At 70.0% G+C, this 110,771-nt stretch carries 111 protein-coding genes and 1 pseudogene (1 of these 112 running past the window's edge); 63 read left to right on the plus strand and 49 right to left on the minus strand.

Translation table 11 applies throughout. From position 1 onward, the window contains the following. Both A2790_RS11555 and A2790_RS11560 read right to left on the minus strand, forming a co-directional pair. Positions 1 to 214, minus strand: a pseudogene (locus A2790_RS11555) (phosphoesterase); the annotation flags it as partial. Continuing rightward, positions 211 to 2,784, minus strand: a complete 2,574-nt coding sequence (locus A2790_RS11560) for a ligase-associated DNA damage response DEXH box helicase (RefSeq protein ID WP_293391503.1) — start codon at positions 2,782 to 2,784, stop codon at positions 211 to 213. The gene A2790_RS11560 and the pseudogene A2790_RS11555, both read right to left, overlap by 4 nt. 91 nt (positions 2,785 to 2,875) lie before the next feature. On the opposite strand from A2790_RS11560, the gene A2790_RS11565 reads away from it, so the two are divergent. The 4 genes from A2790_RS11565 (at position 2,876) to A2790_RS11580 (ending at position 7,556) form a co-directional block, all read left to right on the plus strand. Further along, positions 2,876 to 3,604 carry a glycosyltransferase gene (locus A2790_RS11565; RefSeq protein WP_293391506.1) on the plus strand — a complete coding sequence of 243 codons (729 nt, stop codon included), beginning with the start codon at positions 2,876 to 2,878 and terminating at the stop codon, positions 3,602 to 3,604. A gap of 59 nt (positions 3,605 to 3,663) precedes the next feature. Continuing rightward, positions 3,664 to 4,383, plus strand: coding sequence for a methyltransferase domain-containing protein (locus tag A2790_RS11570; protein WP_293391508.1), 720 nt, complete (start codon positions 3,664 to 3,666; stop codon positions 4,381 to 4,383). Positions 4,384 to 4,388: 5 nt separating this feature from the next. Next, complete coding sequence (locus A2790_RS11575) at positions 4,389 to 5,669, plus strand: hypothetical protein (RefSeq protein ID WP_293391510.1); 1,281 nt, start codon at positions 4,389 to 4,391, stop codon at positions 5,667 to 5,669. Positions 5,670 to 5,738: 69 nt separating this feature from the next. Then, entirely contained in the window at positions 5,739 to 7,556 is a 1,818-nt protein-coding gene (locus A2790_RS11580; protein WP_293391513.1) for a DUF885 domain-containing protein, read from the plus strand. On the opposite strand, the gene A2790_RS11585 is transcribed toward A2790_RS11580, so the two are convergent. Then, positions 7,535 to 9,394 (minus strand): alpha/beta fold hydrolase, encoded by a 1,860-nt coding sequence (locus tag A2790_RS11585; RefSeq protein ID WP_293391516.1) that lies wholly within the window; start codon positions 9,392 to 9,394, stop codon positions 7,535 to 7,537. The two genes, A2790_RS11580 and A2790_RS11585, sit on opposite strands and share 22 nt — an antisense overlap. A 193-nt stretch (positions 9,395 to 9,587) precedes the next feature. On the opposite strand from A2790_RS11585, the gene A2790_RS11590 reads away from it, so the two are divergent. Further along, positions 9,588 to 10,364 (plus strand): PEPxxWA-CTERM sorting domain-containing protein, encoded by a 777-nt coding sequence (locus A2790_RS11590; protein WP_293391519.1) that lies wholly within the window; start codon positions 9,588 to 9,590, stop codon positions 10,362 to 10,364. Positions 10,365 to 10,418: 54 nt separating this feature from the next. Here A2790_RS11590 and A2790_RS11595 read toward each other — a convergent pair whose 3' ends face one another. After that, on the minus strand, positions 10,419 to 11,690 hold the full coding sequence (locus A2790_RS11595; protein WP_293391522.1) for a cytochrome P450: 1,272 nt from the start codon (positions 11,688 to 11,690) through the stop codon (positions 10,419 to 10,421). A gap of 128 nt (positions 11,691 to 11,818) precedes the next feature. On the opposite strand from A2790_RS11595, the gene A2790_RS11600 reads away from it, so the two are divergent. The 5 genes from A2790_RS11600 (at position 11,819) to A2790_RS11620 (ending at position 17,355) form a co-directional block, all read left to right on the plus strand. After that, a complete protein-coding gene (locus A2790_RS11600) occupies positions 11,819 to 13,138 on the plus strand; it encodes a PA2928 family protein (RefSeq protein ID WP_293391524.1) in 1,320 nt (439 codons plus the stop codon). Positions 13,139 to 13,237: 99 nt separating this feature from the next. Then, positions 13,238 to 14,692: an HWE histidine kinase domain-containing protein gene (locus tag A2790_RS11605; protein ID WP_293391527.1), complete on the plus strand. Its 1,455-nt coding sequence runs from the start codon at positions 13,238 to 13,240 to the stop codon at positions 14,690 to 14,692. 90 nt (positions 14,693 to 14,782) lie between these two features. Further along, positions 14,783 to 15,775, plus strand: coding sequence for an SDR family NAD(P)-dependent oxidoreductase (locus A2790_RS11610; protein WP_293391530.1), 993 nt, complete (start codon positions 14,783 to 14,785; stop codon positions 15,773 to 15,775). A 72-nt stretch (positions 15,776 to 15,847) separates the two neighbouring features. Continuing rightward, complete coding sequence (locus tag A2790_RS11615; protein ID WP_293391532.1) at positions 15,848 to 16,663, plus strand: carbonic anhydrase; 816 nt, start codon at positions 15,848 to 15,850, stop codon at positions 16,661 to 16,663. Between the two features lie 476 nt (positions 16,664 to 17,139). Next, positions 17,140 to 17,355, plus strand: coding sequence for a hypothetical protein (locus A2790_RS11620; RefSeq protein WP_293391534.1), 216 nt, complete (start codon positions 17,140 to 17,142; stop codon positions 17,353 to 17,355). An 8-nt stretch (positions 17,356 to 17,363) separates the two neighbouring features. On the opposite strand, the gene A2790_RS11625 is transcribed toward A2790_RS11620, so the two are convergent. Then, positions 17,364 to 17,741 (minus strand): VOC family protein, encoded by a 378-nt coding sequence (locus A2790_RS11625; protein WP_293391536.1) that lies wholly within the window; start codon positions 17,739 to 17,741, stop codon positions 17,364 to 17,366. A gap of 150 nt (positions 17,742 to 17,891) precedes the next feature. On the opposite strand from A2790_RS11625, the gene A2790_RS11630 reads away from it, so the two are divergent. From A2790_RS11630 to A2790_RS11645, 4 genes are all read left to right on the plus strand, one after another. After that, positions 17,892 to 18,086 (plus strand): hypothetical protein, encoded by a 195-nt coding sequence (locus tag A2790_RS11630; RefSeq protein ID WP_293391539.1) that lies wholly within the window; start codon positions 17,892 to 17,894, stop codon positions 18,084 to 18,086. 5 nt (positions 18,087 to 18,091) lie between these two features. Next, positions 18,092 to 19,480 (plus strand): RNB domain-containing ribonuclease, encoded by a 1,389-nt coding sequence (locus tag A2790_RS11635; RefSeq protein ID WP_293391542.1) that lies wholly within the window; start codon positions 18,092 to 18,094, stop codon positions 19,478 to 19,480. 111 nt (positions 19,481 to 19,591) lie between these two features. Further along, entirely contained in the window at positions 19,592 to 19,972 is a 381-nt protein-coding gene (locus A2790_RS11640) for a glycine zipper 2TM domain-containing protein (protein ID WP_293391545.1), read from the plus strand. A gap of 3 nt (positions 19,973 to 19,975) precedes the next feature. Beyond that, on the plus strand, positions 19,976 to 20,437 hold the full coding sequence (locus A2790_RS11645; protein ID WP_293391547.1) for a hypothetical protein: 462 nt from the start codon (positions 19,976 to 19,978) through the stop codon (positions 20,435 to 20,437). Between the two features lie 38 nt (positions 20,438 to 20,475). On the opposite strand, the gene A2790_RS11650 is transcribed toward A2790_RS11645, so the two are convergent. The 3 genes from A2790_RS11650 to A2790_RS11660 are packed head-to-tail and all read right to left on the minus strand — an operon-like array spanning position 20,476 to position 22,509. Next, complete coding sequence (locus A2790_RS11650; protein WP_293391550.1) at positions 20,476 to 20,874, minus strand: DUF3597 domain-containing protein; 399 nt, start codon at positions 20,872 to 20,874, stop codon at positions 20,476 to 20,478. Between the two features lie 58 nt (positions 20,875 to 20,932). Beyond that, positions 20,933 to 21,679 (minus strand): ABC transporter ATP-binding protein, encoded by a 747-nt coding sequence (locus tag A2790_RS11655; RefSeq protein ID WP_293391552.1) that lies wholly within the window; start codon positions 21,677 to 21,679, stop codon positions 20,933 to 20,935. Further along, entirely contained in the window at positions 21,676 to 22,509 is an 834-nt protein-coding gene (locus A2790_RS11660) for an ABC transporter permease (RefSeq protein ID WP_293391554.1), read from the minus strand. The genes A2790_RS11655 and A2790_RS11660 overlap by 4 nt, the downstream gene beginning before the upstream one ends. A 112-nt stretch (positions 22,510 to 22,621) precedes the next feature. Between A2790_RS11660 and A2790_RS11665 the strand changes: the two genes are divergently transcribed. From A2790_RS11665 to A2790_RS11675, 3 genes are read left to right on the plus strand one after another with little or no spacing between them, the layout of a single operon-like run. Beyond that, positions 22,622 to 23,683: a glycosyltransferase family 2 protein gene (locus A2790_RS11665; RefSeq protein WP_293391557.1), complete on the plus strand. Its 1,062-nt coding sequence runs from the start codon at positions 22,622 to 22,624 to the stop codon at positions 23,681 to 23,683. After that, positions 23,680 to 24,036: an EamA family transporter gene (locus tag A2790_RS11670; protein ID WP_293391560.1), complete on the plus strand. Its 357-nt coding sequence runs from the start codon at positions 23,680 to 23,682 to the stop codon at positions 24,034 to 24,036. Before A2790_RS11665 ends, A2790_RS11670 begins: the two co-directional genes overlap by 4 nt. Next, on the plus strand, positions 24,033 to 25,406 hold the full coding sequence (locus tag A2790_RS11675; RefSeq protein ID WP_293391563.1) for a hypothetical protein: 1,374 nt from the start codon (positions 24,033 to 24,035) through the stop codon (positions 25,404 to 25,406). Before A2790_RS11670 ends, A2790_RS11675 begins: the two co-directional genes overlap by 4 nt. A 4-nt stretch (positions 25,407 to 25,410) precedes the next feature. Here the strand turns inward: A2790_RS11675 and A2790_RS11680 are convergent, their stop codons facing one another. After that, positions 25,411 to 26,466: a hypothetical protein gene (locus A2790_RS11680; RefSeq protein WP_293391565.1), complete on the minus strand. Its 1,056-nt coding sequence runs from the start codon at positions 26,464 to 26,466 to the stop codon at positions 25,411 to 25,413. Continuing rightward, entirely contained in the window at positions 26,463 to 26,600 is a 138-nt protein-coding gene (locus A2790_RS11685) for a hypothetical protein (RefSeq protein WP_293391568.1), read from the minus strand. The genes A2790_RS11680 and A2790_RS11685 overlap by 4 nt, the downstream gene beginning before the upstream one ends. Between A2790_RS11685 and A2790_RS11690 the strand changes: the two genes are divergently transcribed. From A2790_RS11690 to A2790_RS11705, 4 genes are read left to right on the plus strand one after another with little or no spacing between them, the layout of a single operon-like run. Beyond that, positions 26,599 to 28,554, plus strand: coding sequence for a hypothetical protein (locus tag A2790_RS11690; RefSeq protein ID WP_293391571.1), 1,956 nt, complete (start codon positions 26,599 to 26,601; stop codon positions 28,552 to 28,554). The genes A2790_RS11685 and A2790_RS11690 overlap by 2 nt on opposite strands. Further along, on the plus strand, positions 28,551 to 30,149 hold the full coding sequence (locus tag A2790_RS11695; protein ID WP_293391574.1) for a hypothetical protein: 1,599 nt from the start codon (positions 28,551 to 28,553) through the stop codon (positions 30,147 to 30,149). Before A2790_RS11690 ends, A2790_RS11695 begins: the two co-directional genes overlap by 4 nt. Then, positions 30,146 to 31,171 carry a hypothetical protein gene (locus A2790_RS11700; protein WP_293391577.1) on the plus strand — a complete coding sequence of 342 codons (1,026 nt, stop codon included), beginning with the start codon at positions 30,146 to 30,148 and terminating at the stop codon, positions 31,169 to 31,171. The genes A2790_RS11695 and A2790_RS11700 overlap by 4 nt, the downstream gene beginning before the upstream one ends. Beyond that, positions 31,168 to 32,406 (plus strand): hypothetical protein, encoded by a 1,239-nt coding sequence (locus tag A2790_RS11705; protein WP_293391580.1) that lies wholly within the window; start codon positions 31,168 to 31,170, stop codon positions 32,404 to 32,406. The genes A2790_RS11700 and A2790_RS11705 overlap by 4 nt, the downstream gene beginning before the upstream one ends. Here the strand turns inward: A2790_RS11705 and A2790_RS11710 are convergent. After that, positions 32,366 to 33,175, minus strand: a complete 810-nt coding sequence (locus A2790_RS11710) for a DUF6270 domain-containing protein (RefSeq protein WP_293391582.1) — start codon at positions 33,173 to 33,175, stop codon at positions 32,366 to 32,368. The two genes, A2790_RS11705 and A2790_RS11710, sit on opposite strands and share 41 nt — an antisense overlap. Before the next feature lie 216 nt (positions 33,176 to 33,391). Here A2790_RS11710 and A2790_RS11715 point away from each other — a divergent pair, with 216 nt between their 5' ends. From A2790_RS11715 to A2790_RS11730, 4 genes are all read left to right on the plus strand, one after another. Further along, the gene (locus tag A2790_RS11715; RefSeq protein ID WP_293391584.1) at positions 33,392 to 35,128 is read left to right on the plus strand and encodes a type I secretion system permease/ATPase; all 1,737 of its coding nucleotides are present in this window, start codon (positions 33,392 to 33,394) and stop codon (positions 35,126 to 35,128) included. Then, positions 35,125 to 36,498, plus strand: a complete 1,374-nt coding sequence (locus A2790_RS11720; RefSeq protein WP_293391587.1) for an HlyD family type I secretion periplasmic adaptor subunit — start codon at positions 35,125 to 35,127, stop codon at positions 36,496 to 36,498. Before A2790_RS11715 ends, A2790_RS11720 begins: the two co-directional genes overlap by 4 nt. Before the next feature lie 211 nt (positions 36,499 to 36,709). Further along, positions 36,710 to 38,512: a calcium-binding protein gene (locus tag A2790_RS11725; protein ID WP_293391590.1), complete on the plus strand. Its 1,803-nt coding sequence runs from the start codon at positions 36,710 to 36,712 to the stop codon at positions 38,510 to 38,512. A gap of 91 nt (positions 38,513 to 38,603) precedes the next feature. After that, the gene (locus tag A2790_RS11730) at positions 38,604 to 40,253 is read left to right on the plus strand and encodes a glycosyltransferase family 4 protein (protein ID WP_293391593.1); all 1,650 of its coding nucleotides are present in this window, start codon (positions 38,604 to 38,606) and stop codon (positions 40,251 to 40,253) included. Positions 40,254 to 40,406: 153 nt separating this feature from the next. On the opposite strand, the gene A2790_RS11735 is transcribed toward A2790_RS11730, so the two are convergent. Genes A2790_RS11735 through A2790_RS11745 form a run of 3 tightly spaced genes read right to left on the minus strand, consistent with a single transcriptional unit; the run spans position 40,407 to position 43,277 of the window. Beyond that, positions 40,407 to 41,453, minus strand: a complete 1,047-nt coding sequence (locus A2790_RS11735) for a tetratricopeptide repeat protein (protein ID WP_293391596.1) — start codon at positions 41,451 to 41,453, stop codon at positions 40,407 to 40,409. Between the two features lie 40 nt (positions 41,454 to 41,493). After that, a complete protein-coding gene (locus tag A2790_RS11740) occupies positions 41,494 to 42,492 on the minus strand; it encodes a M23 family metallopeptidase (protein WP_293391599.1) in 999 nt (332 codons plus the stop codon). Positions 42,493 to 42,497: 5 nt separating this feature from the next. Further along, a complete protein-coding gene (locus A2790_RS11745; protein ID WP_293391602.1) occupies positions 42,498 to 43,277 on the minus strand; it encodes a sulfotransferase domain-containing protein in 780 nt (259 codons plus the stop codon). Positions 43,278 to 43,383: 106 nt separating this feature from the next. Between A2790_RS11745 and rfbF the strand changes: the two genes are divergently transcribed. From rfbF to A2790_RS11780, 7 genes are read left to right on the plus strand one after another with little or no spacing between them, the layout of a single operon-like run. Further along, positions 43,384 to 44,151 carry a glucose-1-phosphate cytidylyltransferase gene (gene rfbF, locus A2790_RS11750; protein WP_293391605.1) on the plus strand — a complete coding sequence of 256 codons (768 nt, stop codon included), beginning with the start codon at positions 43,384 to 43,386 and terminating at the stop codon, positions 44,149 to 44,151. Then, on the plus strand, positions 44,139 to 45,194 hold the full coding sequence (rfbG, locus tag A2790_RS11755; protein ID WP_293391608.1) for a CDP-glucose 4,6-dehydratase: 1,056 nt from the start codon (positions 44,139 to 44,141) through the stop codon (positions 45,192 to 45,194). The genes rfbF and rfbG overlap by 13 nt, the downstream gene beginning before the upstream one ends. After that, a complete protein-coding gene (locus A2790_RS11760; protein WP_293391611.1) occupies positions 45,191 to 46,423 on the plus strand; it encodes a class I SAM-dependent methyltransferase in 1,233 nt (410 codons plus the stop codon). The genes rfbG and A2790_RS11760 overlap by 4 nt, the downstream gene beginning before the upstream one ends. After that, positions 46,423 to 46,953 carry a dTDP-4-dehydrorhamnose 3,5-epimerase family protein gene (locus tag A2790_RS11765; RefSeq protein ID WP_293391614.1) on the plus strand — a complete coding sequence of 177 codons (531 nt, stop codon included), beginning with the start codon at positions 46,423 to 46,425 and terminating at the stop codon, positions 46,951 to 46,953. Before A2790_RS11760 ends, A2790_RS11765 begins: the two co-directional genes overlap by 1 nt. After that, positions 46,946 to 47,437 carry a DapH/DapD/GlmU-related protein gene (locus tag A2790_RS11770; protein ID WP_293391617.1) on the plus strand — a complete coding sequence of 164 codons (492 nt, stop codon included), beginning with the start codon at positions 46,946 to 46,948 and terminating at the stop codon, positions 47,435 to 47,437. The genes A2790_RS11765 and A2790_RS11770 overlap by 8 nt, the downstream gene beginning before the upstream one ends. Then, entirely contained in the window at positions 47,434 to 48,231 is a 798-nt protein-coding gene (locus A2790_RS11775; protein ID WP_293391620.1) for an SDR family oxidoreductase, read from the plus strand. The genes A2790_RS11770 and A2790_RS11775 overlap by 4 nt, the downstream gene beginning before the upstream one ends. Next, positions 48,228 to 48,881 (plus strand): hypothetical protein, encoded by a 654-nt coding sequence (locus A2790_RS11780; RefSeq protein WP_293391623.1) that lies wholly within the window; start codon positions 48,228 to 48,230, stop codon positions 48,879 to 48,881. Before A2790_RS11775 ends, A2790_RS11780 begins: the two co-directional genes overlap by 4 nt. Here the strand turns inward: A2790_RS11780 and A2790_RS11785 are convergent. The 3 genes from A2790_RS11785 to A2790_RS11795 are packed head-to-tail and all read right to left on the minus strand — an operon-like array spanning position 48,878 to position 52,140. Next, a complete protein-coding gene (locus A2790_RS11785; RefSeq protein ID WP_293391626.1) occupies positions 48,878 to 51,154 on the minus strand; it encodes a tetratricopeptide repeat protein in 2,277 nt (758 codons plus the stop codon). The two genes, A2790_RS11780 and A2790_RS11785, sit on opposite strands and share 4 nt — an antisense overlap. A gap of 36 nt (positions 51,155 to 51,190) precedes the next feature. Further along, positions 51,191 to 51,484 carry a SemiSWEET transporter gene (locus A2790_RS11790; RefSeq protein ID WP_293391629.1) on the minus strand — a complete coding sequence of 98 codons (294 nt, stop codon included), beginning with the start codon at positions 51,482 to 51,484 and terminating at the stop codon, positions 51,191 to 51,193. Positions 51,485 to 51,489: 5 nt separating this feature from the next. Continuing rightward, positions 51,490 to 52,140 (minus strand): sensor histidine kinase, encoded by a 651-nt coding sequence (locus tag A2790_RS11795; protein WP_293391632.1) that lies wholly within the window; start codon positions 52,138 to 52,140, stop codon positions 51,490 to 51,492. Between the two features lie 156 nt (positions 52,141 to 52,296). Between A2790_RS11795 and purD the strand changes: the two genes are divergently transcribed. After that, positions 52,297 to 53,562, plus strand: coding sequence for a phosphoribosylamine--glycine ligase (gene purD, locus A2790_RS11800; protein ID WP_293391635.1), 1,266 nt, complete (start codon positions 52,297 to 52,299; stop codon positions 53,560 to 53,562). Between the two features lies 1 nt (position 53,563). On the opposite strand, the gene A2790_RS11805 is transcribed toward purD, so the two are convergent. Together A2790_RS11805 and A2790_RS11810 are read right to left on the minus strand one after the other, a co-directional pair. Further along, complete coding sequence (locus A2790_RS11805; protein WP_293391638.1) at positions 53,564 to 55,627, minus strand: M13 family metallopeptidase; 2,064 nt, start codon at positions 55,625 to 55,627, stop codon at positions 53,564 to 53,566. Between the two features lie 66 nt (positions 55,628 to 55,693). Next, on the minus strand, positions 55,694 to 56,125 hold the full coding sequence (locus A2790_RS11810; RefSeq protein ID WP_293391641.1) for an SRPBCC domain-containing protein: 432 nt from the start codon (positions 56,123 to 56,125) through the stop codon (positions 55,694 to 55,696). Between the two features lie 118 nt (positions 56,126 to 56,243). Here A2790_RS11810 and A2790_RS11815 point away from each other — a divergent pair, with 118 nt between their 5' ends. Further along, positions 56,244 to 57,326 (plus strand): phosphotransferase family protein, encoded by a 1,083-nt coding sequence (locus tag A2790_RS11815; protein ID WP_293391644.1) that lies wholly within the window; start codon positions 56,244 to 56,246, stop codon positions 57,324 to 57,326. Positions 57,327 to 57,421: 95 nt separating this feature from the next. Here A2790_RS11815 and lpxK read toward each other — a convergent pair whose 3' ends face one another. The 8 genes from lpxK to A2790_RS11855 form a co-directional block, all read right to left on the minus strand. Next, the gene (gene lpxK, locus A2790_RS11820) at positions 57,422 to 58,411 is read right to left on the minus strand and encodes a tetraacyldisaccharide 4'-kinase (RefSeq protein WP_293391647.1); all 990 of its coding nucleotides are present in this window, start codon (positions 58,409 to 58,411) and stop codon (positions 57,422 to 57,424) included. Continuing rightward, on the minus strand, positions 58,408 to 59,652 hold the full coding sequence (locus A2790_RS11825; protein ID WP_293391650.1) for a 3-deoxy-D-manno-octulosonic acid transferase: 1,245 nt from the start codon (positions 59,650 to 59,652) through the stop codon (positions 58,408 to 58,410). The genes lpxK and A2790_RS11825 overlap by 4 nt, the downstream gene beginning before the upstream one ends. After that, a complete protein-coding gene (locus A2790_RS11830; RefSeq protein ID WP_293391654.1) occupies positions 59,649 to 60,623 on the minus strand; it encodes a cation diffusion facilitator family transporter in 975 nt (324 codons plus the stop codon). Before A2790_RS11830 ends, A2790_RS11825 begins: the two co-directional genes overlap by 4 nt. 12 nt (positions 60,624 to 60,635) lie before the next feature. After that, complete coding sequence (locus tag A2790_RS11835) at positions 60,636 to 61,364, minus strand: lysophospholipid acyltransferase family protein (protein WP_293391657.1); 729 nt, start codon at positions 61,362 to 61,364, stop codon at positions 60,636 to 60,638. Then, positions 61,361 to 63,136, minus strand: coding sequence for an ABC transporter transmembrane domain-containing protein (locus A2790_RS11840; protein WP_293391660.1), 1,776 nt, complete (start codon positions 63,134 to 63,136; stop codon positions 61,361 to 61,363). Before A2790_RS11840 ends, A2790_RS11835 begins: the two co-directional genes overlap by 4 nt. Before the next feature lie 159 nt (positions 63,137 to 63,295). Further along, positions 63,296 to 63,940 carry a hypothetical protein gene (locus A2790_RS11845; protein ID WP_293391662.1) on the minus strand — a complete coding sequence of 215 codons (645 nt, stop codon included), beginning with the start codon at positions 63,938 to 63,940 and terminating at the stop codon, positions 63,296 to 63,298. 86 nt (positions 63,941 to 64,026) lie between these two features. Next, positions 64,027 to 64,593 carry a sigma-70 family RNA polymerase sigma factor gene (locus A2790_RS11850; RefSeq protein ID WP_293391665.1) on the minus strand — a complete coding sequence of 189 codons (567 nt, stop codon included), beginning with the start codon at positions 64,591 to 64,593 and terminating at the stop codon, positions 64,027 to 64,029. Positions 64,594 to 64,745: 152 nt separating this feature from the next. Beyond that, on the minus strand, positions 64,746 to 65,732 hold the full coding sequence (locus tag A2790_RS11855; RefSeq protein ID WP_293391668.1) for a glycine zipper 2TM domain-containing protein: 987 nt from the start codon (positions 65,730 to 65,732) through the stop codon (positions 64,746 to 64,748). Positions 65,733 to 66,038: 306 nt separating this feature from the next. Here A2790_RS11855 and A2790_RS11860 point away from each other — a divergent pair, with 306 nt between their 5' ends. The 4 genes from A2790_RS11860 (at position 66,039) to A2790_RS11875 (ending at position 68,704) form a co-directional block, all read left to right on the plus strand. Then, complete coding sequence (locus A2790_RS11860) at positions 66,039 to 66,551, plus strand: GNAT family N-acetyltransferase (protein ID WP_293391670.1); 513 nt, start codon at positions 66,039 to 66,041, stop codon at positions 66,549 to 66,551. Positions 66,552 to 66,562: 11 nt separating this feature from the next. Further along, the gene (locus A2790_RS11865) at positions 66,563 to 66,979 is read left to right on the plus strand and encodes a nuclear transport factor 2 family protein (protein WP_293391673.1); all 417 of its coding nucleotides are present in this window, start codon (positions 66,563 to 66,565) and stop codon (positions 66,977 to 66,979) included. 8 nt (positions 66,980 to 66,987) lie between these two features. Next, positions 66,988 to 67,791 (plus strand): AraC family transcriptional regulator, encoded by an 804-nt coding sequence (locus A2790_RS11870; protein ID WP_293391676.1) that lies wholly within the window; start codon positions 66,988 to 66,990, stop codon positions 67,789 to 67,791. 229 nt (positions 67,792 to 68,020) lie between these two features. Further along, the gene (locus tag A2790_RS11875) at positions 68,021 to 68,704 is read left to right on the plus strand and encodes a sulfur transferase domain-containing protein (RefSeq protein ID WP_293391679.1); all 684 of its coding nucleotides are present in this window, start codon (positions 68,021 to 68,023) and stop codon (positions 68,702 to 68,704) included. Between the two features lie 161 nt (positions 68,705 to 68,865). Here A2790_RS11875 and A2790_RS11880 read toward each other — a convergent pair whose 3' ends face one another. The 6 genes from A2790_RS11880 to A2790_RS11905 all read right to left on the minus strand — a co-directional run bounded on the left by A2790_RS11880 (position 68,866) and on the right by A2790_RS11905 (position 73,806). Next, complete coding sequence (locus A2790_RS11880) at positions 68,866 to 69,108, minus strand: DUF4170 domain-containing protein (RefSeq protein ID WP_068875685.1); 243 nt, start codon at positions 69,106 to 69,108, stop codon at positions 68,866 to 68,868. A 33-nt stretch (positions 69,109 to 69,141) separates the two neighbouring features. Next, entirely contained in the window at positions 69,142 to 69,930 is a 789-nt protein-coding gene (locus tag A2790_RS11885; RefSeq protein WP_293391683.1) for a 3'(2'),5'-bisphosphate nucleotidase CysQ, read from the minus strand. Further along, the gene (locus A2790_RS11890; protein ID WP_293391685.1) at positions 69,927 to 71,258 is read right to left on the minus strand and encodes a TldD/PmbA family protein; all 1,332 of its coding nucleotides are present in this window, start codon (positions 71,256 to 71,258) and stop codon (positions 69,927 to 69,929) included. Before A2790_RS11890 ends, A2790_RS11885 begins: the two co-directional genes overlap by 4 nt. A gap of 118 nt (positions 71,259 to 71,376) precedes the next feature. Continuing rightward, positions 71,377 to 71,766: a DUF559 domain-containing protein gene (locus A2790_RS11895; RefSeq protein WP_293391688.1), complete on the minus strand. Its 390-nt coding sequence runs from the start codon at positions 71,764 to 71,766 to the stop codon at positions 71,377 to 71,379. A gap of 102 nt (positions 71,767 to 71,868) precedes the next feature. Beyond that, entirely contained in the window at positions 71,869 to 72,270 is a 402-nt protein-coding gene (locus A2790_RS11900; RefSeq protein WP_293391691.1) for an MAPEG family protein, read from the minus strand. Between the two features lie 9 nt (positions 72,271 to 72,279). After that, a complete protein-coding gene (locus tag A2790_RS11905; protein WP_293391694.1) occupies positions 72,280 to 73,806 on the minus strand; it encodes a UbiD family decarboxylase in 1,527 nt (508 codons plus the stop codon). Between the two features lie 56 nt (positions 73,807 to 73,862). Between A2790_RS11905 and A2790_RS11910 the strand changes: the two genes are divergently transcribed. Both A2790_RS11910 and A2790_RS11915 read left to right on the plus strand, forming a co-directional pair. Then, the gene (locus A2790_RS11910) at positions 73,863 to 74,084 is read left to right on the plus strand and encodes a hypothetical protein (protein ID WP_293391696.1); all 222 of its coding nucleotides are present in this window, start codon (positions 73,863 to 73,865) and stop codon (positions 74,082 to 74,084) included. 3 nt (positions 74,085 to 74,087) lie between these two features. Then, positions 74,088 to 74,684 (plus strand): acyloxyacyl hydrolase, encoded by a 597-nt coding sequence (locus A2790_RS11915; RefSeq protein ID WP_293391699.1) that lies wholly within the window; start codon positions 74,088 to 74,090, stop codon positions 74,682 to 74,684. A gap of 84 nt (positions 74,685 to 74,768) precedes the next feature. On the opposite strand, the gene A2790_RS11920 is transcribed toward A2790_RS11915, so the two are convergent. Then, positions 74,769 to 75,731: a calcium-binding protein gene (locus A2790_RS11920; RefSeq protein ID WP_293391701.1), complete on the minus strand. Its 963-nt coding sequence runs from the start codon at positions 75,729 to 75,731 to the stop codon at positions 74,769 to 74,771. 142 nt (positions 75,732 to 75,873) lie between these two features. On the opposite strand from A2790_RS11920, the gene A2790_RS11925 reads away from it, so the two are divergent. The 3 genes from A2790_RS11925 to A2790_RS11935 are packed head-to-tail and all read left to right on the plus strand — an operon-like array spanning position 75,874 to position 79,707. Then, entirely contained in the window at positions 75,874 to 77,544 is a 1,671-nt protein-coding gene (locus tag A2790_RS11925; protein WP_293391705.1) for a DUF1800 domain-containing protein, read from the plus strand. Between the two features lie 8 nt (positions 77,545 to 77,552). Then, positions 77,553 to 79,088: a DUF1501 domain-containing protein gene (locus A2790_RS11930; RefSeq protein ID WP_293391708.1), complete on the plus strand. Its 1,536-nt coding sequence runs from the start codon at positions 77,553 to 77,555 to the stop codon at positions 79,086 to 79,088. A 58-nt stretch (positions 79,089 to 79,146) separates the two neighbouring features. Further along, positions 79,147 to 79,707 (plus strand): lipocalin family protein, encoded by a 561-nt coding sequence (locus tag A2790_RS11935; protein ID WP_293391711.1) that lies wholly within the window; start codon positions 79,147 to 79,149, stop codon positions 79,705 to 79,707. On the opposite strand, the gene A2790_RS11940 is transcribed toward A2790_RS11935, so the two are convergent. Both A2790_RS11940 and A2790_RS11945 read right to left on the minus strand, forming a co-directional pair. Continuing rightward, positions 79,704 to 80,045: an MmcQ/YjbR family DNA-binding protein gene (locus tag A2790_RS11940; protein ID WP_293391714.1), complete on the minus strand. Its 342-nt coding sequence runs from the start codon at positions 80,043 to 80,045 to the stop codon at positions 79,704 to 79,706. The two genes, A2790_RS11935 and A2790_RS11940, sit on opposite strands and share 4 nt — an antisense overlap. After that, a complete protein-coding gene (locus A2790_RS11945; RefSeq protein ID WP_293391717.1) occupies positions 80,042 to 80,623 on the minus strand; it encodes a YdeI/OmpD-associated family protein in 582 nt (193 codons plus the stop codon). The genes A2790_RS11940 and A2790_RS11945 overlap by 4 nt, the downstream gene beginning before the upstream one ends. Positions 80,624 to 80,724: 101 nt before the next feature. On the opposite strand from A2790_RS11945, the gene A2790_RS11950 reads away from it, so the two are divergent. Next, positions 80,725 to 81,165 carry a DUF6491 family protein gene (locus A2790_RS11950; RefSeq protein WP_293391720.1) on the plus strand — a complete coding sequence of 147 codons (441 nt, stop codon included), beginning with the start codon at positions 80,725 to 80,727 and terminating at the stop codon, positions 81,163 to 81,165. Positions 81,166 to 81,181: 16 nt separating this feature from the next. Here A2790_RS11950 and A2790_RS11955 read toward each other — a convergent pair whose 3' ends face one another. Then, entirely contained in the window at positions 81,182 to 81,676 is a 495-nt protein-coding gene (locus A2790_RS11955) for an OsmC family protein (protein WP_293391723.1), read from the minus strand. Positions 81,677 to 81,798: 122 nt separating this feature from the next. On the opposite strand from A2790_RS11955, the gene A2790_RS11960 reads away from it, so the two are divergent. After that, positions 81,799 to 82,275: a hypothetical protein gene (locus A2790_RS11960; RefSeq protein ID WP_293391726.1), complete on the plus strand. Its 477-nt coding sequence runs from the start codon at positions 81,799 to 81,801 to the stop codon at positions 82,273 to 82,275. Here the strand turns inward: A2790_RS11960 and A2790_RS11965 are convergent. Both A2790_RS11965 and A2790_RS11970 read right to left on the minus strand, forming a co-directional pair. After that, on the minus strand, positions 82,272 to 82,622 hold the full coding sequence (locus A2790_RS11965) for a VOC family protein (protein WP_293391728.1): 351 nt from the start codon (positions 82,620 to 82,622) through the stop codon (positions 82,272 to 82,274). The genes A2790_RS11960 and A2790_RS11965 overlap by 4 nt on opposite strands. Positions 82,623 to 82,657: 35 nt before the next feature. Beyond that, positions 82,658 to 83,320, minus strand: coding sequence for a methyltransferase (locus tag A2790_RS11970; RefSeq protein ID WP_293391731.1), 663 nt, complete (start codon positions 83,318 to 83,320; stop codon positions 82,658 to 82,660). A 161-nt stretch (positions 83,321 to 83,481) separates the two neighbouring features. Between A2790_RS11970 and A2790_RS11975 the strand changes: the two genes are divergently transcribed. Beyond that, entirely contained in the window at positions 83,482 to 85,341 is a 1,860-nt protein-coding gene (locus A2790_RS11975; protein ID WP_293391734.1) for an ATP-binding protein, read from the plus strand. Between the two features lie 33 nt (positions 85,342 to 85,374). Then, complete coding sequence (locus A2790_RS11980) at positions 85,375 to 85,737, plus strand: MmcQ/YjbR family DNA-binding protein (protein ID WP_293391737.1); 363 nt, start codon at positions 85,375 to 85,377, stop codon at positions 85,735 to 85,737. On the opposite strand, the gene A2790_RS11985 is transcribed toward A2790_RS11980, so the two are convergent. Both A2790_RS11985 and A2790_RS11990 read right to left on the minus strand, forming a co-directional pair. Further along, positions 85,727 to 86,719, minus strand: coding sequence for a fatty acid desaturase family protein (locus tag A2790_RS11985; protein WP_293391740.1), 993 nt, complete (start codon positions 86,717 to 86,719; stop codon positions 85,727 to 85,729). The genes A2790_RS11980 and A2790_RS11985 overlap by 11 nt on opposite strands. Beyond that, positions 86,719 to 87,297: a TetR/AcrR family transcriptional regulator C-terminal domain-containing protein gene (locus A2790_RS11990; RefSeq protein ID WP_293391743.1), complete on the minus strand. Its 579-nt coding sequence runs from the start codon at positions 87,295 to 87,297 to the stop codon at positions 86,719 to 86,721. Before A2790_RS11990 ends, A2790_RS11985 begins: the two co-directional genes overlap by 1 nt. Before the next feature lie 237 nt (positions 87,298 to 87,534). Here A2790_RS11990 and A2790_RS11995 point away from each other — a divergent pair, with 237 nt between their 5' ends. After that, complete coding sequence (locus A2790_RS11995) at positions 87,535 to 87,666, plus strand: hypothetical protein (RefSeq protein ID WP_293391746.1); 132 nt, start codon at positions 87,535 to 87,537, stop codon at positions 87,664 to 87,666. On the opposite strand, the gene ubiA is transcribed toward A2790_RS11995, so the two are convergent. After that, positions 87,663 to 88,580 carry a 4-hydroxybenzoate octaprenyltransferase gene (gene ubiA / locus A2790_RS12000; RefSeq protein WP_293391975.1) on the minus strand — a complete coding sequence of 306 codons (918 nt, stop codon included), beginning with the start codon at positions 88,578 to 88,580 and terminating at the stop codon, positions 87,663 to 87,665. The genes A2790_RS11995 and ubiA overlap by 4 nt on opposite strands. 382 nt (positions 88,581 to 88,962) lie before the next feature. Here ubiA and A2790_RS12005 point away from each other — a divergent pair, with 382 nt between their 5' ends. Next, positions 88,963 to 90,753 (plus strand): ABC transporter ATP-binding protein, encoded by a 1,791-nt coding sequence (locus tag A2790_RS12005; protein ID WP_293391749.1) that lies wholly within the window; start codon positions 88,963 to 88,965, stop codon positions 90,751 to 90,753. Between the two features lie 137 nt (positions 90,754 to 90,890). Here A2790_RS12005 and A2790_RS12010 read toward each other — a convergent pair whose 3' ends face one another. From A2790_RS12010 to ppk2, 3 genes are all read right to left on the minus strand, one after another. After that, on the minus strand, positions 90,891 to 91,274 hold the full coding sequence (locus tag A2790_RS12010; protein ID WP_293391752.1) for a DUF559 domain-containing protein: 384 nt from the start codon (positions 91,272 to 91,274) through the stop codon (positions 90,891 to 90,893). A gap of 165 nt (positions 91,275 to 91,439) precedes the next feature. Then, positions 91,440 to 92,639 (minus strand): winged helix-turn-helix domain-containing protein, encoded by a 1,200-nt coding sequence (locus A2790_RS12015; protein ID WP_293391755.1) that lies wholly within the window; start codon positions 92,637 to 92,639, stop codon positions 91,440 to 91,442. A 151-nt stretch (positions 92,640 to 92,790) separates the two neighbouring features. Next, positions 92,791 to 93,549 (minus strand): polyphosphate kinase 2, encoded by a 759-nt coding sequence (gene ppk2 / locus A2790_RS12020; protein ID WP_293391758.1) that lies wholly within the window; start codon positions 93,547 to 93,549, stop codon positions 92,791 to 92,793. 147 nt (positions 93,550 to 93,696) lie between these two features. Here ppk2 and A2790_RS12025 point away from each other — a divergent pair, with 147 nt between their 5' ends. The 4 genes from A2790_RS12025 to A2790_RS12040 all read left to right on the plus strand — a co-directional run bounded on the left by A2790_RS12025 (position 93,697) and on the right by A2790_RS12040 (position 96,854). Continuing rightward, the gene (locus tag A2790_RS12025) at positions 93,697 to 94,410 is read left to right on the plus strand and encodes a 16S rRNA (uracil(1498)-N(3))-methyltransferase (protein ID WP_293391761.1); all 714 of its coding nucleotides are present in this window, start codon (positions 93,697 to 93,699) and stop codon (positions 94,408 to 94,410) included. 132 nt (positions 94,411 to 94,542) lie between these two features. Beyond that, positions 94,543 to 95,898 carry a glutamate--cysteine ligase gene (locus tag A2790_RS12030; protein WP_293391763.1) on the plus strand — a complete coding sequence of 452 codons (1,356 nt, stop codon included), beginning with the start codon at positions 94,543 to 94,545 and terminating at the stop codon, positions 95,896 to 95,898. A gap of 64 nt (positions 95,899 to 95,962) precedes the next feature. Then, complete coding sequence (locus tag A2790_RS12035; RefSeq protein WP_293391765.1) at positions 95,963 to 96,358, plus strand: GFA family protein; 396 nt, start codon at positions 95,963 to 95,965, stop codon at positions 96,356 to 96,358. A 1-nt stretch (position 96,359) separates the two neighbouring features. Continuing rightward, positions 96,360 to 96,854, plus strand: a complete 495-nt coding sequence (locus A2790_RS12040; RefSeq protein WP_293391767.1) for a hypothetical protein — start codon at positions 96,360 to 96,362, stop codon at positions 96,852 to 96,854. On the opposite strand, the gene A2790_RS12045 is transcribed toward A2790_RS12040, so the two are convergent. Then, positions 96,851 to 97,363: a DUF427 domain-containing protein gene (locus A2790_RS12045; RefSeq protein ID WP_293391770.1), complete on the minus strand. Its 513-nt coding sequence runs from the start codon at positions 97,361 to 97,363 to the stop codon at positions 96,851 to 96,853. The two genes, A2790_RS12040 and A2790_RS12045, sit on opposite strands and share 4 nt — an antisense overlap. 212 nt (positions 97,364 to 97,575) lie before the next feature. Here A2790_RS12045 and A2790_RS12050 point away from each other — a divergent pair, with 212 nt between their 5' ends. Next, positions 97,576 to 99,423 (plus strand): oligopeptide:H+ symporter, encoded by a 1,848-nt coding sequence (locus A2790_RS12050; protein ID WP_293391773.1) that lies wholly within the window; start codon positions 97,576 to 97,578, stop codon positions 99,421 to 99,423. A 67-nt stretch (positions 99,424 to 99,490) separates the two neighbouring features. Here the strand turns inward: A2790_RS12050 and A2790_RS12055 are convergent, their stop codons facing one another. The 3 genes from A2790_RS12055 to tldD form a co-directional block, all read right to left on the minus strand. Next, positions 99,491 to 101,518, minus strand: a complete 2,028-nt coding sequence (locus tag A2790_RS12055; RefSeq protein WP_293391776.1) for a TonB-dependent receptor — start codon at positions 101,516 to 101,518, stop codon at positions 99,491 to 99,493. 103 nt (positions 101,519 to 101,621) lie between these two features. Beyond that, entirely contained in the window at positions 101,622 to 102,044 is a 423-nt protein-coding gene (locus tag A2790_RS12060; RefSeq protein ID WP_293391779.1) for a GFA family protein, read from the minus strand. Next, positions 102,041 to 103,471, minus strand: coding sequence for a metalloprotease TldD (gene tldD, locus A2790_RS12065; RefSeq protein WP_293391781.1), 1,431 nt, complete (start codon positions 103,469 to 103,471; stop codon positions 102,041 to 102,043). Before tldD ends, A2790_RS12060 begins: the two co-directional genes overlap by 4 nt. 417 nt (positions 103,472 to 103,888) lie before the next feature. Here tldD and coxB point away from each other — a divergent pair, with 417 nt between their 5' ends. The 9 genes from coxB to thrC all read left to right on the plus strand — a co-directional run. After that, positions 103,889 to 104,884, plus strand: coding sequence for a cytochrome c oxidase subunit II (gene coxB, locus A2790_RS12070; RefSeq protein WP_293391784.1), 996 nt, complete (start codon positions 103,889 to 103,891; stop codon positions 104,882 to 104,884). Positions 104,885 to 104,902: 18 nt separating this feature from the next. Beyond that, positions 104,903 to 106,561, plus strand: a complete 1,659-nt coding sequence (ctaD, locus tag A2790_RS12075; RefSeq protein ID WP_293391786.1) for a cytochrome c oxidase subunit I — start codon at positions 104,903 to 104,905, stop codon at positions 106,559 to 106,561. Between the two features lie 85 nt (positions 106,562 to 106,646). Further along, on the plus strand, positions 106,647 to 107,618 hold the full coding sequence (gene cyoE / locus A2790_RS12080; RefSeq protein ID WP_293391789.1) for a heme o synthase: 972 nt from the start codon (positions 106,647 to 106,649) through the stop codon (positions 107,616 to 107,618). After that, positions 107,615 to 107,767, plus strand: a complete 153-nt coding sequence (locus tag A2790_RS12085; protein WP_197422513.1) for a hypothetical protein — start codon at positions 107,615 to 107,617, stop codon at positions 107,765 to 107,767. Before cyoE ends, A2790_RS12085 begins: the two co-directional genes overlap by 4 nt. Beyond that, complete coding sequence (locus A2790_RS12090; protein WP_293391793.1) at positions 107,745 to 108,335, plus strand: cytochrome c oxidase assembly protein; 591 nt, start codon at positions 107,745 to 107,747, stop codon at positions 108,333 to 108,335. Before A2790_RS12085 ends, A2790_RS12090 begins: the two co-directional genes overlap by 23 nt. A 131-nt stretch (positions 108,336 to 108,466) precedes the next feature. Beyond that, entirely contained in the window at positions 108,467 to 109,339 is an 873-nt protein-coding gene (locus tag A2790_RS12095; protein WP_293391796.1) for a cytochrome c oxidase subunit 3, read from the plus strand. Between the two features lie 11 nt (positions 109,340 to 109,350). Beyond that, on the plus strand, positions 109,351 to 109,710 hold the full coding sequence (locus A2790_RS12100) for a DUF983 domain-containing protein (protein ID WP_293391798.1): 360 nt from the start codon (positions 109,351 to 109,353) through the stop codon (positions 109,708 to 109,710). Further along, on the plus strand, positions 109,700 to 110,422 hold the full coding sequence (locus A2790_RS12105) for an SURF1 family protein (protein WP_293391800.1): 723 nt from the start codon (positions 109,700 to 109,702) through the stop codon (positions 110,420 to 110,422). Before A2790_RS12100 ends, A2790_RS12105 begins: the two co-directional genes overlap by 11 nt. Then, positions 110,423 to 110,771, plus strand: the 5' end (the start) of a protein-coding gene (thrC, locus tag A2790_RS12110; protein ID WP_293391803.1) for a threonine synthase. 1,040 nt of this gene lie beyond the right edge of the window; 349 of the gene's 1,389 nt are visible here — the first part of the coding sequence; it begins with the start codon at positions 110,423 to 110,425; its stop codon lies off the right edge, out of view.

Raw genomic sequence — 110,771 nt, forward strand, 5'->3', positions numbered from 1 at the left:
CGCGGGTGTCATAGGGCGGCAGCATCTGGCCGCGCATCGCATAGGACGAGCCCTTTTCCAGGTGCAGGTCCGCCACGATCAGCATGCGTTCGGCGGCCAGCCACAGGGCGCCGGAACAGCGCATCAACAGCTCGACGCCGCGCACCCCGATCGCCAGCCCGCCGCAGTCGCTGGCGGCGAACCGGTAGGCAAAGGGGAGACTGACGTCGTTCACTGCAAAGCCTCTGCAATCAGGTCTTCTTCCGCCTCCGCCAGGATCATCTCGCCGGCCTGGCCGGGCGAGCGCTCCTTGCCGATCTCCAGCAGGATCGGCACCGAGAAGGGGCTGAGGTGGTCCAGCGGCGCATGACGAATCCGACCGCGGATGCGGGCCAGCATGTCGCCCAGCCGCGCTACGTCGATGAGGCCGGTCGCCGCATCCGCCCGCGCACAGCGCAGCAGCAGGTGGTCGGGCTCGTGCCGGCGCAGCACATCGTAGATCAGGTCGGTGGAGAAGGTGATCTGCCGCCCTGTCTTCTGCTGCTCGCCTGGAAACCGCTTCTCGATCAGCCCGGCGATGATGGCGCAGCCCTTGAAGGCGCGCTTCATCATGAAGCTCTCGTGCAGCCAGGCCTCCAGGTCGTCGCCCAGCATGTCCTGCGCGAACAGCTCGTCATAGTCGAGCTGGTCCATCGGGTTCAGCGCCCAGATCGCCATGGCGTAGTCGTTGCAGACGAAGCCCAGCGGCCCGACGCCGAGGCGCTCCAGGCGTTTCGTCAGCAGCATCGCGAGCGTCGTGTGGGCGAGCCGCCCCTCGAAGGGATAGACCACCATGAAGTTGCGTTTGCCGCGCGGGAAGGTCTCCAGCAGCATCTCGTCCTCGCCGACGATCAGCGACCGGTCCTTCTGGGCCCCCAGCCACTCGCGCACATCGGTGGGCAGCACGCTCCAGTGGCTCTCGTCGAACATCAACTGCCGCACACGCTTGGCGAGGTAGGTCGAGAGCGCGAACTTCGACCCGCCCCAGGACGGCATCTTGGGGTCCTTGTGGTTCGCCGGCCGGACCAGGACGTCCAGGTTGGTCACGCCCACCAGCTCCCAGACCTGGCCCGCGAAGACGAAGGTGTCGCCGGGGTCGAGCATCTCCAGCATGCCCTCCTCGACCTCGCCGATCTTGCGGCCGCCACGGTTGCCGCGCATCGCCATCCGCACCGCCAGCACGGCGGGACTGACGATCGCCCCCACGTTCAACCGATGCCGCTGCGCCACGTTCTGGTCCCGGACCTTCCAGCGTCCATTGGGTAGCTGCACGATCCGTCGGAAGCGGTCGTAGGTCTTCAGTGCGTAGCCCCCGGTCGAAACGAAATCGACCACCGCCTCGAAGTCTTCCCAGGGCAGGTCGCGATAGGGGCCCGCCGAGCGCACCTCGTCGTAGAGCGCCAGCATGTCGAAGGGTTCGGACACCGCGCAGCCCATGACGTGCTGAGCCAAGACATCCAACGCCCCCACGCGCGGCGGGTCGCCGTCCAGCTTGTTTTCCGCGATGGCCTCGCGCGCCGCCTGGCACTCCAGCATCTCGAACCGGTTGGCCGGGACGAACAGCGCGCGGCTGGGCTCGTCCAGCCGGTGGTTGGCCCGACCGATCCGCTGCACCATCCGCGAGGCGCCCTTTGGGCTGGCCAGCTGGATCACCAGGTCCACGTCGCCCCAGTCGATGCCGAGATCCAGGGTGGAAGTGCAGACCACCGCCCGCAGCTCCCCCCGCGCCATCGCCGCCTCCACCTTGCGCCGCTGTTCGGCCGCCAGGCTGCCGTGGTGCAGGGCGATGGGCAGGCTGTCCTCGTTCAGCCGCCACAGCTCCTGGAATGCGAACTCGGCCTGGAACCGCGTGTTCACGAACACCAGCGCCGTCCTCGACCGGCGGATGACCTCGTAAACCTCCGCCATAGCGTGCTGCGCGGTGTGCCCGGCCCACGGCACCCGGCCCTCGGAGAGGAGCACGTCCACCACAGGCTCCGCGCCGGCCGGGCCTCGGACCAGGGCGATCGAGGAGGAGCCATGTTGCGCCCCCTCCGTCCCGACGCTGACGCGCCGATCCACCTCCCCCGCTGGCACGGGGGAGGGGGACCGCGGAGCGGTGGAGGGGGCGTTGATCACCTCGACGCTGCGATGCGACGCCATCCAGGCCTTGATCACCTCGGGGTCGTCGACCGTCGCGCTCAACCCCACCCGGCGCATGTTCGGAGCCAGGGTCTGCAGCCGCGCGAGGTCCAGGGCCAGAAGGTCCCCGCGCTTGCTGGCGTGCAGCGTGTGGATCTCGTCCAGGATCACGCAGCGAAGATCTTCGAAATACAGCCGCGCCCCTTCCCAGGCGCACAGCAGCGCCAGCTGCTCCGGGGTGGTCAGCAGGATGTCCGGCGGCTTCACCCGCTGGCGCTGGCGCCGCGCGATCCCGGTGTCGCCGGTCCGGCTCTCGGCGACCACGTCCAGGCCCATCTCCAGGATCGGCGTATTGAGGTTCCGCTCCACGTCCACCGCCAGCGCCTTCAGCGGCGAGATGTAGATCGTGTGCAGCCCGCGGGCGCTGTTCGCCGGCGCCCGCTCCGACAGCTCGATGAGGGTGGGCAGGAACCCGGCCAGGGTCTTGCCCCCGCCAGTGGGTGCGATCAGCAGGGCGTCGCGGCCCTCGCGCCCCTTGGCCACCATCTCCAGCTGGTGCGTGCGCGCCGACCAGCCGCGCCTGGCGAACCAGGCCCGGAACCGTTCCGGCAACAGATCGGCGGGTGGGCCCGCAGTGTCGGCCATTTCCGGGGCTATAGCACGTTCCCGTTCCGTTTCATCCGCCTCGCACGTTGCCGGGTTCCGCCCGGCGCCGGCGCGGTCTAAACGGAATCTCATGCGGATCGCCGTCATCACCCCCTACTTCAAGGAGCCGCTGGAACAGCTGCGCCTTTGCCATGAGAGCGTGGCGGCCCAGACGCAGGCCGACGTGACGCATTTCATGGTTGCGGACGGCCATCCGCGCGCCGAGATCGACAGCTGGCCAGTCCGCCACCTGACGCTGCCCTGGAACCATGGCGACTACGGCGACACGCCGCGGGCGGTGGCGGCGATGAGCGCCTCGTCCCAGGGCTTCGACGCCATCGCCTTCCTCGACGCCGACAACTGGTACGATCCGGACCACCTCGCCACCTTGGTGCGCCTGCAGGCCGAGACCAAGGCCCATATCGTCACGGCGACCCGCCGCCTCATCCGGCCCGACGGCAGCGTCCTGGCCGTCTGCAAGCAGTCCAATGGCGTCGACTTCTGCGACATGAACTGCTTCTTCATCACGCGCCCTGCGTTTGCCGCTATCGGGGCCTGGGCGTTCAAGGATCCGCGCGCATCGATCGTCGACGACTATGTGCTGTGGGGCCTCATCCGGAACTCCAACGCGAAGCTGGCGCACTCGGCCGAGCCCACGGTGAACTACCGGACCATGTGGGCCATGACCTACATCGAACACGGCGAAGAGCCGCCGCCCGGCTCCCGCTGCATGCTGCGGTCTCCGGACGAGCCGTACCCCAAGATGTTCGACTACTGGACCGCCCGGCGGATGCACGAAGCTGGGCTTGAGCTGACCTGATGCCTGGCCGCCGCCCGGGCGGTCTCGCTTAAGGCCGCTGGGCTCGCTAAATGAGGCCGATGCGTTTCAGTCTCGCCTTCCTGGCTGCGGCCCTGCTGACCGCGTGTTCGCCGACGCCGGAGAGCCGGACCGCCCAGGCCGCCGCCCGCGCCGAAGGCGGGTTCCCACTTCCCGACCGCCCCGTCGCCGGCATCGTGGCGCCCGAGTGGTCATCCGGCCCGGACCGGGATGCGGCCGACGAGTCCGGCCAACTGATCCGCGGCCTCGAGATCGCGCCCGGCATGCGCGTGGCCGATATCGGAGCCGGCTCGGGTTACCATACGCTGCGGCTCTCGCCGGCCGTGGGGCCCACGGGGATCGTCTACGCCGAGGATATCGTCGAGGCCTATATCTCCGGCCTGCGGCGCGAGGCCGAGCGCCGCAAGCTGACCAACATCCGGATCGTTGTGGGCACGCCGGACGATCCCAAGCTGCCGGCGAAGTCCATCGACCGGGCCGTGCTGGTCCACATGTACCACGAGGTCGAGAACCCCTACGCGCTGCTGTGGAACCTCGCGGGCGCGCTCAAGCCGGGTGCGCGGGTGGGTGTGATCGACCTCGACCGCGCCACCGCTTCGCACGGCATGCCGCCGGCCCTGTTGAAGTGCGAGTTCGAGGCGGTGGGTTATCGCCAGCTCTCCTCGGCCCCCATGGCCGGTGGCGTCGGCTACCTGGCGATCTTCGAGGCCCCGGTGACCCGGCCGAAGCCAGCCGACATCAGGGCCTGCAAGGCGCCCTGACACCAATGTGCGACACCCTGGCCAGCCCCGCATCGTCCACCGCCAGGGGCGCCGCGCTCTTCGCCAAGAACAGCGACCGCGAGCGGAACGAGGCCCAGGTCCTCGAGGTCCGCCCGGCGCGGGAGGGCGCGGCGGGGCGGCCCTTGCGGGTCACCTACATCTCAATCCCGGATGTCGAGCACGCCCATGCGTGCCTGCTCAGCCGCCCGTTCTGGATGTGGGGCGCCGAGATGGGCGCCAACGAACACGGCGTGGTCATCGGCAACGAGGCCCTGCATGCGAAAACCCCGGCCCAGCGCCGGCGCGCCCTGATCGGGATGGATCTGGTGCGCCTGGGCCTGGAACGTGGCGCGACGGCCGCCGAGGCCCGCGACGTGATCATCGAGCTGCTGGAGCGTCATGGCCAGGGCGGCGACTGCGGCCACCTTGGCAGGTTCTACTACAACAACGGCTTCATCATCGCCGACCCGGCTGAAGCCTTTGTCCTGGAGACCGCCGGCCGGGAGTGGGTGTGGCGCCGGGTCGCCTCGCATCGCGCCCTGTCGAACGCCTATTCGATCGGCGCCGACTACGACGCGGTCAGCCCAGGGCTCCGGCGGGCCGAGCGCTACGATGTCGGCGCGGCGCTGATCGACGAGGCGCGGGACGCGGTCAGTTTCGGGCGGGGTCGCTGCGCCCGGGGGCAGGCGCTGCTGGATCGCGCTGCGCCTCATCTCACGCCCGCCGGCATGATGGCGATCCTGCGCGACCACGGCGAAGCGCAGGACTGGACGCCAGCCAACACACGGGCTCGCACCCTCTGCATGCACGCCAGCAGCGGACCGCGTCGCAGCCAATCGGTAGCCTCGATGGTGAGCGAGCTTCGGCCGGGCCGCGCCGTCCATTGGCTGACCGGTACGTCCGCTCCTTGCACGAGCCTCTTCAAACCCTTCGTCTTCGGCGCGGCGCCGCCGCTGTTCGGGGCGCCGCCCACCGACCGGGCGGACCCGGATTCGCGCTGGTGGCGGCACGAGCGTCTGCACCGCGCCATGCTGGCCGACTTCACTCCGGCGCTCGCGGCCATCGCCGCCGAACGGGACGCCCTCGAGGCCAGCTTCCAGGCGCGCATGGACCGGGCCTTCGATGCGGGCGACCTCGACGCCGCCATCGCCAGCTGCTGGGTCGAGGCGGATGCGGCGGAGGCGCGCTGGCGGACGAACCTCCCGCAACCGGCGCGGAGCGAGGCCATTCCTGCCTACCGCCGCAGCTGGGCGCGGCTGAACCATGTGGCCGGCTGGGTAGATTGAGGAAAATTCACTTCGGCCCGCGGCGGAGCGGGCCTAAGCCTCCCGTCACGCGACATTCTGGGGGGTTACATGTTCCGCACCGTCTGCTCCGTCCTGGCGCTGAGCGTCGCCACGCTGGCCGCGCCCGCGGTCGCCCAGCCCGCGCCGGCGCCGGCGGCCCAGGCCCAATCCGAGGACGCGCGCCTCGCCGCCTTCTTCCAGGCCAGCTTCCTGGAGGCCGCGCGGCTCAGCCCCGAGACGCTGACCCAGCTCGGGATGAAGGAGCGCTACGGCGAACTCGGCGACTACACCGAGGCCGGCCAGAAGAAAGCCCTGGCCGTCGCCGAGGCCCAGCTGGCCCGCATGAAGCGGGAGTTCGACCGCGCCAAGCTCTCGCCGGCTTCGCAGCTCTCCTACGATCTCTTCGAACGCAACGTGGCCACCCAGCGGATGTTCGCCAAGTGGTACTGGCAGAACTACGCGGTGTCCTCGAACGGCAGCGCCCTCGACGGCCTGCCGGTCATGCTGGTCAATACCCATCGGGTGGACAGCGTCGCCGACGCCGAGGCGTACGTGGCGCGCCTGAAGGCCATCGAGCGGGTGGCGGGCGAGGTCTCCGACGACATCGACCAGCGCACGGCCAAGGGTTTCCTCCCCCCGGCCTTCGTGTTCGGCCGGGTGATCCCGGACGCGCAGAACCAGCTCAAGGGCGCGCCCTTCGACGCCGGTCCCGACCACGCACTCTGGGCCGACTTCAAGAGCAAGGTCGCCGCGCTGAAGGCGGACGAGGCCGCCAAGGCGCGCCTGCTCGCCGAGGGCGAGGCAGCGCTTAAGGGGCAATGGAAGCGCGGCTACGAACGCTACCTAGTCGCCCTGGCCGCCATGCAGAAAAAGGCCACGAGCGTGAACGGCGTCTGGGCCCTGCCGCAGGGCGAGGCGTTCTACGCCGACCAGGTGGCCTTCTTCACGACGACGAACCTCACCCCCGACCAGATCCACCAGACCGGCCTGGCCGAGGTGGCCCGCATCCGCGCCGAGATGGACCTCATCCGGCAGAAGGTCGGCTTCAAAGGGACGCTGGATGAGTTCTTCACCTTCGTGAAGACGGATCCCAAGACCCACTATCCCAACACCGCCGAAGGCAAGCAGCAGTACCTGGCCGACGCCAAGAAGATCATCGCCGACTACATGGCCGTGGCGGATCGGCAGTTCTCGACCTTGCCCAAGCAGGCGCTGGAGGTCCGCGCGGTCGAGCCGTTCCGCGAGAAGACCGCCTCGACCGCCTTCTACAATCCGGGCACGCCGGACGGCTCACGGCCGGGGATCTTCTACGTGAACCTCGCGGATATGACCCAGGTCCAGAAGGTGCAGCTTCCGGCCATCGCCTACCACGAGGGCGCGCCGGGCCATCACTTCCAGATCGCGCGGAGCCAGGAACAGACCGACCTACCGATGTTCCGTAGGCTTGCCTACTACGGCGCCTACACGGAGGGCTGGGGCCTCTACGCCGAGAAGTTGGGCAAGGAAGCCGGCTTCTACCAGGACCCCTACGACGACTTCGGCCGCCTCAGCCTGGAGATCTGGCGGGCCGCCCGCCTGGTGCTGGACACCGGCATCCACGCCAAGCGCTGGAACCGCGATCAGGCGATCGCGTACATGACCGCCAACACGCTGAGCTCGGACCTCGATATCGCCCGCGAGATCGACCGCTATTTCACCAGCCCGGGCCAGGCCACCAGCTACAAGGTGGGCCAGCTCCGGATCTCCGAACTGCGCGCCAAGGCTGAGAAGGCGTTGGGGCCGAAGTTCGACGTGAAGGCCTTCCACGAGGCGATCCTGGCCGCCGGCGCCCTGCCGCTCGACGTGCTGGAGACCCGCGTGGACGCCTATATCGCCGGGGCCAGGTAGGGCTCGCCCGCGATCAGCGCCCCGAGCTGGTCCGGGTGGGTGAACTGGGCCAGCACGCCGGCGCCATCCAGCGTGTGGAAGCTGGCTCCGGGCAACGCCAGCCACGGATCGCGGGGCGGCTCGTCGCCGAGGGCTCCGGTGTGGACCAGGGTCCAGGGCCCGCCGGCCCCGACCTGCGGCACGCGCCAGCCCTGCGCATAGACCGCATGCTCGGCGGCGTAGCCGGCGCTCGTATGGGCGAACTGGGCCTGGATGTCGCGCACCAGCTGGGCCCGCACCGCCCGGTCGGCCAGCGCCCCTCGGTCGGCGGGAATGGCGCCCAGGGTCTCGTGCAGGGCCGCCTCCAGGAAGTCGCTGCGCGTGCGCCGGCGGATCAGCTCTCCCAGCCCCGAGATCAGGTGCGGCTGGTCCAGGAGCATCCGGGTCATCCGCTTCACCGGGCCGCTACGGTGGTCCGGCGACAGGCCGCGAGGCGAGCGGGGGTTCAGCAACACGCCGCGCCATATCCGTCCTGGATGGGCGGCCGCAAACGCCAGGGCCGCGGCGGTTCCCCCGTCGCGGGCGAACAAGGCCACTTCGCGAAGGCCAAGCGCCGTAACCAGGGCTTCGAGGTCGTCCGCGGCCTCCGCGAGATAGTCGCCGCCCGCCGGCGATGTGAGGCCGAAGCCTGGGCGTTGGGGCACGATCGGGCGCAGGCCGCGGGCCTGCAGGGCGGCGGCCAGCCGGGGGGGCAGGCTGCGGCCGGCCGTGAAGCCATGGAAGACGACCGCGGGCCGTCCGGCCGCCGGGCCATAGTCCAGGAACGCCAGTCGCCGTCCGCCAGGCCGGGGCATCAGGCGCAGGCTCGCCGGCGGGTCCCCGGAGGTGAACACGGGCTCCGCCACCGCCACCAGCCCGGAGAGGGCTCCGGCCTCGGCGACAAGCCGCGCCAAGTCCTTGGCCCGGGGCGCGCCGGTCTTGGCCAGGACGGACTTGGCATAGGTGCGCACGGTCTCCGGCTGCAAGCCCAGCGCCTGGGCCGCCTCGCGCTGGGTGGCGCCTCCGGCCAGCGCCAGCGCGACTCCCGCTTCGGCCTGGGTCAGTCCAAGCGCTTCGCTGAGCCGGTCGGGCGTCATGGGCGGCGCCTCGTGCACCGCGCTCATCACTTCCGCCAGCGCGCGCACCACATCGCCCGAACGGGCCGCGCCGGTCTTCGCCATGACCCGGGCCAGGACGTCGCGGGCGGTGGCGTGGCCGATGCCGGCCTGGGCGGCGGCGATCTCGAGCGTGGGCGCAAACAGGAATGCCTCCGCCAGGCGGGCTTCGATGGGCGTCAGCCCGAACGCTGCAGATGCCCGGCCGGCAAGCTCGCCCGACCGCGACGGGGCGAACACCAGCGCCACCACGGCGCCGGGCCGGGCCAGGGCCGCCCGTGCGGTGTCGGAGCTCACCCAGCGCGCCGCGCCCGGCCCGCGGCCCATCCAGGCGGTCAGGGGCGCGCCGTCGGCGGCTTCGAGGAGGCCCAGCGCCGAACCGGTGCGGCGTGCGCGCTCGGCCAGCCGCCGCAGGTCGGGGATGGCCCCGGGGTCGGGAAAGGCCTGGGCGAATGCCGTGTCGGCTGCGGCTACGGTGTTGCGCGCACTCAGCACCGCGATCGCGAGCGCCTCCTCGGGCACCAGCGCCGCGGCCCCGAAATCGAAGCCTTCGTCCGCCTCGGTATGCAGCAGCTCGTCCACCAGGCGCGAGGCCTCGCAGCTTCCCTGGCCGCTGCGGCCCCAGGCCCGCCGCAACAGCTGAGCCGGGGACGACAGCGAAGACGCGGGATCGGCGCGGCGCAACCGAACGGACTCCGTACTCACCCGACCTCCCGATAAACGCCCAATTCCGTTCAGGTTTCGGGTCTGCGCCGCTAAGGGCGGCCTAAGGATCGTCCTTTATGGATCGTGAATTTTCGACGCCGGACCACAAAAAGGGGGCGGCGCGGCAAAGCTCGGCCGACCTACCCCTACAAGCCTGAGCGCCAGACAGGCGCTGGTTAATGGAGTGGGGAAAATGAAGAAGATTGGCTTGGGGGTGACGGCGTTCGCCGCCGCGGTGTTGATGTCCGGCACGGCCGGTGCGGCGACGTCGCCGGTGTTCGAGAGCGACTACGGCGCGGCCGTCGTTGGCGGCGATGACCAGACGGCCGGCGGCTCCCTGCCGTTCGCGTTCTCGTTCTTCGGGCAGACCTATACGACGTTCGACGCCTCGACGAACGGCTTCGTCAGCCTCGGCGGCGGCAATGGTTCGGGCTGCTGCAACGGCAGCGTCGGCGACTTCCTGAACGGCGCGGCGCGGATCGCTCCGGAATGGTTCGACATCGTCGGCACGGTCTATCTGAACACCGCCGTCGCTGACCGCGCGGTCTTCACCTGGGTCGGCAGCGAATACGGCGGCGGCGGAGCCTACGCGGCCCAGGCCCAGCTGTTCGCCAATGGCAACATCATCTTCGGCTACAGCGGGGACAGCATCCCGAACAGCCACACGACCCTGACCGGCATCAGCGCCGGCGGCGGTCTCGCCGATCCCGGTGAGACCGAGCTGACGGGGGCGGCGTTCTCGACCGGCGCGAACCGGGCGGTCTACGACGTGGCTGCCGCGAACACCTTCGATCTCAACGGCCGCAACGTCTATTTCACGGCCAATAGCCAGGGCGGCTACACGGTCAGCAACGATCCCATCGCCGGCGTTCCCGAACCCGCGACCTGGGCCCTGATGCTGTCCGGCTTCTTCGGCGCGGGGGCGACCCTCCGGAGCCGTCGCGCACGCCAGCGCCTCATCGAGGCCTGACGTCGGCGCCGCCGAGGGCCACCCCGTGCAACCGGCCCTCGGCGGCCAGCCGACCTAGTTCCGCTTCGGGATCACGACCGGCAGGGTCTCGTAGCCCTTCACGAAGGTCGAGAACGAGCGCTTCGGCTCGCCGACCACCGTCACTTCCGGGAAGCGCTTCAGAATCTCTTCCCAGATGATGGTGAGCTGCAGCTCGGCCAGCCGGTTGCCCACGCAGCGGTGGATGCCGAAGCCGAACGAGATGTGCTGCCGCGGACGTTCGCGGTCGATGATGTAGTCGTTGGGCCGCTCGATCACGGTCTCGTCGCGGTTGCCCGAGACGTACCACATGACCACCTTGTCACCGGCCCGGATGGTCTTGCCCTGGAATTCCACGTCCTCGACGGCCGTGCGCCGCATGTGGGCGAGCGGCGTCTGCCAGCGGATGGTCTCCGAGACCATCGACGGGATCAGGTCCGGATTGGCCCGCAGCTTGGCGTACTGGTCCGGGTTCTGGTTCAGGGCCAGGATCGAGCCGGAAATCGTGTTCCGGGTCGTGTCGTTGCCGCCCACCGTCAGCAGCACCACGTTCCCGAAGTACTCGCGCGGCTCCATGGTCCGCGTCGCCGGATGATGCGCCAGCATCGAGATCAGGTCGCCGGTCGGCGGGGCGTTGACCTTCTCGTTCCAGAGGCCGGTGAAATAGGCGTGGTATTCGCTGAATATCCCCATCTTCTGCTCGATGGATTCCACCAGCCCACCCGGCGTCGGCACCGCGGTGACCACGTCGGACCAGTAGGTGATCTGGCGGCGATCCTTCTGCGGCGCGCCGAACAGCGTCGCCAGCGTCATGGCCGTCAGCTCCTTCGACACCAGGTCGACCCAGTCGAACTCCTCGCCGATCGGGAGGCCGTCCAGGATGGCGCCCGCCCGCGCGCGGATCTCAGGCGCCATGGCCGCCAGCGCCGGGGGCGCCACCGCGGGGCTGACCGCCTTGCGCTGGATGTCGTGCTTGGGCGGGTCCATGGCGATGAACATCGGCAGGGGGTCCATGTTGGCCTGGCCGCCGGCGATGGTGATGCCGCCCTTCATGAAGTCCGACGAGAACCGGTTGTGGTCCGTGTCGATCGCCATGATGTCGTTGTACTTGGTGATCGACCAGTACGGACCGAACTCGTGCTCGGCCGTGTAGTGCACGGGATCCTCGGCCCGCAGCCGCTCGAAATAGGGCCACATGGCGTCGGCCTGAAACAGCTCTGGCCGCGCCGGGTTCAGCTTGTCCAGGGGCAGCGCGTAGGCCTCGGCCCGCGCCTGTTCCCGATTCATCAGCGCATTGCCGTCGGCCATGGTTTCTCCTCCCTCGTGTTCGCGACAGTGAACGCCGATCAGTCACGTTTGGCTAGGGCCGACGATCAGGAGCGCGCTTGTCGCTCGCCTCGCGCCGTGGTCCGTTTCGACCCTCGAGGGAGGGGGCGATGTCCGAGCCGATCGTGCAGACCTGGCGGCGGCGCAATCTTCTGAAGCGCCTGCCACGGCTGCTCGGCCTGTTGGCGATTCCGGCGGTCATCGCGGCGGTCGTCTGGGTCATGATCGCCAGCCGCGGCCTTGTTCCGAGCGTGGCGGACGTCCAGGCCGAGCCGGTGCGGGCGGTCACCCCGGCCGGCGACCGGGTGTTCCTCATGACCAGCCAGTGGCGCACGTACCGGTCCTACGCCAGCCGCTCCGGGGTCAGCTACACCCGCCTCTTCATCGACGTCTGGGGTTTCGACGCCGCCACGGCCAAGCCGGTCTGGCGTCAGCGGATCGTGGACGAGCGCCGGGGCGTCAACATGGGCCGGCGGATCCTGGGCGTGCAAGACGGGGTGCTCTGGCTGTTCGACGGCCGGCAGTTGCTGGGCCTCTCGCCTGCGGACGGCGCCAGGGTCGCCGACAACGCCGCCTTCGAGTCCGCCAACCCGGCCCTCCAGGGCGTCATGCCGACGGAGGAGCGCTACATCCGCTTCGACCCGCAGGGCCTGTCCTTCACCGCCGCCGACGGGCGGGACTGGCGGCTGACGGGGCAGGGCGTCGCCACCCGCCCCGCCGGTCCAAGGCTCGATACCGACGCCCAGCGTGCGCCGCCACGGCCTGGGGTGAGCCTCCCGGCGAACACCGCCGGCGGCGTCGGGACCTGGGCCTTCTACACGCGCGGCCTCAACATCGGCGGGCGGATGTGGCTGGGCCTGCTGGCCGAACCCGAGGTCGCGGACTTCCGGGACAAGGGCGTCATCGGGGGCGTGGATCCCGAGCGCCATCCGCGCATGCGGGTCTGGTCGGCGAAGATCGGCAGCAGATCCACCTTCTTCGGTCCCCGGCCGACCTTCAGCGACTTCAGGCCCTTGCCCGAGAGCCCGGAATTTCTGATCCCGGGCCTGCTGGAGGACAATCGCTGCTGCCATGACACGCCGATCCTGCTGTTCAAGCCGGACAGTGTGCTGGTGCTGCACCGCGACCGGTTGGGCGACCAGGGCCGGCTGCGCCTGACCCGCGTCTCCGGACCGCGCGGCAAGCCACTCTGGACGGCCGATCTCCCGCTCCAGGCGCTGGAGGCGGTGATGCCTGGCGAGGGGGCGCTTGTGCTGCTTGGCCGTCGCGACGAGCCGCCTCTGTTCCCGCGCCGCTTCGAGACCCCGCGCCCGGAGAGCGTGGACCAGCTGGTGACCGTCGACGTCGCCACCGGCGCCGTCGGCGCCTATGGATTCCGCATCCCGCCCACGCCCCCTCACCAGCTTCCGCCGTCCTCCACGACCCCTTGATCGGGAAGCTTGGCTTGGGCGGCCACGCCGCATGGCGCGGGACGGGCGGCCGATGTAGGTTCCGGGCTTCCCCAACCGGCGTTCGATACCTTGTCAGACTTGCGCTCTGAGCATTCGGCGGGCCTCGACGAGGCGCAGACCGATCCGCCACCTCCCCCGCCCGCGCCGGGGTCGGGCGTGTTAACCGCGCTCACCCAGGCGCCGCTGGGCGTGGCAATCTTCGACCGCGAGATGCGCTACCTGGCCGCCTCCAGCCGGTTCCTCACCGACCAGGGCCTGCCGGGCGATACGCCGTTGATCGGCCGCCGCCACTACGATGTGTTCCCGGAGGTGCCGCAGCACTGGCGCGATCTTCACGCCCGCGCCCTGCGCGATGGCGAGGCGTTCAGCCATGACGCCGACCCCTTCACCGGCAAGGATGGCTGCGTCGACTGGATCCGCTGGTCGCTGAAGCCCTGGCGCACCGACGATGGCCAGGTCGGCGGCCTGGTGCTCTACACCGAGGTGGTCACCGACAGCGTCGAAGCGCGCCTGCGCCTCGAGGGGGCGGAGAGCCGCTATCGGGCGGTGTTCGACCAGGCCGCCGTCGGGGTGGCCCGTGTCTCGACCGAGGGGCGCTTCCTGGAGGTCAACGACCGCTTCTGCGCCATCACCCGCTACGACCGGGCCGGCCTGCTCGAGCGCCGGTTCCAGGACATCACCCACCCCGACGACGTGGCGCCCGACCAGGTCCAGGCGGGGGAGCTGCTGGCCGGGCGGATCCGGACCTACACCCGCGAGAAGCGGTACGTGACCCAGCCGGGCGACCCGGTGTGGGTGAACCTCACCGTGTCCCTGGTCCACAAGGCCGATGGCGCGCCGGACTACTTCGTCACCGTCATCGAGGACATCACGGCGCGCAAGCAGGCCGAGGCCGAGCAGCAGCGCTATCAGGCCCAGCTGCGCCTGATGATCAACGAGCTGAACCACCGGGTGAAGAACACCCTGGCCACCGTGCAGTCGATGGCCGCCCAGGCGCTGCGCGCCGGCGCCGATCCCGCCACCGCCTACGATCGTTTCGAGTCCCGGCTGATGGGGCTGGCCGAGGTGCACGACGTCCTCACCCGCGAGAGCTGGCATGGCGCCGACCTGGAGGAGGTGGTCCAGCGGGCGCTGCGGCCCTTCGCGGCCGCCGGGTCCAGTCAGGTGCGCCTCGAGGGACCGGCCGTCTGGCTGCAGCCGCGCGCGGCGCTCGCAATGGCCCTGGTTCTGCACGAACTCGCCACCAACGCCGTGAAGTATGGCGCCCTGTCCTCCGCGGCGGGGCGCGTCACCTTGGCCTGGACCTTCGACCCGCCGGCCGAGCGCCTGCGGATGACCTGGACCGAGGCCGGCGGCCCGGCCGTTCGACCGCCCACCCGCCGCGGCTTCGGCTCACGCCTGATCGAACGCGCCCTGCGCAGCGAGCTGCAGGGCCGCGCCGACATGACCTATGACCCGGCCGGCCTCGTCTGCCTGATGGACGCCCAGCTTCCCAAGCGCGAGGGCATGCTGAACCTGCTGGACGGGATCTGAGGCGGCGATCGCGGGAAAGGCCTCCCCCTTGCCTCTGCCGCGGCGTCAGCGCCTACCCTCCCGGCAAACAAGCGATCGGGAGAGACGGCCATGAAGGACTTCGCCGGCAAATTCGCCGTGGTGACGGGCGGCGGCACGGGCATGGGGCGCGAGCTTGCCCGCCAGCTGATCGCCGAAGGCTGCAGCGTGGCGATGTGCGACGTCTCGGACCGCAACATGCAGGAGACCATCGCCCTTTGTACGGCGGACGGGGTTCCGCAGGGCGCCCGGATCACCGCCCATGTGGCCGACGTGTCGGACGAGGCGGCCCTGGTCCGCTTCCGCGACGAGGCGATGGCTGCGCACGAGATGGACCGGCTGCACCTCCTGTTCAACAACGCCGGCATCGGCGGCGGCGGCTCCATGGTCGTCGACGACCGGGCCGAGTGGGAGCGCACGTTTAATGTCTGCTGGGGCGGGGTCTATTACGGCGTCAGGACGTTCCTGCCGGCGCTGATGGCCGCCGACGAGGCGCACATCGTCAACACCTCGTCCGTGAACGGCTTCTGGGCCAGCCTGGGCCCGCACGTCTCGCACACCGCCTACGCCGCGGCGAAGTTCGCGGTGAAGGGCTTCACCGAGGCCCTGATCACCGACCTGCGCCTGAACGCCCCGCACGTGAAGTGCTCGGTCGTCATGCCCGGCCACATCGGCACCGCGATCGCGGGCAACAGCCGTAAGGTGATCCGCGGCACCGAGGACGACACCCTGTCGCCGGAGGAGCTGGCCCGCGCCCGCCAGCGGATCGGCCGCATGGGCATGGACGCCGACGCGATACCCGACTCGGCGATCCAGGCGATGATGGCCGAGCAGGCGCGGCGGTTCCTGGAAGACGCCCCGATGACCGCGGTGGCGGCCGCGACCGTCATCCTGGACGGCGTCAAGGCCGAGCGCTGGCGCATCCTGGTAGGCGACGACGCGCACAGGATGGACGCTCTCGTCCGCGCCGATCCCGAGAACGCCTATGAGCCGGCATTCTTCGAGGTCCTGGCCAAGGAGGTCGGCTGGCAGCTCAACGGCATCGCCTCAAACGCGCGCGACTGAGGCGGTCCAAACCGCATCTTAGGACTTCCATGCTCTGATCCCGCCGCTCGAACTCCGATCCGGGGGGATCCAATGCCCGACCTTCACCGCCGCCGCCTGGTCGCCGCCCTCGGCGCGGGCCTCTGCGTCGCCGTTCCCGCCATCGCCCTCGCCGAGGGCGGGGCGGAGCACGCGCCCGCGCCGAAGCCGCGCCCCAAGGCCAAGCCCAAGGCGGCCGCGCCGGCGCCTGCGGCGGATCCGCACGCCGCCGTCTCCGGCCATGCCGCAGGCCCGCCCTCGGTCCCGCCCGAGGAGGCTCTCGCCCGGCTGATGAACGGCAACGCCCGTTACGTGGACGGCTACGCCGCCCACCCGCATGGCGACCGTCCCCGCCGCCTCGAGGTGGCGACCGGCCAGCGCCCCTTCGCCACCATCCTGGCCTGCGCCGACAGCCGGGTCGCGCCCGAGCTGATCTTCGACCAGGGCCTGGGCGACCTGTTCGTCATCCGGGTGGCCGGCAACGTCGTCGACGACGCCGTCCTGGCGTCGATCGAATATTCGGTGATCCACCTGGGCTCGACCCTGATCATGGCCCTGGGCCACGAGCGCTGCGGCGCCGTGAAGGCCACCGTGGACGCCCTGGCCGGACGGGGATCGCCGGAGGACCGCGACACCCGAATCGGCGCGCTGGCCGCGCTGATCACGCCCGCGGTCCGTGCGGTGCCCGCGGGAACCGCCGACCCGGTCGAGGCCGCCGTCAGCCTCAACGCCGCACACGCGGCAGCCGAGGTGTTCGCAGGCTCGCGCCCGCTGCGCACCCGCGTGCTGGCGGGCCAGCTCAAGATCGTGGCCGCCCGCTACGACCTGGACGACGGTCGGGTCACGCCGACGGCGACCCAGAAAGCCTGACGGAACCCGGCTCGGACCGGGCTCGGCAAAAAATCGGCTTCCGCATGCCCGGCGTCCCCCAATTGGGGGATGGCGGGCGTCCCTGGCTTCGGCATCCTAGTGGCTTAGGGTGCTGAATGGGGTTGCGTTCCAATGTCTGGAAACACGGAGTCTTATGTCGCCATCGATGTGGCTGCAGATGGCCGCACGGTCCTGGATACCTTTAACGCTCCGCACGATACGGCCGCGTCCCGCCGCGCCTTGTCTGCGGCCGAGGGCGTGGCGGTCTCGCTGTGGCGCGGCGCACAGCTGATCGGGCGATGGCGCCGCTCGGCGGACCGAACGTTCAGGCGGGCGCCGGCGGAGGATTGACGTCGCCAATGCGCGAATTTGCGACGCCAGGTTGAAATAGACGAGTAAGAACTTAACTTGGTCTCGGAACCGACATCGAAGTTGGGCATTGTGCCCCGGCCTGTCCGTTCACGAGTGCGTACCCGATGCCGACCAGTCGCCTGAAGTCCTATGTCGCCATCGACATCGCGCCCGACGGTCGGGCCCTCAGCGATACCTTCGACGCCCCCCACGACACCGCCGCCGCCCGGCGCGCGCAGTCCGCGGCCGAGGGCGTGCTGGTGCAGCTTTGGCGCGACGCCCGGCTTATCGGGGCGTGGCGCCGCATCGGTCCGCGCAGCTTCGAGCCGGCCGAGGTCTGACGCCTATCTCAGCCCATGCGGTGAAGGGCGCACAGCTTGTTGCCGTCGGGGTCCCGCAGGTAGGCGAGGTACATCCTGCCCATGCCGCCGTCGCGCACCCCGGGCGGCTCCTCGCAAGTGGTCCCGCCCGCCGCCACGCCCGCTGCGTGCCAAGCCTCAGCCTGTTCGGGCGAACTGCAGGCGAAGCCCACCGTCCCACCGTTGGCGAAGGTGGCCGGCTCGCCGTTGATGGGGAGCGACACGGCGAACACCCCGGTGGGCGTGCGGTAGAAGATCCGGTGACGGTCCACCATGGCCGGCCCCACGCCCAGCGTGCCGAGCAGCGCGTCGTAGAACGACTTCGCCCGCTCCAGGTCGTTGGTCCCGATCATCACGTGCGAGAACATCGGCAGATTTCCTTCCCTTCGTTCGCGCCGACATGCGCGAAACGGCGGCGCCTTGGCAAGCCATCCCCGCGTGCGGACCCACTCTGGCCAGGGCGTGCGAACCAAAGCACCTTCAGCGGGCCAGCCACCGCCCCGATGGAGCCTCTCGCCATGGCCCGATTTGTCGCCTTCCGCAGCGACGGCGTCCGCACGGTCTGCCTCAACGTCGACCAGGTCACCCTCGTGACAGATCAGGGGCCCGAGGCGACCAAGATCTACGTCACGGGCGGCCAGCATGTCGTGGTCGACGAGACCCTGGCCACCGTCATGGCCAGCCTCGCCGGCCGCGACGCGCCGGCCGGCTAGCGTCGATGATGAAGGCGCTCGTCGATCCCAACAGAGCCCTGGCGGAGGGCCTTGGACGCATCCGGCGCCAGTTCCAGGTTCCGGAGACCTTCCCCCAGGAGGTGATGGCGGCCGCCGAGTCCGCCGCCGGCCGCGCGCCCACCGCCCACGCCGACCGGACCGATCGCCCCTTCGTCACCCTTGATCCGGCGTCTTCCACAGATCTCGACCAGGCGTTCGCCATCGAGGGCAGCGGCCCCGACCTTCTGCTGCACTACGCCATCGCCGACGTGGCCTGGTTCGTCGACCACGGAGGGCCGATCGACGCCGAAGCGTGGCGGCGGGGCGCGACGCAGTACCTGCCGGATGGAAAGGCAGGCCTCTATCCTCCGGTGCTGAGCGAAGGCGCCGCAAGCCTGCTGCCGACTGGTCCACGCCCGGCGGTGGTCTTTACGGTTCGAGTGGCCCCAGATGGGAGCGTCCGCCTCGATGGGGCGGAGCGGGCGATCATCCGCAGCGTCGCCAAGCTCGCCTACGACAGCGTCCGGGACGCGGATCTGCCCGCGGGGTTCGCCGAACTGTCCGAGCGTATCAAGGCGGCGGAGGCGCGGCGGGGCGCCACGCGCGTGGACCCCCCGGAACAGGAGGTGGCCCGCCTCGACGATGGTCGCCTGGCGCTGCGCTTCCGTCCCCGCCTGGCGTCCGAGGACCGCAACGCGGCCCTCTCGCTCGCTACCAACATGGCTGTCGCCGAAGCGCTGCAAGCCCGCCGGACGGGCCTGTTCCGCGTCATGCCCGAACCCGACGCGCGCGCGGTCGCGCGTCTGCGGCGCACGGCGCGCGCGTTCGGCCTGTGCTGGCCCGATATGGCGAGTCTGGCCCAATTCGAGCGGCGCCTCGATCCCGCCGACCCACAGGATGCCGCCTTCATGTTGGCGGTGCGGCGCGCGGGCGCCCCCGCGTCCTACGTGCCTTACCAGGAGGGCGTTACGCCCTGGCATGCCGCCATGGCCGCCACCTACGTGCATGCCACGGCGCCTCTGCGGCGTCTGGCGGACCGTTATGTGGTCGAGGCCGCCCTGGCGGTCGCCAACGGCCGGCCGACGCCCGAGACCGTCGAGGAGGCGTTCGCGAAATTGCCGGCGGTGATGGCGCGCGCCGCGGCCGCCGGGGGCCAGGTCGAGCGGGCGGTGATCGACCTGGCCGAGACGGTGATGCTTCACGGGCGCGAGGGAGAGACCTTCCAGGCGGTGGTCACTGACGTCGACGACCGCGGCGCGCGCATGCAGCTTTGCGCCCTGCCGGTCGTCTCCCGCATCGCCGCGCCGGGGGCGAGCCCTGGGGAAGAGCTGTGCGTCAGGCTCAACACCGCAGATCCACACCGTCCTCCGGCCACCTTCGAGCGTGCGGATTGAACGCGGGCCGTCGGTCGGCTGGCAGACACTTTTCCGGCATCCAATAGGTCACTGCGGCGTTTGTACCCTCCGAGCCGGACGAGGGAACGGCTCACGGATGGAGGAGAGACTATGCGGACGATCGCCATGATCGCCGGCCTGGCCCTTGCTGTGGCCGCCGTTCCCGCCGCCTCGCAGGCGGCCTGTCAAAAGCGCACCAACGGCACCGTGATCGGCGCCCTGGGCGGGGCCTTGCTGGGCAGCGCCGTCGCCGGCCGCGGCGATCGCACCGAAGGCGCGCTGATTGGCGGCGCGGCGGGCGGCCTGGTCGGCAACCAGGTCAGCAAGTGCAAGAACAAGACCTATTCCAGCCGCAGCTACCAGCGCGCGCGCACCTATGACCGCGCCGCCTACGATCGCCCGCGCTACGCCGCGGCCTGCCGGATGGAGACCCGCGCCTATTACGACGCCTACGGCCAGCGGGTCTACCAGCCCACGCGGGTGTGCCGCTAAGCCATGCGCAGGATCCTGATCGTGACCGCCGCCTGCGCGGGCCTGGCGGCCTGCCAGGGCGGCGACCGCAAGCCCGTGGCGGGCCTTTGCAAGCCGTTCCCGGCGGCCAACGCCGCACAGCCGGCGGCGACCGACGGTGCGGCGGCGACGGAGGACTGCCTCCACCGCTGGGCCTACACGCTGGCGGGCGGCCCGGACGACGCGGGGACGGTGGCCGACGCCACGGTTGCGGCGTGCACGGCGCCGCTCAGCCGCTGGAACCAGCAGAGCCTGGGCCTGGCCGCGGCCGAGGGCGCGCCGCAGGAGGCGCAGAGCCTGCTGACCGGCGAGACCACCAACCCCATCGCCGAGCACCGCAACTTCGCGGCCGACCGGGCCCTGTTCTACGTGGCCCAGGCGCGGGCTGGGGCGTGCAAGCCGCCGCCGCGGCGCGAAGGGACACCGATGACCAGTCCCGACAAATAGGGAGAAGGGCGCGCCGGGAAACCGGCGCGCCGGCCACCTCACCGCAGCGAGTCGGGGACGATGCCGCCGTTCTCCGCCAGCTTCTGCATGACCGCCTTGTGCAGCCAGATATTCATGGCCGCGCTATCCTCGGTATCGCCGGAATAGCCCAGCTCGGCGGCCAGGGCCTTGCGATTGGCCAGGCTGGAGTCGATCGACAGCAGCTTGAGCAGGTCGACGATCGACTGGCGCCAGTTGAGCTGCTGGCCGTTGTCCTTGGCCATGACCTCGAGCACCGCGCCGACATCGACGGCGGGCGCCTCTGCGGCCGCCTGCGCGGCGGCCGGAGCGGGGCTTGGCGCCGCCGCCGCCGGGGCCGCCTGCGGGGCAGGGCGGGGCGCCGCCTTGGCCTGCGGGTGGCGGAAGATCTTGGACATGATATCGCCGAACACGCTCATGGCGGCCTCCTTTGATGTTGGAGGTGGAACGTCAGCGTAGTCGGATGGATGCTAAGGCTCAGCTCGCGAGCAGCTGATCCAGCTTGCGGATGTCGACGATCTCGGAGGCCACGCCGCCTTCCAGCTTCATCACCTTGTTGCAGTAGAGCCTGAGCAGCGGCGCCTCGTGCGTCGCCAGCACCAGGATGCCGGCCCGCTCCACCAGCTTCAGCAGGCGCTTGTGGGCGATCTTCTGGAAGTCGGCGTCGCCCACGGCGATCCACTCGTCCATCAGCAGGACGTCGCACTCGACCGCGGTGGCGGCGGCGAAGGCGAGACGGCCCTGCATGCCGGCCGAATAGGTCTTCACCGGCATCGACAGGAAGGGGCCCAGGCCAGTGAACTCGGCGATCTCGTCGATCCGCGCGTCGATCTCCTTCGACGACAGGCCGCCGATCCGGCAGCGCAGGCGGATGTTCTCGTATCCGGTGGCCGAGGGGTCGATGCCCAGGCTGAGGTCCAGCAGCGAGGCGATGCGGCCGTGGACCTCGATCGAGCCTTCGTCGGGCTCATAGGCCCCCGACAGGGCGCGCAGCAGGGTCGTCTTCCCCGAGCCGTTGTGGCCGATCAGGCCCAGGCGGTCCCCGGCCTTGAGCTCGAGGTTCACATTGGCAAGGGCGGTAACGTCCGTGACGCCCGCGTGGCGGCCCAGGGCCCCGCCCACGGCCACGACCCGGGCCAGGGCCTTCTTCAGCGACTTGGCGTCGGCCCCGTAGACGGGGAACCGGATCGTCAGATCGCGGCAGGTTATGGAGGCGCCGGTCACAGGTAGTGCACCAGCCGCCGGCGGGTGCGGGCGAAGATCGCGAAGGTGACGAGCCAGCCGACCACCGCCATGGCGACCAGGACCACGTAGCTGGTCGTATGGACCGTCTGGCCGAGCAGTGGCGCACGGACCGCCTGCAGCAGGTGGTAGAAGGGGTTCAGGTCGAGAAACACCTGATGCTTGCCGAACCGATCCGGCAGCCAGAATACCGGCGTCATGAAGATAGCGAACTGCATGCCCGAGACCACGATCTGGGGAATGTCCCGGTAGCGGGCCGAGGCGATGGCGGCCAGCAGCGACATCCAGCTGGCGTTCAGCAGCATCAGCACGATGCCGATCAGGGCCAGGGGCACGTCGGCGACCTTCCAGTAGTCGTAGTAGGCCAGCATGCCGACCACGATCACCAGATGGTGGCCGAGGTTGATCAGGTTCCGGAGCACCGTGCGCCAGACGAAGGTGAACATCGGCAGGCTGGTCTGGGAGAGCATCCCCGAGGCCAGGACGAAGGTCTCGCAACCCTCGTTGATGGTCCCCGTCATCACCCCGAAGAACACGATGCCCAGCGCCACGTAGGGCAGGAACTCGTTGAGCGGCAGGTTGAAGAGGCTGGCGTAAAGGAAGCCGATGCCCAGGACCATCAGGCCCATGGACAGCGTGATCCAGAACGGCCCCAACACCGAGCCGCGATAGCGCGAGGTGACGTCGTGCCAGGCCAGCGACCACGACAGGCCCAGCCGGCGGAACGAGTTCGCCAGGTCGCGTGACGCCATCTGGAACTGGAACCGCGCGCCGCGCTGTCCGGTCCGCAGCATGTGGGTGGCGGTCTGCAATGGCCTCTCCCGAACGAAGGCGCGGAGGTATCAGCCGGGGTTTGACGGCGCAAGGAACAGCGCCAGCGGCACGAGCTTTCCAGCCCGCGCGCTTCCGTGTTAGCCCGGCTCCGTGCCCCCCACCGTGACCATCCCGCCGATCGAGAGACCCGCCCGCGAGCCCGGCGGCCCCGCCCTTTCGCTGGAGGGCGCCGGCGTCTGGCTGGTCGTGCCCTGCTACAAGGTCACCGGCCACATCTTGCGGGTGATCCGCAAGACGCCCGCCTGGTTCGAGGGCATCGTCTGCGTGGACGACGCCTGCCCCGACAAGTCCGGCGACTTCATCGAAGCCAATAACACCGATCCGCGGGTCGTCGTCGTGCGGCTGCCCAAGAACCAGGGCGTCGGCGGCGCCGTACTTGCGGGCTACGAAGAGGCGGCGGACCGCGGCGCGCGGGTCATGGTCAAGGTCGACGGCGACGACCAGATGGACTTGGGGTACGCGGCCCAGCTGGTGGCGCCGATCCTCCTGGGCGAGGCGGACTACGCCAAGGGCAACCGGTTCACCTCGATCAGCCACCTGACGACCATGCCGACGGTGCGGGTCCTCGGGAATGCAGCCCTCAGCTTCGCCGCCAAGGTCTCCACCGGCTACTGGAACATCTTCGACCCCACGAACGGCTACACGGCGCTCGAAGCCAATGTCGCCCGGCTGATCATGGAGAAGCGGGTCTCCCGCCGGTTCTTCTTCGAGACCGACCTACTCTACCACCTGGGCACGTTGCGGGCCGTGGTGCGCGACGTGCCGATGCCCGCCCGCTATGCCGACGAGGTCTCGAACATCCGCATCCAGGCCATCGTCGGCCCGTTCGCCCTGAAGCACCTGCGCAATTTCGCCCAGCGGGTGGTGGGGCAGTATTTCGTCCGCGACTTCAACGCCGCCAGCGTGGAGCTGCTCTTCGGCCTGCTCTTCTCGCTGTTCGGCGTGGGCTATGCGCTGAGCTACATGGCCAACCGCGTCCCGGGCCAGGCCGCGTCGGCCGGCGTGGTCATGCTGGCCGCCCTGCCGGTGATCCTGGGCGCCCAGTTCCTGCTCCAGGCCATGAACTACGACGTACTCAACGTGCCGAACCGGCCGATCCACCCGTATCTCAACGTCCTGCGCGAGCTGGAGACCGAGGAGGCGCAGGCGTGAGCCCAAAGGACATGGCGCTCTGCAGCGTCTTCGCCGTGGCGCTGCCGCTGGGCCAGATGCTGTTCAAGTGGGGCGCGGTCTACAACGAGCGCCTGTCAGGCCCCTTCCTGGCGCGGGTGATCGTCAACTATCCGCTGATCGGCGCCTTCGCCTGGTACGGGGTCACGGCCCTCCTGTGGTTCTACGTGCTGACCCGGGTGCCGCTGTCTACCGCTTACGCCTTCTCCCTGATCGGATCGTGCCTGGTCCCGCTGGCCGGATGGCTGGTGTTCAAGGAACAGGCCACCTGGACCATGGCCGCCGGCTACCTGCTGATGATCGCCGGCCTCTTCCTCGTGGTGCGCCCCGCGTGAGCCGGGCCGCCACCGGCTCGGGGATGCTAGCGCGCTGGACGCTTCGGCTGGTGCTGCTGGGCGCGCTGCTGCTGATGCTGCGGCTGAACCTGCCGGGCCACCTGACGGTCGATTCGGTGCTGGCGCTGCACGAGGGCCGCTTCGGCGTGCGGACCACCTGGAACCCCGCCTTCTTCGGCTGGCTGCTGGGCGTCCTCGACCGCATCCGGCCTGGCACGGAACTCGCCGTGGTGATGAGCGGAGTGTTGCTGTTCGGAGCCTGGGCGTTGCTGCCGGTGCTGCGGCCGCGGACCAGCTGGCTGGCGCCGATCGTGGCGCTGGCGCTCGTCAGCCTGCCGCAGGTGATGATCTATCCCGGCATCGTCTGGAAGGACGTGCAGTTCGCGGTAGCGGCCGTGGCGGGCTTCACTCTGCTGGCGCTGGCGGTGCGCGATCCCGCGCGGCGGACACCCTGGGTCTGCCTGGTGCTTGCCGCCCTCTTGTTCGCCGCCGCGGGGCTGCTGCGCCAGAACGGCCTGATCCTGGCGCTGCCGGCGGCGCTGGCCATCGCCTGGGCCCGGTCGGGTTCGGCCGGCTGGCGGCGCAGCCTGCCGCTGGCGATGGGCTGGCTCGTGGCCGTGGCCCTGCTCACCTTCGTGCTGAGCGCCGTGGCCCAGCCGCAGGGCGCCGGCCGGCCCGACAGCGCCGGCGGCAAGGGCGTGCGCCTCCTGCAGACCTACGACCTGGTGGCGGCGGTCGCGCTCGACCCCGCCCTGACGACGCCTCACCTGGATCGCGCCTCGCCCGCCGTGGGGCCCTACCTGCGCGCGCATGCCGCGCGGATCTATGCCCCGGAGCGTGTCGACACCATCGGCTGGGACCCCACGCTGTCGCGTTTGCTCCAGACCGTCCCGTCCGAGGTCATTCAGCGCGAGTGGCTCGGTCTCGTCACGGAGGACACCGGCGTCTATCTCCACGCCCGCGCCCTGGCTTTTCAGCAGGTCCTCGGGACGCCGGCCATCGATCGCTGCCTGCCGGTCTCCGTGGGCGCCGAGGGGCCCGCGCCAGCCATGGCCGCCCTGAAGATGGAGCCGCGGCGTAGCGCCGACGACCAGAGGCTCTACAACTACGCCACCTGGTTCCTGGACACGCCGGCCATGTCGCACCTGGCGTTCGCGGTCATCGCCCTGGCGGTGGGGGTCTTCCTGCTGGTGCGGCGCGACCCGGCGGACCTCGCCATCGCCGGCCTGCTGGCCGGGGCCCTGGGGTTCGCGGCCAGCTTCTTCGCGATCTCGATCGCCTGCGACTACCGCTATCTCTACCTGCTGGATCTGGCCGCCATCACCGGCCTGATCTACCTCGCCATAGACCCGCGCCTGCGGCGGCGCTGAGGGGTCATTCCTCGGCGAGCGCGGCGTCCAATTCGGCGTCGATGTCGTCGAGCAGGCTCTGGGCCGCCCGCCAGCCCTCTTCCAGGCGCGCGATGTCGGCTCGCGCCTCGGCCTCGAACGCCCGGGCCACGTCGAGCCGCGCCCGGGCCTCCATCAGCTCGGCCCGGACGGCCGCGAGGTCGCGCGTGGTGGAGGAGATCAAGGCGCCCATGTCCCGGGCCCGCTCGGCCAAGCGCGCGGCCGCACTGTCCAGCAGGCTCATCGACGGATCGCCGCCCGCGGCCTTGGCTTCGAACCAGGCGAAGACGTCGGCTGCGATCTCGCCCGCCCAGCCCAGGGCCTTCAGGCCATCGCTCACCGCGTTGTGGCGCAGGTCGGCGGTGAGGAAGCTGTCGACCTCCTTCGCCGACTTGGGCGTCAGCTTCGGCAGTGGCGCGCCGTGTGCGGCCTCGATCCGCGCCACCTCCGCCCGCCAATCCGCCAGCAGGGCGTCGTAGCCCACGAAGGCGCGCGGCAGGTCGCGGGTATAGGCCTCGGCCGCCAGCATGTAGGCGCTCCAGACCAGAACGGACTTCTCATCCGCGAACCCGTCGCGCCGCCGCAAGGATCCGGCCACCGCCAGGGGGTGGCGCACGGGGATGACGCAGCGCGCCGCCACGCCCTTGGACTCCAATACCCGCCGCCACATGGGCAGCAGCACCGTGGCCCGCGGGTCCTTCATCAGCGGCCAGGTGGCCTTCGGAAACTCCTCGTCGAAGAGGGCCGAGGCGGCCTCCAGCCACGCCTGCTCCTGGTCGGCGTCCAGCGGACGGTAGGGGTAGGCGAACGGATCGTCCCAGGCCGACCCCGCGGCGCGCAGTCGCTCGTCGTTGAAGATCGCGATCTTCCAGGGCTCGAAGTAGCCCTTGGCGTTGTGTTCGTCCCCCGGCATCACATTGGCCGGCAGCTCGGCGCCGGCCAGCGCCAGGAGCTGGGTCACCGCCGAGGTGCCCGAACGGTGCATGCCCAGCACCAGGTAGGCGGTGCGGGCGGCGCGCGGTCTGGCGGGCTGTCGGCTCATATCGCGGCGGTGGTACGGGGCAGGACGCCGCTGGGCAAGCGGTTGATCGCGACGGCGCTCCGGCCAAGGTTGAACGGCTCGCCCATCTGTTGCACACCAGCCCGCGCCGCCGCTCGCAGGAACAGGAACTCCATGGCCGTCACGGCCCAAGCCGACGAACGCCCGCCGTCCGCGGAAGCGCACCGGGTGATCGCGCCGGCGTTCGACCCTGACTTCTACCGGGCGATCTATACGGACCTGCCGGCGGACATGGGTCCGCTTTGGCACTACCGCATGGCGGGGTGGCAGGAGGGCCGGGATCCGGCGCCCTGGTTCTCGGTTGAGGGTTATTTCGCGGCCAACCCGGATGTGGCGGCGGCGGGCGTCGAGCCGTTCTCGCACTTCCTGGCTCACGGCCGGCACGAGGGCCGCGAGATCGCGCCGTCGCGGCATGCCGCCCGCTACTTCGGCCAGGTGGGCTGGGCGCCGGCGCCCTGGACCCATGAGAGTTTCGCCGTTTCGGACAGCCCCCAGGCGGCCGGACGCGGCCGGCGCCGGGTCGCCGCGGTTCCGCTGACGCCCGAGCAGCACGCGGCGGTGGCGGCCGAGTTCGATGAGGCCTTCTATCTGGCGCTCAATCCGGACGTGGCGACGGCGGGCATGGATCCGCTGGAGCATTTCATCCGCACCGGCTGGCTCGAAGACCGCGATCCCAACCCCCGGTTCTCGGTGCGCGACTATCTGGAGGCCAACCCCGACATCCTCGCGGCAAACCTCAACCCGTTCGCCCACTACCTGGTCGCCGGGCGCGCCGAGGGCCGCAGCCCGCGCCATGAACTGGGCTTCCGCTATGACGTCATCTCGCGGCTGAAGCCCGTGGAAGCGCGGATCGCCGAGGCGGCGACCGCCTCGGCCCGGCTGCGCGTCGACCCGCCTGCCCGCCTGGCCACGGCGTTCGCCCGGCTGCGCGACCTCCACATCACGCTCAGCCACGACAACTACGTGGAGCACTGGGGCGGGCTGCAGTTCTGCGTGCGCCGCGAGGCCGACGCGTTCGCCGCCAGGGGCGTGGACCATCTGCACCTCTATCCCGCCGCGCCCTGGCCGGCGGTCCGCGCGGCGGGCGAGCCGGGCCCCCTGGGGGTGCTGTTGAACGGACGGCGGCTGGGCGTCTTCGCGCCGGAGGCGGTGCGCGACGCCCTGGCGTCCGGGGCAGGTGGCGGGCGGCGCAGCTTTGCCGTCCACAGCCTGCTCGGGCACGAGGCCGACGCCACGGCGGACATCCTGACCGCCGCCGGCTTGCGCGAAGGCTTCTTCTGGCTCCACGACTTCGCCAGCCTGTGCGTCGGGTTCCACCTGCTGCGAAACGACGTCGAGGACTGCGCCGCCCCGCTGCCAACCAGCGCCGCCTGCGAGGTCTGCGCCTACGGGACCCAGCGCGCGCGGCACATCGAGGGCCACCGGCGGCTGTTCGAGCGGCTGTCCATCACGGCGGTGGCGCCCTCGCAGACCACGCTGGAGTTCTGGGGCGCGCATGGCGACCTGCCGGCCCGCGAGACCATCGTGCTGCCGCACGCCCGGCTGGTGGAGCGCAAGCCGGCCCGCAAGCCGCCGGCCGGCCGGCCCTTCCGCCTGGCCTATCTCGGAATGCCGACGCCGCTGAAGGGCTGGCCCGTGTTCCGCGACCTGGCCCAGCGTTTCGAAGATGACCCGCGATACGAGTTCCTCCACCTGGGCGGCGCCCCCGACCCCTCGGCGCCGGCGGCGTTCCACAGGGTCGTGGTAACGGCCGAGCAGCCCCGCGCCATGCAGGAGACGCTGGAAGCGCTGCAACCGGACGCCGCGCTGATCTGGCCCCTGTGCCGCGAGACCTTTTCCTTCACCGCCTACGAGGCGGCGGCGGCGGGGGCCGCCGTCCTGACGGGGCCCGACAGCGGCAACGTGGCCGCCTTCGCCGCCGACCCGGCCATCGGTCGCGTGCTGGCCGACGAGGACGTGCTTGCGGCCGCCTTCGCCTCGGGCGAGATCTTGGCGCTCGGCCGCGGGCCGCGGCGCGCGAAGCTGTACGACCTGGCCTACAGCGACATGACCGGGGAGCTGGTCTCGTGAAGCGGCTGCTGGCCGCCGCCGTGCCGATGCGCCTGCGCGGCCGCCTGCGCCGGTTGCAGCCGGAGCACGCCATCGCTGCGCGCGCCTTCGACGCGGTCTTCTACCTCAAGACCTATCCGGATGTGGGCGAGGTGGGGGCGGACCCCCTCGATCATTTCATGACCTATGGCTGGCGGGAGGGTCGCGATCCCTCGCCCGACTTCTCGGTGAGCGCCTACCTCGAGGCGTTTCCGGAGGTGGCGGAGCAAGGCGCCAATCCCTTCGTCCACTGGATAACCAGCGGTCGACCCCGCGCCGTGCGGCCGGAGTCGCCGCAGGGGTTCCGCTATGACGTGATCGCGCGGCTGAAGCCGGTGGAGGCGCGCATCCCCACGGCGCGCGATGCGGCGGCGCCCAGGTCCGATCTGACCGCGGCGTTCGCGGTCTCGCGGGGAGGATTGGCCCGGCTGCACGTCACCTTCAGCCACGACGACTACAGCGCCAACCTGGGCGGGCTCCAGCTTTCCATCGGCCGGGAGGCGGCGCGGCTGGCGGAACAGGGTCGCGACCACCTGCACCTGTACCCGTCCCGGCCCTGGCCGGTGGTCCGCACCGCGGCCGATCCCGGCGTGCTGGGTGTCGTCTGGAATGGCGCGCCCGTGGGGCTGTTCGACCCCGCCGACATCGCCGCCGCCCTATCCGCCGCGGCCGCTGCCGACGAGGGACGCAGCTTCGCCATCCACAGCCTGCTGGGCCATGCGGCCGAGGAGACGGCGGACATCCTGGCGGCGGCCGGGCTGAGGGAAGGGGTGTTCTGGCTGCATGACTTCGCCAGCCTCTGCGCGGGCTTCCATCTGCTGCGCGACGACGTGCAGGACTGCGCCGCCCCGCCCCCGGACAGCGCCGCCTGCAACGTCTGCGTCTACGGCCCTTGGCGCGGACGGCACCTCTCAGAGCATGCACGGCTGTTCGAGCGCCTGAGCCTGACGGTGGCCGCGCCGTCCAGGGCGACGCTGGAACTGTGGCAGGCGTCGACGACGCTCCCCGCCGCGCGAACGGTCGTCCTGCCGCACGCAACACTCGTGGAGCGCGGCCGAGTGCCTGCCACGCCGTCCGACCGGCCGCTGAGGGTGGCCTATGCGGGCCTGCCGGTGGGGCACAAGGGTTGGCCGGTGTTCCAGGCGCTGGCGCGGCGGTTCGCCGACGATCGGCGCTACGAGTTCCATCACTTGGGCGCCCGGGGCGACGCCAGCCTGCCGGCGACCTTCCGACCGGTGAGCGCCGGCGCCGACCATCCCCTGGCCATGCGGGACGCCCTGGAGGCCGTCGAAATCGACGCGGTGCTGGTCTGGCCCCTCTGTCGGGAGACCTTTTCGTTCGTGGCCTACGAGGCGGTTGCGGCGGGCTGCGCCGTCGTCACCGGCCCCGACAGCGGCAACGTCGCAGCCTTTGTGACCGAGACCGGCCACGGCCGCGTGCTGGACGAGGCCGCCCTGGCCGAGGCGTTCGAAAGCGGCTCCATTCTGGATCTCGCGCGCGCGCGCCGCGCCCCGATGCTCTATGACCTGAGCTACAGCGCGCTCACCCTCGACCTCGCTGCGACGACAAGCGCATGAAGATCCTCTGCTATTCCAGTTTCACGTTCTCGTACCTGAACCGCGCCCGGGTGCTGTTCCAGACCCTGCGCCAGCACCATCCCGACTGGGAGCTGGCGGCCCTGATCACCGACCGTCCGCCCGAGGGCTTCGCTTTCGACCCGGCGGCTGAGCCGTTCGACCGGCTGGTCTGGGCCGAGGACCTGGGCATTCCCAATTTCCAGAGCTGGCTCTTCAAGCACGACGTGGTCGAGGTCTGCACGGCGGTGAAGGGGCCCTTCATCCATCAGGCCTGCGGCTGGGGCTTCGACGCGGTGATCTATATGGATCCCGACACGGCGGCCCTCGGGACTCTGCAGCCGCTGGAGGCGTGGCTTGGCGAGCACGACATCCTGCTGACGCCCCACCTGATCGATCCCAACGACGACCACGCCGCGATCCTCGACAACGACCTGTCCGCCTCGCGCACGGGGATCTTCAACCTCGGCTTCGTGGCGATCCGCACGACGGGGGAGGGCGCCCGGTTCGCCAAGTGGTGGAACGACCGGCTGCTGTCCTACTGCTATGACGACATGCCCAACGGGCTCTTCGTCGACCAGCGGTGGTGCGACCACGTTCCGGCCCTGTTCGACAGCGTGAAGGTGATCCGCGACCCGGGCTACAACGTCGCCAGCTGGAACCTCTCGACCCGCACCGTCGCGGTGGAGAAGGATGGGCGCATCACCGTCAACGGCGCGCCGCTGCGCTTCTGGCACTTCACCAAGCTTGGCGCGATCGGCGATGCGATGACCAAGCGCTATGCCGGGACGAACTTCCCGGTCTACGAGATCTGGGCCTGGTACAAGCGCCTGGTGACCGCCGCCACCGACCCCTCGATCCCCGACCGCTGGTGGGCGTTCGGCGCTTATGACGACGGCCGGCCCATCGCCAAGAGCGAGCGCGTGCTCTATCGCGAGCGCGCCGACCTGCAGGCGGCGTTCCCCAACCCCTTCGCCTCCGGGCGCGGCAGCTTCCAAGAATGGCTCGAACACGAAGGCGCGTGACGCCGGCGAAGGCCGCGTCGCAAGCTGCTCCACCCGTCCAGGCCGCCACCGGGGCGATGCTCGACAAGGCCCGCGCCGTGACGGCGAAGGTGGCCCGGCTCAGCCGCGACTTCGCCGGCGCCCACAAGCTGGCCCACGAGGCGCAGGTCCGCGAGGCGCTGACCCGCACCGAGCTTACGCTGGCGCTGACCGAATCGCTCGCCGCCCGCGCCGAGCTGGAGGCGCGCCTGCGCGACCAGGCCGTGGCCGCGTTCCGAGCGCGGGGCGCTGGCCGCCTGCGCCGTCACAATCGCCTGAGCCAGATGCTCGACCGCGTGCTGGCCCGCCTGGGCTGGCCCGGGCAGGCGCTGGTCATCGCCCGCAGTGGCATCTGGCATGGAACCGGGCGGCCGCTCCACGACCTGCGCCACATGGCCGCCTACGCGCGGCGGGGGGCGGATCCGGCCATCATCCCGCGCGCGCCGCTCGAGCAGGCCTGGTACCTTGCGAGCAATCCGGACCTGGCGGGCCTGCGCATGTCGCCGTTGGCGCACTACCTCGTGCGCGGCGGTCGCGAGGGCCGCGATCCCGCGCCGCTGTTCCATGCCGGCTGGTACGGGCGGGAGAACGCGGCCGAGCTGGCGGCCACCAGCGTGACGCCGCTCGAGCACTACGTCCGGGTCGGCGCGGCGCGGGGCCTGTCGCCACATCCGGTGTTCGACACCGCCCACTATCTCGCCCAGGCGCCCGTCCTGGAACCTGGCGACGCGCCGCTGTCGCACTACCTGCGGGACGGCTGGCGCGCGGGGCTGAGCCCGCATCCCCTGTTCGACCCGGCCTGGTATGTGGAACGCGCGCCCGATGCGGCGGGCCAGCCGCCCCTGGTCCACTACCTGTCGAAAGGATGGAAGGCCGGGCTGGCGCCCCATCCGTTGTTCGACCCGCGCTGGTATCTCGACCAGCATCCCAACGTCGCCGCCGCGGGTGTCGAGCCCCTGACCCACTTCCTGGCGCATGGAGGGTTCGAGGTGGCGAGCCCCAGCCCGTGGTTCGACCTGCCGGCCTACGTCGAGGCGCGGGGCGCAGACCTGCCCCCGAACGTGCATCCGCTGATCGACTACCTGCGTGGCGGCGCCTGGGCGGTGGCCGAGGCCCGGCCGGGATTCCCCACAGCCGCCTATGTGGCGACGCGACCGGCGCTGGTCCGGCGCGGGATCACGCCGCTGGAGCACTGGGCGCGGCGGGGCGGTCGCTGAACGCGTCCTCCAGGCCCAGGGCCGCCAACTGCCGCCGGACCTCGTCGTAGTATTCCGGCACGTAGTGAAATGGGCTGAGACCCCAGCGATGGGCCGAATCGGCCAGGCGAAAGGCGCCCGCATCGATCTTCGCCATCGGTGGCATCAGCGCCTCAAGCGCCGCTTCCTGCCGCTCCAGCAGGGCGTTGTAGTCCGCGATCACCGCGGGCTGGCCGCCCAGGATCTCCACGTTCTCGATGGGCCTGACCTCTCCATCCGGCAGCCGCTGATGGTCCGCCCAGCGGGCGCTGTGCAGGATCAGTTTGCTGCGGGCGAGGGGCGTGCCGCGGATCAGCGCGGCGAACTCGCCTGCCGCTTCCAACCAGAGCCGATCGCACGCGGCGGAGAGCCGATGGATCGTCCGTGCGGCGTCGAAGGCCGGCTGCGTCCGATAGCCGCTCCGCACCATTTCGCCGCTGTTTGAGGCCAGGGCCGGCCCCGCGGACAGGAGGTCGAACCGCTCGTCGATCAGATCCAAGATAAGGTGGGTCGGGCGATAGGCGAGGAGGGCGGACAGCGCCGTCTTGCGCAGATCGGCCACGAGCGCCTTGTGCTCATGCTGATGAAGGTCGCCGGGCAGGTCGTCCGAGGGGTGGAAGCCCGGCGCCGGCGCGGAGAGCAGGCCCGGCAAGCTGGTCCGGGAAATATAAAGCAGAGCTTCCGCGCCCCCGCCACGGATTGGCCACAGGTCGCGGGTTATGCAGCTGCCGACGATGGCGATCCGCGGCATCTGGGCTCCTGGCGTCACGGGATCCTTCCGCGGTTCTTAGCATGGCCGGGCAAAAGTGGGCGGCATTGACAAGGCAGGACCGCCTGCGCATCTACGCGCGCTTCCGGCGCCCTGCTGCGACAGTGGGCGCGAACGCGCAATCTTCACGAGCGTTCACCATTTTCGACGCGGTTTGTTGTATCAGGCCGTAGGGTCTCACGGGACGGCTTAGGCGACATGAAATTCCTCACGTTCCTCACGGACCTGCCGGACAACGTGCTCGGCCGCGCATTGCGCGAGGGCTACAAGCCCGCGGCCGTGGCCTTCGGGTTCAGCCTGGTGTCGAACCTGCTGTACCTGGCCCTGCCGCTCTACACCTATCAAGTCTACGGCCGCGTGATGGTCAGCCAGAACCAGGCGACGCTCTGGATGCTGACCCTGGTGACGCTGTTCGTCTTCTTCATCTCCGGCGCGATCGACGACCTGCGCGCCCGCATCCTGATCAACTACGGCGTGGCCCTGGACCAGCGGGTTTCGGGCCGGGTGTTCACCAGTCTGTTCGACGCCGCGGTGCGGGGCAACTGGAGCGCGCGGGCCCAGGCACTGCGCGACCTCGACCAGTTCCGCCAGGCCCTGACCGGCGTCGCCGCGGCGGCCTTCATGGACGTGCCGTGGATGCCGGTCTTCATGATCGTGCTGTTCATTATCGACCCGCTGGTGGGCGTGGTCACGATCGTCGGCGCCGCCGTGCTGCTGGGACTGGCGGTGGCCCAGGCCCGCGCGACGCAATCGGCGCTGAAGGAGGCGAACGACGCGGCGCTAAAGAGCTATGGCTTCACCGACGCCGCGCTGCGCAACGGCGAGGTCGTGCGCGCCATGGGCATGCTGCCGACCATCGGCCAGGCCTGGGCCCGCCATCGCGCCGTGACCATCGAGCGGGGCGCTGCGGCAGCCGAGGCCTCCAACTTCTACACCGACCTGATCAAGGCCGTGCGGATGGGCATCCAGGTGCTGGTGATCGCCATCGGCGCCTACCTGATCCTGAAGGGCGAAATCCATTCGGGCATGCTGTTCGCCAACATGATCCTGGCGAGCCGCGCCCTGCAGCCGATCGAGAAGATCGTGGGCTCCTGGGATCCGCTGAACAACATGTACCGGGCCTATGAGCGGCTGAACACGCTGCTGGCCGGCGCCGAGCCGCCGGCGATCGCCACGTCACTCCCGCGCCCGCTCGGAAAGCTGTCGGCGGAGGGGGTCAACTTCGCCCCCATGGGCGCCCAGCGTCTGGTGCTGACCAACGTCAACTTCTCGCTCGACCCGAACGAGGTGCTCGGCGTTATCGGCCCCTCCGGCGCGGGCAAGTCCACCCTCGCCCGCCTCCTGGTGGGGATCTGGAAGCCGATGAACGGGGTCGTGCGCCTCGACGGGGCGGACGTCTTCACCTGGGATCGCGCCGACTTCGGCAAGTACGTGGGCTACCTGCCCCAGGACACCGAGCTGTTCGGCGGCAGCGTCCGCAACAACATCGCCCGCTTCCGTGACGACGTGACCGACGAGGAAGTCGTCGCGGCCGCCCAGCTTGCGGGCGTGCACGAGCTGATCCTGCGCATGCCCAAGGGCTACGACACCGACGTGGGCGAGGGGGGCGTCGTGCTCTCGGCCGGCCAACGGCAGCGCGTGGGCCTGGCCCGCACCGTCCTGGGCAATCCGGCCTTCGTCGTGCTGGACGAGCCCAACGCCAATCTCGACGCCGAGGGTGAGGAGGCGCTGATGCGCGCCATCGACGCCATGAAGGCCAACGGCGCCACCGTGGTCATCATCTCGCACAAGCCCGGCGTCTTCCGCGCGGCCGACAAGATGCTGGTCCTGCGCGAGGGACGGGTCGAACTCTTCGGGCCGCGTGACCAGGTCATGGCCCGGCTGGTCAAGCCCGCGCAGCCCGCCGAAGTCCGTGCGGTGGAGGCGGGTCGATGAAGCTGGACCTGACGCCGGTTCGCCGGGACTACGTCGCGCCGACCTTCGGCAGTGACGAACGCGAGCAGATGCCCGCCGAACTGCAGCAGCGGCTGCGGCGGCCCATGGTCGTCGGCGCGGGGGTTATCGGCGCCTTCGTGCTGGGTCTCGGCCTCTGGGCCTCGCTGAGCCAGCTCAGCACCGGTATCACCGCCCAGGCCGAGGTGCGGGCGGACGCCATGCGCAAGACCCTGCGCCACAAGGAGGTCGGGGTCGTGAAGCAGATCCTGGTCGCCGAAGGCCAGCACGTTCGCGCCGGGCAACCCCTGTTGCTGTTCAACGACGTGGAAGCCCGCGCCGCGGTGACGGTCTACCAGAACCAGTACGACACCCTGCTGGCTCAGAACGCGCGCTTCATGGCTGAGGCGATGGGCAAGACGGCGCTCGAAATGCCGGCGGAACTGACCGCCCGGATGTCGGATCCGGCCGTGGCGACCCTGGTCCGCGACCAGCAGTTCCTGTTCACGACCCGCCAGCAACTGTTCCAGAGCCAGTCCGCGGTCCTCATGCAGCGGGTCGAGCAGCAGCAGACCCAGGTGCAGGGCCAGCAGGCCCAACTCGAGTCGATCAACGAACAGAAGCGGCTGACCGAAGAGGAGTTGGCCGGGTATCGCAAGCTCAACGAACAGGGCTTCGCGCCGAAGACCTTGATCCTCCGCTACGAGCGGACCCTCGCCGAGCTCGCCGGCCGCAAGGGCCAGCTGATGTCCGAGATCGCGCGCCTGCGCCAGCAGATCGGCGAGACCCGGTTGCAGTTGGCCTCGATCCGGGACGAGCGCGAGACGCAGGCGGCGGAAGGGCTGCGCGACAGCCAGACCAAGCTGGCCGACATCATCCCGCGGCTGACCACGGCGCGCCAGACCCTGGACGCCACCGTGGTTCGCTCTCCGGTCGACGGCTACGTCTTCAACCTCACCCAGTTCACCGTCGGCGGCGTGGTCGGCAGCGGCGAGCCCATGATGGACGTCGTTCCGTCAGGCACGCCGCTCACCGTGACCGCCATGATCAAGCCTGAGGACGTGGACGAGGTCCGGAAGGGCATGAAGGCGAAGGTCAAGCTGACGGGCCTGAATCAGAGATTCAACGACTCCCTGGACGCCACCGTGGACGTCGTTTCGGCCGACCGGATGACCAACGAGAAGACGGGCGCGGCCTTCTACCGGGTCGATCTGCGCATCGCGCCGAGCGAGCTCAAGAAGCTGAAGAAGGGCGTACAGATGACGCCCGGCATGCCTGCCCAGGCGCTCATCGTGACGGGCGAACGCTCGGTCATGGGCTTCCTGATTTCGCCGATTACGGACACCCTGGAAGATGCGTTCCGCGAGGAGTAGCGGCGTCTACGCAACACTGTCCGACCCTCTGTTCCGGCGGGCTTTTTCAGGTTGCGTATTAGGCAGGGTTCCGATACGTCTGCCCTCGGGCTCGTCTAACCTGCGCCGCAGCCATGCTATGGCGTTTGGGGTATTGGACCGCTGGGACTGCTCCGTCGGGGACGGGGGTCAAGCGTTTCAGGGGTCCGTGTGACACAGACTGGAGAGACTAATGGCGACTTATTTCTTTGAGACCATCACGGACGCGCAGGCTGCGTCCTTCGACGCGACGGCCGACAACCTTGTCTTCGGCCAGACCGGCGAGCGCGCGAACACCACGACCGTCGTCTACAACGCGGCGACGGCCACGGCGGGCGCCTCGATCACGCTGATCTCGGGCCTGACGGGCAAGACCGTGACCTTCGACGCCGCGGACTTCGCGGGCGAAACCCCGATCTTCCCGGATAGCTCGGTGCTGTTCGTTGGCGACACCAACAACAATACCAACACCGGTTCCGACGGCGGCGACGGCCTCTACGGCGGTTCGGGCAACGACACCCTCTCGGGCGGCATCAGCGCCGACCTGATCCAGGGCAACCAAGGCAACGACTCGCTGAACGGCGGTTCGGGCGCTGACACGCTTTACGGCGGTCAAGGCACCGACACCATCGACGGCGACGTTGGCGTCAACTTCATTCAGGGCAACTCGGGCGCCGACGTGCTCAGCGTTGCGGCCACCGCGGGCGCCTCCAGCCTCTACGGCGGTAAGGACAACGACTCGATCACGGGTGGTTCGGCCGGCGATTACCTCAACGGTAACTCGGGCAACGACACGATCGAGAGCGGCGCTGGCGCCGACCGCGTCTTCGGTGAAGGCGGTACGGACACCATCACGTCCTCGGGCGGCAACGACACCATCGACGGCGGCGCCGACAGCGACAGCATCACTGTCAGCGGCGCGACCACGGTGGTCTCGGTCCTCGGCGGTGACGGCGACGACGTCGTCAACATCGCGGGCGGCGGCTACGTCCACGGCAACGCGGGCGCCGACACCCTCGACGCCGCTGGCGCCGTGGCGGTCACGATCCTCGGTGGCGCTGGCAACGACAGCATCACCGGTGACGGTGGCGCGACCTCGGGCGTGGTGCTGAACGGCAACCTCGGCAACGACACCATTCTCGCTGGCGCGGGCAATGACGAGCTGCTGGGCGAGTCGGGCAACGACACCATGAACGGCGAGGCCGGCAACGACACGCTCTCGGGCGGCGTCGGCACCGACACGATCGAGTCGGGCACTGGCAACGACACGGTCTTCGGCGGCGACAGCAACGACGTCATCACCAACGCGGGTGGCGACGACGGCATCGACGGCGGTGCGGGTGACGATAGCGTGACCGGCGGCGCGGACGTGGACAGCATCGTCCTCGGCGACGGCAACGACACCGGTATCGGCGCGGCTGGCAACGACGTCCTGCAAGGCGGCGCGGGCAACGACTCGCTCTCCGGCGGCGACAACAACGACTCGCTGAACGGCGGTGAAGGCAACGACACCATCGACACCGGCACGGGCACCGACCAAGTCGACGCCGCTGGCGGTAACGACAGCGTGACTGGCGGCGCGGGTAACAGCACCATCCTCGGCGGTGACGGCAACGACACCATCGACGCCGGTGCGGGCACCGACAAGCTGACGGGCGGCAACGGCAACGACGTGTTCACGTTCGACGCCGCTGACTCCGGCACCACTGCCGGCTCGCTCGACCAGATTCTCGACTGGGAAGCGACCGACGCGCTGAACTACGCCACGGCTGGCACCGCCGGCAACTACGTGGAAGCCGGCACGGCGGCGGACTACGCGACGGCTCTGGCCAACGCCACGACCTTCTTCACGGGTTCGGCGGGCACCGAGTACTACGTGGTCCAAGTGGGAACGGACGTTGTCATCTTCTCCGACAACGCCACGAACGCCCCGGTCGACGCCGTGGTCCTGGTTGGCCGTACGCTGGACGACGTCGCCTTCGCGAACATCGTCTAAGCGATACGCAGATCTCGATCTGGAAGGGCCGCCCCTCGGGGCGGCCCTTTTTCTTTGCGTGCGCCCCGTGCCACGCTAAGACCCGCAACCCATGGCGAACGCGGCGATCTACTTCCACACCGACGGCTACGACACCTCGGGGAAGCGCCTGTTGGGACGGCATTCCGCAGGCGAGAGCTTCCTGCGCGGGTTTCTTCGCCACGCCGATGTCGATCGGTTCGATTTCTGGAACGTCGGCGCGCGTCCTACGGAAGAGCTCGACGCCCTGATCGCCCGTATCGAGCCGCCTGCCCGTCCCGTGCGCTGGATCCCCCAGCGCAACCGCAACGACCTCGCCGATCCCGGGGTCCTCTACATCCCGACGCCCGACCTGCCGGCCGAAGCCTGGCTGCGTCACATGGTGGGCGTCCGCTACGCCCTCTGCGGCGTCACGCACACCACCGCGACACGGGTGGTCATGAAGATCGTCGGCGATCTGCTGGTGGCCCCCGTGGATGGCCACGACGCCCTGATCTGCACCTCCAACGCCGTGCGGGCCGCAGTCGACGCGCAGCTTGGGATGATGCGCGAGTATCTCGGGCGCGAATACGGCGCCCGCCGGCGCCCGGAACCGCAGCGGGTGACGATCCCTCTCGGGGTCAACGCCGCCGACTTCCAGGTCTCGGCCGAGCATCGCCAAGCCTGGCGCGAGCGCCTGGGCATTCCGCCCGACGCGATCGTCGCGCTCTATGTCGGGCGCTTCAACATCAAGGCCAAGATGAACCCGGCCCTGATGGCCATGGCGCTGGAACGCGCCGCCGTCGCCAGCGGGCGGCCCATCCATTGGGTGAACTCGGGCTGGGCCGAAACCGAGGCCGCGGGCGAGATCTTTCACCGGGAAACGGCCAAGCTTTGCCCTTCGGTGACTTATCACCAGGTCGACGGCCGTCAGGCGGACGTTCGTTTCACGATCTGGTCCGTCGCCGACTTCTTCATCAGCTTCTCCGACAACATCCAGGAGACCTTCGGTCTGACGCCGGTGGAGGCCATGGCCGCAGGCCTTCCGTCGGTCGTCAGCGACTGGGACGGCTACAAGGACACCGTGCGGGATGGCGTCGACGGCTTCCGGGTCCCAACCCTCGCCCCCCGGCCCAACATGGGCGGCGACCTGGGCTATCTCTATGCCAACGCTTGGCTAGCCTACGACAACTACGTCGGCGCCGTCGCCCAGTTCACGGCGGTGGATCTTCGCGCCGCCGAGGCCGCCATCGTGGCCCTGGTGAATGACGCAGACCTTCGGCGCCGAATGGGCGAGCAGGCGCAGATGCGCGCCCGGGAGGTCTTCGATTGGTCGGCCATCGTTCCTCAGTATCAGGCGCTCTGGGCGGAACAGGCCGCGCGGCTGGCTGCCCTCGCCGAGCCGAGCCAGACGAGGGTCAATCCCTATGCGCCGGACCCCTTCACCCTCTTCGCCGGCTATCCGTCGCGCCATCTCGCGCACGGCGACCTCGTCGCCCTGCGACCCGGCATGAGCGAGGCCGCGGCAGGCGCCCGCTTCGGCTCCGCCCTCGCCAACTACAGCCGCGTCAATCCACCCAGACCCGAGGAACTCACCGCGGTGATCGCCCATCTGGCAGCTCACGGCGTTACGCCCGTGTCTGTTCTGCGCGACCTCTTCCCACCACCGCGCCGCAACTTCGTGGAGCGGGCGCTCGTATGGCTGGCGCGCCACGACGTCGTCGAGATCACGGCCCGCGGCTGACCACCGGTGCGGCACAGCCAACGCCAGAAACGCAAGCGGCCGGGACGCGGAATCTAGGGATCCGCGGCCCGGCCAAAGCGACACAGCCATGGAGAGCTTGGCTGACCTGCAAGACCTAGCGCAAAGCTTGGGGGGCGGGAAGCTTCAGGCGGATCACGAGTGGTTCAACTCGGCGCCCGACGCCCCAGCGGGCTCCTGCAACGCCTTGGCAAGATCGGCGATCACCCCGGCCCAGTCCCCCGGCGCGCGCTGTCTGATGAAGCGCATCGACGGATACCAGGGCGTGCGGTCATCCTTCCAGTTTGCGTACCAGTCCACGGCAGGCCGGGACATCAGCACGAGGCAAGGCGCTCCGAGCGAGCCGGCGAGGTGGGCCACGGACGTATCGACGCTGACCACCCGCTCGAGGCCCGCGATCAGCGCGGCCGTGTCGGCGAAACCCTTGGCCCCCGTCACCTCAGGCTCAAGCGGTGCGAAGGTCCGGAGCCCCCGGATGGCCCGCGCGATCACGGGATTTGGGACCCGGTGGGGATTTGGATTGCGATCGCCCCCCTGCAGCATCAGCCCGACGCCCTCGCGCCGCGCGGCCGGCGGCGCGGTCAGCGTCGGCGCCGGCGCATCGTCCGGGCCCGCCCCCAGCCACCGGGGCACCGATCCCATGGAGGCCCAGACGTCCGCCGTCTCGCCATTGAGGTTCGGCGGATTGAAGACCTCGGCGGGCAGCTGGCTCAGAAGCCCGACCAGGGGGCGCGCCACCGCGAGGCGCACCTCGGCCGCCTGTTGCGCCACCAACGGGATGAAGCGGGAGAACAGGATCTGGTCTCCGAGGCCCTGTTCAGCGACCACCAGGATCCGCTTGCCGCGCAGGGACTCGCCGCGCCATTCCGTGAGCGGCGCGGTCGGTCGGTACAGCAACTCGTGCCGCGCTTCGTAGAGGGCCCAGCCCTCTGCGTACTTGCCGAGCTGCAGCAGGGTCATGCCCAGGGTGTGCCGCGTCTGAGCGTGGGTGGGATCGATGGCCAGCGACTCGCGCAGCACCGCTTCGGCCTCGTCCAGGCGCCCGGTGATCCGCAGGATCACGCCCAGGTTGCCCAGCACCCAAACCGGATTCCAGGCGATGACTTGCCGGTAGCAGGCTTCCGCTTCCTCGAGCCGGCCCGCCTTCTGGTGGGCCACGCCCTCGTTGAAGATCGACTCCATGCGGGCAGTCCTAAGGTCACGCTCGCTGGGTGTCACGTGGTCAGAGGCGCAGTTCCACCTTGCGGCTCTCGGCCACCTTGCCGCCTCGCCAGACCTTGCATTCGGCCACATAGACGCCGCGCACCCAGCCGCCGGGCGGACGGCGCTTGCCGACGTAGGTCATGTCCTGGGCGCGCCAGCGTTGCATGGGTTGTCCGCGGGTGCGGGCGAGGCTGACCCCGTCCGGCCCCGTCAGGTCGACCTCCACGGCGTCGCCCGGCAACAGCGAGATTGCACGGAAGTAGGCGACCATCAGCGGAGCGTCGGCGGTCACCGGGCTCAGCCCCCCCGCCTCCAGCTGCTCCATGGTGATCGCCGCGTTGGTGAAGCCGCCATTGAGCACCAGGCCAGGCCGGTAGCTCATCTTGGCGCGCGCGGCCGCGCTCCAGAGGCCGGCCTGGGCGCCGCAGGCCTGGGGCCGCGTCATGTCGGGCGCGAACGGGTCCACGATCTGGCCGGCGTGGCGCACCGTGAGGTGCAGGTGCGGGAACTCGGTGTTTCCCGAAAGGCCGACGCGCCCGAGCGGTGTGCCGGCCACAACCGTATCGCCTTGCTTCACCACGATACTGCCCTTCGCCATATGACAGTACTGGGTCTCCCACCCATTCCCATGATCCACCACGACGCCATTGCCGCATTCCTGGTTGGCGACGGAAGGCGCCCCGGGGGCCCGCACGGAAATGTCCGCCACGCCGTCCCGGAGCCGGGTCACGCGTCCCGGGGCAGCCGCCAGGACGGCGACGCCGCGGCGCTGGGCGGCCATGTCGGGCAGGCGGATGTCGACGCCCGTGTGCTTGTCGTACGTCTGCAGGCCGCACCGGTAGTCGCGCGTCCCCGGTCCGGGATCGCGGTCCACATAGTGCTGGATTTCGCAGGTGCGACCCAGCTCGCACGTGAGGGGAAACGAGAGCGAGGGCTGGCCTTGGGCCCCGGTCGCCGCGGGGACCAGGATCGCGGACGCGCCGAGGGCGGCGAGTGAGGCGAGGACGATGCGCTTCATGCCCCTCAGCCTGGCGGCCCCTGGCGGCGAAACCATGGCTCTAGCTGAAAACGCAGGCCGGTGAGGGCGGCCAGCCGGTCCGCGTCCGCGGCATAAACCTGGCGCAGGTGGTCGATGTCGTCGGCGGTGAGCTCCGATGGATAGTCCATCTCGCGGCCTACATGCACCTCGCGCGGTGCGGGCGAGCGGCCCGGCGAAAGGCCCAGGAACCCCCGTACCTTCGCCAGCGCCACGGCAGGATCGGCGCGCAGGTGGTCCGATGTCAGCACCAGCACCTGCGGCCGCGGAAACAGAGCGTACAGCCGCTCCAGCTGCTCGCCGTAGAAGCCGCGCTCCACATAGGAGTACTCGCGGTGATGCCCCCATGGTTCAGAATCGAACAGCCGCTGGCGACCTTCGCGGATGCACCGGGCGAAGGGGTGGGTCTCCACGCCCCGGGCATATTCCATCCTCCAGTGCGACCACGCCCGCTGGATGGGGTCGCGCAGGACGACGATCAGCTTCATGGCGGGGTTGTAGGCGGCGATCCGCTCCAGGCAGTTCGGCCAGTAGACATAGATCGGCGTCGCCTCGCCGCACGGCCGGCCGGCCGGCTCCGGAAAACGGGCGTGGTAGTCGGCATAGTCCGGCCGGCCCCAGTCGCGCCGGTCGTCGTCGAAGAAGTGCAGTTCCTTGAACTGGGCCAGGGCGATGTCGGGATAGTCCCCAAGGTAGTCGAACAGCGCCGTCGTTCCGCCCTTCTGGACGCCGGCGATCACGAAGTTGACGAGGGGCGCGTGGGCCATGGCCTCCCATCTCCCGCCGCGGCGTTCCACGCAAGCGGCTTCGAAATCGTCGACTTACCCGTTAAGACGACCTTCGAGGCGCGGGCGCCGCGCGAAAAGGCAGGGCATGAAGACGGTAATCCTGGCGGGTGGGCTCGGCACGCGCATCTCGGAAGAGAGTCACCTGAAGCCCAAGCCGATGATCGAGATCGGCGGCCGCCCGATCCTCTGGCACATCATGAAGCTCTACTCGCACTATGGCTTCAACGAGTTCGTCGTGTGCCTGGGCTACAAGGGCTATGTGGTGAAGGAGTACTTCGCCAACTACGTGCTTCACAACGCCGACCTGACCGTGGACCTGGCCAAGGGCGCGATCGAGTACCACGCGACGAATCACGAACCGTGGCGCGTGACGCTGGTGGAGACCGGCGAGGCGACCATGACCGGCGGCCGGCTGAAGCGGGTGGCGCCGTACCTCACGCCGGGCGAGCCCTTCTTCCTCACCTATGGCGATGGCGTGTCGGACGTGGATCTGCGCGCGCTCGCCGATTTCCACCGCCAGCATGGCAAGGACGCGACGATCACCGCCGTGGCGCCACCGGGACGCTACGGGGCGCTGGAGATCGAGGCGGGGCAGGTTCAGCGTTTCGTGGAGAAACCGCCCGGTGACAACGGCCTGATCAACGGCGGCTTCTTCGTGCTGGATCCCAAGGTGGTCGACCGCATCGATGGCGACGCGACGGTCTGGGAACAGCAGCCCCTGGAAGGCCTGGCGGCGGACGGCCAGCTGATGGCCTACCGGCATGACGGCTTCTGGGCGGCCATGGACACCCTCCGCGACAAGAACCACCTCGAGGCGCTGTGGGCGTCCGGCGAGGCGCCGTGGCGGCGGTGACCCCATCGTTCTGGTCCGGCAAGCGCGTTCTGCTGACCGGCCATACTGGCTTCAAGGGCTCCTGGGCGGCGATCTGGCTCAGCCGGTTGGGCGCGGAGGTGACGGGCCTCGCCCTGCCGCCGGATCAGACTCCCGCCCTGTTCGCCCTGGCCGGTGTAGAGCGGCGTATCACCTCGCGGTTCGTCGACCTGCGCAACCCGGGGGCGGTGTCCGCCGCCCTCGGCGGTCACCCGTTCGACATCGTGCTGCACATGGCAGCCCAGCCTATCGTGCGGGCTTCGGTCGAGGACCCTATCGGGACGTTCCAGACCAACGTCATGGGCACGGCCCACCTGCTGCAGGCGCTGCGTCGGCAGGAAACGTTGCAGGCCGTCCTGGCGATTACCTCGGACAAGGTCTACGCCAACAACGACGCGGGCCGCGCCTTTGTCGAGAGCGACAACCTGGGCGGCAAGGATCCCTATTCCGCGTCCAAGGCCGCCACCGAGATCGTCGTCCAGAGCTTCGCCAAGAGCTATTTCCAGTCCGTCCCGGTGGGCACGGCGCGGGGCGGCAATGTGATCGGCGGCGGTGACTTCTCCCGCGATCGGCTGGTGGCCGACATCGTCCGCGCGGCGCGCGGCGGTGAGCCCGTCATCCTGCGCCACCCCGAGGCCACGCGGCCTTGGCAGCACGTGCTGGACTGCCTGGCCGGCTATTTCCGCCTGGCCGAGGCGCTGGCCACCGATCCCGATACGCCCCGCGCGGTGAACTTCGGTCCCCGCCCCGGCGGCCCGGAGGTCAGCGTGGGCGAACTCGCCACCCTGGGGGTGCAGGCGCTGGGCGGCCAGCCGTGGCGCCACGAGCCGGATCCGGGGTCGCTCGAGGCCAAGACGCTCGCCATCGATGCGACGCTGGCGCGGACGGCCCTGGGCTTCGAAAGCCGGATCGATGCGCCCGAGGCGGTCGCCCTGACCATGGACTGGTATCGCCGCCAGGCCGGGGGCGAAGATGCGCTCGCCTTGTGCCTGGAGCAGATCGAGGGCTACGAAGGCCGGCCATGAATCTCTGCCGCTTCTGCCGCTCGCCGCTGACCCGCACCTTTCTGGATCTGGGCCACCAACCGCTGGCCAACAGCTACCTGACGGCCGACCAGCTCGCGGCGGGGAACGAGCCCGTGTTCCCGCTGAACACCATGGTCTGCGACGCCTGCTTCCTGGTGCAGGCCGACCACGAGGTGCCCGCCGAAGCGATCTTCGACGAGGGGTACGCCTATTTCTCGTCATTCTCCCCCGGCTGGGTGGAGCATGCCCGTCGCTACGCCGAGGCGATGGTCGAGCGCTTCGGCCTGGGGCCGGAGTCGCTGGTGATCGAGGTGGCCAGCAACGACGGCTATCTGCTGAAGCACTTCCTGGCCAAGGACGTCCCGGTCCTCGGGATCGAGCCGACCGCCAACACCGCCGAGGCCGCCCGCGCCATCGGCGTGCGCACGGACGTGGTGTTCTTCAACGCCGAGACCGGCCGCAACCTGGCCGCCCGCGGCGACCGCGCCGACCTGATGGCCGCCAACAACGTCCTGGCCCACGTGCCCGACCTGAACGCCTTCGTGGCGGGCTTCCCGGAGGTGCTGAAGCCGACGGGCGTGCTGACGTTCGAGTTTCCGCACCTCCTGAACCTGATCGAGCTGGTGCAGTTCGATACGATCTACCACGAGCACTATTCGTACCTGTCGCTGCTGGCGGTGGAGCAGGTGCTCGCCGCCCACGGCCTGCGAGTGTTCGACGTCGAGCAACTGCCAACCCATGGTGGCTCGCTGCGCCTCTTCTGCTGCCACCACGCCGCGGGGTTCGAGGAGACCGACGGCCTGCGCGCCGTGCGCGCCGCGGAGGCGGCGGCGGGCCTCAACCGCGCCGAGACCTACGATGGGTTCACCGCCCGGGTGGAGGCCGTCCGCGACAGCTTCCTGGCCTTCCTGGCAACGGCGAAGGACGAGGGCAAGGTGATCGCCGCCTACGGCGCGGCGGCCAAGGGCAACACCTTCCTGAACTACTGCGGCGTGACATCGGACCAGATTCTGGAGGCCTACGACGCCAATCCGGCCAAGCAGGGCCGCTACCTTCCCGGCAGCCACGTGCCGATCCGTGCGCCGGACGCGGTGAAGGCCTCGCGGCCCGACTATGTGCTGATCCTGCCCTGGAACCTGAAGGACGAGATCGTGCGCCAGCTCGCCTTCATCGCCGACTGGGGCGGTCGCTTCGTGGTGGCCTCACCGGTCACGCGGATCCTCGACTGATGCGTTTTACGCCCACGGAGATCGCGGGCGTCGTCCGCGTCGAGGCCCAGCCGCATAGCGACGAGCGCGGCCTCTTCGCGCGCACGCACTGTCCGGAGGCGTTCGCCGCCGCCGGTATTCCGTTCGAGCCGGTCCAGACCAGCCTCTCGCGCAATCCGCACATCCACACGCTGCGCGGGATGCACTACCAGCCGGCGCCCTATGGCGAGACCAAGCTGGTGCGGGTGACCCGCGGCCGGGCGTTCGACGTCGCGGTCGACCTGCGGCCCGCCAGCCCGACCTACCGCCGCTGGACCGCCGCGGAGCTGTCCGCCGAGAACCTCGTGGCGCTGTTCATCCCGGAGGGCGTCGCCCACGGCTTCCTGACGCTGGAGCCGGACACCGACGTGCTCTACCAGATCGCGCCAGCATACCGGCCGGGGCACGCGGCGGGCGTACGCTGGGACGATCCGGCGTTCGGAATCGCTTGGCCGGCCGCGCCCGCGTTGATGTCGCCCGCCGACGCCGCCTATCCTGACCAAGATGCTTAGGATCGACCCCACGGCCCGCATTTCGCCGATGGCCGACATCGAGGAGTCCGTGCGCGGCACGCTCATCGAGATCGGGCCGCGCGTGATGATCGACAGCTTCGTGAAGATCAAGCCGGCCGGTGGCTCGGGCGACGTCGTCATCGGCGCCGACACCGCGATCAATTCCGGCACGGTCATCTATACCGGCAACGGCGTGAGGATCGGGCAGGGCGTGGCGATCGCCGCCAACTGCACGCTCGCGCCCACCAACCACGCGATCGCCGACCGCGACCGCATGATCAAGGATCAGGGCTTCCAGCCTTCGAAGGGCGGTATCGTCATCGAGGACGACGTCTGGCTGGGGTCCGGCGTGGTCCTGCTGGACGGCGTGACCATCCGCAAGGGCGCCGTGATCGCCGCTGGCGCGGTCGTGCGCGGCGAGGTGGAAGCCTACGCCATCTACGGCGGGGTCCCGGCGCGGCGCATCGGCGAACGCGGGACATGACCGTCACGGTCCTGGGCGCCCAGGGCTTCGTGGGCCGCCGGCTGGCCGCGCGCCTGGCCGCCGCCGGCGAGGCGCCCTGGACCCCGGCGCGGGGCGACCCGACGCTGCTCACCCGCGATCTGGGAACCGTCTACTACTGCGCCGGCCTGACCGCCGACTACGACCGCCGACCGTTCGACACGGTCGAAGCCCATGCCAGCCTGCTGAACGAGATCCTGCGCGCCGGCCATTTCGAGCGGATCGTCTACTGCTCGTCCACACGCCTCTACGACGGCGCGCACCAGCCGGAGGTCGACGAGGCCACGCCGTTAGTGTTCGATCCCGCCGATCCGCGCCGGGTGTATGACCTGTCCAAGGCGCTGGGCGAGAATCTGACCCTGACGCGGACCGGCGGACGCGGCGTGGTGGCCCGGCTCGCCAACGTCTACGACTGGATGCAGGGCTCGCCCGGCTTCCTGTCCGAATGGCTCGCCCAGGCGCCGCAGAGCCGCGACCTGACGCTGGAGTCCAGTCCGCACATCCGCCGCGACTACATCCACCTCGACGATACGGTCGATGCGCTGGTCGCCATTGCCGATCGGTCCGGCATCTATAACCTGGCCAGCGGCGAGATCGTCTCCAATGCGCAGATCGCCCAGGTCTTCCAAGAGTTGGGCTGGTCGGTGCGCTTTACCAGCGAGGCTGACCCGCCGCCGCCGCCCAACGCCTCGGCGGCCCGGCTGGCCGAGCTTGGCGTCCGCGCCCGGCCGGTGAAGGATGTGGTCCGCGCCTACCTCGAAGGACTGAAGGCTTGAAGCTCGTCGACCACACTCGTGAGAGCCTGCTCGGCTACCTCACCGCGCAGTGCGCCCACGTCGTGCCGGATGGCCGCGAGGCCCAGTTCCGGAAGCTGGCCGACGCCCACCTCGACCAGGCGCTGGAGCGGATGCACGTCTGCATCAACGCCTGCGCGCCCTGGCGGCCGGACCAGTTCAACGTGCTGCAGTCATCGCAGCACTGCATCTTCCTGTACTTTCTCTCCCACACGATCTGGAAGGAGAGCGGCGACACGGCCGCGCCGACCCGCCTGTTCCTGATGAACAAGGCCTTCAACGGCATCGACCTGTTCTATGAGATCGCCATGCCGCCGGTGTTCTACATCGGCCACAGCGTCGGCATCGTCCTGGCCAAGGCGACCTATGGAAACTTCCTGGTGCTCTACCAGAACTCCACCGTCGGCCGGCACAAGGCCGACATTCCGGTCATCGGCGAGGGTGTGGTGATCTACCCCAATTCCTGCGTGATCGGCCGATCCGTCGTGGAAGACGGGGCGGTTGTCAGTCAGGGCGCCCGCGTGGTGAACCGCCACGTGCCGAAGGGGCAGGTCGCCTTCAACGGCGAAGGCGGCCAGCTCACGCTGCGCCCGGGAGCCCCCGATCTGCTCGACGAGTATTTCCGCCGCTAGCCCCGCACCGCCTTGGCGATCATGTCGTAGAAGTCCCGCGCGAACTGCTCGCGCTGGCCGAGCGGGCCGTTGCGCATGTTGTCCCGCAGCGTCTGCCGCAGCGTCTGGCGGCGGTCCCGGTCGTTGGCAAGATCCACCGCGATCTTCACGAATTCGTCCGGATCGCTCGTCGCCAGCTCCGGCGCGCCGCTGTTGATCAGGATCGACTGGCTCAGCCGCTCGTAGAACGCAGGTCCCACCAGGCTCACCACCGGAACGCCCATCCATAAGGCTTCCGTGGTGGTGGTGCCGCCCGTCAGTGGGAAGGTGTCGAGGGTGATGTCGACCTCGTTGTAGTAGGGCAGGTGCGCGCCGCGGATGACGTGGAAGACGACGCGGTCTTCCGACACCCCCTCGGCGGCGAATTCCTTGACGATGTTGTTGCGGAAGGTCGCGCCGCCGCCTTCCGGGCGGATGAAGGCGAAACGGGAGTTCGGGGTCGCGGCCACCACCCTCGCCCAGGCCCGCAGCATCTCCCGGGTATATTTGTGCGGGTTGTTCGCGGTGCCGTAGGTGATGAAGCCGTTCTTGAGCTCCGGCGCCTCGGCGATCGGCGCGCGGTTCTCGAAGAAGCGGGTGCCCAACGCGATCCAGCTCTTCGGCATCAGCAGCGGCTTTTCGAGCAGCAGTTCCGGCCGTGTGGGCAGGTTGTGCGCGTCGCAGATGAAGTAGTCGATGTTCGACAGCCCCGCCGAGTGCGGATAGCCCAGCCAGCTCGCCTGGAGCCGCGCCGGCTTGTACGCCATGACCTCCAGCTTGTTCATGTGGGTCGTGCCGCCAAGGTCGATCAGCATGTCGAGCTGATCGGCGGCGATGCGCTCGGCCGCCTGGCCGATCCCGATGTCCGGCCACCAGCGGTAGCCCGCGATCCGCTCGGTGATGTAGCGCTGGGCGTCGTCTTCCGGGCCCGTGTAGTAGGAGTAGACGAAGACCTCGAACCGCTCGTTGTCCAGATACTCGAACAGCGGCATGGCGAAGTAGCCCACCGGGTGCTGACGCAGGTCCGACGACATAAAGCCGAGCCGGATCTTGCCGCCCGGAGGCCTTGGGGGCGGGCGCTTGATGGTGCGGCGGGCCGCCATGGCCTCGACCTCGCGGCCCCAGATCCGGTGCTGTTCCATCAGCTCCAGGCGGTCGGCGTCGGTGTTCACCCGCGCGATCTGCTTGAGCAGCGCCGTGTGGCGGCCGCTCTGGGCCCAGCCGCGGCCGAGGGTCCGGAAGTCGCCGACCTGGTCCAGCGCGTCGTAGTCGCAGACGCGGATGAACACCTCCGTCAGGACCTTCGTCGCGGTCTCGTTGAATTCGAGCGGCCGCGAGAGCAGGGGAAGTGCGCGCCGGTAGGCGCGTTCGATGTTGTCGCCTTCGTCGCCGGTGCGCGTCCGCTCCAGGCTTTCGATGTAGGCGATCGCGTAGTCCATCTTCTGGGGATCGAGGTCGACCGCCTTCTCCAGATAGGCATTGCCTTCCGCGCGGTCGCGGTCGGCGACGAGCAGGCCCAGTTGGTAGTGAAGCCAGGCGGCCTGCGGATTGGCCGGCAGAAGGCTCCTCAGGAAGGCTTCGGAGCCCGCGCTGTCGCCGGACCGCCGCAGCACCATGGCCTTGGCTTCCAGCAGCCGATGCTCGCCCGGGTTGGCGGCGATGGCCTTGCCCAGGGCGTCCAGCGCCTCGGGCAGGCGGAACTCCTCGGTCAGCGTGCCCGCCAGATCGAGCCAGGCGTCGATGTAGTTGCGCCGGATCGCCGTGGCCTGGCGGAAGCGGGAGATGCCAGGCTCCACCTTGCCCTGCTTCATCAGTGACCGGCCGAGCTGCCGCAGGTATTCGGCATTGCGGGGGTCCAGCCGGACGAGCTTGGAGAAGACGGCTTCCGCGCGCTGACCCTGGTTCAGGTCCAGCAGAACGTTGCCCATGTTCTGCTGGGCCGAGAGGCGCTTGGAATCCAGCTTCACGGCCTGCTCGAGCACGCGCAGGGCCTCAGCCTCCCGCCTGAGTTTGCGCAGCAGGACGCCGCGTATGTTCAGGAGTTCGTAGTCGCGGGGGGACCGCTCCAGGCCCTGCGCCGCAATCGCCTCGCCCTCGGCGTAGCGGCGCGCGGTGTAGAGCTGGGCCGCAAGGACACGATAGACTGACGCCGGACGGGCCGGGTCTTCGGCGATGGCCGCGATCAGTTGCTGAATCGCCTCGTCCGCGCGTCCCGCATTCAACGCCGTCTGCGCCGCCGCCAACCGATCCGTCATGCCGTTACCTTGCAGGCCTCCATGCCCGCGAAGCACTTACGGCCCCGGCTTGCCCGTGGCTAGCCCGCCGCCCGATCCGTATCGCCATTTCAGCACCAGGATCGTGCCCGACAGCGCCAGGCACACCATGTTCGATCCGGCCACCGGCCAGCTGCCGATGAGCAGGCCGTAGGCGATCCAGAGCGAGAAACCGGTGACGGTCACGGCATACATCTTGAGCGACACCGACGAGGCGTCGCGTTCGCGCCGGATCTTGGCGATCTGCGGCACGAAGCTGGTCATCGAACACAGGGCGGCGCCCGTGCCGATGACGTCGGCGATGAGGGTCATGGGCCTCAGGCCCGCGAAGCGTTGGTGTCCATGGGCACGCTAACGGAAAGGCGCAGCCCGGGTTGCGCGGCGGAGGTGTCGAGGCGGCCACGAAGCTGCTGCGCCATGAGCTGGACGACGGTGAGGCCGAAACCTGTGGGCGGCGCCCCCGGCGTCATTCCGACGCCGTCATCGGAAACCGTAAGGTCGAACCCTGTGGCCGTCCGGCGCACCGCCACCTTGACCCGCCCCTGGCGGCAATTCGGAAAGGCATGGCGCAGCGCATTGCCGACCATCTCGCTGACCAGCAGCGCCACGGGGGCGCCCTGCCGGCCGGGGATCGTGACCGCATCCAGGTCCAGGTCGATATCGACGCCCTCGCGGCCGGCGGAGCCCGCCAGGTCGCCCACGATCTCGCGCACAAGGGCGGCGACCTCGACCTGTTCGGCCTCGTCGGTCCAGGTGACATGCCGGTGCGCGACGCTGACCGCGGCCACGCGCTGCTGCACCGCCTTCAGCGCCTGTCGCGCCGCTTCGTCGGCCGCGCGCCGCCCCTGAAGCAGGACGATGGATGAGATCAGCTGCAGGGTGTTCTTCACCCTGTGCTCCACCTCGCGCGCTCGCTCGGCCTGGCGTTCGAGCGCCCGCTCCGCACTGTCGGTGTTCGGATCGGCCATCCCGTCTCCCGTCGTTAGGCCAACGGCATTCGTATCATATCGGACGTTTGGGACGCGGGGGTGCGACTTTGCGCCGCCATTCGCATAACGTGGTACGGAGGAGCTGTCAGCCTGCCGGCTTGACCAAAGAGAGCCGCCACGGCAAAGCCGCCTGCCATGAACATCCTCCTTGTGGGCTCCGGCGGGCGCGAGCATGCGCTGGCGTGGAAGATCGCCGCCTCGCCGCTGGTCACGCGGCTGGTGGCCGCGCCGGGCAATCCGGGCATGTCCGCACAGTGCGAGCTGCGCGATGTGGCGGCCACCGATGTCGAAGGGCTTGTGGCGCTAGCCCGCGAGATCGCGGCCGATCTGGTGGTGATCGGACCGGAGTCGGCGGTGGTGGCGGGTCTGGCCGACGCTCTTGCGGCGGCCGCCATACCCTGCTTCGGGCCCAGCGCGCAGGCCGGACAACTGGAGTCCTCCAAGGCCTTCACCAAGGCGTTCTGCGAACGCTACGGGCTGCCCACCTCGGCCTATGCGGTCTGCGAGAACGCGCCGGCCGCGAAGGCGGCGCTGGACCGGTTCGAGCCGCCCTATGTGATCAAGGCCGACGGCCTTGCGGCCGGCAAGGGCGTGGTGATCGCGGCCGAGCGGGCGGAGGCCGAGGCGGCCATCGACGACGCTTTCGGCGGCCGTTTCGGCGAAGCCGGCGCGCGCGTCGTGATCGAGGAGTTCCTGGACGGCGAGATCGGTTCGCTGTTCGCCCTGTGCGACGGCAAGGACTCGATGATCTTCGGCTGGGCCCAGGACCACAAGCGCGCCTTCGATGGCGAGCAGGGCCCGAACACCGGCGGCATGGGGACCTATTCGCCCGCCCCGGTTTTCACGCCGGAACTGGTGAAGCAGGTGCGCCAGCGGCTGGTGGAGCCGGCCTTCGCCGGGATCGCGGCCGACGGCGCCCCCTATCGCGGCGTGCTGTTCGTCGAGCTGATGGCCACGCGGCACGGGCCAAAGCTGGTGGAGTTCAACGTCCGCTTCGGCGATCCCGAGTGCCAGGTCCTGATGCTGCGGCTCGAGAGCGATCTGGTCCCCTATCTCGTCGCCTGCGCCGCGGGGACCCTGGCCAGCATGCCGCCCCCGGTCTGGCGCGACGAGTCAGCGGTCTGCGTGGTGCTTGCGGCGAAGGGCTACCCCGACGCTCCCGCCAAGGGCGGAGAGATCCGGCGCGCCGACGCCGACTTCGGCGCCGACATCGTCGTGCTCCACGCGGGCACGACACGCGACGCGGCCGGAACACTGCGCGCGGCGGGCGGGCGGGTGCTCAACGTCTGCGCCCGAGGGCCGGACCTGCGCACCGCACGCGACAAGGCCTACGCCGCCGTCGACGCCATCGACTTCCCGGATGGCTTCTGCCGGCGCGACATCGGCTGGCGCGCCCTGTAGGTCACCAGACCTGGATCCTGCGGTCGGGCGGCAGGTAAGCCTTCTGCTCCGGTTTCACGTCGAACGCCGCATACCAGGCGTCGAGGTTTCGCACCTGCGCGGCCCGCCATTCGTTCGGCGCGTGGGGATCAGTCAGGATCTGCTGCCGCAGGGCGTCCTCCCGCTGCACCGAACGCAGGACCTGGGCGAAGGACAGGAAGAACCGCTGGTCTCCGGTCAGCCCGGCCAGCACCGGCGCCGGCTTGCCGCGCAGCGAGGCGCGGTAAGCATCGTAAGCCAGCGCCAGGCCCGCGAGATCGCCGATGTTCTCGCCCACGGTCAGCAGGCCGTTGATGTGCAGGCCGGGTAGCGGCTCGTACTGGCTGTACTGCGCAACCAGGCCCGCGCCGACGGTCCGGAATTTCGCCAGGTCCTCGGCCGACCACCAGTTGTTGAGCGCCCCCGTCTCGTCGAACTTGGCGCCCTGGTCGTCGAACTGGTGGCTGATCTCGTGCCCGATCACCCGCCCGATGGCGCCGTAATTCACGGCCGGGTCGGCGTTCGGGTCGAAGTTCGGGGGCTGCAGGTAGCCGGCCGGGAACATCACCTTCACCAGCGCGGCGTTCGACACGGCGTTCACGGACTGCGGGTTCATCGACCACTCGCTGCGGTCGACCAGCCGGCCCAGTTTCCCAAGCATCCGCGCGCGCTCGAAGGACTGGGCGCGTAGGAGGTTGCCGAAGCCGTCGCCGGCCGTGACCTGCAGACCGGAATAGTCGCGCAACGGCTGCTGGCCGCCGATCTCGATGCGCAATCGCTGCAGCTTGGCCAGGGCGCGCCCCTTAGTGGGCGCCGTCATCCAGTCGAGCCGTTCGATCCGCACCGCCATGGCGCGCTTCAGGTTCCGGGTCATCTCCGCGATCTGGGCCCGCGAGGACGCCGGGAAGTGCCGCTGGAGGTAGATCTCGCCGACGGCGTGGCCCAGGGCGCGGTCGGTCTGGATCACCGCCGTCTTCCATAGGGCCGGCATCTCGGGCGTGCCCGTCAGCGCCCGCGTGTAGGCGAAGTCCTCTTCGCGGAAGGCGCGCGGCCCCACGGGTGCGAAGTTGCGGATGGCGCGGACCGACAGGTAATCGCGCCAGTCGTCCAACGGGACCTCGTTGGCCGCGGCGGCCGCGGCGGCGATCGCTTCCGGCTGGTTGACGATCAGGATCGGCTGGGCTTCCAGGCCCGCGGCCTTCAGATAGGCGTCCCAATCGAGGCCGGGCGCCTGGGCGGCGAAGTCCGCCCGCGTGAAGGCGTTGTAGCGCTTCTCGGCCTCCCGGTTGGCCACGCGCGTCCGGTGTCCCCGGGCAATCCGCTCCTCGAGGGCGTAGACGCGGGCTGCGCGGCCCTCGGCGTCGTCGAAGCCGGCCAGGGCGAACAGCCGGGCCAGGTGCGCCTGGTACGCCTGCCGGACCTTCAGGTTCGCGGGCCTGTCGACGAAATAGTAGTCGCGGTCGGGCAGGCCGATACCGCCCTGGGTCAGGCCGGCGATGTAGCGGTCCGGGCGCATGATATCGATGCCCACTCCCGAGGTGACCGGGCTCTGGGGCAGGGGCGAGGCGCCGTTGGGATTGGGCAGCGCCGCCCAGGACAGGAGCGCCAGCTCGCGGGCGAGGTCGGCCGGCGCGGCGATCGCCGCGAGCCGGGCGAGTTCGGGTTTCAGCGGGCCGGTCCCGAGCCGCTCCAGGCGCGCCGCGTCGATCCAGGCGCCGTAGTAGTCGGCGATCTTGCGGCCATTCGCCGTGCCGAGCGCGCCGGCGCTCTCCATGATCGCCCGCGAGCGCGCCTGGGTGGTGTCGTTGATCTGCGCGTTGGCGCCCCAGATGGCGCGGTCCTGGGGGATCATCGCCGACCTGATCCAGGCGCCGTTCGCGTGGCGGTAGAAGTCGTCGCCGGGCGCCACGGCCGGGTCCATGGCGGCGAGGTCGAGGCCGAAGTCACCGTAGGCCGTCTGGCCCTTCGGCGGCGCGGCCAGGCTGGCGGGCCCCAACAGCGGCGCAGCCATGAGACCGGCGCCGAACGCCCGCCGAGTGAACGCCATGGATACCAGCCCCCGCTTCTCGGAGGCGAGTGTGCGGCGTCGCGATGGCGGCCGCAACGCCGCTGGTCAGGCCTCGGCCACAGCGCGCAGCCGCGGGAGGGCGACGGCGTGCCAGGCGTGGCCCAATCCGCCGCGGACGTCCTCGGTCTCGTAGTCGTCGAACTGGTCCCAGCCGGTGTGGACCAGCCGCACATGGGCGCCGCCGGGAATGTTCCGCAGCCGGATGTCCACGAAGGTGTCCGGCGTGTCCGGAAACCCCCACGAGAAGCTGAGCCGCCGCGGGGCGTCCAGGATCTCGATCCGGCACGCGATGGCGCCTTCCACATCGCCGAGCGCGCGGCGCTCGCGGCTGGGCTGGAGATAGAAGATGTGGCCCACTTCGGGCCGGAAGCGGAGGCACCCCATCCAGAGGGCGACCTGGGCCGGGTCCGTGAGCGCCTGCCAAACCCGCTCGCGCGGCGCGGCGATCTCGATGATCGACTGGACGTCTTCCACCATGCTTCGGCTCTGAGGGCCGCATGCGGGCGCGTCAAGCATCGATGCTCGCGCCTTGCTCCCGTAGGGGACGCCTCGCTAAAAGGGTTCAAACAACTGTAAGAGCCCAAGGGGAACGCCCATGTCCGTGACCGCCGACGTCGCCGCCGAGCAGGCCCGGGAACAGGCCAACACGGGTACGAAGGAGGTGGCCGAGAGCCACCGCTTCGACGAAGCCGCCCTCGAAGCCTGGATGAAGGCGAACGTGGAGGGCTACGCAGGTCCCCTGGAGGTCCGCCAGTTCAAGGGCGGCCAGTCGAACCCGACCTACCAGCTGATCACGCCGGGGAAGAAATACGTCCTGCGCCGCAAGCCGCCGGGCAAGCTGCTGCCCTCCGCACACGCCGTCGATCGGGAGTTCCGGGTGATCTCGGCGCTCTATCCCACGGGCTTCCCGGTGGCGCGGCCCTATGGCCTCTGCACCGACGACGGCGTGATCGGCACCTGGTTCTACGTCATGGACATGGTCGAGGGCCGAATCCTGTGGGACCAGAGCCTGCCGGCCTATGAGCCTGCCGAGCGCAACGCCATCTTCAAGGCCAAGATCAAGACCCTCGCCGACCTGCACAACACCGACTACGTGAAAGTGGGGCTTGAGGACTACGGCAAGCCGGGCAACTACATGTCGCGCCAGGTCGACCGCTGGACCAAGCAGTACAAGGCCTCCGAGACGGTCCACATCCCCGAGGTGGAACGGCTCATCGAGTGGCTGCCCAAGACCGTGCCCGCTCAGGAGCGGACCTCGATCGTCCACGGCGACTACCGCCTCGACAACATGATCTTCCACGCCACCGAGCCGCGCGTGGTGGCCGTGCTGGACTGGGAGCTCGGCACCCTGGGCGAGCCGCTGGCCGACTTCACCTATGTCCTGATGAACTGGATCAACGGGACGATCTCGACGATCCCGGATCTGAAGGCGCACGGCCTGCCGACCCTGGACGAGGCGGTGGAGTACTACTGCAGCCTGACCGGCCGCTCCGGCCTCCACGACCTGAACTGGTTCTTCGCCTACAACGCCTTCCGGCTGGTGGGCATCCTGCAGGGGATCCTGGGCCGGGTGCGCGACGGCACGGCCAACCACCCGGACGCCGCCAACATGGCGCCCCGCGTTCAGAGCCTGGCCCAGATGAGCTGGGCCTACGCCCAGAAGGCCGGAGCCAAGTAGGGGACGGAAGAAGGGCCTGGGCGGCGGCGAGCTCTGCATGCTCGAGGATATAGGCGACCGTTACGACACATCCGGTCGCATCCGCGCGCGGCGCGTCAGCGTGGCCGGCCGAGCAGGGCGTTCAGCGCCGGCTCATCCTGGAAGACGGCGCGGACAGGCCAAGGCGTGATCCGGCCCCGCCAGGCGGCGGGCAGGCGGGCCCAGTCCTTCTCGGTGGTGACCAGGCCGGCGCCGAACTGGGCGGCGCGGTCCGCGAGCCGGCGCAGGGTGGCCTCGTCGTAGGCGTGGTGGTCGGGGAACGGCCAGAAGTCCCTCAGGTCGCAGCCGGTGGCCTGCAGCGCGCGCTCCACCTTCCAGGGCTTGCCGACGCCGGCGAAGCCGACCTGCGGGCCGGCGGGCGGCGGCGCCGCGGGCGCGAGGCGGGCCACCAGGATCGGGACGGCGGCGAGGGCCGCGAGAAGGTCCGGCTCCGGGGCGTCCAGATCGCCGGGCAGCAGAACCACGGCGGCGTCCGCGCGGGCCAGGCCGACCTTGAGGGGCTCGCGCATCGGGCCGGCCGGGAACACCCGGCCGTCGCCGAAGGGCCACTCGCCGTTCCGCGTCTCGCCGTCGATCACGACGAGCGACAGGGTCTTCCGCACCGATGGGTTCTGGTGGCCGTCGTCCATGACAATGACCTTTGCGCCGGCGCGAGCGGCGGCCAGGGCGCCGGCGGCGCGGTCGCGGGCGACCCACACGGGCAGATCCTGGGCCAGCATCAGGGGCTCGTCCCCGACGTCGGCGGCAGTGTGGCGGGCGGGGTCGACCAGGACCGGGCCGGCCAGTGCGCCGCCGTAGCCGCGGGACAGCACCGCGCCGCCGAGGCCTCGGGCGATCTCGCGGACGATCGGGGTCTTGCCGGTGCCGCCCACGGTGAGGTTGCCGACGCAGATGACCGGGACGCCGGGATCGACCGGGCGGCCGCGGGCGATCCGCCGGGCCGTCGCGGCCGTCCAGACCAGCGACAGCGGCCACAGCAGCAGACGCGCTACGGCGCCGGCCTTGCCGTCGCGGCTATACCACCAGCGGGGCGTGGCGAGCTTCATTTGGGCAGCAACGGTTCGAGCTGGGCCAGGGCCTGGTCCAGCGCCGCGCCCTGGCGGCGGGCGTAGGCGAGGGCGGCCTCGCCCATCCGCCGGGCGATGGTGGGATAGGCCAGCAGCCCACGGACGTGGCGCTCCAGGGCGGCCATGTCCCCAGCCTCGATCGCGGCCGCGTGCGCGAACAGGTCGGCATAGGCGTCGGCGGCGTTGAAGGCGTGCGGCCCGGTCAAGATCGGCCGACCGATCCGGGCGGGCTCCAGCGGGTTGTGGCCGCCGACGCCGGGGACGAAGGCGCCGCCCATGATCACCACCTCGGCCAGGCGGAAGAACAGGCCGAGCTCGCCCAGGGTGTCGGCGAGGTAGACCGGGCCGTCCGGCGCCTCGCCGGCGCTGCGGCGCGTGGCGGCCAGCTCGCGGGCCAGGTCCGCGCCGCGGTCGGGATGGCGAGGGGCGATCACCAGCAAGGCCTCGGGCGCGGCGCGGCGCACCGCCTCGGCGATCGGCGCTTCCTCGCCGGGATGGGTGCTGGCGGCGAGCACGACCTTGCGGCCGGCGATGGCCGCGCGCATCCGGCCCAGTTCGGCGTCGTCGGCGGGCAGGGGCTCGCCCACCAGCTTGAGGTTCAGCCCTGGCCCGGGCACGCCGCCCAGACGCCGGATGCGCGCCTCTGTGGCCGTGTCCTGGGGCAGGATCAGGTCGAAGGCCCCGATCAGCGCCCGCGCCGATGCGGGCCATCGAGCCCACCGCGTGGCGCTGGCCTCGGTCATCCGGGCCGACAGCAGGGCCAGGCGGGTCCCGCGCGCCTTGGCCGCCAGGATCAGGTTGGGCCAGATCTCGCTCTCGACGAAGACGGCCAGCGCCGGCTGCCAGTGATCCAGGAACCGTCGCGCCGCGCCCGGCGTGTCGACGGGCGCGAACTGGTGGATCACGCCCTTCGGCAGGCGGGCCGTCAGCAGCCGGGCGGCGGTCACCGTGCCGGAGGTCACCAGCAGGGTCAGGCCCGGCCGGCGCGCCCTGAGCGCGGCCACCAGGGGCAGGAGCGAGGTGGTCTCGCCGACGCTGACGCCGTGCAGCCAGACGAGCGGGCCGGCCGGCCGGGGGACGCCGGGGCGGCCCAGGCGCTCGCCCAGGCGGTCCGGGTCCTCCTTGCCGCGGCGGGCGCGGCCGCGCAGCAGGGCCGGCGCGAAGGGCTCCAGCAGGCCGGTCGCCGCGCCGTAGAGGGCCAGCGGGAGGGTGCGCTTCACACCACCTCGGCGGGCGCGAGGCGGCAGGCGTGGGCCGCGTCGGTCTCGACCTGCAGGGTGGCGTGGCCGATCTTGAACCGCGCCTCCAGGCCCTCGCAGGCCAGGTGGAGGAAGCGGTCGCCGTCGCTGTTGGCGGGGCGCAGGATGTGGGCGGTCATGGCCGTCTCGGTGGTGGACAGCGCCCAGACGTGCAGGTCGTGGACGCCTTCGACGCCCGGCAGGCCGGCGAGGTAGCGGCGGACGGCCTCGACGTCGATGCCGCGCGGGGCGGCGTCGAGGGCGAGGTCGGCGGAGTCGCGCAGCAGGCTCCACGTGCCCAGCACGATGACCCCCGCGATGATCAGGCTGAGGGCCGGGTCGATCCAGAGGACGCCGGTGCGGGCCATGAGGAAGGCGCCGGCCACCACGGCCAGCGAGACGCCCGCGTCGGCCGCCATGTGCAGGAAGGCGCCGCGGACGTTCAGGTCGTCGTGGCTGCCGCGCATGAACAGCATCGCCGTCGCGCCGTTGATCAGGACGCCCAGGCCGGCCGTCAGCATGACGATGTCGGAGTCGATGGGGGCCGGGGTTCCCAGGCGGCGCACGGCCTCGGAGACGATGGCGCCCACCGCGATCAGCAGCAGGATGGCGTTGGCCAGGGAGGCCAGGATGGTGCCCTTGCGCAGGCCGTAGGTACGCCGGCCGCCCGGCGCGCGCCGGGCGAGGATCGTGGCGCCCCAGGCCAGCAGGAGGGACAGCACGTCGGAGAGGTTGTGGCCGGCGTCGGCCAGCAGGGCCAGGGATCCGGTCCAGAGGCCGGCCGCGACCTCCGCCGCCACGAAGGCGGTGTTGAGGATCACCCCGATGGCGAAGGCGCGGCCCATGTTGGCCGGGGCGTGATGGTGGTGGCCGCCGTGGCTGTGGCCGTGGTCATGACCGTGGTGGTCATGATCGTGCGCGTGGTCGTGATGCTCGTGCGCGGGGTCGGCCATCGGGCCTATGTCTCACCGACCGGGCAGGGGATCAATGTGCGGGCGTCCCACCAGCGCTTCCGCACGGCGGGTCGCCGCCGAGAGGCGCGCCGACCAGTCGGCGATCAGCCCGGCGATTACCGCCTCGTCCGCATCGGCGGGGACGTGGAGCGGCCCCTCCCACACCACGGCGCCGCGGCCGAAGGGGGCGGCGAACATCACCTTGTCCCAGGTGCCGGCGAGCTGCCAGGCGGGGTTGGCGGCGATGCCCATGAGGAACACCGGCTGGCCCGAGCGCCGGGCGATCTGCAGGGAGCCGGCGGCGATCACCTCGTTGGGGCCACGCGGTCCGTCGGGTGTCACGACCAGGGCGCCGCCCTCCTTCACCCAGGCGGTGGCTTCGCGGATGGCCGCCACCGCCTGGCGGGCCTTGGCGGCATCGCCCTTCTTGGCCGAGGAGACGCGGATGGCGGGGAAGCCGGACATGTCGAGGGCGCGGGCGATGAATTCGCCGTCCGCGGAGGGGGAGACCAGGCAGCGGGTGCGCTTGCGCCACCACTGCGGTGCGGTGGCCAGGCACAGGGGGATGCGGCCGTGCCAGAAGAGGGCGATGGCGCCGGTCGCATCGTCGGCCAGCACCGGCTCGACGCAGGCCAGGTTCTCGTGCCGCCAGCGGACGGTGCGCAGCAAGAGGCGCAGGTAGGTCCCCAGCACCCAGCCGAGGAACCCCTGGACGCCGTCGCTCCGGAGAAACGCCTTCAAGCCGCCGGCTCCGCCTCCAGGTCCTGGCTGCGGGCCAGGCGCGCGTAGAGGCCGCGCTGCTGCATGAGGGTGTCGTGGTCGCCGGTCTCGACGATGCGGCCGCGGTCGACGACGTAGATCCGGTCGGCGCCGCGGACGGTGGAGAGGCGGTGGGCGATGAGGATGGTGGTGCGCCCGGACATCAGCCGCTTCAGCGCCGCCTGGACCTGGGCCTCGCTCTCGGTGTCGAGGGCGCTGGTGGCCTCGTCGAGGAGGAGGATCGGCGCGTCCTTGAGGAAGGCGCGGGCGATGGCGATCCGCTGCCGCTGGCCGCCGGAGAGCCGGGCGCCGGCCTCGCCCACCAGGTTGTCGTAGCCCTCGGGCAGGGCGGCGATGAAGTCGTGCGCCGCCGCGGCGCGGGCGGCGGCCGCCACCTCCGCCAGGCTCGCCTCGGGGCGGGCATAGGCGATGTTGGCGCGGATGGTGTCGTCGAAGAGGAACGGCTCCTGGGTGACGAGGGCGATCTGGTCACGGAGCGAGCCGAGGGTCACTTCGCGCACGTCGGTCCCGTCCAGCAGGACCCGGCCGGCGCTGACGTCGTAGAAGCGCGGGATCAGGTTGAGGATGGTGCTCTTGCCGCCGCCCGAGGGGCCGACCAGGGCCACGGTCTCGCCGCGGCGGGCCTCCAGGCTGACGCCGTCCAGGGCGGGCGGGCCGTCTCCGCCGTAGGAGAAGCCGACGTCCTCGAAGCGGATGTCGCCGTCGGCGCGGCCGAGGGTCTTGGCGCCGGGCCGCTCGCGCACCTCCGGCTCCACGTCGAGGGCGGCGAACAGGCGGCGGGCCGCGGACATGCCCTCGGCGAACACGGTCTGCAGGTTGGCGAGCTGGCGCAGGGCCTGGGAGGCCATGGTCAGGGCCGCGATGAAGGAGAAGAAGGCGCCGGCGTTCATCTCGTTCTGGGTCGAACGCCAGCCGGCGTAGGCGAACACCACCGCCACGATCAGCGTCATCAGCAGTTCGGTGGCCGGCGCGGCGCGGGCCCGGGCGTTGGCGCCCTTGGTGAGGTGCTTCTGGCGGCGCTTCACCACCTCGGCGACGCGGGCCTCCTCATAGGCCTCGCGGTTCTCGATCTTGACGACGCGGACGCCGTCCAGCCCCTCCATTATCGCCGAGGAGAGGGCGGAGGTCTCCTCCATGGCGCCCTTGGCGGCCTTGGTCGTGCGCTTGGAGAACCGCCGCATGATCACGCCGGCGATGGGCACGGCGCCCAACAGCACCAGCGACAGCATCCAGTCGTTGGCCACCATCACCAGCAGCGCGCCGACAAAGATCAGCAGGTTCTGGGTGTAGTTCACCACCCCGGCGGTGGCGGCCTCGCGGATCAGGCCGGCGTCGTAGAGCACCGAGGAGACGAAGGCGCCGGAGTGCTGGGCCCGCAGGTGGGCGAGGTCGGCGCGCACCAGCTTGCCGAACAGCTGCACCTGGACGTCGCCGACCACGGCGTTGCCGATGCGGTTGACGAGGGTGGCCTGGATCACCTGGGCGAGGCTGCGGGCCAGGGCCAGGGCGGCGATGGTGAGGGGCAGGACCAAGAGGGCGCCGGGCTTGCGGAACACCAGGAGGTCGTTGGTGGCCGGCTCGATGACGCGGACCAGCTCGGCGCTGCACCAGGCCACCACCACGGCGGCCAGCATCGCCACCGTCCAGCCCTTCCAGCGCGGCGCCATGTAGATGCGCGCCACCCGGGCGACCAGCGCGCGGGCGGACAGCTCCGGCTGGGCTGGCTCGCTCATAGGGCTGGGGTCCGACGTTGCGGCGCGCAAGTCAAGCGCGGGAGGGAACCCGCAGAAAACGCAGAACACGCAGAAGGCGCCGGGGAAGGCTGCCTGCCCCCGGGTCGTTCTGCGTCGTCTGCGTCTTAAGATGATGTCAGGAAGGCGCGGGGGCGCCGATCAGGCAGAACTTCGCCAAGTGTGGAGGGGCGAGGCCGATGGCGGCAGCGTGAGTGGCGGTCGCGGGAGCGCGGCGGCGCCCAGGAGCGCGGATCGGCGGGCGGCCGGCAGCGCCGGGGCCGGGTTGTTCCCCCTCCACCGTCCTTCGGCCGGTCCCCCTCCCCCTGCGGGCGAGGAGATGGGGGCGACGGGGGGCTCGATGTCGAGGTCGTGGCGGATGCCGGCGATGCAGGTCTCGACCGCCGCGTGGACGGCTTCCAGGTCCGGGTGCTCGGCCTGCAGCAGGCCGTCGAGCTCGTCCAGTGTGTCGTCGGCGTCGCTGGACTCGTACTCGTCCCAGCCGATCCGTTCGGAGGGCGGGCGCGGCGGGGCGGGCGCTCGGGTCGGGGAGGGCGGCGCGGTGGCGACGGGGGCGCGGTCACGCTCCAGTCGGCGCGCCTCCTGCGCCAGCCGGAACTCCAGCGCCAGGGTCTGGCGCACGGCGCGCGACGCGCGATGGAAGGCAAGGCCGAGCTGCGCCTGGGTCTGAGGATCGCGGGCCTGCAACATGGCCTCGCTCAGCCGGCGCACCATGGTCATCCCGACCTCGGCCAGCTCCGCCAGCACGCGGCCGTGCCGCTCGCCCATGTCGATCCCGTCGGACATGAACAAAAAGAGAACATAGACAGCGCGACGAGTCAAATCTGTTCTGGGGAAGCCCGGCCGCGCAGAGGCGAAGGCGGACCTCGACGTCAGGCGGCCAGCGGCAGAGCGCCGGCGCGTTCGCATTGCGCCAGGATGTCGGCCATGGCCGAGCTGGGCCGCAGCGCGTCCTTCGGCACGACGACGCCGGCCAAGATCCGGCCGAGTTGGCGGCGACCTCGGCTCGCCCGGCTCTTCACCGTACCCACGGGACAATCACACATCACGCTGGCTTCCTCGTAGGAGCAGCCCGCCGCCCCGACCAGGATGACGGCCTCACGCTGCTCGTCGGGCAGCAGCAGCATCGCGCGCCGCAACTCGTCCAACTCGAGGGTCGCACTGGGATTGGAGATCGCGACCAGTGACTCCTCGGCCATCCGCTGGTCGAGGGCGACATTGCGCCAGGCGACGCGGCGCTCCGAATAGAACTGGTTGCGCATGATGGTGAGCACCCAAGCCTTGAGGTTCGTGCCGGGCCGATAGCTGGCCTGCGCCGTCCAGGCCCTGAGCAGGCCGTCCTGGGCAAGGTCTTCCGCCGCCGTCATGTCGCGGCACAGGCCGCGGGCGAAGGCTCGCATCTGCGGAATCAGCGCCGTGAGGTCCTTGGAGAAGGTCATGGGGTCGAGGCTTTCGTGGTGATCCGCGGGGCTCTGGGGGGCAGCGCCTCGGATTCTCGCATTCCAACGCGTTCCGGGCCCGCCCTGCGGGCGTCCGGGAAGATCCCCGCGCCGTCGAGCGGCGCGGGGCTGCTGTCGTAAGCCTTACGGTCTCAGTACTGGCGGACGGGGCCGCGGCGCATGTCGCGGACGTCGTCGGACAGGGTGTCCAGCTTGGCCATGATCATCCGCTGATCGCGGGGCCGGAGCTCTCCGCCGCGACGGCGCAGGCTGCGTTCCTCGCGGCCGATCGCCGCCAGGCTGCGCAGGGCCCGGTCGCCCTCGAAGCGGGACAGGGAGCCGTCGTTCAGGCCGCGGCGGATCCGCTCGTCCAGCCAGGCCTGACGGCCCGGAATGTCGGCCGGGGCGTTCGCCCGGCCGCCGCCGCGATACGGCGCCTCGACCATGATCCACCGGCCGCGAGCGTCGTAGTAGCCCGTGACCTCGCCGCGACGCCATTGGCCGTTTTCGTAATAGCCGGGCTGCACGTCCGAGGGGCGCGGAGCGCGGCCGGCGATCCAGCGGCCGTTGACGTCGTAGCTGCCGGTCGCGGGGCCGGGGATCCAGCGTCCGCGGGTGTCGTAGCGCCCGCTGGCGGCGCCCGCGACCCAGCGGCCGTCATCCGCGTAGTAGCCGTTGGCCGACGCGGGAATCCAGCGTCCGCGGCTGTCGGTATAGCCGGCGGCCGAGCTGTCGCTGCCCGCCACGGTCCAGCGGCCCGAACTGTCGTAGTGACCGTTCGGCGCGCCATCGACCCACTGGCCCTCACGGTCGTAGTAGCCGCGCGCTTTCTGCGGGCTGACGGTGCTGGCGTGCCAAGCGCCGCCGTTGTCGTAGTAGCCGTAGGCGTGCGCGCAATCGGCGCCGGGCTTGGAGACCTGGTTGCCGATGAGGCCGCCGCCGAGGCCGCCGACGACAGCGCCCGCCGTGCGGTCGCCCTTTCCGGCGATGGCGCTGCCGAGCAGGGCGCCGATACCGGCGCCGGCGATCGTGCCGACCGCCTGCTGGGAGCGCCGCTGCTCGCAGCTTTGCTGGGCGAACGCGAAGGAAGGAATGAGGGCCGCGGCGGCGATGCCGGCGACCAATAGGTTCTTGTTCATTTTTTGGAATCCTGGAGGGGGATCAAACCCACTCCCTGAAATGTATATAGCACAATATGATCTCATTTGATCAATAAATGTTGCGATATCGGAGATATTGTTTCGACGTAAGTTCTAGGATGGTATTTCAGCTTTTGTGTCCAACGGAAATCGCAGCGCAAGAAGAACTGCAATTCTTGCTGACATAGTCTTTCCGGGTGACTCTTCTTGCGGATTGTCCGGCTCGCAGCCGCGCGCGCAAAATCGTCCAAGACGGAGATGGCGCCGGTCCCGGATTGTAGGGTCTGCGACAACAGAGACCCCTCCATGCAGACCCTGCGAAACTGCGCCCCCAGCGACCGGCCGGAGATGCTTGAGGTCATCAACTCGGCCGCGCGCAAGTACGAGGGCGTGATCCCCGACGACTGCTGGCGCTGGCCCTATATGCGCCCCGAGGAGCTCGACGGAGAGATCGCCAAGGGCGTCGAATTCTGCGGCGTCTGGGCCGGGGACCGCCTGTGCGGGGTGATGGGCTCCCAGGACCGGGGCGAGGTCGTCCTGATCCGACATGCCTACGTCCGGCCCGCCGAGCAGGGGCGCGGCGTCGGGCGCCGACTGATCGAGCGCCTCTGCGAGAGCGCCCGCAAGCCGCTGCTGGTCGGAACGTGGGCCGCGGCGGACTGGGCGATCGGGTTCTACGCGCGCCATGGCTTCGTCCGCGCCGCCGCCCCGGAAGCCGCCAGCCTCCTCGCCGCCTATTGGACCGTGCCCGCGCGCCAAGCGCAGGCGTCCGTCGTCCTGGCCCGCCCCGCAGTTACCGAAGACCTCTCCAGAGCCTGAGGAAAGCCGCCTTGCTTCGCACCCCACTCATCGCCGTCGCCGCAGCGTGCCTTGCGATGCACGTCCAGGCCCAACCCGCCGAAAGCTCTCCGGAAGCGGTTGTCCGAGCCTATGCCGACGCCGCGAACCGTCACGACGTGGATGGGTTCGTGGCCTTCTACGCGCCCGAGATCCGCAAGTACCGCTTTCCCGCCGAATTCCGGGGCGAAGGCGTACAGCGGTATCGGGACGCCTATCAGAAGTCGTTCGCTGCGAACCCGAACCTGAAGGTCGAAATCCTCCACCTCGTTGTGCTGGGCGACAAGGTCGTCTCCTACGATCGCGTTACGGGGCTTGCGGACGGGCGCACCGCTGATGAGGTTACGGTGTATGAAGTTCGGGACGGCAAGATCGTGAACATGGTCGCCGTGGAGCGATTGGTCCGGTAGCGCACGCCATGCCCAAGGAGGACGTCCATTCTGCGGTGATCCATCCGGCGCGGCTCAACGGCGTCGAGGTGGTGGACCTGGTGTCGGCGCGGGCGTTCCCGCGGCATGCCCACGATCAGTTCGGCCTGGGCGTCGTCATCTCGGGGGCGCAGCGGTCGTGGAGCGGGCGCGGCGCGGTGGAAGCGGGCGCCGGCGACGTCATCACGACCAATCCCGGCGAGATGCATGATGGCGTGCCTGCCTCGGGCGCGCCCCGCGCCTGGCGAATGATCTACCTCAACCCGTCCGTTGCCGGGCCCCAGCTGGGCGCGGACGCCGAGATCACGCAGCCGGTGATCCGCGATCATAAGCTGCGCCATGCGGTGCTTAACCTGCTCCACACGGCGAAGGCGGCGACAGAGTCCGACGCTCTGGCCGTCGAGGAAGCCCTGGTGCAGACGCTTGCGCTTCTGGCCGCGCGCTACGCCGCTGCGGGCGAGAGGCCGGCAGGGGTAGGCGGCGGCAAGCTCGCGCGCGCCATTGCCCGCCTGAGGGACGATCCGGCGGCCGCGGTGAGCCTCGAAGACCTCGCGCACCTCGAAGGCCTGAGCGCCTTCCAGTTGCTGCGGACCTTCGTGCGCGAACTGGGGATCACGCCCCATGCGTACCAGACGCAGCTCCGGATCAGGCTGGCCCGCCGGCTGCTGGCCGAGGGGCGCGCGCTGGCCGATGTGGCGTATGCGGCCGGCTTTTCAGACCAGAGCCATCTGAACCGCGTCTTCCTGCGGCAGGTGGGGCTGACGCCGGGCCGCTACCGCGCCGCCCTGTCTTGAGCGTCTTCGGCGTGTTCTGCCGGGCGGATTGGCGAGGGGCCGCCGCCGGGGGCCTAACCGTCGCCGACGACGGACCAATCCCGCGGTTCAAGGCACAAGCTCCAGCAGCGAGCGCACCTCGAGCTTCTGATGCACCGAGCGAGCTGGTTGCGGCCTCCCGCGGTTTGACCTTCAGCCTGCGCTGTCGCGGGGGCTTTCGCGGGGTGGCGGGTGGCCTTACCTAGGCGGCATGACGGACGCGCGCGCCGAGGACCGCTTCGACCTTGCGACCCCCGTGGGGCGGGCGAAGACGTACCTGGACTATCTGTGGAACGACCATGCCTATCTGCGGCTGGGATTTTCCAACGCGCACTGGATCAGCGAGGAGCTGGTGCGGGCGAACCAGCCGTGGCCGCACCAGATCGCCGAGTGGAAGGCGCGGGGGATCCGGACGATCGTCAACCTGCGCGGCGGGTTCGACGCCAGCTTCCACGCCCTGGAGAAGGACGCCTGTGAGCGGCTCGGGCTGAACTTCGTGAACTTCACGATCACGTCCCGCGAAGTCCCGTCGCGGGAGCGGGTGCTGGGGGCCAAGCGGCTGTTCGAGACGCTGGAGTATCCCGCCCTGATGCACTGCAAGTCCGGGGCGGACCGGGCCGGCATCATGAGCGTGTTCTACATGCACTTCCGGCAGGGGAAGACGATCCGCGAGGCGCTGGAGCAGCTGTCGCTCAAGTACCTGCACATCCGGCACGGCAAGACCGGGGTGCTGGACTATACCTTCGCCCGCTACCTCACCGAGGGCGAGCCGGCGGGGATGAGCTTCCTCGAATGGGTCGAGAGCCCGATGTACGACCCGGCCGGTATGAAGGCCGACTTCCGCACCAACATGTGGGGCAACCTGCTGACCGAGCGCGTGCTGCGGCGGGAGTAGCATTCCTCCCCCACAGGGGGAGGTGGCGCGGAGCGCCGGAGGGGGCTTCCACTCAGACGGCTCACTGGCAACCTGCTGCGCGAGCGCGCGGCAGCGTCACGTTCTGAGCGGAAGCCCCCTCCGTCGGCGTTCGCCGACAGCTCCCCCGACGGGGAGCAATTCTAGTGTTCGTGGTCGTCGTCGGCGCCGGGGGTGAGGAGCTTGTGCGCGTGGATGATGAAGTAGCGCATCAGGGCGTTGTCGACGGTCTGCTGGGCCTTGGCGAGCCAGGCTCTACGGGCGTCCTGATAGGTCGGGAAGGCGCCGACCAGGTCGATCTTGGTCAGATCCTTGAACTCTGGCGCCCCTTCGAGGGACTTCAGTTCGCCGCCGATGACGAGGTGGAGAAGTTGTTTGTCGGGCATGATCGGTTCTTGAGGATTTCTTTTCGCGTGAAGTCAATTACGCGCGCCGATATGCCCAACCCGCTCCAGAATCAATGGGGCCAGGGCCTGGGTGCAGCAGATCAGGCTCGCCTGTGACGGTCTGGCGCGGTTATAGCGGAAACCTTCGCCCGTGTGGTCGCCCACGAAGCAGCCGGCCTCGCGGGCGATGAGGTCGCCGGCGGCCACGTCCCAGTCGGCCTTGCGGACCGGCGCCACGGCGGCGTCGAACTCGCCGGCCGCCACCAGGCACATGCGGTAGGCCGTGGAGTTGCGCTGCTCGACGCGCATCGAGGGCCAGGCGGTGGGCCAGGACCAGTGGGCGAAGACGACGGGATCGCCGACCATGCCGCAGTCCTCAAGGGCCGCGGCGGCGCTGGGGCGGATCGGGGCGCCGTTGAGCGTGGCGCCCGTCCCCGCAATCGCCGCATAGGTCTCGTCCATCTCCGGCGCATAGACCACGCCCGCCACCGGCAGGCCGTCCTCCACCACGGCGATGGCCACCGACCACCAGGGCCGGTCCTTCAGGAAGGCGCGGGTGCCGTCGATGGGGTCGACCACGAAGATCCGGCGGCGATTGAGGCGCTCGCGGTCGTCGGCGGTCTCCTCGGAGAGCCAGCCGTAGTCCGGGCGGGCGGCGCGCAGGCGCGTGGTCAGCAGGCGGTCGGCGGCGAGGTCGGCGTTGGTGACGGGCGTGCCGTCGTCTTCCTTATATTCGATGGCCAGGCCCTGGCGGCGGAGGGTGCGGGCGAGGTCTCCCGCCTCCCGGGCCGCATCCAGGATCAGGCTGAGGTCGTCGGTCATCGGCCCGCGATGGCGAGCGCATCCACCAGCAGCGAGGGGGCGTTGGCCGAGCCGCGGATCTCCAGGTCGGAGCCCGGCACGATGCGGCCGAAGATGTCGAGCAGGTTGCCCGCCACGGTGATCTCGTTGACCGGGTAGGCGATCACGCCGTTCTCGAACCAGAAGCCCGAGCAGCCCACCGACCAGTCGCCGGTGTTGCCGTTCAGCGAGGGCCCGAACATGGAGGTGATCAGCAGGCCGGCGCCGGCGTCGCGCATCAGCTCCGCCTGGTCCTTCTCGCCCGGCTGGAAGGTGAGGTTGGACGTGGAGACGCCGGGCGGGCCGGCGAGGCCGCGCGAGGCGTGACCGGTGGTGGTGAGGCCGAGCTGGCGCGCCGAGGCCGAGTTCAGCAGCCAGGTGGTCAGGACGCCGTCGTCGATCAGGTGGCGCTTCTCGTTCGCCACGCCCTCGTCGTCGAAGGGCGAGGAGCCCAGACCGCGGGGGCGGTGCGGGTCGTCGACGATGTGGACGCCCTTGGCGAAGATCTGCTCGCCCAGCTTGTCCTTCAGGAACGAGGTGCCGCGGGCGATGGACGGGCCGGAGATGGCGCCGATCAGCGGGCTCATCAGCGAGCCGGCCAGGCGGTTCTCGAAGATCACCGGGGCGGTGGTGGAGGCGATCTTGCGGGCGCCCAGGCGCTGGGCGGCGCGGCGGCCGGCCTCGGCGCCGAGGGCCTCGGGGCTGGGCAGGTCGGACTGCCAGCGGGTGGAGCGGCCGTCGTACCCGGTCTCCATGGTCTCGCCGTCGCCGGCGATGGCCGAGGCGCCGATGTGGAAGCCCGAGGCGCGGTGCACGCCGGTGAAGCCGCCGCTGGTGACCATGGTCCACTGCGAGGCGGACCAGGAGCCGCTGCCGCCGTCGGAGTTGGTGACGCGGGGCACCGCGCGGGCGGCGGCCTCGGCGATGCGGGCGCGCTCCTCCAGGCTTTCGGGCGTGGGCTCGGCCGGGTCGAAGAGGTCGAGGTCGGGGCGGGGACCGCGGGCCAGGTGCGCGGGGTCGGCGAGGCCGGCGTAGGGATCCTCGGGCGCGAGGCGGGCCATGGCCACGGCGCGCTCCACCAGCTTGGCCCGCGCCTCGGGCGAGATGTCGGAGCCGGAGACGGTGGCCTGCCGCTTGCCCACGAAGACGCGCAGGCCCAGGTCGCGCGACTCCTCGCGCTCGACCTCTTCCAGTTCGCCGGTGCGCACGGTGATCGAGAGGCTGCGGCGCTCGGCGCCGACGGCTTCGGCGGCGTCGGCCCCGGCCCTCAGCGCGGCGGCGACGACGTCGTTCAGCAGGGTTTCGTCCATCGACGGGATATGGCCGAGCGGGGGGGCTGGGACAAGCGGTGCGTCGCCGCATGCGCCTCCTCTCCCCCCGCGACGCGGAGAGGGAGAGGGTAGGGAGAGGGCGGCTGGGCCACCGGTATTACGCCGTGGTCCAGCCAGAATCCTCTCGTTCGCCGCCGCATGCGGCCAGGATCGTCACGCAGACACCGTCGCGGTTGGTCAGCACCTCGTGGTTCCAGAACCTGAGCACCCGCAGGCCGGAACGTTCGATGTAGCGGGTCCGCCGCGCATCGTAGTCCACCTGCCCAGCGTGCTGGGAGCCGTCGACCTCGACGACGAGCCGCGCTTCGATAGAGAGAAAATCCAGAAAGTAGGGCCCCCACGGCGCCTGCCGCTTCCAGCGCCAGCCCCCAAGGCGACGGGCGCGGAGCGCGTTCCAGAGGCGGGCTTCGGCGTCGGTGTCGTTCCGGCGGAGCTCACGCGCTCGCTCGATGGTCGCGACGCGATGGAGGGTTCGGACCTTGCCCACGGTAGTGACGTGAACATTTGAGGAACTTCGGTGCAAGTGGAAAGTCGGAGCCGCCCTCTCCCTACCCTCTCCCTCTCCGCTTCGCGGGGGGAGAGGAGGCGCTTACGGGATGGCGTAGAACAGGAGGGCGGCGGCGGTGGCGATGTAGCTGATCCAGGTGGCGAGGACGCCGGCGGCGCGGGGCCAGGAGGTGCCGGTGGAGCGCGAGAGGCCCACGGCGTGCAGCACGCGGCCCGCGAAGAGGGTCAGGCCGATGGGATGGATCAGCAGGGCTGGGGCGCCCACCAGCGCGAGCAGGCCGAGGCCGGCCAGGGCGGCGGGGATGTATTCGGTGGCGTTGCCGAAGGCGCGGATGGCCTGTTTCAGGGCCGGCACGCCGCCGTCGCCGATCTCCACGTGGTGCTTGCGCCGCTGGCGGGTCACGAGGACCGAGAGCACCAGCAGGAGGATGAGGCAGAGGCCGGCCCACAGGGCGGCGGCGTGGGCGGAGGCGGCGGGGTCCATGCGGCTGCCTTAATCCACCGGCCGGCCGTCGCCCGGCAAGCCCAGCTTCGCCCACTTCTCCGTGACCTTGGCCACCGTCTCGGCGTCCATGCCCAGCTTTTCGCCCCATTCGCGGTGGGTTTCGGGCGGCCATTTGTTCGTGGCGTCGAGGCCGATCTTGGACCCCAGGCCGCTCTCGGGCGAGGCGAAGTCGAGGTAGTCGATGGGGGTGTTCTCGACCACGGTGATGTCGCGGGCCGGGTCCATGCGGGTGGAGATGGCCCACATGACGTCCTTCCAGTCGCGGGCGTCGATGTCGTCGTCCACGACGATGACCCACTTGGTGTACATGAACTGGCGAAGGTAGCTCCAGACGCCCAGCATCACTCGCTTGGCGTGGCCGGGGTATCCCTTCTTCATCGAGACCACGGCGATGCGGTAGCTGCAGCCCTCGGGCGGCAGCCAGAAGTCGACGATCTCGGGGAACTGCTGCTGGAGGAGCGGGATGAAGACCTCGTTCAGCGCCTCGCCCAGCACCGAGGGCTCGTCCGGCGGCCGGCCGGTGAAGGTGGTGAGGTAGATCGGGTCCTTGCGCATGGTCACGGCGGTGACCTGGAAGACCGGGAACTTCTCGACGCTGTTGTAGTAGCCGGTGTGGTCGCCGTAGGGGCCCTCGTCGGCGTAGTCGTCGAGGTGGACGTAGCCCTCCAGCACGATCTCGGCGTGGGCCGGCACCATCAGGGGCACGGTCTTGGCGGGCACGAGGTCCAGCTTGGCGCCGCGCAGCAGGCCGGCGAACTGGTACTCCGACAGGGTGTCCGGCACCGGGGTCACCGCGGCCAGGATCGTGCCGGGGTCGGCGCCGATGACGGCGCAGGCGGGCAGGGGCTCGCGCTTGCCTTGCGCCTTCCAGCGGCGGTGGTGCTGGGCGCCGCCGCGGTGGGCCAGCCAGCGCATGATGGTCCGGTCCTTGCCCAGCACCTGCATGCGGTAGATGCCGAGGTTGTAGTCGTCCTCGCGGGCGTCGGACGGGCCCTTGGTGACCACCAGCGGCCAGGTGATCAGCGGCGCCGGCTCACCCGGCCAGCAGGTCTGGATCGGCAGCTTGGTGAGGTCGATCTGGTCGCCCTTCAGCACCACCTCCTGCACCGGGCCACTCTTCCGGACCTGGGGGCGCATGCCCATCACGGTCCTGGCCAGGGGCAGCATGTCCCAGGCGTCCTTGAGGCCGCGGGGCGGCTCGGGCTGGCGCAGGAAGGCCAGGAGTTCGCCCACGCTGCGCAGCTCAGCGGCGGTGGTGCGCTCCACGCCGTCCAGGGTGACGCCCATGGCCACCCGCTTGACCGTGCCGAACAGGTTGACGAGGCATGGCATGGTCGAGCGCTCGCCGTCGGCGCGGGCCACGTTCTCGAACAGAACGGCCGGCCCGCCGGTGGCCAGCAACCGGCGCTGAATCTCGGTCATCTCGAGGACTGAGGAGACCGGCTCGGTGACCCGGACCAGCTCGCCCGCGGCTTCAAGCTTGGCCAGGAATTCGCGCAGCGACCGATAAGCCATGTTTTCTCCTCGGGCGGCGGTTTACCTGCGCCCCGCGATGCGGTCTAGGATCGCCCATGCCCCGCCTGGACCTCGACGACCTGCCGCCGAAGATCGCCGCCCTGCTGACGGGCTTGAGCGAAGGCGAGGAGCTGTTGCTGGTGCAGCACGGGGCGGTGGTGGGCCGGCTGGCAGCCGGGCCCACCGCAACAGAGGCGCAGGCGTCCGCCGTGGAGCCGGGGCCGCGGATGGCCGAGGTGTTCGAAAACTTCCGCTCGGCGATCGAGGACGAGTTCTAGCCCATGTCGCGCACCCTGCTGATGGCGCTGGTCTGCGCCGCGACGGTGGGCGCGAGCGCGGCGCGGGCCGGGGAGGTGTTCCTGGGCGCCTATGCGCACGACGTGGACGACGGCATCTCCTACGGAAAGTTCGAGGATGGGGCGCAGATCGTCGGGGGCGTGCGGACCACGGCGCTGGACGAGCTGAAGTTCCTGGGCAGGCCGCGGGTGCACCTTCTGGCCGGGGTGAACACCGCGGGCGGGACCAACTATGCGGCGGCCGGCCTGGCGTGGCGCTTCAACCTGTCGGAGCGGGTCTACGTCCAGCCGGGGATCGGCCTGGCCATCCACGACGGACGGGTGAACCTGCCCTCGCCCGACGCGCCGGGCCTCACGCCCGAGGAGCGGCTGAAGCGGCTGCGCGATTTCCAGACCAAGCTGGACCTGGGCTCGCGCGTGCTGTTCGAGCCGGAGCTGTCGGTGGGCTGGAAGGCGACCCGGCGCCTGTCGGTGGAGCTGTCGTGGATCCACCTCAGCCACGCCAAGCTGGCGGGCGACTACAACCCGGGCGTCGGCGACGTGGGCGTGCGGCTGCTGTACCGCTACGGGCTGGACCGCTAGAGCCTTCCCCGAGGAAGGCTCTATCTCTTTGATTTTGAGCGCAATCTGATCGCCGAACCGGCTTCCACTTCGGCGGATTGCGCTCTAGGCGAGGAAGATACTGCCCGCGGGCAGGGTGGACATCGTCACGCCGACGAGGACGACCTGGCCGGCGCTGAGGGTGATGACCGTGTCGGCGCCCACCTGGCTCACCGAATAGGCCGTCCCGGGGTCGAGCTGGACGCGGTCGCCCTGGGCGACGCTGAAGTCCAGCACCCGGTCGGCGCCCGCGTCGGCGGAGGAATGGAAACGGTCGGCGCCGAGGCCGCCGGTCATAGTGTCGTCGCCGCGGTCGCCCGAGACGAAGTCGGCGCCGCCGCCGCCGCTCAAGGTGTCGGCGCCCTGACCCCCGCGGACCACATCGTCGCCCTCTCCGCCGTCGCAGGTGTCGGCGCCGAGGTTGCCGTAGACGAGGTCGCCGCCCTCGCCGCCGTAGAGCAGGTCGTCGTCCTTGCCGCCCACGACCCAGTCGCCGCCCAGGCCGCCGCTCAGGACATCGTTGCCCATGTTGCCGTTGGTGTCGTCAAAGTCGCTGCCGCCCTGGATGCTGTCGTTGCCGGCGTCGCCGCGCAGGTAGTTGGAGCCCGACACCTCGGACAGGAAGTCGTCGCCGGACCCCGCGTTGATCGTGTCCGCGCCAGCGTAGCCGCCCAGGCGGTCGGCGACGCCCGAGCCCGCGATCATGTCCGAGTCGCCGAAGATCCCCGCCTTGGTCGCCGCATTGTCGCCGGCGACCACCCAGGCGCGGAAGCTGGCCGCGGGCAGCGACAGGCCCGAGATCTGGTAGGCCGGCGCGCCGCCGATGCTGACGGCGATGCCGGTGATCACGCCGGCGGTGGGCGGGCCGGACGCCGCGAACTGGAACCCCGAGCCCGAAAGCTGGATCGACAGCCCGCCGACGACGAACGCCGCGCTGTCGGGGCCGGCGCCGGACGGCGCGCTGGCGGCCAACGGCCCGAGGTCCAGAAGGTCGAGGTCGACCCCGGCGGCGGCGATGAAGCTGGCCATTGGTTCTCCTGTGGCGAAGGAGCGAGGATGCCGCAACGTGCAAGCTTCACAAAGCGGCGGCGCGAATAGGCTATAAGGGGCGTCGTCTGGGCCAACCGTGGGGGTGGGGCGTTTGAAGCTGGGGAAGGGTCTCGGGCGCGGCATGCGCCTCTGGGTCGGGATGCTGGCCGCCCTGTCCGTCGCCGCCTGCAGCGGCGTGCGGAGCGCGGGCGATGGCGCGCCGCCGACGTCGGACGAGGCCGCCCGGTTCCTGGCGCAGGCCAGCTATGGCGCCAACGATGCGGCGATCGCGCAGGTGAAGGCGGCGGGGTACTCGGGCTGGATCGACCAGCAGATGACGATGGCGCGCCCCACCACCCACCAGGCGGAGCTCGAGGCGCGGCTGGCGCAGCTTCGGGCCAGCAATCCCACCGCCACGCTGAACCCCGCCGACTTCTACTATTCCTATTGGGGGCAGGCGATCTCGGGGCCGGACCAGCTGCGCCAGCGGATGAAGCTGGCCCTGTCCGAGATCTTCGTCATCTCGCTGACCGACAACAACGTCGATACCCGCGGGGCGGGCTCGTACTACGACATGCTCGGGGCGAACGCCTTCGGGAACTTCCGCACCCTGCTGGAGCAGGTGACCCTGCATCCGATGATGGGGATCTACCTGACCTGGCTGGGGAACCAGAAGGAGGACCCGGCCACCGGCCGCAAGCCGGACGAGAACTACGCCCGCGAGGTCATGCAGCTCATGACCATCGGGCTCTATCAGCTCAATCTCGACGGGACGGTCAGGACCGACGGCGCGGGCCGGCCGATCCCGACCTACACCTCCGACGACATCGCGGGCCTGGCCAAGGTCTTCACCGGCTACAGCTACTACTCGCCGACCCCGAACCTCACCACCTTCCGGGGCGGGCAGAAGCACGCCGATGCGGCCGTCCGCTCGATGATCCCCTATCCGGCCTACCACTCCACCAGCGCCAAGAGCTTCCTCGGCGTGACGATCCCGGCGTCCGGCTCGGCCGATCCGTCGGGCGACCTGAAGATCGCGTTGGACACGCTGTTCAACCACCCCAACGTCGGGCCGTTCATCTCCAAGCAGCTGATCCAGCGGCTGGTGACCAGCAATCCCAGCCCGGCCTACGTCGCCCGGGTAGCCCGGATCTTCAACAACAACGGCGCCGGCGTGCGCGGCGACATGAGCGCCGTGGTCCGCGCCATCCTGCTGGACGAGGAGGCGCGCAGCGCCGCCGTCGCCATGGGCGTGAACTATGGCAAGCTGCGCGAGCCGGTCGTCCGCGTGGCGCACTGGGCCCGGGCGTTCAACGCCACGTCGCAGACGGGGAACTGGCTGATCGCCTCCACCAGCGCGAACACCTCCCTGGGTCAAAGCGCCCTGACCTCGCCCTCGGTGTTCAATTTCTTCCGTCCCGGCTACGCGCCGCCCAATACGCGGGTGGGCGCCGCCGGCCTGGTCGCGCCGGAGTTCCAGATCGTCGACGAGGTGACGGTCGCTGGCTACCTCAACACCATCCAGTCCGTCATCGACGCCGGCGCGGGCGCGGCGACCAACGGCGCGCGCGACGTGCGCAGCAGCTATGCGGCCGAGACGGCCCTGGCCGCGGATCCCGGCGCTCTGGTCGACCGGGTAAACCTGCTGCTGCTGAACGGTCGCATGTCGCCCGTGCTGCGGACCCGCATCGTCGAGGCGGTGGGCGGCGTCAGCCTGCCGGCGACCGGCAGCCAGGACGCGGCGCGGTTGAACCGGGCGAAGCTCGCGATCTACATGACCATGGGCTCGCCCGAATATCTGGTGCAGCGATGAGCGGGGCGATGGACCGCAGACACCTGCTGCGCCTGGGCGGCGCGTTCTCGGCCTTGGGGGTCGGCGCGCCGTTCGCCCTGCAGCTCGCCGCGGCGGGCTCGGCCGCCGGGCAGTCGGCGCCGGACTACAAGGCCCTGGTCTGCGTCTTCCTCTACGGGGGGAACGACTCGCACAACACCGTGCTGGCGACCGACGCGGACTCGTGGGGCCGCTATTTCGCGGCGCGGAACACCGGCGCGGACCCCATCGCCCTGATGCCACCGGGGACCGCGGCGACGCCGGTCGGGCAGACGAGCGCGGTCACCGGGCGGGTGGCGCAGGCCGACTCGCCGGAAGCCTGGGGCGGCGTGCTGCCGATCGCGCCGCGCACGGCCCAGGCGATCCCAGCCGGCACCAACGCCAGCAGCCGGACCTTCGCCCTGCATCCGTTCCTCGGCCCGCTCCAAAGCCTGTTCAACCAGGGCCGGCTCGCGGTCCTGGCCAATGTGGGCACGCTGGTGCAGCCGACGACGAAGGCGCAGTACCAGGCCAAGAGCGTGACGCTGCCCACCAGCCTGTTCTCGCACAACGACCAGCAGTCGACCTGGCAGGCCCTGTCGGTGGAGGGCGCGCGCAGCGGCTGGGGTGGCCGCTTCGGCGACTTGCTGGCCGGGATGAACGGCCAGAACACCCTGTTCACGGCGGTCTCGGCCGCGGGCAATGCGGTGTTCCTGGCCGGGCAGTCGGTGGTCCAGTACCAGCTCTCCACCGGGACCCAGCCGGCGGTGGTGATCAACGGGGCCCAGGGCTCCACCCTGTTCGGCTCGCGGCTGGCGCCCTCGCGGATGCGCGACGTGATCAGCGACACCAACCTGACCAGCAATTTCGCCGCGGACTATTCGACCGTGGTCGGCCGCTCGATCTCAGCCGCGGCCACCGTCAACAGCGCCTTCACCCAGCCACTGGCGGTCTCGATTCCCGCGGCCCCGGCCTACGTGAACCCGGTGACGGGCCGGACGGAGACCAATTCGCTGGCCCTGCAGCTGCAGACCGTGGCGCGCATGATCGCGGCCAGCTCCGAACTGGGCGTGCGGCGGCAGGTGTTCTTCGTCAGCCTCGGCGGCTGGGACACCCACGACTTCCAGAACACGACCCAGCCCAACCTGCTGGCCAAGGTCGCCCACGCCCTGTCCTACTTCGACGGCGCCCTGTCGAACGTGGGCGGGCTGGACCGCCGCGGCCAGGTGACGACGTTCACCGCCTCGGACTTCTCGCGCGGGTTCACCACCAACGGCGACGGCACGGACCACGCCTGGGGCGGATGCCAGTTCATCATGGGCGGCGCCGTGCGCGGCGGGGACATGTACGGCCAGTACCCGACGCTGGGCGTCGACGTGAACGGCTTCAACAACCCGGACAATATCGGCGGCGCCCAGATCCCCACCGCCTCGGTGGACCAGTATGGCGCGACACTGGGGCGCTGGTTCGGCGTGTCCGACGCCGACATCGACCTGATCTTCCCGCGCCTGCGCAACTTCGGGACCCGCTACCTGGGCTTCGTCTGAGGCGCTGCCGGAACCACTTGGACCCAGCGCGGTTCCGTTGCGGCTGCAGAGGTGTCCCATGAAGCCGAGAACAATGGCACTGGCGGGCGGCGCGATCCTGTTGCTGGCCGGGTGCGCCTCCATGGCGGGCTCCAAGGCGCCGCGCGCGCCGGAGCCGGCGAAGCGCATCGACGCGGCCAGCCATTTCACGGGCCGATGGTACGAGATCGGCCGCACGCCGATGAAACTCACCGACGGCTGCGTGGCGGGGTACACCGATTATCTCGCCGAAGGCGGCAAGCTCATCCAGCGGGACGCCTGCCGTGACGGCACGCCCGCCGGCAAGGAGAAGGTCGTCGCCGGGCCGCTAAAGATCCTGAATCCCGGCCAGAACAACAAGGTCCACGTGAACTATCGGCTGTTCGGCTTCGTCCCGGTCGGCCGGACCTACTGGCTCCTCGATCACGGCGACGGGTGGTTCATCATGTCGACGCCGGACCTGAAGCTGGTGAACCTTTATACCCGCGACCCACGGCCATCGCCGGAACTCGTCGCGGACCTGACTGCGCGGACCCGGGCGCTCGGCTACGACGTCAGCAAGCTGGAATTTCCGGCCACGTTCCCGCCCGGCCAGCGTTAGAGCGCGGCCTCCCAGGCCTTCACGGCGGCCTTCTTGGCCACCTTGCGGAAGCGGCGTTCCAGGAAGTTCTTCAGCGAGCCGGGATGCAGATCGCCGATGCGGGCGAGGACGCAAGGGTAGTCCTTGTAGTGCGGGGTCAGGTGGAAGGTCCCCGGCTCGGCCTCCATCAGCATCTCGCGCTCGTCGTAGCTCACCTCCATCAGGACCAGGCTGTCGTCCTCGGCGCGCAGCCGGGTGAAGAACTTGCCGTTCAGCTTGAAGGAGGGGCGGCCGTAGCTGACGCCTTCCTCGACGCCCGGGAAGGACAGGACGATGGCTTTCATCTCGTCGTGGGTCATGGCTCATCCACCTGGGTCGGGGATTTCAGTCTAAGCCCTCGGGCCGAGGCGTCGATGAGGATGTCGAGGCGCCTGGCGCGGGTGGTCTCGCCTTTGGCCGCGGTCACCCGGTGGATGGCCACCTTGCGGTAGCCGGGCGGGAAGGCCTGGAAGCGGGCCCAGGCCTGGGCGTTGGCCCGGAAGCGCGAGATCTCCTCGGCGGTCAGGTCGTCGGCCGCGCGCTCGTAGGAATAGACGCGGGTGCGGTCCTTGCCGGCGTCGTGGGCGGCGCGCCCGGCCGGCGTCACCCGGCCCTCCGCTTTGAGTTCGGCGAAGCGTTTCAGGTTCACCTGGCTCCAGATCCCGCCCGGCTTGCGGGGCGTGAAGCGGATGCGGTAGGCCGCCTCGTCGATCCGGTGGCGGACCCCGTCGATCCAGCCGAAGCACAGGGCCTCGTCCACGCTCTGCGGCCAGGTGATCGAGGGCCGGCCGCTGTCCCTTTTCCAGAAGCCGACCGAAACCTCGCGGGCCGTGGCGTGGTGGGCCTCCAGCCAGGCGCGCCACTCGGCCGGTGTGGCGAAGAAGATGGGCTCGTCCATTGCACTCATCCGGTCATCGGCCCGGCATCACACGCCAGGGCGTCGGAAATGGCTTGCGCAACCTGCGTTACACGCACACGCTTTGAAGAACGCAAGCCGCCATGGACGCCTCGACCATGAAACCCGTGCTGTTCTTCGCCGCCGCGGCCCTCCTGTCGGTGACGACGCCCGCCGCGGCGGACAATGGCCAGAGGTTCGACGAGGGCGCGCAGCTTCGGGCCTACGGGCCCGGCCCGTGGCGGCCGGAGGCGCAGTGCTTCCGCGGCAAATCGATCGCCGGGGTGACCCGCGCGGGCGAGCGGACCGTCTACGTCCAGTCGAGGGCCGGCGCGATCTATCGGCTGGAGCTCGCCGGCGACTGCGCGGCGCTGGACGCGGCCACGAAGGTTACGCTGCGCGGCGACGGCGGCCTTGCCGTATGCCCTGGGACCGCCGCGGACCTCCTGGCGCAGACGCCGGCCGGCCCCAAGCAGTGCCGGGTCGCCGAGGTTCGGCGCATGGGACCGAGCGACCTGGCCGCCCTGTCGGCGCCGCGGCGGTAGCCCCCGGCGGCGCGCGTCACCCCGCGTCCAGCTCCTCCATATCGCGCATATGTTCGGAGACGGCCTCGGCCTCCACAGGCGGGGCCGTGTCGGCCGTGCTCAGGACCGTGACCACGTCGGAGCCGCGCTCGAAGGTGCGGTGGACGGGGCACTGCTCGGCGATCTGGAGCAGGCGCGCGCGCTGCGCCTCGTCCAGCGGGCCTTCGATCAGGATGGTGCGTTCGAAGCGGTCGCGGGCGGTGAGCGAGGCGCGATGGTGGCGCACGCTGACCTGCACGCGATCCAGCGGCCAGCCCTTGCGTTCGGCGTAGAGGCGCAGGGTCATGGCGGTGCAGGCGCCCAGGGCGGAACTGAGCAGGTCGTAGGGGCTGGGGCCGGAACCGAGGCCGCCCACTGACGGCGGCTCGTCGGCCAGGAAGGAGCCGGACGGGGTGCGCGCGGCGACCTGAAAGCGCCCGAGCAGGGTCTCGGCCACGAGGACGCTGTCTCCGGCGGGCGTGTCTGCGGGCATGGGCGATCCTTCGGCGATGGTTGAGACGGCCTTCGTAGCCCGGATGGGGACGGCGGCGAACGGCCTTCTCGCCGCTGGGTCGCGCAGATAGGATCGCGCCGGCTGAAACGGGGAGCAGGGCGTTGCGGGCATTCGGGGTTATCCGGGCGGCGTCGCTGACGCTCATGCTGTCGGGCGGCGCGGCCCAGGCCCAGGCGCCCGCGGGAAGCGAGAGCCTGGATCTCATCTGCGTGGGCAGCGACGCGGCGCTGATGGCGATGACGCCGTACCGCAATTCGATCGGCGCGCCCCATTTCGGCGGCGTGTACTACGGCGAGGCGCGCGTGCCGGCGCAGCTCGGCGTCCGGGTCGAGAACGGCCAGGTCCGGGTGAAGCCGCCGAAGAGCGCGGTCCCGCTGTTCGCCAAGGACGCCAAGGACGGCTGGTACGTGCTCGCCGACGTCGCCGTCGACCGGCTGTCCATCAAGGGCCGGCTGAAGTGGAACCGGATCGACCGCTCCAGCCTGACCGTCGACCGCCGCAACGGCGCCGTCACCTTCGGCGACTTCGCCGGGGTCTGCCAGCAGGCCGCGGCCAGCGCCGACACGACGAAGTTCTAGCCTGCGCCGACCTCGGTCCAGACGGCCAGTTCGTTGCCCGCCGGGTCGGCGAAGTGGAAGCGGCGCCCGCCCGGGAAGCTGAAGATCGGCTTGGTGATCGCGCCGCCGGCGGCGCGGACCTTGGCCTCCATCGCCTCGAGGTCGTGGGCGTAGAGGATGACCAGCGGCTTCTGCACGGCGTCGGCGGGGCTGGCGTCGAATCCGCCGTCGAGCCCCTCGTCGAAGGCCGCGTACTCGGGGCCGTAGTCGGTGAACGACCAGCCGAAGGCCTGGCCATAGAAGGCCTTGATCGCTCCCAGGTCGCCGCCGGGGAGTTCAACATAGTCGATCTTGCCGTCTTCGCGCATCTAGAGTTCCTTGTTTGTTCCAAACTAGGGCGCGGCTAGGGCAGAGTCCAGACGGAAGTCTTCTTCACTTCCAGGTCCTCCAGCTCGCGGGTCGTGGGCACCTGATACTCGGCGAGCTTTACCAGCCCCGAGCGCGGGAAGTAGCTGCGGCCGGGATCGCCGATCAGCACCGTGGCCCCGGCGGCGCGCGCCTGGGCCAGCCAGGCCATCACCCGCTCGGCCAGCGGCTTCTCGTAGCAGATGTCGCCAGCCAGGATCACCTCGGCCCAGGCCGGCGGCGGGGCGTCCAGCAGGTCGTCGCCGGCGAAGTCGATCTCGACCGCGTTGGCCGCGGCGTTGAGGTCGAGGGCCGCGCCGCAGAAGGGGTCGATATCGGCGGCCAGCACCCGCGCCGCGCCCGCGCGCTTGGCGGCGATGGCCACGAGGCCGGAGCCCGAGGCGAAATCCAGCACGGCCTTGCCGGCCACAATCTGGGGATTGTCCAGCAGGTAGCGCGCCAGCGCCTGGCCACCCGCCCAGGCGAAGGCCCAGAACGGCGGCGGCAGGCCGATCTCGGCGAGGGCCTCCTCGGTCAGGCGCCAGATGGGGGTGATCTCGTCGGCCAGGTGCAGGCGCAGCTCAGGCGTGTGCGGCGGATGCTGCAGGCGGGTGTGCTCGACGATGAAGCCGCGGCGGGCCTCCGGGGTAGGCGCGATCATCTGCGACTCCTCGCCGCATCCCCGACGATGGGCAACAGCCGTTTCCCACAATTTGCCGCCGATTAAGATTTCCTCGTCAACGGTCGAGCTTGAAGAAGAACCTGCCGGGAGGCCGGGCGAAGATGCGTGCGACCGTCCGGACGCCGAGGCGGAACAGGGGGATGCTGGGCGTAGGCCTGGAGGCCAGCGTCGTCAGCGTGGCTCTGGTCTCAACCGTCGCCGCCATGGTTGCGGCGTTCTCGGTCTATCAGTACCGCAACTGGTCCGCCGACCGCGAGGAACTGGCCGCCGACTCGGTCAGGCTGGCGCAGGATATCGGCGCAGCGGCCCACAAGGGCATCGTGGCGGGCGATGCGGAGGCCATGGTCATCGCCTCGCGCCTGCTGGACGGCAGCGACCATGCGGTCGCGGCCACCTATCACCAGTTCGACGGACGCCGCGTGCGGATCGGCAAGACCGCTCAGCAGGACGCGAGGCTGGCGTTCGAGGGCGTTAAGGCGGCGCAGGCCCGCTTCCGGGCCAACGGGCTGGAGGTGCGTGCGCCGCACTATGACGCCGGCCGCCAGGTCGGGGAGATCGTCCTGTGGGTCGACGACCGCGAGATCCTGACCGAACGGATCACCAACATCGGCATCGCCCTGGCGCTGTCGCTGGTGGCGACCCTCGGCGCAGGCCTGGTGGCGCGACGGCTGGCGCGCCGGGCGCTGGCGCCGCTGCGGGCCCTGAACGAAGGCATGGAGGCGGTCGGCGCCTCGCGGGACTTCAGCGCCCGCCTGCCGATCGCCCGCGAGGACGAGGTCGGCCAGCTGACGCGGGGCTTCAACAGGCTGCTGGCGGCGCTGGGCGACTACGACCGGAGCCTGCGCGGCGCGCTCGGCGAAGCGACCGCCGCCCGGGACGCGGCCGAGCGGGCCAATGTGATGAAGTCGCAGTTCCTGGCCAACATGGGCCACGAGCTGCGCACGCCGCTGAACGGGGTGCTGGGGATGAGCCAGGCCCTGCTGCTGGACGACCTGCGGCCCGACCAGCGCGAGCGGGTGCAGGTGATCCTGGACTCCGGCTCGGCCCTGCTGACCGTGCTGAACGACGTGCTGGACATGGCCGACATGGAACAGGGCGGCGTGCGGCTGGAGACCGCGCCGTTCGAGCTGGAGGCGGTGGTTCGCCAGGCCTGCGACACGGCGACGGTGCTGGCGGAGTCCAAGGGGCTGGACCTCCAGATCGACCTGGACGACTCGAGCCGGGGCCTCTGGCTGGGCGATGGGGCCCGTCTGCGGCAGGTGATCTACAACCTGGTCTCGAACGCCTTGAAGTTCACCGCCGCCGGGAGCGTCCAGGTCCGCGCCGAGGGCGGCGTGCGGGGACTGGTGATTTCGGTGGCCGATACGGGCCCCGGCATTCCGGCGGAGGCGATGCCGCGGCTGTTCGAGGCCTTCACCCAGGGCGACGGCCGCGCCACGCGCCAGTTCGGCGGCGTGGGCCTGGGCCTGTCGATCGCGCGCAACCTGGTCGAGCTGATGGGCGGCACGCTAGCCGTCGAGAGCGAGGTCGGGCGGGGCGCGACCTTCACCCTGCTGCTGCCGCTGGAGCGGGGGGCGGCGCTGGCCCAATCCGCGCCGCCGGAAACCCATGTGGCGGACCTGCGGGTCCTGGTGGCCGAGGACAACGAGACCAACCAGCGGGTGGTGCGCACGGTGCTGAACGCCCTGGGGGTCGATCCCACGGTGGTGCCGGACGGCCGCGCGGCCGTGGAGGCCTGGGGCCGCGGCGAGTGGGACCTGGTGCTGATGGACATCCAGATGCCTGTGCGGGACGGGGTCAGCGCGACCCGCGACATCCGCCGCCTGGAGGCCGAGCGCGGCCTGCCGCCCACCCGGATCGTGGCGCTCACCGCCAACCACATGCCGGCCCAGGTGGACGAGTACGCCGCCGCGGGCATGGACGGGGTCGTGCCCAAGCCGATCATGATCGAGGAGCTGCACGCGGCCCTGGTCGACGCCTACGAGGTCCGGGCGGCCTAGCCTCGGGGCGCCGGTATGGGCCAGGATGGGCTCATGCTCAGCACCGACCCTGTCGCTGTGGAAGCCCGCCTGCGGGCCCTGTGCCTGGCCCTGCCGGAGACCGCCGAGAAGATCAGCCACGGCATCCCGGCGTTCTCGGTGGCCGGCAAGATGTTCGCCTACTTCCGGCACGACCATCACGGCGACGGCATGACCGTGGTGTGCGTGAAGACCACGGGCCGCGACGAGCAGGAATTCCTGATCGAGGCCGACCCGCAGACCTACAGCCGGCCCGCCTATCTCTGGCCGTCGGGTTGGGTCGGGGTCAGCCTGGCCGACGACGCCGACTGGGACCTGGTGGACGCGCGCCTGCGGTCGAGCTGGGCGCTGGCGGCCCCGCGCCGGCTTACTGGATGACGGCCTTCACCACGCCGCGGTCTTCCGGCGTCGGGTTGCCGCCGCGGTCCTGTTTCGCCGGCCGGGACGAGGCCTGGCGCAGGACGTCGAGGTAGCCGGGCGCCGTCAGCATGCGGGGCAGGACGCCCTTGGCCTTCAGGAGGCGGTGGGTGCGGGGCAGGTTGTAGCAGGGCACATGCATGAACATGTGGTGCTCGCAGTGGTAGTTGACCCAGTAGGGCGCCAGGAAGGCCCGCTCCAGCAGGTTGGCGCGGGTGGTGCGGGCGTGGCGCAGCGGGTCCGGCTCGTCCTTGGCGATGCAGGCGTGCTCGGCGATGTTGCGCAGGCGGGTGATCATCGGCAGCCAGGTGGCCTGGGGCAGCAGCCACAGCACCGGCCAGGCCCACCAGAAGCCGAAGGGCGCGGTCACGGCGACGGTCGCGACCATTCCGATGAGGAAGCGCTTCCGCGCGATCGCGGCGTCCTTGAGGATCGGCCACAGGGGCTCGCCGGCCTTGCGCTCGGACAGCCGCTTCACCAGGCCCGCCCAGCGCTGCTTGTAATAGGTCTGGCCGGTCAGATCGCGGACGATCTTGCGGCGCAGGGACAGCCGCGTGATCGGGAACGGCGCCGAGAGCGCCAGGTCGGGATCCTCCGCCTGCTGCGCGTATTTGTGGTGGCCCAGGTGATAGGTGCGGTAGGCGACGAGGCCGCCGGGCGTGAGGTTGTCGGCCAGCCAGTCGTTGACCTTGAGATTCGGGTGCAGCGCCCCGTGGGCGGCGTCGTGCATCAGGATGGCGAGGCCGAGCTGCCGGGCGCCGATGATCATCACCGCCAGGGGGATGGCGATCGGGAAGGCCATGGCCACGGCGGCGGCCAGGCCGATCACGATCCAGGCGTGGGCGACCAGGGCGGGGCCCTTCCACGACGACTTCGTCGAGAGGGGGCTCCATTCCTCCGGCGTGAAATAGTCCTTGGGGGCGACACGGGCGGCGGCGGCCATCAGGCGTCTCCGGGCAGGGCTGCGGACCTGGGGACCGCGCGCTTGTGGGGCAGCAGGGCGACCATCTCCTCGACGGCCTCGACGACGGTGGCCTCGGTGGCGCCCTCGCGCAGGGTGACGCCTAGGGCGAGGGTCCAGAACCGGCGGGCGGTGGTGGCGGCGTCCTCGCCCGAGGTCCAGCCGCGGCTCTCGCGGACCTGGGCGTAGGCCCGGTCGCCCTCGGCATGCAGCCGCTCGAAGGTGCGCTCGACAAGGGGGCTCAGGTCCTGCCGGCGTCGGGTCAGGGACAGCGCCTCCACGAACAGGGCAAGGCCCGGGGAGCCGATCACGGTCTCCACCAGACGTCGGTTGTAGTCCGAGCCGGTCCGGGCGCCGGCCGCGGCGGCCTCGGCCTGGCGGGCCACGTACAGAACCTCGCGGCAGGCGGCCTCGACGAAAAGGGCCTCCTTGGTGCGGAAGTAATAGGTGACCTGGCTGGGATAGGCGCCGGCCGCGGCGGCGATCTCGGCCACCGCCACGCCGGCCAGGCCCTTGGCCTTGAAGAGCTCGACCGCCGCGTCCAGCAGCCGGGAGCGCATGCGTTTTCCCGGCTCCCGCAAGGAGCGCGCCTCGGCCAGGGATCGCACGTCCGCCATGGCCTTATTTGTATGCCGTACAAGATGTCCCGTCAACGCGGAGCACGGATGCCGACGTTCGGCGGATGCAACCTGCGCGCTTTTGTCACCCGTCATTGGTGCATCGGTCGCACCCCACGGTAACAGGTCCGCCACAGTCGGGGCGCAAGCCTGTCTCCACGTGATTTTGTGGTGGGACCGATGAGTTTGATCGAGACGATCTTGGGCAAGAAGAGCGCGCCGGGCGGCGGGCTGGCGGCGCTGTTTGGCCGCCGCAAGCCGAAGCGCCACAAGCTGCCCGCCTGGGCCGCGGAGAAGGCGAAGAAGAGCTAGAAGGACCCTGCGGCGAGGGCCGCGGCCAGGATCAGGCCGGCCCAGGCGTTGGACTTGAACAGGCGCAGCGCCAGCGCCGGATCGTCCACGCGCACCCGCCGCGCCTGCAGGCCCAGGTGGACGGCGAAGGCCAGCAGCAGGATCGGAAAGCCGGGCCCCAGGCGCCCCAGGATCCCGGCGGCGAAGGCCAGGGCGATGGCCGCCAGGTAGAACGCCGCCACGGCGCGGGGAGCCTTGTCGCCCAGGCGCCGGGCCGACGACTTCACGCCGGCCAGGGCGTCGTCCTCCAGGTCCTGGATCGCGTAGATCGTGTCGTAGCCCAGGGTCCAGGCGACGCCCGAGGCGTACAGCAGCAGGGCCGGGACCGAGATCTCGCCGGCCGCCGCCGCATAGCCCAAGAGGGCGCCCCAATTGAACGTCAAACCCAGCCACGCCTGCGGCCACCACGTGATCCGCTTCATGAACGGGTAGGCGGCCACCAGCGCCAGGGACGCCACGCCCAGCGCGATGGCCAGCGGGGGCAGGCTGACCAGGATCAGGAACGAGGCCAGACAGCAGCCGATCACCAAGGCCCAGGCCTGCTTGACGGTGATCTGGCCCGAGGGGATCGGCCGGCCGGCGGTGCGGGCGACCTTGGCGTCGATGTCGCGATCGACGATGTCGTTGTAGGCGCAGCCCGCCGCGCGCATCAGGGCCGCGCCCAGGAAGACCAGGATCAGGAGCCGCGGATCCGGCCACTGGCCCCGCATGGCGGCGGCCAGGGCGATCCCCTGCCAGCCCGGCAGCATCAGGAGCCAGATCCCCGCCGGCCGGTCGAACCGCCCCAGCTTCAGCCAGGGCCTCAAGGCCGCCGGCGCATGCCGGTCCACCCAGTTGGTGGGTGCAGCGTCGGGCAGGGGGCTCGTCTTGGTCATCGCGGCGGGCTTAGCAGAGACCGCGGTGTTGCCGAAATGCCGCTGGCGCACGGCCTCGTTAACCACCGCTTCGCCGTTCCTTGACCCTCTTCGAACGCCCGCCTAGCTTCCGGGTCTTCGAAGCTCTTGAGGGAGGTCGGTCAGAATGACAGCTGTCGCAACGATTGCCTTCCCGAAACGCTTCGGGCCGCCGCCGCACCGTTAAGTCGCCCGACCCGCTTCCCGTCACGGCTCGCGCCGACGCGAAGCGATACCGCGCGCCCGTGGCCCTCCGAGCCTTTCCGCTCGCAAGCCCCGCCAATACCCATTCCCTGACCGCGCCGGACCTGCGCGCGCTCCCGTGAGGAGTCCCGGTCCCGGCGCCTGCTTTCGAGACCTCGCCATGACCGAGCACTACGAAGACGACGAAGAGATCAAGACGAAGAGAGTCCTGTCGAACCGGCAGGTCCTCGCCTTCATCGGCGGCTTCTGGCTGCGGCGGCCCGCGTTGTTCTGGGCGGCCGTGGGCCTGATGCTCATCGCCATCATCTTCGACCTGATGCTGCCGTGGGCCGCGGGCCGGTTGGTGGACGTCGTGGCCGCGACGCCGCGCGAGCCGCCGGCCGCTTGGAGCGCCTGGGCCATTTTCGTGGGGGTCTACCTGGCCTTCTCCCTGGTGCGGAACCTCGCCTTCCGGTTCTGGAACCCCATGGCCGCGCACAACATGAAGGAGATGACCGACGAGGGCTTCCAGCGGGTGCAGGCCTTCTCGGCCGACTGGCACGCCGACCACTTCGCGGGCTCGACCGTGCGCAAGCTGTCGCGGGCCATGTGGGGCTACGACATGGTCTCGGATGCGGTGGTGCTGTGGCTGGGGCCTGCGCTTGTGGTCCTGCTGGGCCTCTCGGCGACCATGGTCGTGCGCTGGCCCATGGTCGGGCTGTTCTCCATCGCCGTGGTGGTGATCTACATCGCCTCGAACCTGCTGCTGACCGTCAAGTACGTGCGGCCTGCGAACCTGAAGTCGGTGGCGCTGGACACGCGGATCGGCGGAGCCTTGGCGGATTCCATCTCGGCCAACCCGACGGTGAAGGCGTTCGGCGCCGAGCCGCGGGAGGAGGCGCGGATCGGCGACATCACCAGCACCTGGCGCAAGGCGACCCTGATCACCTGGACCCGGTTCATCGACGTCTGGCTGATCCAGAACATGATCCTGGTCGTGCTGCAGGCGGGGCTGTCGGGCCTTCTGATCCGCCTGTGGGCGCGTGGCGAGGCGAGCGCGGGCGACGTGGCCTTTGCGGTGACCTCGTTCCTGCTGATGAGCGGCTATCTGCGCAACATCGGCGAGAACATCCGCATGATGCAGAAGGGCCTGGACGACGTGGAGGACGTGGCCGCCTTCGCGGTCGCCGACCTGCAGGTGCCGGACGCCGCCGCCGCGCCGCCGTTCCGCGGCGAGCTGGGCGAGATCGCCTTCGACCGGGTGACCTTCCGCTACAAGTCGGCGGAGGAGCCGCTCTACCGCGACTTCACCCTGATCATCGCGCCCGGCGAGCGGGTGGCGCTGGTCGGTCCGACGGGCTCGGGCAAGTCGACCTTCGTGAAGCTGCTGCAGCGGCTCTACGACGTGAACGGCGGGCGGATCCTGATCGACGGCCAGGACATCTCGAAGGTGACGCAAGGGTCGCTGCGGCGGGCGATCGCCGTGGTGCCCCAGGATCCGGCCCTGTTCCACCGGACGATCGCCGAGAACATCGCCTACGCCCGGCCCGAGGCGACGCTGGAGGAGATCGCGCTGGCGGCCAAGCGGGCGCGGGCGGACGACTTCATCCGCCGGCTGCCCAAGGGCTACGACACCCTGGTCGGCGAGCGCGGCGTGAAGCTGTCGGGCGGCGAGCGGCAGCGGGTGGCTATCGCCCGCGCCTTCCTGGCCGATGCGCCGATCCTGGTGCTGGACGAGGCGACCTCGTCGCTGGACGTGGAGACCGAGCGCCAGGTGCAGGCGGCGACCGAGGAGCTGATGGCCGGCCGCACGACCATCGTCATCGCCCACCGGCTGTCCACCATCCGCGGCGCCGACCGGATCCTGGTGTTCGACCAGGGCCGCATCGTCGAGGAAGGCCGGCATGCGGAGCTGGTGCAGAAGGGCGGGGCCTATGCCCGGCTGCATGCGGTGACGGAAGGGGTGGCGTAGGGCTTTTGCGCCCCTCGCGCCCCCTCCGTCACGCGGCTGCGCCGCGCGCCACCTCCCCCGCCCTGCGGGGGAGGAGCGAGCAAGTTCGCGCTAGCTCCTCACCCGTGAAACGGGGGAGGTGGCTGGCGGCGCAGCCGTCAGACGGAGGGGGCGCGAGGGGGCTCTCCCAGCCGCTCGCGCGCCATCTCCCACATCCATTCGACGACCGCTTCGGGATCGTCGAGCACGGTGGACGCCGGGATACGCACCACTTGGATCCCGGCCGCTGCGAGGAATGCGTCGCGCCGGTCATCGCGGGGCGGGCGATCCCCGAAACCGTGGCCTTGGCCGTCGATCTCGACGCAGAGCCGCGCGGGGGCGCAGTAGAAGTCGAGGACGTACGGCCGGATGGGATGCTGACGCCGGAACACTGGCCGGCCCGGCTCCCGGCGCCGGATGCGCACCCAGATCAGCTTTTCCGGCAAGCTGAGCTCGCCGCGGAGCTTCCTGGCGAAGGCGTGGGTTGGGGTGGGGGATCTCATGGCTCCAGCGGCGGCCTTGCGCCCCCTCCGTCTCGCCGCTTCGCGCCGATCCACCTCCCCCGCTTTGCGGGGGAGGAGCTAGCGCCACCCTCTCCGCTCCTCCTCCGCAAAGCGGGGGAGGTGGCGCGCGGCGTAGCCGCGTGACGGAGGGGGCGCGACTCGGCGTCACAGAACATCACGGAGCGCCCCGGCCAGATCGCCTTTCGGCTCCACGCGGACGCTCTCCAGGCCGAGCCAGGCGGCCATGCGGCGGAGTTCGGCGGCCAGGTTCGCGGGGGTGTCGCCGCTGGCCCAGGGTTCGGCGTGGCTGGCCTGGACGATCAGGACGCCAGCCTTGCGGTCGGCCTTGAGGTCGACGCGGGCGGTGATCGCATCGCCCTCCAGGAAGGGCAGGACATAGTAGCCGTGGGTGCGCTTCTCGGCCGGGGTGTAGATCTCGAGCCGGATGCGCACGCCGAACATCCGCTCGGTCCGCTCGCGGAACCAGATCAGGTTGTCGAACGGCGAGAGCAGGGCCTGGGCGGCGATCTTCCGCGGGCGCCGGGCGGCGGGGTCCAGGTAGGCCGGCTCGCGCCAGCCCTTGACCGTCACCGGGGTCAGATCGCCGGCCTCGACCAGTTCGCCCACCCGGGCGCGGGTCTCGGCGACGCCCATGCGGAAGTAGTCGCGAAGGTCGCGTTCGGTGGCGACGCCCATGGCGCGGGCGGCGATGGCGACGAGCTGGCGCTGGGCCTCGTCGCGGGGCGGGGTGGGCGCGGCGTGGACGGCGGCGGGCAGAACCTTGTGCGGCAGGCCATAGACTCGCTCGAACGTCCCGCGCCGGGTGGCGGTGGTCAGCTCGCCCGCCCAGAACAGGCTTTCGACGGCGCGCTTGGCCTCGCTCCAGCCCCACCAGCCGCCCTCGCCCTTGTGGCCCATCTCCAGCTCGGAGGCCGAGAGCGGACCGCGCGCGGCGATCTCTTCCAGCACGCGGTCCAGGAACGCCCGCCGTTCGCGCATGAAACGGGCGATGCCCTTCCAGGTGCCGACACCCTCGCGCGCGTCCTCCATGCGCCAGCGCAGCAGGGGCTGGGTCGAGAGGGGCAGAAGGGAGGCCTCGTGCGCCCAGTACTCAAAGAGCGGCCGTTTCCGCGCCCAGGCGAGCTCTTCGAGCAGCTCCCGCGGATAGGCGCCCAGGCGGGAGAAGGCCGGCAGGTAGTGGGTGCGTGAGACGACGTTAACCGAGTCGATTTGCACGACGCCCAGCCGCTCAATGAGCTTGGTGAGCTGGCGGCGTCCCACGGGCGCGTCGCGCGGGCCGCCGAACCCCTGCGCCGCCAGGGCGATGCGGCGGGCCTCTCCGGCCGTGAGTGTGTCGCGGATCATGGACGCCCCCTCGAGTCGCCGAGGAGCCTAGCGACGGAACGAACGACGAACAATCGTGGTGAATCTGTGGTTAACGCGGAAGGCCCCGCTCTCGGAGGTTGCGAGAACGGAGCCGGAAAGTTCTACCGAGGCTTGTGACGGATCGTCGCGGTCAGTGCTCGAGCCGCCCGTCGGTGACCGCGGCGACCTCGAACGGGTACACGACCTTGGGATTCGGGGGCGCGACGTCCCGGGCCACGTCGGGCGGCGCCAGCTCCTTCAGCAGGTGGCGGATGATGTTGGTGCGGGCGGCCTGCTTGCGGTCGGTGTGGACGATGGTCCAGGGCGCCTCCAGGCAATGGGTGCGGGTCAGCATCTCGTCCCGGGCCTTGGAGTATTCGTCCCACTTCTCCTGGGCGACGGCGTCCAGGGGGCTGATCTTCAGGGCCTTCAGCGGATCGGTGCGGCGGGCCTTGAGGCGGGCGGCCTGCTCGTCGCGCGAGATGTCCAGCCACAGCTTCACGATCTGGATGCCGCTGTCGACCAGCATGCGCTCGAAGACGTTCACGTCGCGCAGGAAGACCTCCTGCTCCTCGGGCGTGGCGTAGTTCATCACCCGCTCGACGCCGGCGCGGTTGTACCAGGAGCGGTTCAGGATCACGAGTTCGCCCGCCGCCGGCAGATGCGGCACGTAGCGCTGGAAATACCACTGGCTGCGCTCGCGGTCGGTGGGCTTGGGCAGGGCGACGACCCGGGTGTTCCGAACCGAGAGATGCTCGGTGATCCGCTTGATTGCGCCGTCCTTGCCGGCCGTGTCGCGGCCCTCGAAGATCACGAGGTCGCGTTCGCCCATATCCATCGCGCGCTGCTGGAACCGCACCAGCGCCACCTGCAGGGCTTCGAGCTCTTTTTCGTCGTCGGACTTGGCCATGGCGGGATAATGCGCGGAATTGGGAGAGGGTGTCAGGCGAAAGTGGACGCCGGTTTCGGCGAGGACACCCTCTTCAAGAACGAGGTCGAGCCTTTTCATCCCGCTCAGGCGATTTCGCCTGAACGGGAAAGGCTCTAGGGGGAGCCAATGATCCGCCTGTTCGTGCCGCACGATCTCGCCCCCGGCGCCTCGCTCGACCTGGACGAGGGCCAGAGTCGCTACCTGGCCGCGGTCATGCGCCAGGCGATGGGCGACGAGGTGGCGGTGTTCAACGGCCGCGACGGCGAGTGGCGGGCGACGCTGGCCAAGGTCGGCAAGAAGGCCGTCACCCTGACGGCCCTGTCCCGGACGCGGCCGCAGGAGACGGGCCCCGACCTTGACCTCGTAGTCGCCCTGGTGAAGCGGACCCGCCTGGAGACCATCGTGGAGAAGGCGGCGGAGTTGGGCGCCCGCCGGGTGCTGCCCGTGGTGACCGAGCGGACCAACGCCGACCACACCCGGGTCGAGCGCCTGCAGTCCATCGCGGTGGAGGCCTCCGAACAGACCGGGCGGCTGGACGTGCCGCAGGTGCTGGAGCCGGAGAAGCTGGACCGCCTGCTGGCGCGCTGGGACGTCGGCCGCCAGCTCCTGTTCTGCGACGAGGCGGGCGATGCGCCGCCGGTCCTGGCGGCGGTGAAGGCGGGCGGGCCGTGGGCGATCCTGATCGGGCCGGAGGGCGGGTTCTCAGCCCGTGAGCGGACGCAGCTGCGGGCGCTGCCCTACGCCGTGCCGGCCGGGCTGGGCCCGCGGATCCTGCGCGCGGACACCGCCGCGATCAGCGCGCTTACCCTCTGGCAGGCGGCGGCCGGCGACTGGCGCTGAGGGGCGCCATGGCAGAAAACCTAAACCGGCCTTGAGCTTGGCAGAATTGCGCCCACCTATCCTGACGGCGTAAAGACGCGACTGCGCGGGACCCTCACCCGGCGTGACGGCGTTCTGGCCGGGGAGGAATGTATGGCCGAAGTCGCCTGCGACGATCGACCCCTGGTTTTCGAAGACCTGGTCCGCTGGATGGCGGACGGGGCCAAGCCCGCGAGCGAATGGCGCGTGGGCGCCGAGCACGAGAAGTTCGTCTTCCGGCTGACCGACCACGCGCCGGTTCCTTACGAGCCGCGGGGCATCAAGGCGCTGCTCGACGGCCTTACCCGCTTCGGCTGGGCGCCGGTGTACGAGGGCGAGAACGTGATCGCCCTGGAGCGCGGCCTGGCCAACGTCAGCCTGGAGCCGGGCGGCCAGTTCGAGCTGTCGGGCGCGCCGCTCGAGACGGTCCACGACATCTGCGACGAGACCGGCCAGCACCTCAACGAGGTGAAGGCCGTGGCGGACGAACTGGGGCTGGGCTTCCTCGGCCTGGGCTTCACGCCCACCTGGACCCGCGCCGACGTGCCGGTGATGCCCAAGGGCCGCTACAAGATCATGCGCGAGTACATGCCGAAGGTCGGCAAGCTGGGCCTCGACATGATGTTCCGCACCTGCACGGTGCAGGCCAACCTCGACTTCTCGTCCGAGGCGGACATGGTGGCGAAGTTCCGCACCAGCCTGGCCCTGCAGCCGATCGTCACCGCGCTGTTCGCCAATTCGCCGTTCATCGAGGGCAAGCCGTCGGGCTTCGTCTCCAGCCGCGCGAACGTCTGGACCGACACCGATCCCGACCGGACAGGCATGCTGGACTTCGTGTTCCAGGACGGCTTCGGGTTCGAGACCTACGCCCGCTACGCCCTGAACGTGCCGATGTATTTCGCCAAGCGCGGCGACCGCTACATCGACCTGGCGGGCCGGTCCTTCGTGGACTTCATGGACGGCAAGCTGGGCGAGCTGCCGGGCGAGCGCCCGACCCTGAAGGACTGGGCCGACCACACCACCACCATCTTCCCGGAAGTGCGGCTCAAGAAGTACCTGGAGATGCGGGGCGCCGATTCCGGGCCGTGGAGCCGGCTCTGTGCGCTGCCCGCGCTGTGGATGGGCGTGCTGTACGACAGCGCGGCCCTGGCCGCGTCCTGGGACCTCTGCAAGGACTGGAAGATCGAGGACCACGAGCGCCTGCGCGCCGACGTGGCCCGCCGCGGCCTGCAGGCCGAGATCGCCGGCCGCAAGGTTCGGGACGTGGCGGTGGACCTGGTCGCCATCGCCAAGCAGGGCCTCAAGAACCGCAACCGCCTGTCCGGCGGCCTGGTCGACGAGACCGGCTACCTGGCCGAGCTGGAGCACATCGCCGAAAGCGGCGTGACGCCCGCCGAGCGCCTGGTGGAGCTGTACAATACCCAGTGGAAGGGCGACGTGAGCCGGGTCTACGAGGACTTCGCCTACTAGCCGGCGGGCCGCGGCGGCGACACTGGCCCTTGCCGGCGCGCGCCGGACCAGCTCTGAGGACGCTATGGGTGTGTGGTCCGGATCCTGTCACTGCGGCGCCGTCCGCTTTCGCGTCGACGCGCAGATCGAGGAGCTGACGCGCTGCGACTGCTCGCTGTGCCGGCGCAAGGGCGCCTTGATGGCCAAGGTCCCCGAAAGCGGCCTGACGGTCGAGGCGGGCGAGGAGAACCTCACCCTCTACCAGTGGAACACGGGCGTGGCCCGCCACTGGTTCTGCCGGACCTGCGGGATCTATCCGTTCCACCGGAAGCGGTCCGCGCCCGACAGCTACGGGGTGAATGTGGGTTGTCTCGAAGACTTCGATGTGACCGCCTATCCCTATCGCCTGGCCGACGGCCAGACGATGAGCGTGCGGCCGCCGGACGCGCGGCCGGAATGGACGGGACCACGCGAGGAGTAGGATGCCGGTGAAGCTTCCGAAGTACGCCCACTGGGTCGCCGAGCGGCGGTTCCTGGTGGATCCCGCGAACATGCCCGGCCTGGACGCCGCGGGCGCGCGGCGGATCGAGGATCTCTACATCGACGGCGGCCGCCTGCGCCTGCGCGCGATCACCCACCTGTCCAGCGGCGACCGCGAATTCAAGCTCGCCAAGAAGTATGCCCCGGACAACCCGCTGATCGGCCCGATGACCAACCTCTATCTCAGCGCCGAGGAGTATGAGGTGATGTCGAAGCTGTCGGGCGCGCGCATCGCCAAGCTGAGGCACAAGCTTGGCGCGTTCGTGGTGGACGTCTTCGAAGGCGCGCTCGAGGGCCTGGTGACCGCCGAGTGCGAGGCGACCAACCGCATGGCGGCCATGAAGGTGGAGATCCCGGCCTGGTGCGTCCGGGAAGTCACCGACGAGATGGCCTACACGGGCGGCGAACTGGCCCGCACCCAGAAGGCGCCGGGCTAGCGGACGCCGCCTTCCAGGCCGGGGGTGGAGACGTTCGGCTCCCAATGCTCGCGCTGGGCGTTCCCGCCGCCGGCGTCGGTGTGCTGCACGATCTCGTCCACCGAGCGCGCTTCTTGCGGCGCCTCGGCGGGATTCGGATTCACCGCCGCATCGTCGACTTCATAGAGCTCCACCTGGTTCGGATAGAAGGCCAGATGACCCGCGATGGCGCTCATGGCGGGATAAGGGTCCTCGTAGGTCCAGATCCCGTTCTCGGCGAAATGGCCGTCCATCAGCAGGGTGTAGTAGCTGGCGTCGCCCTTGTAGGGGCAGTGCGTCGTGCGGTCCGTTCGGGACATGTACTCCATCGAAACATCGTCGCGCGGGAAGTAGACCACCGGCGGATAGGTCGCCTCCTTCAGGACCAGGGCGTTGGCGCTGTCGGCGATCACGTGGCCGTAGAAGCGCGCGCGCCAGCGGCGGGTCGCAGGCGTGATCGTGATGGGGTGGTCGGGGCCGGGAATCTTCATGCGGGACGTCCTCCTCGCGGGAGTGAACGCATCGGCCGCGTTCGGGCTGCGTCGCATATGGGGGCAGCGTTCGTCGACGCCAGGGCCCCTGCGGGCGCAGCCTTGCTTGTGCTGGGGCGACCTAAGTGGTTTTGTGCCCTTCACAATCCGCGTGAACGGGAACGGGGCGTTCGCCTGCACGCGAGCTTTTAGGGAAGCGGAACCCTCTCCACATGAATTTGATCGTCCTTCTCGGGATCGTCGTCACGCTCGCGACCGGCGTCCCCGTGCTGCTTCAGCTGCTGCGCAACCACCCGCGCGGCCTGATCATCCTCTTCTTCGCCGAGATGTGGGAGCGGTTCTCCTACTACGGGATGCGCAGCATCCTGATCTTCTACCTGACGCAGCACCTGCTGTTCGACGACGAGACGGCGAACCTGCAGTACGGGTCGTACACCTCGCTCGTGTACCTGCTGCCGCTGCTGGGCGGCATCCTGGCGGACCGGTATCTCGGCACGCGCAAGGCGGTGGCGTTCGGCGCCCTGCTGCTGGTGGCCGGCCACCTGACCATGGCGTTCGAAGGCGCGCCCGCGAAGCAGACGCTGACCTACGCCGGCCAGACCTACGAGGTGGTCCTGGACGGGCGGATGGAGAACCGCGACGTCCGGCTGATGGTGGCGGGCCAGCCCTATGAGTTCGGTCCTGCGGCCGCGGGCGGGCTGGAGATCAAGAACCTTCCGGCGGGCGGACCCCTGCCGGCCGTGCTGCCCGAGGGCTCGTACGAGCTGAAGAACCAGGTCGACCTCCTGGGCAAGAACGCCTTCTACCTGGCCGTCTCGCTGATCATCATGGGCGTCGGTTTCCTGAAGCCGAACATCTCCACGATCGTGGGCCAGCTCTATCCCCAGGGCGACCCGCGGCGGGATTCCGGGTTCACCCTCTACTACTACGGCATCAACCTGGGGGCGTTCTGGGCCTCGGTGCTGTGCGGCCTGCTGGGCACCAACTTCGGCTGGTGGGCGGGCTTCGGCCTGGCCGGCGTCGGCATGCTGGCCGGCTTCATCGTCTTCGTGCTGGGCAAGAAGCACCTGGAGGGCAAGGGCGAGCCGCCGAATCCCGAGCTGCTGGCCAAGCCCCTGGCGGGCCCGATCAACCGCGAATGGCTGATCTACCTGGCCGGCGTGGCCGGGGTGCTGCCGATCTGGTGGCTAGTCCAGCGCAACGACGTGGTGGGCACGGCCCTGACCTGGTCCTCGGCGCTGGCGTTCCTGTTCATCGCCTACGTTATCGCCTTCGTCTGCAAGACCTGGGTCGAGCGGCAGCGGATGATGCTGGCGGTGGTGCTGATCCTGGGGGCGGTGGTGTTCTTCACCCTGTTCGAACAGGCGGGCACCTCGCTCAACCTGTTCGCGGCGCGCAACGTGGACCTGGTGGGCGTGACCGCCGCCCAGACCCAGTCGTTCAACGCCGGCTACATCCTGATCTTCGCGCCGATCTTCGCCGCGGCCTGGGCCTGGCTGGCCGCGCGCAAGCGGGACCCCAACCCCACGCTGAAGTTCGGCCTGGGGCTTCTGCAGGTGGGCCTGGGCTTCATGATCGTGGTCTGGGGGGCCGGCTTCGCCGACGACCAGTACCGCCTGCCGATGATCTTCCTGGCGCTGCTCTACATGTTCCACACCACGGGCGAGCTCTTCCTCTCGCCGGTGGGCCTGTCCGAGATCACCAAACTGTCCCTGGCCAAGGTGGTCTCGTTCATGATGGCGGTGTGGTTCCTGGCCTCGTCCATCGCCCAGTACGTGGGCGGCACCATCGCCGCCATGGCCGGCACCCACACCGTGGGCGGCCAGGTCACCGACCCCAAGGCCTCGCTGGAGAGCTCGCTGGCGGTCTTCAACATGCTGGGCCTGTGGGGCATGGGGATCGGCGTCGGCTTCATCGTGCTCAGCTTCTTCATCAAGGGCTGGGCGCATGGGGTGAACGACCCGGCGAACCATCCGCAGCCCGAGCCGATCGCCCCAGTCCTCGACGGCGAGCGCCAGGCGGTCAATCCGGCCGCGATGCGCGCCGACCGCGAGGCGTAGACACCGCGCCAGACACGACGAAGGCCGCGGAGCGATCCGCGGCCTTCCTTGTTTCCGGGCGCCGGGATCAGGCCCCGAAGGTCTTGCGGATCCGCACGTAGTACATCCGGCCGAACTGGATATCCTGGTCGTCGATCCGGGTCGCGATGGGGTTCGTCTTCCGCGAGCCGTCGAAGACCTGGACCGTCCGGCGCAGCCCGCGCGAGGTGACGTTGGGCAGCTCGAACCGCACCTGGATGTCGGGCCGCGGCCGCCATTCGGCGAAGGGGCGCACGTAGGTCTTCAGCTTCACCGTCTCGATCAGCGCCACCCGGTACGACGTCTCGCGCCAGGCGCCGTAGGCGTCGACGCCATAGCTCAGCCGCCACTGGGGCAGGTCGTGGCTGAAGGTGGCGTTCCAGTCGAGCGGGTGCAGGTCGGAGATCTCGCGCTTCCGGCCGGTGGTCGGGTCCCTGACGCTGGACCAACGCTTGGTGATGTCGCCCTTGAGCTGGGCGCCCTTCAGCCCGAAGCGGGTCAGGGGCAAGGTCAGCTCGGCGCTGATCTCGTCCTTCGTGCCGCTGCCGATGTTGGTGGGGCTGTCGAAGACCGCGCCGCCGGGGCCGGGCAGGGGGCCAACGTCGACCACGTCGCTCAGCTCGGAATGGCGGGCGGTCAGCACCAGTACGCCATCGCCCAGGAAGCGCTGCTCGACCGCGACCTCGGCGACCCAGGCCTGCTCGGGCTCCAGGTCCGGATTGCCGGCGGTGACGCCGGAGCCAGAATTGAAGCTGGAGTCGGCCACGAAGTCGGCGAAGTCGAGCTGGCCGACCACCCGCTCGAACCGCGCGCGGAGCTGGGTGTTCGGGGTCGGCGACCACGAGACCAGGAGGCGCGGCTTGAGGAAGTGCAGGGTCTTCTCCAGCGCGACGTCGCCGTCGGAGGAGATCTTGGAGCCCTCGAAGCGCAGACCGCCTTCCACCGTCCATTGCGAGGTGGGCCGCCACACCGCCTTGCCGAACACTTCGCCGCGCTTCTCTTCCACGGTGACGTTGGCCGCGGGCAGGTCCTGGGGCACGCCGTTCTCGGTGTAGATCGTGGTGCTGTCGAGCTGGTTGAACGCCCCCTCAGCGCCGGCCTCCAGCGACAGCTTGTCGTTGAATCGGTACTTCAGCACCGAACGGGCGATCGTCTCGCTGGTCTCCCGCTCCAGGGCGAACAGGCCGCCGTTCGGACCGAACGCCGATTGCGAGATCACCTCGCGGTCCCGGGTCTGGTGCAGGCCGACTAGCTCCAGCTTGGTGCGGGCGCCGAAATCGCGATCGAACCGGCCGCCGATCTCGTTCTCGAACAGGCGGACGTTGTCGTCGATGGTGATCAGCCCGGGCGCGGGGAAGCTGATGACCTCGTCCTGCTCGAACTTGAACTTCGCGCCGTAGTGGCGTGCGTTCAGGCGCACCTTGCCTCCCGCCAGCGGCTGGGCGTAGGCGCCGGTCAGGGTGTAGTTGCCCTCGGTGCCCTCGGAATCGATATCCGAACGGCGCAGCACCTCGCCGTCCGGGCGGATGCGGATGCCCGGACCATCGCCGGCGCCGTCGTCCGCGCCGAAGCCGTAGCGGGCGGAGGTCTCCCAGCTGCGTCCGTCCTTGTCGCCCGACAGCTCCAGGCGCATGCCGTGCAGGTCGCGTCCGTCGTAGATGTGGTTGGTGGCCACGGCGAACAGGCCGCGGAAGCCGCCCACGCCTTGCTTGCGCACGACGTTGGCGATCACCGATTTGCCCTGCATGTCGATGCCGGGCGCGCCGCCGCGGATGACGTCGATCCGCTCGACCTGACTGGCGGGCAGGCGGCGCAGGATCTCTTCCAGGTCGTCGGTCTTGCTGGTGGGTCGCTGGCCGTCGATCAGCACGTTGCCGCCGCCGCCCTCGAACCCGCGGATCTCATCGCCGTCATCGAAGGCGAAGCCAGGCAGGCGCAGCACCATCTCGTGGGCGTTGGACGGTTGCTGGGCCGCGAAGAACGCCGCCGGATAGGCGATCACCCCCTCCTGCGGCGTGGCGGCGGCTTCCGGCGCGGCGGCGACGGCCGCCTGCGCCAGCAGGTGCATAAGCAACATGCGAAAACTCTCCCCAAGTCACGGGAAGAGGTGCCCGTGCAATGTTACGCGGGCGAGTTAAATGGCCGTAAGGTGCATTAATTCTGAGACATAATTGCCGAAATCAGGCCTTCGGCGGCCACGCGGGGAACCGAGGCGCTTCGTCGCCGATGACAGCCCAGCCGGGCTTGTCCGCGACGAAGATATGGCCCGCGATGGCGAGGTCCGGCTGATCATCCAGGCTGCCGGCCGGGACGAACCAGCGGCCGTGCGGACCCAGGTGCGGCGTGGGGCAGCCGCAGGTCTCGCAGAAGGTGGTGCTCCAGCCGGACGGCAGGGCGTAAGCCTTCAACGCCGTCTCGCCGGACAGCCAGACGAGCCTGTCCGCCTTGACCGAGAGGACGGCGTTGGAGCCCGTGCCGGATACGCGCCGGCACTGGGAGCAATGGCAGAAGCCTACGGGGGGCAGGCGGCCGGTCACGCCCCAGCTCACCTGGCCGCAAAGGCAGCGGCCGGTGGCGGAGAAGGGCTCGGCCGGCTGGCTCAAACCGCGGTGCCGCCGACCGTCAGGCCGGTGATCTTCAGCGACGGCTGGCCGACGCCGACCGGAACGCTCTGGCCCGATTTGCCGCAGACGCCGACGCCGGGATCGAAGTCGAAATCGTCCCCGATCATGGTGACGCGCGTCAGGGCTGAGGGTCCGTCGCCGATCAGGGTCGCCCCCTTCACCGGCGTGGTCAGCTTGCCGTCCTCGATCAGGTAGGCCTCGGTGCACTGGAACACGAACTTGCCGTTGGTGATGTCCACCTGGCCGCCGCCGAAGTTGGCGCAGTAGAGGCCGCGCTTCGTCGAGGCGATCATCTCCTCGCGCGGGGTGTCGCCGCCGAGCATGCCGGTGTTGGTCATCCGCGGCATGGGCATGTGCGCATACGACTGCCGGCGGGCGTTGCCGGTGGGCGACAGGCCCATCAGGCGGGCGCTCATCCGGTCATGCATGTAGCCCACCAGGATGCCGTCCTCGATCAGGATGGTGCGTTCGGTCGGCGTGCCCTCGTCGTCGACGGTCAGCGAGCCGCGGCGGTTCAGCAGCGTGCCGTCGTCGAAAACGGTGACGCCCGGGGCGGCCACCCGCTCGCCGATCTTGCCGGAAAAGGCAGAGGTGCCCTTGCGGTTGAAGTCGCCTTCCAGCCCGTGGCCCACGGCCTCGTGCAGCAGCACGCCGTTCCAGCCCGGGCCCAGGACCACGTCCATCTCGCCCGCGGGGCAGGGGACGGCGTCGAGGTTGGTGAGCGCCTGGCGCAGCGCCTCATCCACCTGGGCCTGCCACTTGTCGGGGCTGATCCAGGCTTCGAAGCCGGCGCGGCCGCCGGCGCCCGTGTAGCCGTTCTCGCGCTTGCCATCGCGTTCGACCGTCACCTGCACGTTGATCCGGCACAGGGGGCGAACGTCGCGGATCAGCCGGCCGTCGGCGCGCAGGATCTCGACCGTGCGGCGCTCGCCGGCGATGGCGGCCATGACCTGGACGATGCGCGGGTCGCGGGCGCGGGCCCAGGCGTCGATCTCCTGGAGCAGGGCGACCTTGTCCGAGAAGGCGGGCGAGGCGAGCGGATTGTCCTCGCCGTAGAGCTTGGCGTTGGTGGCGCGCGGGGACTCGGCGGCCGTGCCGGCATAGCCGCGCTTGGCCAGCCGCGCGGAGTCGGCGGCGCGACGGATCGCTGCTTCCGAGATCTCGGACGAATGGGCGTAGCCGGCGGTCTCGCCCGCCACGACCCGCAGGCCGAACCCTTCGGTGGCGTCGTAGGAGGCCGACTTCAGCCGGCCGTCGTCGAACAGGAACGACTCGCTCTCGGAGCGCTCGACGAACAGCTCCCCGTCGTCTGCGCCCGCCAGGGCGTCGCCGAGGATCTCCCGGGCGCGGGCCGGGTCGACGCCGGCGGAATCGAGGATCGAGGGAGCGGGGACAGGAGCGTTCATCGGCCAAAGATAGGCGCCCAGGCCGGCGGCGTCACCCGCGACATGTCACCAGGATCGTCTTCGCCGACCGGCGGCCAGCCGATTCGGTCCCGCCCTTGCGGACCATTCCGAGCCTTCTGGCCCAGGGTGTCTCCGGCCAGGCCTGCGTCATGTTGGCCCGCCGATCGAATTCACGCTGGATCGCGCCCCGTTCGTCGGGGCTCAGGCGTATCGGGAACGGCCTCCGATAACGGGGTGCGGCGGAACCACCCCCCGTAAGGGCCGCCAACGCCTTGGCAAGCTCCAGGGATGCGCGTATGGACCCCCGCGAAGGGGCCGATCGGGCGTCGCGAAAGCTGCGTCTGCGCGTCCCGTTCCGAAGTCGTCGGAGGCGCCCGCCCGGTTCGCGGGGTCCCCGGCCAGATAGACCGAGGGGACATGAAGTCGAGCTTTCACGGATTGCGGACGCGGGCGGCGGGGGCCCTCGCGGGCGCGGCGACGGCGTTCTGGGGCGCCGCGGCGATGGCCGCCGACAAGTTCGGCCAGCCGACGGACAAGGCGATCGACCTGCAGCCGGGCGTGACGCCCCTGCGCGACGACGCCATCTGGTTCCACAACGTGATCCTGCTGCCGATCATCACGGTCATCACGCTGTTCGTGCTGGCCCTGCTGGTCTGGGTGGTGGTGCGCTACAACAAGCGCGCCAATCCGGTGCCGGCGAAGTGGAGCCACAACACGCTCATCGAGGTGGTGTGGACCCTGGCGCCGGTGCTGATCCTGGTCTTCATCTCGATCTTCTCGTTCCGGCTGCTGTTCGCCTACAACGACATGCCCAAGCCGGACCTGACCATCAAGGCGACGGGCTACCAGTGGTACTGGGGCTATGAGTACCCCGACCAGAAGATCGGCGAGTTCGTCTCCAACATGCTGCCGGAAGACGAAGCCAAGGCGAAGGACGTGCCGTTCCGCCTGGCCGCCAACGAGCCGATGGTGGTGCCGGTGAACAAGGTGGTGCGGGTCCAGGTGACCGGCGCCGACGTGATCCACGCCTTCGCGGTGCCCTCCTTCGGCGTCATCACCGACGCGATCCCGGGCCGCCTGAACGAGACCTGGTTCAAGGCCAACCGCATCGGCACCTACTACGGCAACTGCCGCGAGCTGTGCGGCGTGGACCACGCGTTCATGCCCATCGAGGTCCGCGTGGTGAGCCAGGCCGACTTCGACGCCTGGGTCGCCAGCAAGGGCGGCTCCAAGGCGGGCGCTGCGCCGGCCGTTTCCGCCGCGGCCCCGGCCGCCGCGGACGCCGCCGCCGCGGGCCAGCCGGCCGCCGCGACCTCGCAGGTCAATCCCGCCGCTCCGCCTCCCGCGACGCCCGAGCCCAAGGCTCCCGCCGCCGCCACCACGCCTGCGCCCTCGGCGCCGGCTGCGAAATAACCTCAGGATCCGCGTAAGATGGCTCAAGCCGCCGCTCACGATCACCACGACGACCACGGGGAGCACAAACCCGGGTTCTTCGTCCGCTGGTTCTTCTCCACGAACCACAAGGACATCGGCACGCTCTACATCATCTTCGCCATCATGGCGGGGATCGTGGGCGGCGCCCTGTCCGGCCTCATCCGCTGGGAGTTGATGGAGCCCGGCATCCAGGTCTTCACCAAGGGCAGCCTGCTGGACAGCCTGGGGATGATCGAGGCCTCGAAGCACGGCTACAACGCCGTGGTCACCGCCCACGCCCTGATCATGATCTTCTTCATGGTCATGCCGGCGATGATCGGCGGGTTCGGGAACTGGTTCGTGCCGCTGATGATCGGCGCGCCGGACATGGCCTTCCCGCGGATGAACAACATCTCCTTCTGGCTGCTGGTGGCGGCCTGGGTGCTGCTGCTCTGCTCGATGTTCGTCGACGGCGGCCCGGGCAAGGGCTTCGGCGGCGGCTGGACGCTCTATCCGCCGCTCTCCACCACGGGCCACACCGGGCCGTCGATGGACCTGGCGATCCTGTCGGTCCACCTGGCCGGCGCCAGCTCGATCCTGGGCTCGATCAACTTCATCACCACGATCTTCAACATGCGCGCGCCGGGGATGACCCTGCACCGCATGCCGCTGTTCGTCTGGTCGGTGCTGGTGACCGTGTTCCTGCTGCTGCTCTCGCTGCCCGTGCTGGCCGGCGCGATCACGATGCTGCTCACGGACCGCAACTTCAACACGCACTTCTTCGACGCCGCCGGCGGCGGCGACCCGGTCATGTACCAGCACCTGTTCTGGTTCTTCGGGCACCCGGAGGTGTACATCCTGATCCTGCCCGGCTTCGGCATGATCTCGCACATCGTGGCCACGTTCTCGCGCAAGCCGGTCTTCGGCTACCTCGCGATGGCCTACGCCATGGTCGCCATCGGCTTCATCGGCTTCGTCGTGTGGGCGCACCACATGTACACGGTCGGCATGGGCATCGAGCTGCGCGCCTACTTCGTGGCCGCCACCATGGTGATCGCCGTGCCCACGGGCGTGAAGGTGTTCAGCTGGATCGCCACGATGTGGGGCGGCTCCATCGACTTCAAGACGCCCATGCTGTGGGCGATCGGCTTCATCTTCCTGTTCACGGTGGGCGGCGTCACGGGCGTGGTTCTGGCCAACGCCGGCATCGACTACAGCCTGCACGACACCTACTACGTGGTGGCCCACTTCCACTACGTGCTGTCGCTCGGCGCCGTGTTCGCGATCTTCGCGGGCTTCTACTACTGGTTCGAGAAGATGTGGGGCGTGAAGTACAATGAGTTCCTCGGCGCCGTGCACTTCTGGATCACCTTCGTCGGCGTGAACCTGATCTTCTTCCCGCAGCACTTCCTGGGCCTCCAGGGCATGCCGCGCCGCTACATCGACTATCCGGAAGGCTTCGCCTACTGGAACAAGATCTCGACCTACGGCTACGTGATCACCGCCGTGGGCGTGGTGGTGTTCCTGTTCATCCTGCTGGAGGCGGCTGTCCGTCGCCGCAAGGCCGAGGCGAACCCCTGGGGCGAAGGCGCCACGACGCTGGAGTGGACGCTGTCCTCGCCGCCGCCGTTCCACCAGTTCAACGAACTGCCGGTGGTCAAGCCCGACGTCCACTAAGGACCCGCGGCCCCGTCCGGGACCACATTCGGGGGGCGCGCGCCGGACGGTGCGCGCCCTTCGGACATTCTGAGAGTAAGATCGCATGGCCATGGCCACGGCCCACACCAATCCGCGCGCGATCGCCCGCTGGCAGGACTTCCTCCAGCTGCTGAAGCCGCGCGTGATGTCGCTGGTGATCTTCACCGCCCTGACCGGGCTCGTCTGCGCGCCGGACCGGATCAACCCGATCCTGGCGGCCGTGGCGGTGCTGTGCATCGCCGTGGGCGCCGGCGCGTCCGCCGCGCTGAACATGTGGTACGACGCCGACATCGACGCGAAGATGCGCCGCACGCGCGGCCGTCCGGTGCCGGCGGGGCGGGTGCAGGGCGCCGACGCCCTGGCCCTGGGCGTGGTGCTGTCGCTGTTCTCGGTGATGCTGATGGGGATGGCGGTGAACTGGTTCGCCGCGGGCCTCTTGGCCTTCACCATCGTCTTCTACGCCGTGGTCTACACCATGTGGCTGAAGCGGTGGACCGCGCAGAACATCGTCATCGGCGGGCTGGCCGGCGCGCTGCCGCCGGTGATCGGCTGGGCCGCGGCGAGCGGCACGGCGCCGCTGAACGCCTGGCTGCTGTGCGCCATCATCTTCATGTGGACGCCGCCCCACTTCTGGGCCCTGTCGCTCTATACGTCCGAGGACTACGCCAAGGCCGGCGTGCCGATGATGCCCGTGGTCAAGGGCGCCTCATCCACGCGCCTCCAGATTCTGATCTACAGCCTCCTGCTGATCCCGGTCTGCGTGGCGCCCGCCTTCACGGGCCTGGGCGGCCTCGGCTACCTGGCGGTGTCCACCCTGGGCGGGTTGGTGTTCCTGCTGCTGGCCTGGCGGCTCTACCGCAGCCGGGCGGGCGAGGCGGCCGATCCCCGCAACGACGACGGCCTCTACGACGTGCGGGCCGGCGCGCGGGACGCCCGCAACCTGTTCGCCTTTTCGATCCTGTACCTGGCGCTGCTGTTCGCGACCCTTTTGGCCGAACACCTGATGGGCGCGCGCCCCCTGGAGCTGTTCCGATGAGCGATCCCGGCCGCGAGGACGAAGCCGCCGCCAAGGCCCGACGGGGCCGCAACATCGCCATCGCCCTAGGGCTCGTGGCGTTCGTGATCCTGGTCTATGTGGTCACCGTGGTGAGGATGGGTGCAAGTGTCGCAGACCGGCCTTTCTGAGATCGAGCGCAAGCGGAACGCCAAGGTCGCGGTCATCTGCGCCTTCACGTTCTTCGGCATGATCGGCGCCTCATTCGCGGCGGTCCCGATCTATCGCGCCTTCTGCCAGCTTACCGGCTTCGACGGCACCCCCCGGCGCGCGACCGCCGCCGCGGATACGGTGCTTGGCCGGACGCTGACCATCCGCTTCGACGCCAACGTCCGCGACCTGCCCTGGACCTTCACCGCCGAACAGGTCTCCCAGGAGGCCAAGATCGGCGAGACGAAGATCGCCTTCTTCAAGGTGACGAACAATTCGGACAAGCCGATCACCGGCCGGGCGCTGTTCAACGTCGTGCCCGAGCAGGCGGGGCCCTACTTCCAGAAGCTGCAGTGCTTCTGCTTCGAGGATCAGACCATCGCGCCGGGCGCCACGATCGACATGCCGGTGCTCTATTACGTCGACCCGAAGTTCGTCGACGACATCAACACCAAGGGCAAGCAGGAGGTGACGCTGAGTTACACCTTCTTCCCCAGCACCTCGAAGCAGGCGCAGGCTGCGCCGCCCAGCCCGCACAAGGGCGGCTGACGCGGCACAAGGAGGCCGGGGACGGGCCTTTCCCCCTTGGCGAACCGTTCGCCCGAGGGCTATAGCGTCCCGAAAGTTTGCTGCGCGCGAGTCCGCTGGCGCGTGGGGGATATCTGAGGGGTTAGGCAGCAATGGCCGCTGGCGTGAAGCACGACTACCACCTGGTCAATCCGAGCCCGTGGCCGCTCGTCGGTTCCATCGCGGCGACGGTGATGGCGATCGGCGGCGTGGTGTGGATGAAGGGCCTGTTCGGCCTGCCTCAGCACAGCTCGTGGCTGTTCTTCGCGGGCCTGGCCGGCGTCCTCTTCACCATGGTCGGCTGGTGGGCCGACGTGATCAAGGAAGCCAACGCGGGCGACCACACGCCGGTCGTCTCCATCGGCCTGCGCTACGGGATGGTGTTGTTCATCGCCTCGGAGGTGATGTTCTTCGTTGCGTGGTTCTGGATCTTCTTCGAGATGGCCCTGTTCCACGGGAATCGGACGCTGGCTCCCATCGAGGAAGTCGCGACCGCCTGGGCCGCCTGGCCGCCGAAGGGCATCGAGACCGTGCCGGCCTTCCAGCTGCCGCTGGTCAACACCCTCATCCTGCTGCTGTCGGGCACGACGGTCACCTGGGCCCACCACGCGCTCCAGGTCGGCGACCGCAAGAGCGCCAAGGTCGGCCTGCTGCTGACCGTCCTCCTGGGCGTGCTGTTCACGGCCGTCCAGGTCTACGAGTACCAGCACATCCTCGAGCACAAGTACTTCTTCGGCGCCGAGGGCCAGGAGAACTCGGGCCTCTACGGTTCGACATTCTTCATGGCGACCGGCTTCCACGGCTTCCACGTCCTCATCGGCACCATCTTCCTCCTGGTGTGCCTGGTGCGCCTGATGCGCGGCGGCTTCACGCCCAAGCAGCACTTCGGCTTCGAGGCGGCCGCCTGGTACTGGCACTTCGTCGACGTGGTGTGGCTGTTCCTGTTCGCCTTCATCTACGTGATCTTCGGCGGGCCGGCGCACTAAAGGCCCGGGATGTGAGCAAGCCCCATCCGCTGCTGGCGGGCCTTTCCGGCCGCTGCCCCAATTGCGGAGAGGGCTTCCTCTTCGACGGTTTCCTGAAGGTGGCGCCCGCCTGCGAGGCGTGCGGCTACGACTTCTCCAAGGCCGACTCGGGCGATGGCCCGGCGGTGTTCGTGATCCTGATCGCGGGCTTCGCCGTGGCCTTCGCGGCCGTCTTCACCGAGTTCACGGTCCACCCGCCGATCTGGGTCCACCTGATCCTCTGGCTCCCGGCGACGCTGATTCTTTCGCTGGGACTGATGCGTCCGCTCAAGGGCGCCATGCTCGCCGCGCAGTTCATGAACCGGGCGTCCGAAGCGCGCCATGACCACTGACCGCGGCCGGGGGTTCCCGGTCGGGCTGACGGTCGCGACCGCGATCGCCCTGGCGATCCTGCTGGCTCTCGGGACTTGGCAGCTCCAGCGCCTCCACTGGAAGCGCGATCTCCTCGCCCGCATCGACGCCCTCCAGGCCGCCCCCGCCCAGCCGCTGGGCCCGGTGCTGGACCGCGTGGCCCAGGGCGGCGATGCGGACTTCACGCGGGTCAGGGCGATCTGTCCCGGGATCGCGACCGCGCCCTATCTCGAGCTCTATGGTCTGCGCGACGGACAGCCGGGCGTCCGGCTCATTTCGGCGTGCAGGACCGACAGCGCTCGCTACCGCACGATCCTGGTGGACCGCGGCTTCGTCGCCGACACCGTCTCCGCCCGGCCGCCGGTCGACCGCGCCGCCGCAGCTCCGGTGGAGGTGACCGGGGTGCTGCGCGAGCCCGAGCCCGGCAACAGCTTCTCCCCGCCCAACCAGCCCGCCCGCTGGTACACCCGCGACGTGGCGGCGATGGCGGCCGCCCTGGGGTCGCCCGATCCTGCGCCCCTGTTCCTGATGGCCGAGACGGCCACCAATCCGGCGTGGAGCGCCCTCGTCCCGGCCCCCATTCCCGCGGTCATCTCCAACCGGCACCTGGAGTACGCCCTGACCTGGTATGGCCTTGCCGCTGCCTTGCTCGGCGTCTATGCCGCCATGCTCTTCAAACGCCGGAAGAAATAGATGCGCTACGTCTCGACCCGCGGCCAGGCCGCCCAGGTCGGCTTCACCGATGCGGTGCTGGGCGGGCTCGCCCCGGACGGCGGCCTCTATGTGCCCGAGGCGTGGCCGACCTTCACGCGCGACGAGATCGCCGCCTTCGCCGGCATGCCCTACGCCCAGGTGGCGGCGGCGGTGCTGGGCAAGTTCGCCGGGGACGAGATCGGCGCCGCCGACATGCGGGCCATGTGCGAGGAGGCCTACGGGACCTTCAGCCACAAGGCGGTGGTGCCGCTGGTGCAGATCGCGCCGCAGACCTTCATCGCCGAGCTATTCCATGGCCCCAGCCTCGCGTTCAAGGACGTGGCCATGC

Origin of the sequence: Phenylobacterium sp. RIFCSPHIGHO2_01_FULL_69_31 (assembly GCF_001824475.1) — a bacterium.
Classification (GTDB): domain Bacteria; phylum Pseudomonadota; class Alphaproteobacteria; order Caulobacterales; family Caulobacteraceae; genus Phenylobacterium.

Coding starts and splice junctions, on each gene's coding strand:
- A2790_RS12025 (WP_293391761.1), top strand. CDS start 93,697: ATGATCCGCCTGTTCGTGCCGCACGATCTCGCCCCCGGCGCCTCGCTC.
- A2790_RS12010 (WP_293391752.1), bottom strand. CDS start 91,274: ATGAGATCCCCCACCCCAACCCACGCCTTCGCCAGGAAGCTCCGCGGC.
- A2790_RS11975 (WP_293391734.1), top strand. CDS start 83,482: ATGCTGGGCGTAGGCCTGGAGGCCAGCGTCGTCAGCGTGGCTCTGGTC.
- rfbF (WP_293391605.1), top strand. CDS start 43,384: ATGAAGACGGTAATCCTGGCGGGTGGGCTCGGCACGCGCATCTCGGAA.
- A2790_RS12005 (WP_293391749.1), top strand. CDS start 88,963: ATGACCGAGCACTACGAAGACGACGAAGAGATCAAGACGAAGAGAGTC.
- A2790_RS11575 (WP_293391510.1), top strand. CDS start 4,389: ATGTGCGACACCCTGGCCAGCCCCGCATCGTCCACCGCCAGGGGCGCC.
- A2790_RS11560 (WP_293391503.1), bottom strand. CDS start 2,784: ATGGCCGACACTGCGGGCCCACCCGCCGATCTGTTGCCGGAACGGTTC.
- A2790_RS11875 (WP_293391679.1), top strand. CDS start 68,021: ATGACGGACGCGCGCGCCGAGGACCGCTTCGACCTTGCGACCCCCGTG.
- A2790_RS11860 (WP_293391670.1), top strand. CDS start 66,039: ATGCAGACCCTGCGAAACTGCGCCCCCAGCGACCGGCCGGAGATGCTT.
- A2790_RS11760 (WP_293391611.1), top strand. CDS start 45,191: ATGAATCTCTGCCGCTTCTGCCGCTCGCCGCTGACCCGCACCTTTCTG.
- A2790_RS11685 (WP_293391568.1), bottom strand. CDS start 26,600: ATGGAGTTCCTGTTCCTGCGAGCGGCGGCGCGGGCTGGTGTGCAACAG.
- A2790_RS11980 (WP_293391737.1), top strand. CDS start 85,375: ATGCTCAGCACCGACCCTGTCGCTGTGGAAGCCCGCCTGCGGGCCCTG.
- A2790_RS12050 (WP_293391773.1), top strand. CDS start 97,576: ATGAATTTGATCGTCCTTCTCGGGATCGTCGTCACGCTCGCGACCGGC.
- A2790_RS12105 (WP_293391800.1), top strand. CDS start 109,700: ATGACCACTGACCGCGGCCGGGGGTTCCCGGTCGGGCTGACGGTCGCG.
- A2790_RS11965 (WP_293391728.1), bottom strand. CDS start 82,622: ATGCGCGAAGACGGCAAGATCGACTATGTTGAACTCCCCGGCGGCGAC.
- A2790_RS11845 (WP_293391662.1), bottom strand. CDS start 63,940: ATGTCCGACGGGATCGACATGGGCGAGCGGCACGGCCGCGTGCTGGCG.
- A2790_RS12045 (WP_293391770.1), bottom strand. CDS start 97,363: ATGAAGATTCCCGGCCCCGACCACCCCATCACGATCACGCCTGCGACC.
- A2790_RS11700 (WP_293391577.1), top strand. CDS start 30,146: ATGAAGATCCTCTGCTATTCCAGTTTCACGTTCTCGTACCTGAACCGC.
- A2790_RS11785 (WP_293391626.1), bottom strand. CDS start 51,154: ATGACGGATCGGTTGGCGGCGGCGCAGACGGCGTTGAATGCGGGACGC.
- A2790_RS11790 (WP_293391629.1), bottom strand. CDS start 51,484: ATGACCCTCATCGCCGACGTCATCGGCACGGGCGCCGCCCTGTGTTCG.
- A2790_RS11690 (WP_293391571.1), top strand. CDS start 26,599: ATGGCCGTCACGGCCCAAGCCGACGAACGCCCGCCGTCCGCGGAAGCG.
- tldD (WP_293391781.1), bottom strand. CDS start 103,471: ATGAACGCTCCTGTCCCCGCTCCCTCGATCCTCGATTCCGCCGGCGTC.
- A2790_RS11725 (WP_293391590.1), top strand. CDS start 36,710: ATGGCGACTTATTTCTTTGAGACCATCACGGACGCGCAGGCTGCGTCC.
- A2790_RS11870 (WP_293391676.1), top strand. CDS start 66,988: ATGCCCAAGGAGGACGTCCATTCTGCGGTGATCCATCCGGCGCGGCTC.
- A2790_RS12035 (WP_293391765.1), top strand. CDS start 95,963: ATGGGTGTGTGGTCCGGATCCTGTCACTGCGGCGCCGTCCGCTTTCGC.
- lpxK (WP_293391647.1), bottom strand. CDS start 58,411: ATGAAGCTCGCCACGCCCCGCTGGTGGTATAGCCGCGACGGCAAGGCC.
- A2790_RS11885 (WP_293391683.1), bottom strand. CDS start 69,930: ATGACCGACGACCTCAGCCTGATCCTGGATGCGGCCCGGGAGGCGGGA.
- A2790_RS11925 (WP_293391705.1), top strand. CDS start 75,874: ATGCGCCTCTGGGTCGGGATGCTGGCCGCCCTGTCCGTCGCCGCCTGC.
- A2790_RS11840 (WP_293391660.1), bottom strand. CDS start 63,136: ATGAGCGAGCCAGCCCAGCCGGAGCTGTCCGCCCGCGCGCTGGTCGCC.
- A2790_RS11745 (WP_293391602.1), bottom strand. CDS start 43,277: ATGGCCCACGCGCCCCTCGTCAACTTCGTGATCGCCGGCGTCCAGAAG.
- A2790_RS12055 (WP_293391776.1), bottom strand. CDS start 101,518: ATGTTGCTTATGCACCTGCTGGCGCAGGCGGCCGTCGCCGCCGCGCCG.
- A2790_RS11880 (WP_068875685.1), bottom strand. CDS start 69,108: ATGCCCGACAAACAACTTCTCCACCTCGTCATCGGCGGCGAACTGAAG.
- A2790_RS11765 (WP_293391614.1), top strand. CDS start 46,423: ATGCGTTTTACGCCCACGGAGATCGCGGGCGTCGTCCGCGTCGAGGCC.
- A2790_RS12015 (WP_293391755.1), bottom strand. CDS start 92,639: ATGATCCGCGACACACTCACGGCCGGAGAGGCCCGCCGCATCGCCCTG.
- A2790_RS11940 (WP_293391714.1), bottom strand. CDS start 80,045: ATGACCCACGACGAGATGAAAGCCATCGTCCTGTCCTTCCCGGGCGTC.
- A2790_RS11735 (WP_293391596.1), bottom strand. CDS start 41,453: ATGGAGTCGATCTTCAACGAGGGCGTGGCCCACCAGAAGGCGGGCCGG.
- A2790_RS11570 (WP_293391508.1), top strand. CDS start 3,664: ATGCGTTTCAGTCTCGCCTTCCTGGCTGCGGCCCTGCTGACCGCGTGT.
- A2790_RS11770 (WP_293391617.1), top strand. CDS start 46,946: ATGCTTAGGATCGACCCCACGGCCCGCATTTCGCCGATGGCCGACATC.
- A2790_RS12085 (WP_197422513.1), top strand. CDS start 107,615: ATGAGCGATCCCGGCCGCGAGGACGAAGCCGCCGCCAAGGCCCGACGG.
- A2790_RS11945 (WP_293391717.1), bottom strand. CDS start 80,623: ATGGACGAGCCCATCTTCTTCGCCACACCGGCCGAGTGGCGCGCCTGG.
- A2790_RS12030 (WP_293391763.1), top strand. CDS start 94,543: ATGGCCGAAGTCGCCTGCGACGATCGACCCCTGGTTTTCGAAGACCTG.
- A2790_RS11615 (WP_293391532.1), top strand. CDS start 15,848: ATGCCCGACCTTCACCGCCGCCGCCTGGTCGCCGCCCTCGGCGCGGGC.
- A2790_RS11930 (WP_293391708.1), top strand. CDS start 77,553: ATGGACCGCAGACACCTGCTGCGCCTGGGCGGCGCGTTCTCGGCCTTG.
- A2790_RS11645 (WP_293391547.1), top strand. CDS start 19,976: ATGCGCAGGATCCTGATCGTGACCGCCGCCTGCGCGGGCCTGGCGGCC.
- A2790_RS11720 (WP_293391587.1), top strand. CDS start 35,125: ATGAAGCTGGACCTGACGCCGGTTCGCCGGGACTACGTCGCGCCGACC.
- A2790_RS11580 (WP_293391513.1), top strand. CDS start 5,739: ATGTTCCGCACCGTCTGCTCCGTCCTGGCGCTGAGCGTCGCCACGCTG.
- A2790_RS11590 (WP_293391519.1), top strand. CDS start 9,588: ATGAAGAAGATTGGCTTGGGGGTGACGGCGTTCGCCGCCGCGGTGTTG.
- A2790_RS11730 (WP_293391593.1), top strand. CDS start 38,604: ATGGCGAACGCGGCGATCTACTTCCACACCGACGGCTACGACACCTCG.
- A2790_RS11625 (WP_293391536.1), bottom strand. CDS start 17,741: ATGTTCTCGCACGTGATGATCGGGACCAACGACCTGGAGCGGGCGAAG.
- A2790_RS11640 (WP_293391545.1), top strand. CDS start 19,592: ATGCGGACGATCGCCATGATCGCCGGCCTGGCCCTTGCTGTGGCCGCC.
- A2790_RS11795 (WP_293391632.1), bottom strand. CDS start 52,140: ATGGCCGATCCGAACACCGACAGTGCGGAGCGGGCGCTCGAACGCCAG.
- A2790_RS11600 (WP_293391524.1), top strand. CDS start 11,819: ATGTCCGAGCCGATCGTGCAGACCTGGCGGCGGCGCAATCTTCTGAAG.
- A2790_RS11565 (WP_293391506.1), top strand. CDS start 2,876: ATGCGGATCGCCGTCATCACCCCCTACTTCAAGGAGCCGCTGGAACAG.
- A2790_RS11995 (WP_293391746.1), top strand. CDS start 87,535: ATGAGTTTGATCGAGACGATCTTGGGCAAGAAGAGCGCGCCGGGCGGC.
- A2790_RS11915 (WP_293391699.1), top strand. CDS start 74,088: ATGTCGCGCACCCTGCTGATGGCGCTGGTCTGCGCCGCGACGGTGGGC.
- purD (WP_293391635.1), top strand. CDS start 52,297: ATGAACATCCTCCTTGTGGGCTCCGGCGGGCGCGAGCATGCGCTGGCG.
- A2790_RS12040 (WP_293391767.1), top strand. CDS start 96,360: ATGCCGGTGAAGCTTCCGAAGTACGCCCACTGGGTCGCCGAGCGGCGG.
- A2790_RS11905 (WP_293391694.1), bottom strand. CDS start 73,806: ATGGCTTATCGGTCGCTGCGCGAATTCCTGGCCAAGCTTGAAGCCGCG.
- A2790_RS11740 (WP_293391599.1), bottom strand. CDS start 42,492: ATGAAGCGCATCGTCCTCGCCTCACTCGCCGCCCTCGGCGCGTCCGCG.
- A2790_RS11710 (WP_293391582.1), bottom strand. CDS start 33,175: ATGCCGCGGATCGCCATCGTCGGCAGCTGCATAACCCGCGACCTGTGG.
- A2790_RS11850 (WP_293391665.1), bottom strand. CDS start 64,593: ATGACCTTCTCCAAGGACCTCACGGCGCTGATTCCGCAGATGCGAGCC.
- A2790_RS11620 (WP_293391534.1), top strand. CDS start 17,140: ATGCCGACCAGTCGCCTGAAGTCCTATGTCGCCATCGACATCGCGCCC.
- A2790_RS11680 (WP_293391565.1), bottom strand. CDS start 26,466: ATGAGCCGACAGCCCGCCAGACCGCGCGCCGCCCGCACCGCCTACCTG.
- A2790_RS12095 (WP_293391796.1), top strand. CDS start 108,467: ATGGCCGCTGGCGTGAAGCACGACTACCACCTGGTCAATCCGAGCCCG.
- ubiA (WP_293391975.1), bottom strand. CDS start 88,580: ATGACCAAGACGAGCCCCCTGCCCGACGCTGCACCCACCAACTGGGTG.
- A2790_RS11830 (WP_293391654.1), bottom strand. CDS start 60,623: ATGGCCGACCCCGCGCACGAGCATCACGACCACGCGCACGATCATGAC.
- A2790_RS11935 (WP_293391711.1), top strand. CDS start 79,147: ATGAAGCCGAGAACAATGGCACTGGCGGGCGGCGCGATCCTGTTGCTG.
- coxB (WP_293391784.1), top strand. CDS start 103,889: ATGAAGTCGAGCTTTCACGGATTGCGGACGCGGGCGGCGGGGGCCCTC.
- A2790_RS11890 (WP_293391685.1), bottom strand. CDS start 71,258: ATGGACGAAACCCTGCTGAACGACGTCGTCGCCGCCGCGCTGAGGGCC.
- A2790_RS11855 (WP_293391668.1), bottom strand. CDS start 65,732: ATGAACAAGAACCTATTGGTCGCCGGCATCGCCGCCGCGGCCCTCATT.
- A2790_RS11815 (WP_293391644.1), top strand. CDS start 56,244: ATGTCCGTGACCGCCGACGTCGCCGCCGAGCAGGCCCGGGAACAGGCC.
- A2790_RS11805 (WP_293391638.1), bottom strand. CDS start 55,627: ATGGCGTTCACTCGGCGGGCGTTCGGCGCCGGTCTCATGGCTGCGCCG.
- A2790_RS11955 (WP_293391723.1), bottom strand. CDS start 81,676: ATGCCCGCAGACACGCCCGCCGGAGACAGCGTCCTCGTGGCCGAGACC.
- A2790_RS11630 (WP_293391539.1), top strand. CDS start 17,892: ATGGCCCGATTTGTCGCCTTCCGCAGCGACGGCGTCCGCACGGTCTGC.
- A2790_RS11910 (WP_293391696.1), top strand. CDS start 73,863: ATGCCCCGCCTGGACCTCGACGACCTGCCGCCGAAGATCGCCGCCCTG.
- A2790_RS11650 (WP_293391550.1), bottom strand. CDS start 20,874: ATGAGCGTGTTCGGCGATATCATGTCCAAGATCTTCCGCCACCCGCAG.
- A2790_RS11610 (WP_293391530.1), top strand. CDS start 14,783: ATGAAGGACTTCGCCGGCAAATTCGCCGTGGTGACGGGCGGCGGCACG.
- A2790_RS11775 (WP_293391620.1), top strand. CDS start 47,434: ATGACCGTCACGGTCCTGGGCGCCCAGGGCTTCGTGGGCCGCCGGCTG.
- A2790_RS11595 (WP_293391522.1), bottom strand. CDS start 11,690: ATGGCCGACGGCAATGCGCTGATGAATCGGGAACAGGCGCGGGCCGAG.
- A2790_RS11635 (WP_293391542.1), top strand. CDS start 18,092: ATGATGAAGGCGCTCGTCGATCCCAACAGAGCCCTGGCGGAGGGCCTT.
- A2790_RS11970 (WP_293391731.1), bottom strand. CDS start 83,320: ATGATCGCGCCTACCCCGGAGGCCCGCCGCGGCTTCATCGTCGAGCAC.
- ctaD (WP_293391786.1), top strand. CDS start 104,903: ATGGCTCAAGCCGCCGCTCACGATCACCACGACGACCACGGGGAGCAC.
- ppk2 (WP_293391758.1), bottom strand. CDS start 93,549: ATGGCCAAGTCCGACGACGAAAAAGAGCTCGAAGCCCTGCAGGTGGCG.
- cyoE (WP_293391789.1), top strand. CDS start 106,647: ATGGCCATGGCCACGGCCCACACCAATCCGCGCGCGATCGCCCGCTGG.
- A2790_RS11950 (WP_293391720.1), top strand. CDS start 80,725: ATGGACGCCTCGACCATGAAACCCGTGCTGTTCTTCGCCGCCGCGGCC.
- A2790_RS11920 (WP_293391701.1), bottom strand. CDS start 75,731: ATGGCCAGCTTCATCGCCGCCGCCGGGGTCGACCTCGACCTTCTGGAC.
- A2790_RS11900 (WP_293391691.1), bottom strand. CDS start 72,270: ATGGACCCCGCCGCCTCCGCCCACGCCGCCGCCCTGTGGGCCGGCCTC.
- A2790_RS11990 (WP_293391743.1), bottom strand. CDS start 87,297: ATGCGCTCCCGGCTGCTGGACGCGGCGGTCGAGCTCTTCAAGGCCAAG.
- A2790_RS11810 (WP_293391641.1), bottom strand. CDS start 56,125: ATGGTGGAAGACGTCCAGTCGATCATCGAGATCGCCGCGCCGCGCGAG.
- A2790_RS11985 (WP_293391740.1), bottom strand. CDS start 86,719: ATGGCCGCCGCCGCCCGTGTCGCCCCCAAGGACTATTTCACGCCGGAG.
- A2790_RS11715 (WP_293391584.1), top strand. CDS start 33,392: ATGAAATTCCTCACGTTCCTCACGGACCTGCCGGACAACGTGCTCGGC.